Raw genomic sequence first — 111,912 nt, 5'->3', positions numbered from 1 at the left:
GGCAAACGGCCGGGCCGGGGCAGATCTATGACGCCAATCGCCCGATGCTTCTGGGGCTGGCTGCGCGCTGGGGATATCAGCCGGTGGATCTGGGGATTGCGCCGGATGACCGGGAGGCGCTTCGCGCGCGGTTGGATGCGTCGGCGGAACAGGCGGATGTGATCCTGACCTCGGGCGGGGCCTCGGCGGGCGATGAGGACCACATGTCGGCGCTGTTGCGCGAGGCGGGGGCGATGCAGATGTGGCGCATCGCGGTCAAGCCGGGGCGCCCGCTTGCGCTGGGCCTGTGGCGGGGCGTGCCGGTCTTTGGCCTGCCGGGCAACCCGGTTGCGGCGATGGTCTGTGCGCTGGTCTTTGCGCTGCCCGCGCTGGGCGTGCTGGCGGGCGAAGGGTGGCAGGAGCCGCAGGGTTTTGACCTGCCTGCCGCGTTCGAGAAGCGCAAGAAACCGGGGCGGCGGGAATATCTGCGCGCGCGGATGCGGGATGGACGCGCAGATGTGTTCAAATCCGAAGGCTCGGGACGGATCAGCGGGCTGAGCTGGGCCGAGGGGCTGGTGGAATTGGGCGACGGCGCGCGCCACATCAGGCCCGGCGATCCGGTGCGGTTCATTCCCTTTGGCAGTTTCAGGCTGTAAGACCCGATTTCTTCTAAAGAAATCGGACCGAAATCTTTTAAAGATTTCGTGCGCTTAGTCGAACGTGCCCGCCACGCGGCCCAGCAGCATGAAGGCCCGCGAGGTTCGGGTATTGCCGAAGGCCGCGATCTCGGCGTCGGTCGCGCGTTCGGCAAATTGCGCAAAAGTCTTGTCATAGACGCGCAGGAAATGATGCGCTGCATCGCGGAAAATCGTGTCCTGCTTCATCCGCCCGGCAGTCAGCGCCAGCGAGGACCGGTCGCGCACACCACCAAGACCGGCAATGGCGCGGCCCCGTGCACCTTCGGCAAAGCGGCGCCAGACATCGGGCTTGGCCATATCGGGGCGCAGGTCGTCCATGTAAATCCCGTCCTGGCTGAGCAGGGTCAGGACGTCCTGTGCGGCTTGCACGAGCTGTGACGTAGGGCGGTCCCGCAGCGCGCGCCGCAAGGCGGCAAAGCCGTCCTTGTCATCGGCGGTTTCGGGGAAGTTCAGCGCACGGATGAAATCCTCGGCGGCCAGCGGCGGGTTCAGTGCCTCGGCCGGGGTGCCAAGCGCCAGAGCGGGCTGATCGTCACCGGTGGCCGCCACCGGTTTTTCCACCGGGGCGGGGCGCGGTTTCGGCGCGTCGCGGGTCGAAGAGAACATGGCCATGGTCGCCTCGGCCTTGCGCTGGGCGGCGGCGATCTCGTCAAGTTTTCGGGTGATCGATGGCTCGGTCGCGCCGCCCTGGCTCTGGGCGACATAGGCATGGCGCAGCGCGTCGATGGCGGTTTGCAACCGCGTGCTTTCCTCGCGCATGACGCGGCTGGCACGTGCGGCGGTGGCAGCGACCCAGATCATCGCCACCGGCATGAAAATCGCCAGCATGGTCATCAGGAAGCGCAGCCCGTTATCCGGCCCGGTGCCCGTGGGCTCCAGCACCAGAAAGAAGATACCCGCCCCGGCCAGCCAGAGCAGCGACAGCGCGACGGCAATCACCTCGATGCCCGTGATCGCGGGTTTGCGGTCACGGTCATAGATCCCTAACGGCGTTGACCCCGAAGCCGCTACCTTGGCCGGTTTCTGGTTTGCCGCAGACTTGGAGGAGGCGGTTTGCATGACGCTGCTGTCCGGTCCCGTATCAGGAATAGCTGATCTTGAGGATTTCGTAGTCCTTGACCCCGCCGGGGGTGCGGACCTCGACACTGTCGCCCTCTTCCTTGCCGATAAGGGCGCGGGCGATGGGCGATTTGACGTTGAGCAGGCCCTTTTCGACATTGGCCTCATGCTCACCTACAATCTGCCAGGTCTTCTCTTCGTCGGTGTCCTCGTCCACCACGGTGACGGTGGCGCCGAACTTGATCGAACCGGAGAGTTTCGAGGGGTCAATGACCTCGGCCAGACCCAGCACGCCTTCAAGCTCCTTGATGCGGCCTTCGATAAAGCCCTGCTTTTCGCGCGCGGAATGGTATTCGGCGTTTTCCTTGAGATCGCCCAGTTCGCGCGCCTCGGCAATCGCCTGAATGATGGCGGGGCGCTCGACGGATTTGAGCTTTTTCAATTCGGTTTCGAGCGCGGTGAACCCGGCGCGCGTCATCGGTATTTTTTCCATATGCCTCACCAGAAAGCGCCGCCAACCCGTGCGGGCGGCGGCCTCATTGTCCTGAACGTTTGGTCGAGTTTGCCTTAGGGCTGCGGGCGGATGCAAGCGGGATTTGACGGTTTGGCGCTTGAGAGGCCGGAACATGCGCAATCGCAGGGCATTCCTTCTGCTTTGCAGCATTTCTGGGGGAAATGTCGTTTTTTGCGACTTTGTGACGCCGCGCCCGCGTTGACCATCCGACTATTTGCAGGCAGGAAGTTGCGCAACTTTGTTACGCAGCCGGTTGGGCCACGGGAAGGAAAGATCATGAGCGACGTCACGCGCGAGTCGATGGAATATGATGTGGTGATCGTTGGAGCGGGACCTGCGGGCCTGTCGGCCGCGATCCGCCTGAAACAGTTGGACGCCGATCTTAACGTTGTGGTGCTGGAAAAGGGCTCCGAGGTGGGGGCACATATCCTATCTGGCGCGGTGCTCGATCCTTGTGGTCTGGATGCGTTGATCCCCGACTGGAAGGAAAAGGGCGCACCGCTCAACGTGCCGGTCAAGGATGACAATTTCTACATGCTGGGCGAGGCAGGTGGCGTGCGCATCCCCAACTTCCCGATGCCGCCGCTGATGAACAACCACGGCAATTACATCGTCTCGATGGGCAATGTCTGCCGCTGGATGGCGGAGCAGGCCGAGGAACTGGGGGTCGAGATTTTCCCCGGCATGGCGTGTTCTGAACTGGTCTATGGCGAGAATGGCGAGGTCAAGGGCGTCGTGGCGGGTGTCTTTGGGCTGGAAGCGGACGGTTCCATCGGGCCGAACACCGAGCCGGGGATGGAGTTGCACGGCAAATATGTCTTCCTGTCCGAGGGCGTGCGCGGGTCGCTGGCGAAAGAGGTCATTGCGAAATATGACCTGTCCAAGGGCAAGGAGCCGCAGAAATTCGGGCTGGGCATGAAAGAGATCTGGGAGATCGACCCGGACAAGCACCGCGAAGGCAGCGTGACCCATACGATGGGCTGGCCGCTGGGCTCCAACGCAGGCGGCGGATCGTTCATCTACCACCTTGAGAACAATCAGGTTTATGTGGGCTTCGTGGTGCATCTGAACTACGAGAACCCGCATCTCTTCCCCTATATGGACTTCCAGCGCTTCAAGCATCACCCGATGGTGGCGGAGCTGCTCAAGGGCGGCAAGCGCGTGGCTTACGGCGCGCGGGCGATCTCCGAGGGTGGCTATCAATCCATGCCCAAGATGGTGGCGCCGGGTGTGGCGCTTTTGGGCTGCTCTGTCGGCATGGTCAACGTGCCGCGCATCAAGGGCAACCATAACGCGATGCTGTCCGGAAAGGCGGCTGCAGAGGCGGCGTTTGACGCGATCAAGGCCGACCGGTCGGGCGATGAGCTGACCGCCTACGAGACCGAGGTGCGCGAAGGAGCGATTGGCAAGGACCTGAAAAAGGTGCGCAATGTCAAACCGATGTGGTCCAAATGGGGCATGCTGCCCTCGCTGGCGCTGGGCGGGCTGGACATGTGGACCAATTCGCTGTTTGGCGTGTCGCTCTTTGGCACGATGGGCCATGGCAAAACCGATGCCGCCGCCACCGGCGAGGCGTCCAAGCACAAGCCGATCGATTATCCGAAACCCGATGGCAAACTGTCCTTTGACCGGCTGACCAATGTCAGCTTTTCCATGACCAATCACGAGGAAAGCCAGCCCTGCCACCTGCAACTCAAGGATCCGTCAGTGCCGATCTCGGTCAACCTGCCGAAATATGCCGAACCGGCGCAGCGCTATTGCCCCGCAGGGGTCTATGAGGTGGTGGAAAAGGACGGCCAGCAGGAGTTCGTGGTGAATTTCCAGAACTGCGTGCATTGCAAGACCTGTGACATCAAGGACCCCAGCCAGAACATCAATTGGGTCACGCCGCAGGGCGGGGACGGGCCGAACTATCCGAATATGTGATCTTGGAAAACGGGCCTGCGGGCCCGTTTTTCGTTTGGGGGCGTGCCCGGCTCTTTTCCGCCAAAAATCCTGTCATCGCATTGCTTCGCCCACGCCAAGGCACTACCTTTTCGGCGAGCAGAGTTGAAAGGATACGCGCGTGGCAGCTACGAGACTGGGACTGATCGCCTCCGTTTTTCTGGGATTGGGGGCGATGGTGCCCTTGCCCGCAGAGGCTTCGACCTTGGCCGGTGCGTATCTGGCGGCGCGGCAGGCGGGGTATCAGACGGATTTCAGCGCCGCGGCGGAGTATTACGATCGCGCGCTTTTTCATGACAAGACCAACCCCGGACTGCTTGAGGCCGTGACCGCGGCCCGCCTGTCATTGGGACAGATCGACGAGGCCCGCGGTCCTGCTGAAGAACTGGCGGCGCTTGGCCATCGGTCGCAATTGGCGCAGATGGCGCTGTTGGCGGGTCATGCCAGAGACGGCAATTACACCGATGTCATTTCTCTGGTCGATGAGGACAAGGGTGTCGGGCCGCTGGTGGATGGGCTTTTGAAGTCCTGGGCGCTGCTGGGCGAGGGCGATATGACCAGCGCGCTGGTCAGCTTTGACCAGGTGGCGGCGGAAAAGGGGCTGGCCGGGTTTGCCAATTACCACAAGGCGCTTGCGCTGGCCTCGGTTGGTGATTTCGAAGGGGCCGAGGCGCTGATGTCCGCGGATGGCGGCGGTGCCGCACTGATGACCCGGCGGGGCATCATGTCGCGTGTCGAGGTGCTGAGCCAGCTGGACCGCAACGACGAGGCGCTCAAGCTTCTGGATGACAGTTTCAACACGCGGCTCGATCCGGGGCTGTCGGTCATGCGCGCGGCGCTGGTGGCGGGGGAGCGGCTGCCGTTCACCTATGTGGATGCGCCGCTCGATGGTATGGCCGAGGTCTTCTACACCATCGCCGGTGCGCTGGAGGGCGAGGCGAATGCGGATTATACGCTGCTCTATTCCCGGATTGCCGATTACCTGAGCCCCGGCCATGTGGATGCGATCCTTTTGACGGCGCAATTGCTGGAAGATCTGGAACAATACGATCTGGCGCAGGAGGCCTATGAGGCGGTTCCAGAGGATCATCCCGCCTATCACGCGGCCATGCTGGGGCGGTCCGACGCGCTGCGTGCCAGCGGTGACGCGGATGGGGCGATTGCGGTCTTGCAGGATCTTGTGGACACACATGGCGAGTTGCCGATTGTGCATGTGTCGCTGGGCGATGCGCTGCGGGCCGAGCACCGGCATGAAGAGGCTGTGACGGCCTATGACACGGCGATTGAATTGTATGGTGAGCCGGGCGAGCGGCAATGGTTCGTGTTCTTCGCCCGTGGCATCGCCCATGAACGGATGGATCAATGGCCCCAGGCCGAGGCGGATTTCCGGCGCGCGCTGGAGCTGAGCCCGGATCAGCCGCAGGTGCTGAACTATCTTGGTTATTCGCTGGTCGAGAAACAGGTCAAGCTGGACGAGGCGCTGGATATGATCAAGCGCGCGGTCGATGCGCGGCCCAATTCCGGCTACATCGTCGACAGTCTGGGCTGGGTGCTCTACCGGCTGGGCCGTTATGAAGAAGCGGTCGAGCATATGGAACGCGCCGCCGAGCTGATGCCGGTGGACCCGGTGGTAAATGACCACCTGGGCGACGTGTATTGGGCGGTGGGCCGGGAACTGGAGGCGCAGTTCCAATGGCACCGGGCGCTGAGCTTTGTTGATCCCGATGACCCCGATGGCGAGGCCGATCCCGAGCGTATTCGCCGCAAGCTTGAGGTCGGGCTGGATCAGGTGCTGGAAGAAGAGGGCGCGCCGCCGCTCCGCGTGAGCGAGAATGGCGCCGACTGAGGCTTTTGCGCCCGCAAAGATCAACCTGACCCTGCATGTGACCGGACAGCGGGCCGATGGCTATCACCTGCTGGACAGTTACGTGGTGTTTGCCGATTTCGGTGATGTTGTGCGGGTGTCGCGGGCGGCGGAGATGTCTCTGCGCGTGACCGGACCGCGCGCCATGGGGGTGCCGGAAGATGCGCGCAACCTGTGCTGGCGCGCGGCGGAGGCGTTCGGGGAACCGGTAGCCATCACGTTGGAAAAACATCTGCCTGCGGCGGCGGGAATCGGCGGCGGATCATCGGATGCGGCGGCGGTTCTGCGCGCGATGGAGGCGCTGTTCGGGCGCACCTTTAGCGGGGACGCCTCGGCGCTGGGCGCGGATGTGCCGGTCTGCCTGTTGGGCCACGCGGCGCGGATGACTGGCATTGGCGAGACGCTTATGCCGCTTTCGCAGCCGCCCATGCCAGCGGTTCTGGTCAATCCGGGTGTCGAAGTCTCCACACCAGAGGTGTTCCGGGCATTGGAGCGCAAGGATAACCCGCCGATGGATGACTGGCCGCTGGATGGACAAAGGGACAGTATGCTGGGCTGGCTCAGGACACAGCGCAACGATTTACAGGCCCCGGCGCTGGCATTGCAGCCGGTGATCGGCGCGGTTCTGGCGGCGCTGGAGGAGACGGGCGCAGATATTGCCCGCATGTCGGGGTCCGGGGCGACGTGTTTCGGGCTGTTCGGGACACGGGAGATGGCACGGGCAGTGGCTGAACGCTTGGCAGAAGCGCATCCCGGATGGTGGATCAAAGACTGCGACCTGTCCTGATCGAGCGGGCGCTCGCACGTCCGACAAATATCACACCTGCCGGACGCGCCTTGGTCTCAAAGACCGTCAGGTCCGGTATACTGCGGGAACTCATCCGTCAGCTTGGCACCTTCGGCAGGCGGCACGCAAATCCCAAGCCCGACGCAAATCCAGCCGTCCCCGCATTCACTGTCGTCAACGCAGGTGCCCAATGGGCCGCTGCCATTGGTGAGCTGGCCGTATTTTTCGACCTGCCAGGTCCTGATCTGTTTGCGAAGATTGACGAGCTGTTTGCCCGTAATTTCCTTGTAGGTTTTGGTATCGTGTGCCTGTGCCATGGGTGCGGTCACCGCGATCGCAATCATGATTCCCAATATCGCAAAAATTCGTGTCATAATGCTTCCTTTCAAGTGTCAGACCGGCGGTAAAATCGAACCGCCTGAAAGGACGATGCATAATGCACGTGAATTTTTGGTGATCTTTGCGCCGAGCAGGTGAAAGCAGGGCAGGTCGCGCGGCCTAATTCACCCGCGCCACCACGTAATCGGCCAGATCATCCAGCATGTCGCGGATCGGATGGGCGGGTAGGCGGCTGAGCGCGGCGCGGGCCTTTTGAGCGTAGTCCAGCGCATCCCGGCGTGCTGCCTCAAGCGTGCCGTGCTTGTTCAGCAGTTCCAGCGCATGCTCCAGATCGCCGTCTTCCTGTTTGCCCTTTTCAATCGTGCGTTTCCAGAAGGCGCGCTCGGTCTCATCGGCCATGGCCACCGCCTTGATCACCGGCAGGGTCAGTTTGCGTTCACGGAAATCGTCGCCGATATTCTTGCCGGTGGCCTCGGAGCCCCAGTAATCCAGAAGGTCATCGACCATCTGGAAGGACACGCCAAGCGCATCGCCATAGTCGAACAGCGCCTTCACGTCTTCCTCGGGACGGCCAGCGATCACGCCGCCCACTTCGGTCGCGGCGGAAAACAGCGCGGCGGTCTTGCCGCGGATGACCTGCAGGTAGATGTCTTCGTCGGTTGCGAGGTTCTGTGCTGCGGAAAGCTGCAGCACCTCGCCTTCGGCGATGGTCGCGGCGGCGTTGGACAGGATGTCGAGCACCCGGAGCGAGCCGGTTTCGACCATCAACTGGAAGGACCGCGCAAACAGGTAATCGCCCACCAGCACGCTGGATTTGTTGTCCCACAGCAGGTTGGCGGTAGGCCGTCCGCGCCGTTGGGCGCTTTCATCGACCACATCGTCATGCAGGAGCGTTGCGGTGTGGATGAACTCCACCGTCGCGGCCAGCTTCACGTGGTCGTCGCCCGTGTAGCCGCACATGCGCGCAGAGGCCAAAGTCAGCATCGGGCGCAGGCGCTTGCCGCCGGCATCCACCAGATGCGCCGTGACCTCCGGGATTCGCGGGGCGTGTTTCGATGCCATGCGCGCCTTGATCAGCGTGCCAACAGCGGCCAGATCGTCCGACAGGTGCTCGGCCAGCCGTTCATGCGGTTTTCTGCTCGCAGTGTCCAAGCTCATCACTCCCCCGTCACGCTTTGGTCATTTGGCTCGACTTTGGCCAAGCCTTGCCCTTACATCCCCGTCATGGAACAGCTTCTGCGCACCAACGACATCACCGTCATCGCTTATGCCAAGGCCCTGTTGCAGGATGAGGGTATAGATTGCTTTGAATTGGACGTAAATATGAGCGTTCTCGAAGGTTCCATCGGCATTTTGCCGCGTCGGTTGATGGTGCCCACCTTCGAGATCGAGCGGGCGCGACAATTGATGCTGGACCATGACATCGAACTTGAAGACTGAGACCACGGACAACGCGTTTCTGGGAGGGCGATTGCAGATCCTGCAACCGGCACAGGGCTATCGCGCGGGCGTGGACCCGGTGTTTCTGGCGGCCAGTATTCCGGCGCGGCCCGGGCAAGAGGTTCTGGAACTGGGCTGTGGTGTCGGCACGGCGCTTTTCTGTCTGGGTGCGCGGGTGGCGGGGCTTGAGCTGCATGGGGTGGAATTGCAACCGGAATACGCCGCGCTCGCGCGTGAGAATGCCCGGCGCAACGGTATGGCCGCGGAGATCACCGATGCGGATATCAGCTGCCTGCCGCCTGCGCTGCGCGGGCGGAGTTTTGACCATGTGATCGCCAATCCCCCGTATTTCGACCGCGATACGGGCCATGCCAGCCCGGATGGCCCGCGTGAAACCGGGCGGGGCGAGGCACTGCCGCTTGGAGACTGGGTGCAGGTGGCGGCGAAACGGCTGCGCCCCGGCGGACATGCCAGTTTCATCCAGCGAATCGAGCGGTTGCCCGAACTGTTGCAGGGGATGTCAGCACATCTGGGGTCTGTCGAGGTCCTGCCGCTTGCCCCGCGCGTGGGGCGCGGGGCAAAACTGGTGCTGATCCGGGGGCGCAAGGGCGGAGGTGCGGCATTTCGTCTGCATGCGCCACTCATTCTGCATCGCGGCACCCGCCACGAGCGGGACGGGGACGATTACACGCCGTTGATCTCCAAGGTGCTGCGCAACGGGGCGGCTTTGCCCTTTGAGCAGGCACAGACAGAGGGTTAATGCCGATTATACCAATGAATGCGACTGCAGCGTGACACAGAGGCAAATCTGTGCTGCATTGAAAGGGCACATGAACCATAGGAGGACACTCATGAGCCTGAGTTCGCACTTGCAGGAACTGAAAAAGAAACACCAAGCATTGTCTGACCAAGTCGAAGAGGTGCAGCGCGCACCGGGCAGCGATGACCTGCACATCGCGGAACTCAAGAAACAGAAGCTGCGATTGAAGGAAGAGATCGAGAAGATCGAAACCGAAATGGCCTGAGGCCTGTTGCTAGGGATGCGGCGCGACAATGTCGTGCCGCGCCTTCAGGTCCTGAATGCCCAATGTTTCGGATTTGATCCAATCCAGAAAGGCAGCAAGCTGGGGGCGGTTTTCCGCCCCTTTTTGATGCACGATCCGGAACTGTGCGCCAGAAGTCTGCGCCAGCCGGAAGGGCGCTACAAGCAACCCGTCGCGCAAGGCCGCCGCGGCCAGCGTGGCGCGCCCCAACACGACGCCGCCCCCCGCGATGGCCGCGTCGAGGGCGTGATCGGCCTGTGAAAATCGGGGCCCATGGGTGGCGTCGCATTCTATGCCCGCCAGCCGCATCCAGCTTGGCCAATCGACGCGCGGGCGCAGAAAGGCGATCGAATCGTCATGCAAGAGCAGCGCGTTGCGTAAACCCTCAGGCGTTCCGTGCTTTTCCACCAGCGCGGGTGACATCATCGGCGTCACGAATTCGTCGCTCAACGGGTATGACACCAGACCGGCATCGGTGCCTTGGCCGAAGCGAATGGCAATGTCGATTTCATCGCGGTCAAAATCCATGATCCGCAGGCTGGCGACAAAGCGCAATTCGATCTCGGGATGCGCCTGGGCAAAGGTGAAGAGCCGCGGCGACAGCCATTTCGAGGTAAAGGCCGGTCCGGCGGTAATCGTCAGCACGCGGGTGTCCTGCAGGCGCCGGGTTGCGCGCCATGCGCTGCGGATCGCGTCAAACCCGTCGCTGAGGCCCGGCGCAAGGGCACGGCCCGCTTCGGTCAGGGCAACGGCGCGGTTGAGCCGGTGAAAGACCGGCGTGCCCAGATGCTCTTCGAGCGATTTGATCTGAAACGAGAGCGCGGCGGGGGTGACGTGCAATTCTTCTGCCGCTTGCGCGAAAGACAGATGCCGGGCAGCAGCCTCAAAGGCACGCAGCGCGGTAAGAGGGGGAAGGGCGTCGGGCATGGTCAGTTAAGTAAATCTTATCTGAAGTCCTGACAAGTCTCGTTTGTCGTACGTTCTGCAAGGGCGCATATTGGGATCAGTTGAGAATTACTGAGGTTAAGGAGGCCCGATATGTACCAGACTAGCACACAGATCCGCACCCGGGATGCCATTCGCGCCGCGCATAAGGAGCGTTCGCGCGTGTTTCACGAAGGGCTGGCCATGATCTTTGGCCGCCGCCATTCCAACAAACAGAGCTGAGATTTTCCGAGGGGCGCCCACGCGCGGGGCAACCTTGCGGAATCACGAAGGGCTGGCCCGGGTTGGGCCAGCCCTTTTTACGTGACACACCGGACGGCGTGCGTTCGGCGCTTAGCCGAAGAACTGTGCGCCGTTGGCCGAGATGGTCGAACCGTTGATGAAGCCCGCATCGTCGGAGGCCAGGAAGGCCACGCAGCGTGCGATTTCTTCGGGTTCGCCCAGACGACCGGCGGGGATGCCCGCGATGATCGATTCGCGGACTTTTTCCGGAACCGCCATCACCATTTCGGTGGCAATATAGCCAGGGCAGACGGCGTTGGCGGTGATGCCTGCGCGCGCGCCTTCCTGGGCCAGCGAACGGACGATGCCGATGTCACCGGCTTTGGTGGCGGCGTAGTTGACCTGGGCGAACTGGCCTTTCTGGCCGTTCACGGACGAGATCACGATCACGCGGCCGAACTTGCGCTCGCGCATGCCGGGCCAGATGGGGTGCACGGTGTTGAACACGCCGGTCAGGTTGGTGTCGATCACTTGCTGCCACTGTTCCGGGGTCATTTTGTGGAACGGCGCGTCGCGGGTGATGCCGGCGTTGGCGACCACGATGTCGATCGGGCCCACTTCGGCTTCGACTTTTTCGATGCCGGCTTTGGATTCGGCATAGTCGCCGACATTCCATTTGTAGGTCTTGATGCCGGTTTCCTCGGTGAACTTGGCAGCGGCTTCGTCATTGCCAGCGTAAGTGGCGACAACGGTGCAGCCTTGTTCCTGCAGGGCTTTGGAAATGGCGGCGCCGATGCCACGGCTACCACCGGTTACGAGTGCGATACGGGACATGTTTGTCTCCTTGTTTATGTCTGGTGAGGGGGAGCGGCAGGCCGGGGGTGGCCCGCCGCAAATCAGGATGGATCAGGGGCGTTCGACGCAGAGCGCAACACCCATGCCGCCGCCGATGCAGAGCGTGGCGAGGCCTTTTTTCGCGTCACGGCGCTGCATTTCGAACAGCAGCGTGTTGAGCACGCGGGCACCGGAGGCACCGATCGGGTGACCGATAGCGATGGCGCCGCCGTTCACGTTCACGATGGCCGGATCCCAGCCCATGTCCTTGTTCACGGCACAGGCCTGAGCGGCGAAGGCTTCGTTGGCCTCGACCAGGTCCAGGTCTTCGGCTTTCCAGCCTGCCTTTTCCAGCGCCTTGCGCGAGGCATAGATCGGGCCGACGCCCATCACCTTGGGGTCAAGACCGGCAGTGGCGTAGGACGCGATGCGGGCCAGCGGGGTGATGCCGCGCTTTTCAGCGTTCTCGGCGCTCATCAGCAGGGCACCGGCAGCACCGTCATTCAGGCCAGAGGCGTTGGCCGCAGTGACCGAGCCGTCCTTGGTGAAGGCGGGGCGCAGTTTCTGCATGGCTTCGATGGTCGCACCGTGACGGATATATTCGTCCTGATCCACCACGATGTCGCCCTTGCGGGTCTTGACGGTGAAGGAGACGATCTCGTCTGCGAACTTACCAGCCTTCTGGGCGGCTTCGGCCTTGTTCTGCGAGGCCACGGCAAATTCGTCCTGCATTTCGCGGCTGATCTGCCATTGCTCGGCGACGTTTTCAGCGGTCTGACCCATGTGGTAGCCGTTGAACGCGTCCCAGAGGCCGTCCTTGATCATCGAGTCGATGTAGTTCATATCGCCCATTTTCTGACCGGCGCGCAGATGCGCGACATGGGGCGACAGCGACATGCTTTCCTGACCACCGGCGCAGACGATGTCGGCATCGCCAAGCTGGATGTGCTGGGCGGCCAGTGCCACGGCGCGCAGGCCGGAGCCACAGACCTGGTTCAGACCCCAGGCCGAGGATTCCTGCGGCAGACCGGCATTGATATGGGCCTGACGGGCCGGGTTTTGGCCCTGGCCGGCAGTCAGAACCTGGCCGAGGATGGTCTCAGACACTTCCGATTTGTCTACGCCCGCACGTTCCACGAGCGCTTCGAGAACGGTGGCGCCCAGATCGTGGGCAGGCGTGTTGGCAAACGAGCCGAGGAACGACCCGACAGGGGTCCGCGCGGCCGAGGCGATTACGACATTGGTCATGGTATTTCCCTTCACCAGTTAAGGCGCGGGAATCATCTTCGATTACGGATCGCTCCGGTCGCGATATCCCCCCGCCGCTGGGGCCTGACATAACGTAACTTCGCAACTGCAGCAACGGACAGGGTGTCTCACGCAAAAACTCGCAACCCCACGCTGATCGGGGTCGGTTGACCGGGCGCGTGTTCCGGGTCAGGCGGTTCTGCGCGCATCCTCTTCGATCCAGGGCGGCGACACGGTGGGTGCGCCAAAGAAATAACCCTGCAAGCAGTCCACCCCGGCGGCGGTGAGCCATTGCGCATCCTCGGCGTTTTCGACGAATTCGGCGACGGTGAACATGTCGAATTGCTGGGCGATGGCCAGCATCGCCTGGGTCAGAACCTGATTGTCCGGGTCGGCGTGGATCTTGTGAATGAACTGACCGTCGATCTTGAGAATGTCGAACTGAAAGCTCTTGAAATAGCGCAGGGCGGTTTGCCCGGCCCCGAAATCATCCAGTGCAAAGGATATGCCGCGTTGCTGCAGGTCGGACATGAAGTCGACCACGATCTCGGGCATCATCATGGCCGAGCTCTCGGTCACCTCCAGAATCAGGCGTTCGGCCACCGTGGCGTCGCGTTTCAGCCCGTGTTCCAGCACCCGCATCCATTTGCGATAGCCGATAGAGCGCGCCGACATGTTGATCGACAGTCGCAGCGTCGGCACCTCGGCCAGGGTGCGCAGCCCCTTTTCCAGCGCGAGGCAGTCGATCAGGCGGCCGGTTTCGGTATCTTCGATGACATTGATGAAATCGCGCGCAGGAATGATCCGGCCGGTTTCGTCCAGCACGCGGATCAGCCCCTCGTAAAACGCCATGCGGTCGGGGCGGCGGGACTGCACCACGGGTTGAAAGGCCAGCATCACCTGTTTGTGCCGGACCGCGGCATTGACCATGTCCAGAGTGGATTGGTCGCGCAGCATCAGCGCCTGCGCCAATGCGTTTTTTTGCCCCCTTTCGCGCCCCTTGTTGCCTTTTGACACCTGGCCCTCCATTACCGAACCTGCCCAAGATCGGACACAAGGTTTAAGGTGCGTTTAACGCCCGGACGGTGAGCGCCGGTATAAATGTCAAATTGATCAGACATGGTGAGGGCGGGGGGCGTTCGCGAATATCGCAGAGGGTTGTTGACTCTGGGCCGGGCTGGTGTATACGCGCGGCTTCATTGGTGTTGGTGGCCCCCGCAAGGAGATGCCTGTCGAAGCCCCGGCTTAGAGGACAACGCCCTTTACCAACGGCACGAGGTTGACCGCCTGACTGCCCCGCGGATTGAGCTGAGACGCGATTTCAGCCCGAAGAGTGGGAACCGGTTTTCGGATCAAGCTGAAATGCCACTATAAAGGAGATCAGCCGTGACCAAACGCACGTCTGCCAAGTACAAAATCGACCGCCGCATGGGCGAAAACATCTGGGGCCGTCCGAAATCCCCGGTCAACCGTCGTGAATACGGCCCCGGCCAGCATGGCCAGCGCCGCAAGGGCAAGCTGTCTGACTTTGGTCTGCAGCTGCGCGCCAAGCAGAAGCTCAAGGGCTACTACGGCGACCTGACCGAAAAGCAATTCCGCCGCATCTATAAAGAAGCTGAACGTGTCAAAGGCGACACCGGTGAAAACCTCATCGGTCTGCTGGAGCGCCGTCTGGACGCGGTTGTGTACCGCGCGAAATTCGTGGCGACCATGTTTGCCGCACGTCAGTTCGTGAACCACGGCCACGTCACCGTGAACGGCCAAAAGGTCAACATCCCTTCCTACCGCGTGAAAGAGGGTGACGTGATCGAAGTGCGTGACCGTTCCAAGCAGATCGCTGTGCTGCTCGAGGCCACCCAGCTGGCCGAGCGTGATGTGCCTGATTACATCGATGCCGATCACTCCAAGATGACCGCGACCTTCGTGCGCACCCCGGGCCTGAGCGATGTGCCCTACCCGGTGATCATGGAACCGAACCTCGTCATCGAATATTACGCACAGAACTAAGCGTTCCAGCGTCGCAGAATTGGACCCGGTCGCCGCATCCTGCGGTGGCCGGGTTTTCTTTTGTCGCAGGCGCAACGTTGCCCGTTGACGGGGCGCGCATCAGGCGGCAAGAGCAGCGCCATGTCACAGGATAATTCGCTCCAGACCCGTTTTGAGAAGACCCTGTTTGCATCGCGCTGGATGATGGCGCCGATGTATCTGGGCCTGTCGCTGTCACTGGCCATGCTGGTTGTCGTTTTTGTGCGTGAGCTGTTCTATTACCTGCCGCAGGTGCTGGTGATGAGCGCGGACAAGTCGATCCTGGCGGTGCTGACGCTGATCGACCTGACGCTGGCGGCGAACCTTTTGGTGATCGTGCTGTTTTCGGGTTACGAGAATTTCGTCTCCAAGCTGAATATCGGCGAGACCGAGGATCGCGCGGCCTGGATGGGCACGGTGGATTTCGGCGGGCTCAAGATGAAGCTGATCGCGTCGATCATCGCCATTTCCGGTATCCATCTGCTCAAACGCTTCATGGAGATCGGGCAGGCCAATGCCGACAAGGTGTTTGGCGATCGCGAGTTGATGTGGTTGGTTGTGATCCATATGGTTTTTGTCTTGTCCGGTGTCTTCATGGCGCTTATGGACTGGCTTTCGGCAAAGGCGCGGAAGGCGAAGTGACACCGCCTCCGCAAAGGAGGTTTGACGCATGACTGCACCGGTATATGGCCGTATCGACGGCCCCATCGTGATGATCGGCTTTGGCTCGATCGGCAAAGGCACATGGCCGCTGATCGAACGGCATTTCGAATATGACGCGGATCAGTTTCTGGTGATCGAGCCGGATGCGGGCCATCATAATTTCCTGCGCCAGCACAAGCTGAACTTCATCGACACCGCGTTGACGCCTGAGAATTATCGCGAGGTGCTGGGCGGGCTGTTCCCCGACGGCAAGGGGTTCTGCGTGAACCTGAGCGTCGATACCTCGTCGCTGGACATCATGAAGCTCTGCCGCGAACTGGGCGTTTTGTATATCGACACGGTGGTCGAGCCCTGGGCCGGGTATTATTTCGGCACCGAAGACAACGCCGCGCGCACCAATTATGCGCTGCGGCAGGCTGTGCGCGACGAGAAAGCCGCCAATCCCGGCGGCACCACGGCGGTGAGCTGCTGCGGCGCCAATCCCGGTATGGTGAGCTGGTTCGTCAAGGAGGCGCTGCTGACATTGGCCAGGGATACCGATCGCGATGCGACGCCGCCGACGGACCGGCTGGGCTGGGCGAAACTGATGCAGTCGCTGGGCGTGAAAGGCGTGCATATCGCCGAGCGTGACACGCAGGCGCGGCGCACCCCCCGCCCGCGTGGTGTGTTCGTGAATACATGGTCGGTCGAGGGGTTCATTTCCGAGGGGTTCCAACCCGCCGAACTGGGCTGGGGCACCCATGAGACATGGTTTCCCGAAAACGGTCACCGGCAGGAGACCGGCTGCAAGGCGGCGATCTGGCTGGAGCGGCCCGGTGCGATCACCCGGGTGCATACATGGTGCCCGACGCCCGGCCCGCAATTCGGGTTCCTTGTGACCCATAACGAGGCGGTATCGATCAGCGATTACTACACCGTGGGCGAGGGGCATGACCCGGAATATCGTCCGACCTGTCATTATGCCTATCACCCCAGCGATGATGCGGTGCTGTCACTGCACGAGATGTTCGGCTCGGGCAAGCAACAACAGAAACACCATATCCTGACCGAGGACGAGATCGTCGAAGGGATCGACGAACTGGGTGTCTTGCTTTTTGGGCATGAGAAAAACGCGCTGTGGTTCGGCTCGCGCCTGTCGAACGAAGAAACCCGCGATCTCGCGCCCTATCAGAACGCCACGGGACTTCAGGTGACAAGCGCCGTGCTGGCGGGCATGGTCTGGGCCTTGGAAAACCCAGAGGCCGGGATCGTCGAGACCGACGAAATGGATCACGCGCGGTGCCTTGAGGTGCAGCGGCCCTATCTGGGGCCGGTCGAGGCGCATTACACCGACTGGACCCCGCTGCAGGACCGGTGGGAGCATTTCCCCGAGGATATTGACGAGAGCGACCCCTGGTTGTTCCGCAACGTACTGGCCACGTAAAGGCCATGTGACGAACGGTGCGCATGAATACGCACCCTACCGGTCTGCGTAGGGTGTGCGTTCATCGCGCACCTTTCCTTGCTCCGCTCTCCGCACTAAGACACTCCTTCAAAGGAGCCCGATATGACGCTTTTCACCCCGCAGCCCGGGATCATGGAGATTGCCCTCTACGAGGGTGGCAAATCAAAGATCGCGGGCCGTGACGACGTGCTCAAACTGTCGTCCAATGAAAACCCTCTGGGGGTCCCCCCCTCGGCGCAGGAAGCGATGGTTGCGGCGGTGGGCCGGGTGCATCTCTATCCCAATACCGATCACGCCCCCCTGCGCGCGGCGATTGGCGAGGTGCACGGGCTGGACCCGGAGCGGATCATCTGTGGGGTTGGCTCGGACGAGGTGCTGCAATTCGTGACGCAGGCTTTTTCTGGTCCGGGGGACGAGATCATCCACACCGAACACGGGTTTTCCATGTACCCGGTGCTGACCCATATGGCCGGGGCGACGCCGGTGCGCGTGCCCGAGGCCGAGCGGGTGGTGGATGTGGATGCCATCCTGAACGCTGTCACGGAGCGCACACGGATTGTGCTTTTGACCAATCCGGGCAATCCCACCGGCACGATGCTGTCGGATGCCCAGCTTGTGCGGCTGGCCGATGGGCTGCCCGAACGGGTGATCCTGGTGATCGACGCGGCCTATGCGGAATATGCCGCAGGCTATGATGGCGGCGCGGAGCTGGCCACGGAACGACCCAACGTGCTGATGACGCGGACCTTTTCCAAGATCTACGGGCTGGGCGGGCTGCGCGTGGGCTGGGGCTATGGGCCGAAAGAGATGATCGAGGTGATGACCCGCATTCGTCAGCCCTTCAACCTGTCAGACCTGCAAATGCAGGCGGCGGAAGCGGCGGTGCGTGACCCCGACTGGGCACGCGACTGCGCGGCTCTGAACGCCGATCAGCGTGCGCGGCTGACAGGGGCCTTGCGGCAGCTGGGGCTGGCCTGTGATGACAGCCAGACCAATTTCGTTCTGGCGCGCTTTGCCGATGGGGGTGAGGCGGCAGCGGCGGATACTGCGCTGCAGGGTGATGGCATCATCGTGCGTCGCGTGGGCGGCTATGGCTTTCCCGAAGGGCTACGCATCACCGTCGGCGACGAGGATCAGACGGGCCGGGTGATTGACGCGCTGACCCGCTGGCGGGAGGCGGGTGCATGAGCAAAATGTATGACAAGGTTGCGCTGATCGGGCTGGGGCTGATCGCTTCGTCGATGTTCTGGGCGATGAAGCGTGGCGGGCTGGCCGGTGAAGTCACGGGTTATGCCCGGTCCGAGAATACGCGGGACATCGCGCGCCGTATCGGTCTGTGCGACACGGTCTGCGATAGTGCGGAGGAGGCGGTTCGGGACGCGGACCTGATCGTGCTGGCGGTGCCGGTGGGGGCGATGGGCGCGGTGTCCGAGGCCATTGCACCGTACCTGAAACCCGGGGCCACGGTGATTGATGTGGGGTCCGTGAAGGCGGCTGTGCTGGACAGTGTCGGGCCGTATATCCCGGAAGGCGTGCATTTCGTGCCCTGTCACCCGATGGCCGGGACAGAGCATTCCGGACCGGATTCGGGCTTTGCCTCGCTTTTCGACAATCGCTGGTGCCTGATCGTGCCGCCGGAGGGAGCGGATGAGACCGCCGTTGAACGGGTCGAGGCCTATTGGCGGGCGCTTGGCAGCAATACCGAACGGATGGATGTGGAGCATCATGACCTTGTCTGCGCCGTGGTCAGCCATATCCCGCACCTGATTGCCTATACGATGGTGGGGGTCGCCGATGATCTGCGCCGCGTCTCGGATCAGGAGGTGATCAAGTTTTCCGCTGCCGGATTCCGGGATTTCACCCGCATCGCGGCGTCAGACCCGACCATGTGGCGCGATGTGTTCCTGTCGAACAAGGATGCGACGCTGGAGATGCTGGGACGGTTCACGGAGGAGTTGTTCGCCCTGCAACGTGCCATCCGGACGGGTGACGGGGATGAGCTTTTTGATTATTTTACCCGGACACGGGCAATCCGCCGGAGCATCATCGAGGCCGGTCAGGATACCGACGCGCCGGATTTCGGCCGCGTGGCGGGCAAGGGAGAGGCAAAGTAATGCGTTTGGTGAGTGCGATTTTGATGAGTGTTCTGGCCTTGCCGGCCCTGGCAGACGCACAGGAAAGCTCACTGCGGCCGGTTGCGCGGGGCGGGGTCTCAGAGGTCGCGGCAGAGCCCTTGCGCCCCCGCGCTCGGCCTGCGGCATTCGTTCCGGACGCGGTGACCGACCCAGCGCCGATGGACTATTCTGAACTGACGTCGGATGATCTTGCCGCCAATACGTCAGGCGTCGTGCTGGCGGTGTCGACCATGGGCAAGACCCGCTCGCCGCGCCCGTTCCTGCGGCCCGATCACATTGTAAAGAAAGCCATGGCCCGGCAGCGCGAACGGGAACGCGGGGCCATCTGCGGTAACAGCGATATTCAGGGCGAGCGCGTCGGCGATGTGCCCGGGCGCATTCCTGGCTGCGGCGCACCCAACGCGGTCAAGGTGCGTGCGGTGTCCGGCGTGACCCTGTCGCAGCAGGCGATCATGACCTGTGATACCGCCAAGGCGTTGAACCGCTGGGTGGATCGGGATTTGAAACGCGCGGTCGGTCGGATGGGCGGCGGCGTCTCCAGCCTCAAGGTGGCGGCGCATTACGTGTGCCGGACCCGCAATCACCGGGCGGGGGCGAAGATTTCCGAGCATGGCAAGGGCAAGGCCATCGATATCTCGGAAATCCGGTTGCAGAACGGTGACACGCTGAACGTGCTGCGCGACTGGGGCCGGGGCAAGAAGGGCCGGGTGCTGCGCAAGGCTCATAAGGCAGCCTGCGGAACATTCGGCACCACGCTGGGGCCGGGATCAGACGGGTATCACGAAGATCACTTCCATTACGACACGGCGCGCCATCGCGGCGGTCCATACTGCCGGTAGGTCCGGGCGGGCAAAAGTTTTCGAAAACTTTTGCAAATCTTTTGGTAAAGATTTGAGCGCAAGATGGCAGGCGGGGAAATGCCCGCCATCCCGTGGATCAGCTTGAGACCTGTTCGCGCAGGATTGACGCGGTGAGCGAAATCAGCAGGTAAATCCCACCAAAGATCAGGAAAGCGAGGATCGTGTTCTCGAACTTGCGCGGGTAGCTGGGGTCCTGTGACGGCACCGGCTCCACGGCGGTTTGCAGATAGCGCACCTGGCTGTTGGCTTCGCGGCGGGTCTGGCTGAGCGAGGCTAGTGCCTCCTGCAGCATCAGGTCGCGGGTGGCCAGATCGGCCTGGGCCATCTGGATTTCGGCCGCCAGCTGCGCGAGCGAATTCTCGCCCTCGGTTGCCTGCGTCATGCGGGCCTCGAGATCGGACCGCGCCGCGTTCAGCCGACGGATGTCCGCCTGCGCCCCCTCGACCTTGGCCCGGTTGGGGCGGGAATTGTCGAGCAGGGCCTGCAACTGCAATTCCCGTTCCTGCAACTGCACTTCCAGATTGCTGACCTGCTGCCGGAGCGAGGCGATCCGACCCTCGGGGTCCAGAACATTGCTGGTCTGTTGCAGGTTGACCAGCACGCGCTGCGCCTCGCGGCGGCCGTTTTCGGCCTCTTCCAGCGCCTCCTTGGCCCCTTTGAGTTGGTCTTCGCGTTTGCGTTGCGACAGGCTGTCGACCCGTTCTTCGGCATAGGTCAGCAGGGCCTTGGAATACTCGGCGCTGACCTGGGGATCGGCGGCGACGATCTCCATGCGGATCACGCCTTCGGTCGGATCATAGCCGATCTCGATGTTCTTCTTGAAGAGTTTGTAGGACTCTTCATTTGAAGCCTCGCCGCTTAGCCGCTGGATCGGGTCGATCCAGTCCTGCGAGAAATGGCTGCGGAACCCCACATCCTGGTCGAGGCGCAGCATGGCGTCCTTGGATTGGAGATAGGATTGCACCGCAATCGCATCCTGGTTCGTGGCGAATTGCGTGCCCGACAGAAGCCCGCCCATGCCGCCCGACCCGGCGCCGTCATTGGCGAGGATCAGGAACTCGGATTTCGTGGCATACATGGGCGTGGCCACAGCGTAGAAATAGGACCCCGCGATCAGCGTGGGCAGGCCCACAAAGAACGCCAGCCGCGTGAGCAAGAGCAGAGATTTACGGCGGCGGCGTTTGCTGATGTCCTTCTGGATATCGCCGATTTCGCGCATCCGGCGTTCCATCGGGCTCATCTGTTCGGTGGAGGGCAGGTTCTTGTCGCCTGCGGGCATGGTCTGGGGCAACTGGACCTTCTGTTCCTTTGCGCCCTCATCCTTGCCGCGGTCCGGCACAACCAGTTCGAGCATGTTGGAGCGCTGGAACGGGTCGATCCCCTTGGCGCGCAGCTGGCGCACGGCGTCGAAATCGCTGGTGACGGCCAGACCGTGTTTCTGGGCCATGCGGCGCGCCATGCGCAATTGCCTCCCGGTCAGCCCCTCCTTGCGGATCGCGTCCATGTCGGTCTCGCCCGCGACCTGGGCAGCGGAAGACACCTCGCCTTCGCGGGCGGGCTGGGCGGTCTCTGGCGCGGTGGGTTCGGGTGCTGGTTCAGGTGCCGGTTCGGACGTGGCGTCGGGGGCTTGCTTGGCCTTTCGCGCCACGGCGAGCCTGGCAATGGGTGAGCCCGCGCCAAAGTCACGCGCGGTTTTGGCGACGGTTTCCCGGATGCTTTCGGATTTTGATTTTTCGGGGGCGGCGTCTGCACGAACCTCAGTGATCTGCTGGCGCAGGGTCGCGGCGTCAGGGGTTTGCGCCTGCTCCGGTGCGCGCTCAGCCTCACTGCCCGTAGGTTTGACCACGGGCGATGCGGCCGCTTCCGGCCCGGCGCCACCTGTGAAGGGGGCGGGCCGGTCGCGGCGGATCCTAAATTTCCGCGCCTTGGGTTTGGTAGTCATAGAGCTGTTTCGCTTCTTCCAAGGTTTCAAACATATGCAACTGGCCATTCAGCAGGACACCGGCCTTGCGGGCGAATTTTTCCAGCACCTCCGCCTGGTGCGAGACGATGACAATGGTCGTGGTTCTGAGACGCTCGGCAAGGATGGCGGCGGCTTTCTTGTTGAACTCCACATCTGTGGAATTGGGCATGCCTTCGTCGATCAGGTACATATCGAAATCCAGCGCCAGCATCAGCGAGAATGTGAACCGCGCCCGCATGCCGGACGAATAGGTGCCCAGCGGCTGGTCGAAATATTCCTCCAGCCCGCAGAGCCATCGACAGTAGGCTTCCACATAATCGGGGTCGAGACCATAGAGCCGCGCGATGTAACGGGAGTTTTCATGCGCCGAATGTTTAGACACCACCCCGCCCATGAAGCCCAGCGGGAAAGAGATACGGCAGCCGCGCCGGATTTCGCCCTCATCGGGTTTTTCCAGCCCGGCCATCATCTTGATCAGCGTGGTCTTGCCCGTGCCGTTGGGGGCCAGAATGCCCAGCGACTCCCCCAGGTTCACGCGAAAGGACGCGCGATCAAGGATCACCTTACGCTGCGTGCCAGTCCAGAAGGACTTGCTGACATTCTCGAATTCCAACATTGCCTTGCCTCGGGGGCTGCTCTCCTCTCTTTAGCGGAGGATCGTTAATGTGGTCTTAGACACCAATTCTGGTGACATTATGACCCCATTGCACGGGGAAATTCAACGCAACATGCGCTTTGACGCAGTGGGGGCACAACTTCGGGTGCCTCACGCCGGATAATCCGTTAATCTGGTTGGCATGGATCAGGTCACTGCAAACGCCTCATTGTCGCTGACCTTGCGAGGCCCCTTTGCCGCGCGGGTGGACGGGCGCGCTCTGGAGCATTTGTCGCGGCGGGCACAAGCCATGCTTGCCTACCTGTCGCAACAGCCCGATATGCGGGCCGAGCGTGGTCTGCTGGCCGATCTCTTGTGGTCCGACCGGTCCGAGGATCAGGCCCGCGCCTCGCTGAGGCAGGAATTGTCGGTACTTCGCCGGGCCTTGCCGGCGGATCTCTTGCAGGCCAATCGTCAGCATGTCTGGCTGGATGGGACCCGGGTTCATGTAGGCGATGCGGGCGGTGAGGGTTTTCTGCAGGGGTTCGATCTGCCTTCTGAGGGGTTCGAGGACTGGCTGCGCGCGCGCCGTGCCGAAGATACGGGGCGTGGTTCCGAAAAAGACACGCAAATCATGGCGCGTCCCGCGGTGCTGCTCTTTGCGTTTGAAGCGCTGTCGAACGGTGAGAATGATGCGATGATCGCGCTGGGGCTGGCTGATGACCTGCGCACAACGCTGTCCTATTGGCGCTGGTTCCCGGTGATTGGCCCCGAGGCGATTGGCTGGAAAACTCCGCGTGAGATCGGGTTGCGCGATGCCGCCGCCGAGGTGGGTGCAGCCTATGCCGTGACCGGTACGCTGCGCTGTCTGGGCAACCGGGTGAAAATTTCCGTTGCGCTGACCGAGGCCGAGACCGGGCGGTCGCGCTGGTCCGAGACCTTCGAGGGGCAGCTGGACGATATCTTTGCCTTTCAGGAAGAGGTCAGTCGCGCCATCGTGGCCCAGCTTGAGCCCCAGATCGCCCGCGCCGAGGCGCAGCGGGTGGCCCGCGCGCGTCCGGCCACGATTGGTCCCTGGCAGCTTCTGGCCCAGGCCGACGAGATCGAGCGCACCGGCGGGGAGGGGTATGGCACACCGGAAAACAACGATGCGCAGGAGCGGCTCATGCAGGGGGCGATCCGGCAGGCCCCGGATTTCGGCCCGGCGCTGGCGCGTCTGGCGCGGATCTGGTTCCGCCGTGGCTTGCTGAGCTGGGTCGAGGATACGGCGGCGGCCTTTACCGCGTCGCTGGACTATTCGGACCGGGCGCTCAAAGCCGATCCAACGCTGTGGGAGGCGCATGCTTTCTCAGGTCTGGCGCTGATCTTCGGGCGGCATGATTACCCTGCGGGCGAATTTCACAGCGCCGAGGCGGTGCGGTTGAACCCGTCTGCGGCCTTGGCGCGGCACGGGCTGGCCTGTGCGCTGGAATGGCTGGGCCGCCCCGAAGATGCGCCCGAGCATCTGCGCATGATCTTCCGGCTCTACCCGCAATACCCGGGCCGCGCCCCTGTTCTGGGTCAGCTTGCCAGTTGCGAGATGTTTCTGGGCAATGCCGGTGCGGCGCAGGACGCGGCGCGACAATTGCTTGCGATTGCACCGGATTACGCGCGCGGGCTGCAGCGCTGCGTGGCGACATTCGGGTATTTCGGGGATGAGACGCTGGCGTCCAAAGCCCTGACGCGACTGATGGAGATCCAACCGGATTTCGACGAGACCTATGTGCGCGAAACCTATCCCTATGAGCGGGCCGAGCATCTGGAGATGCTGCTGGATGGCTTCCGCAGGGCCGGGGCGTTTGACTGATCCTGCTATCTGACAAGTGCAGTGGCATCGAGCGGCAGACCAATTGGATTTTCTGAAACTTCTGAGGCTTACCAACCCGCGCGGGATCAAGGCCGAAGGCCGCCGCGCGATCGCCACACCGCCCGCACGGGCTGGCGATTTGGCGATGGCAGCGCGACCTTGAGGTCTTGTTCGGATTTGGCAAAGATAAAGTGACCCGAACTGATGTTGGATCGCCATCCCGCGGTCTGGCGATCACACGGCTTATGTTGCGCCGCTAAAGGTTTTGTTTTTCCACCCGGAACAGCTTGCCCGCGAGGATCGATACGATGGCCGCACCGAAGGAGAACAGCGCCCCCATCTTGGCCGCATCCTGAACAGGACCCGCATCAAAGGCGACAGTGGCCACAAAGAGCGACACGGTAAAGCCGATGGCCGCGACAAAGCCGATCACAACAAGGTCGATGATGCGCATGCCTTGCGGAATGCCCAGCCTGAGCGGCACGGCAGCAACCCAGCCAAACAGCAGGATGCCAATCGGCTTGCCGATCAACAGCCCCGCCAGCACCAGCCATGTGGCCGTCCCCATGGAGGAGAATTCGACCCCCGCATTGCACAGGCCAAAGAAGAACAGGATGATCTCGACCGGGTGTTTGAGCGCATGTTCGATCATGTTCAAAAGATCGGTCAGGTACTGCTCGGCCTCGGAGAAAATGCCAAATGCACGGTCCGCATGCGGGATTGTCGGCACGATGGGCAGAAGCCCCAGCGCCGGGTGCAGCCCGCTCATCATGAAGCCGTACCAGCTTGCACAGGCGGCCAGAAGATAGGGCCAGAAGGACAGCGTCTTGCGCACCCAGGTCGAGGTGGGGCGATCCTGATTGCCCCGATCCAGCTTGCGCGGAAGCCAGTTGGCCAGCACAAACACGCCGACCGCGGCCCCCAGCGACAGAAGCAGCCAGATCGGCGCAAGCTCGCCCGAGGGGTAGAACACCGCCAGAATGATCAGCCCGGCCGCGTCATCCGCGATGGCCAGAAGCAACAGGAAGCGCACCGCCGGGTGGCCCGCACCAAAGACCAGACGGCCCACCAGATAGCTGAAGGCGATGTCGGTCGCGGTGGGGATAGCCCAGCCATTGGCCACGGCGTTATAGGTTTCCGATCCCATCACCGCTGCCAGACCCAGATAGACCGCGATGGGTCCGAACATGCCGCCCGCCGTGGCAAAAAGCGGCGTGGCCGCGCGTTTGCCCCTGAGCGAGCCGTTCTTGAGGATCACGGCCTCCCAGACCTCTTTCGCGGCGATGGCAAAGAAGAAGGCCATGAGCACGTCATTGACCAGATAATGCAGCGTCAGCGTGCGATGCCCGTCATGCAGATGGCCGATGGGGGCGTGGTCCCAGATCTTGAATTCGACAAAATGGTGATAGCTGTCGGCCCAGTAATGCGGGTTCCCCGCCACCGGCGCGATCACATCCAGATTGGCCCAGACCAGCGCAATGAGCGCGCCGAATATCAGAAGCAGCGAATAGTTGGTCAGGAAATTCCAGACGCGATACATATGTCCCCCCTCAGGGCATCACGGCCCTTTTGTTGCCCCATGCGTAGCAAACGCTTTGCGCACCGGCAACGGCGGGAAATTGGGTAGGTGCGTCAGAGCGGGATCTTGCAGGGTGTGTCCGACGCGCGTGTTGGCCCCGTCCATCGGGCCCGCCTGACCTCATGCGGCCGGCTTTGGGTGCCCCGCGCGCCGTTATTGCGTCACCGCTCGCGGGGTGCTTGCGATTGTTATGCGTCCCGGGTCATCATCGTGAAGATGGAGGCACTTCTTTCAGACATATCAAACTGTTCGCTTTGTTCCGAGCGGTTTTCGAACACGGCGACGTCCCATGCGCCACGCCCGGTTTTCCAATACGCGGCGGGTGCGCGCATCCTGATTGCCGGGCAGGCGCCGGGCGCGCGGGTGCATGAAAGCGGGCGGCCCTTTACCGATCCATCCGGCGACAGATTGCGCGATTGGATGGGTGTCGGGCAAAGCACCTTCTACGATGCCGGTAAAATCGCCATCTTTCCCATGGCGTTTTGTTTTCCCGGTTACAATGCCAAGGGCGCGGACCTGCCTCCGCCGCCGATCTGCGCGCGGACATGGCGGGCGCGGGTGATGGAGGCGCTGGGCGATGTGCCGTTGACCCTGTTGGTGGGGGGCTATGCGCAGAAATGGCATCTGAAGACCCGGGCCTCGGTGACGGACACCGTGGCGGGCTGGCGCGACACTGCCCCGCAGGTCTTTCCCTTGCCTCATCCGTCCTGGCGCAATACCGCGTGGTTGAAGAAAAATCCGTGGTTCGAGGCCGAGCTTTTGCCGGTCCTGCGCGCCCGGGTGCAGGAGGTGCTGAAATGACCGAAATGACCCCGCTGGATCGTGCCCATGAAGCGATGGAGGCCGCGCCCGCCGATGACGCGGCGCGGCTGCGCTTTTATGAACGGCTGGCCGATAGCGAGATGTTCCTGCTGCTCACCGGCGACCCCGAGGGCGATCAGATCGAGCCGGAGCTGTTCGACGTGGCCGATGCGCGTTTTGTGCTGCTCTTTGACCGCGAAGAGCGGTTGGCGCAGTTCACCGGGCGCATTTCGCCTTATGCGGCGCTGTCCGGGCGCGCCATTGCGGGGATGTTGGCGGGGCAGGGGATCGGGCTGGCGGTGAACCCCGAGGTCGCCCCGTCCTCAATCCTGATCCCTCCGCAAGCGGTGGATTGGCTGGCCGCGACGCTGTCGCAAGGCCCGGCCGAGGCCGAGGCGCGGCCTTCTGAATTGCACCCTCCCGCGGGCCTGCCCGAGAAGCTGCTGACCGCTTTGGACACCAAGCTGGCCACGGCCACTGGGCTGGCGCGGATGGCATGGCTGGCGGGCGTCACCTATGACGATGGCTCGCGCGGGCATCTGTTGGGTTTTGTCGATGTCCTGCCCGGGGCGGAACCGGCACTGGCAGGCGCGGTGAACGAGGCGCTGACATTCTCGGGCATCGAGGCTGGTGCGCTGGATGTGGCGTTCTTCAAGCCCAGCGATCCGCTGGCGGCCGCATTGGCGCGGCACGGGCTGCGGTTCGATCTGCCTGACCCGGTGCAGCCACAGGAGGTGCGCCCGGCACCGGGCAGCGATCCGGACAAACCGCCGAAGCTGCGTTAGGGGATCAGGCGGCGTCGTCCGAGGCGTTGGTTGCGCGGCGTGACGACACGCGCCCATTGTCGAGATCCATATCGGGCAGGCCCTCGCGCGACAACAGAACCGCCACCGGGCGCAGGCCGGGGATATGCGAGCACACGATCATCACCGACACCATGATCGGCACCGCAAGGAACATGCCGATGATGCCCCAGACCGCCGCCCAGAAGGCCAGCGAGGCGATGATCCCGAAGGATGAAAGACGCAGCGTCTTGCCCAGCAGGAGCGGGTCCAGCACCTGTCCGATGACAAACTGACAGAGCCCGACAAACCCAAGCACGCCGACCCCGGTCACGGTGTCCCCGGTCTGCACATAGGCCACCAGCGCCACAACGAATGTGGCGACGATGGAGCCGATATTGGGGATGAAGTTCAGAACAAAGGTCAGCACACCCAATGCAAAGGCCAGATCGAGGCCGAGAAATTCGATGATGAAATAGACCAGCCCGCCTGTCACGAAACTGATCACGGCCTTGACCACGAGGTAGCGGTTCACCCGGTGGATGATGGAGGAGATGATCAGCTCGACCCGGCTGGCGCTTTCCTCGTCGCCCATGAGCGAGGTGAGCTTGGTCGTGAACCAGAGCCGTTCAAGGAACATAAAGCCTACGAAGAGCGTCACCAGTACCGCGCCCGAGGCCACATTGCCCGCTTGCCCGGCAAGCGTGGTCAGGTAGGGGCCAACCTCGACCCCCTGCAGCCAGTTGAGCACGGCACGTTCCACATCCTCGCCCATCCAGCCGACAAGTTCGGCCACGGCGATCTGGGCGGCCTCGGTGTATTGCAGCACGGTCACCACGACGGTGTTGGCCTGTGACAGGATGATCAGCGAGATCGAAATCAGCACCGCCGCGATCAGCATCACCGCCAGAAAAGACGCCACACCCACGGTCAGTTTGGCATTGCCGATGCGCAGCCGCTGGAAATAGCTGATGGCATCCGAGGTCAGCGAAAACAGCATGATCGCGATGGCCAGCGAGATCAGCAGAAACTTGGCCTGTACCAACAGGAACAGGATCACGGCAAAGGCGATGATGCCAAGGAACCAGACCTGAAGCCTGCGCGGATCGGCGGCGGGCGGAGGGGAGACTGGCATGGGCGAGGGCTTGTCTGGCATGAATATCCGCTTTGGAAACAGAGTGGGGCGATTTTGTGGGCTTTCCCAGTAACCTAAGACGCCGGGTCCGGATCGGCAAGCGCCCGGGCGTCGCAGTTGCACGGGCATGGAACCGAAATCTTCAAAAGATTTCGGTCCGATTTCTTTCGAAGAAATCGCTGCCTCAATATCCGGCGTTGCGATCCACCACATGCTGGAACGGCTCTCCCGCCTCGCCACGGCGGATATTCCCGGCGATTACCTCTGCCGCCATGACGGCGCGCGTCTCGGAGGCCACATGCGGCGTCACGGTCACTTTGGGATGGGACCAGTAGGGGTGATCCTGTGGCAGCGGTTCGGTTCGGAATACGTCCAGCGTGGCATGGGCCACCTGTCCGCTGTCCAGCGCGGCCAGCAGCGCGTCATCGTCGATTAGCGGTCCGCGACCCGGATTGATCACAAAAGCACCAGGTGCCATGAGCGCCAGCGTCCCGGCATTCAACACGTTTTCCGTGTCCGGCGTATCGGGCAGCAGCAGCACCACGATCTGCGCCCCGGTCAGCGCCTCGCTCAGCCCCTCGGGTCCAGACAGGCAGCGGATGCCGGGCAGATCCTTGGGGGTGCGGCTCCATCCCGTGACAGGGAAGCCCAGCGCAACAAGTGCCTTGCCCACCGCCGCGCCCAGTGCCCCCATCCCCAGAATGGTCACCGGGCGCTCCATGGCCAGCGGCGGCGCAACCGGTTCCCATGTGTGATCCGGGTTCACGATATGGGCATCCATCCCAAGGTGGTGGCGCAGCACATGGCCCGTCACCCATTCCACCATGCCCTCGGTCAGCCCGCCGCCCACCATGCGCGCCAGCGGTTGGGTCAGGGTACTGTTGCCCACGATCGCCTCGACCCCGGCCCAGATATTCAGCACCGCCTTGCAACGGGTGTAGGGGGTGAAGTCCTGAAGTTCGGAGTTTGGGGCATAGACGATGTAATCCACGTCTTCTGGCGCAATATCCTGTGCCAGATGATAGGGCAGGCCAAGCGCATCCAGCGCATCGCGTAGCGGCTGTTCGTATTCCGCCCAGCGTTCGGAGCGCGCGGCAAACAGGATATTGATCATGCGGCTCCCCTTGGCCTGTGCACATGGGCCGATTGCACCAGCCCGAAGCCCAGCATCAGGATCAGCATCGCCGAGCCGCCATAGCTCACCAGCGGCAGCGGCACGCCCACCACGGGGGCCAGCCCCATCACCATGGACATGTTGACGGCAAAGAACAGGAAGAAGGTCGTCGCGATGCCCAGCGTCATGAGCGAGGCAAAGCGATCCCTGTTCTGCAGCGCCGACGAGATGCAGAAGAAGATGATCAGCGCGTAGAGCCCAAGGAGTGAGAAGGCCCCGACAAAGCCGAATTCCTCGGCCAGCGTGGTGAAGATGAAATCGGTATGTTTCTCGGGCAGGAAGTTGAGCCGCGATTGCGTGCCCTGCATGAAACCGCGTCCGGTCCAGCCACCAGACCCCAGCGCGATCTTGGACTGGGTGATGTGATAGCCCGCGCCCAAGGGGTCGCTCGATGGATCAAGGAAGGTGTCGATGCGCCGGAACTGGTAATCCTTGAGCAATTGCCAGTCGGTGCCGCGGCTCTGGAATACCGCCGTGATCAGCGCGCCAAGCGCCGCCAGTACCACGGCGAAATAGCCCCAATGCACCCCGGCCATGAACATCAGCAATCCCCCCGCCGTGAGCAGCAGGATCGCGGTGCCAAGGTCCGGCTGGTTCAGCACCAATGCGGTGGGAAAGAGGATGATCAGCACCGGGATCACCACCCAGAGCGGGCGCGAGGTTTTCTTGACCGGAAGCCAGTCGTAATAGGCCGCGAGGATCATCACGAGGCCGATTTTCATCAGCTCCGAGGGCTGCAGCCTGAGTGGCCCCAGTTCGATCCAGCGTTGAGCGCCCATGCCGACCGCGCCAAAGAATTCCACAGCGATCAGAAGCGCGATGGACACCGCATAGGCCACAACCGCAAGGTTTCGCCAGAACCAGATCGGCACCATGGCGACAAACAGCATGATGACGAAACCGGCGGCAAAGCGTTTCATCTGGGGTTCTGCCCAGGGTGAGAAAGATCCGCCCGCGACAGAGTAGAGCATCAGGAACCCGACGCTCGCCACGGCGCCCAGCAGCAGCGCCAGCGGCCAGTTGAGAAACAGGATCTTGCGCGGCCCCGAGGGCACATGTTTGACGTTATACTCAAGATAGGACATCGCGCACCCCTCAGGCCTGATCGCTGCTGGGTGCGCCGCGCAGGGGGCGTTCGCGGGCCAGCCGTTCCTGCTGCGCCTTGATGCGCGAGCGGTCCTTGCTAGGATAGGCGTCGAGCGGAGGGTCTTCTCCGTAAAGCGCCTGCAGCGTGACGTCCCGGCCAATCGGGGCCGCCGCGGTTGAGCCGCCGCCGCCATGTTCCACCACTGTGGCCACCGCGATGCGCGGGTTGTCATAGGGCGCGAAGTTGACAAACAGCGCGTGGTCGCGCCGTTCCCAGGGCAGGTCCTGGTTGCGGGTCACGCCGCGCGCGCGTTCGGCAGCGGTGATGTTGCGCACCTGTGACGTGCCGGTTTTGCCCGCGAGCCGCATCTCGTCAGCGATGATCCGGCTGCCATAGGCCGTGCCACGGCGGTTGTTGCTGACCGCGTACATGGCGCGGCGCACCTGGCGCAGGTGGTTTTCATTCAGCCCGAGGCTCTCGCCGGGCGTGCCCGGCTGTTCGATGCCGTCGATGGTCTTGATCAGGCGCGGGGCGATGGAGCGGCCCGTCGCGATGCGTGCGGTCATCACCGCCAGTTGCAGTGGCGAGGTGAGCACAAAACCCTGCCCGATCGAGGCGTTCACGCTGTCGCCGATCACCCAATCCGCGCCCCGGTTCACCTGTTTCCACTGTTTGTCCGGGACCAGCCCGCTGGTCACGGCGGACATCGGCACGTCATGGGCCTGCCCCAGACCCAGTCGCCGGGCCATTTCGGCGATGCGTTCGATGCCCACCTTGAGCGCGAGGTCGTAGTAATAGACATCGCAGCTTTCGCGCAGGGATTGTTCAAGGTTCATATGGCCGTGGCCCGCGCGTTTCCAGCAGTGGAACTTGCGCCCTGACACTTCCAGATGGCCGGGGCACCAGACGGTTTCATCGGGTGCGACCAGCCCCGCATCCATCGCGGCCAGAACGGTGACCATCTTGAAGGTGGAGCCGGGGGGATAGGCGTCCTGCACCGTCTTGGAGGCCAGCGGACGATGATCATTGTCGCGCAACAGGCCATAGTCGGCCACCGAGATGCCGCGCACGAATTTGTTCGGGTCATAGGAGGGCGAGGAGGCCGCGGTCAGCAGATCGCCGCTTTGAAGGTCCATCACCACGACGCTGGCGCTTTCCTCGCCCAGTCGCGCCTGCACATAGTTCTGCAGGTCGCTGTCGATGGTGAGCTGTACCGTGGCACCGCCGGTGCCTTCGCGACGGCTCAGTTCCCGCATGACGCGCCCCACGGCGTTGACCTCGACCCGCTTGGCCCCGGCAGAGCCGCGCAATTGTTCCTCAAGCCGCGATTCAACGCCGACCTTGCCGATCTGGAACCGCGGGATGCGCAACAGCGGCGGCGGGTCTTCATAGCGGCTCAGGTCGCGGTCCGAGACGGGACCGACATAGCCCACCACATGGGCGAAATCGCGGCCCATCGGATAGTGGCGCGACAGCCCGACCTCGGGCGTGACACCGGGCAGGGCAGGGCCGTTGACGGCAACGCGGGAAATATCCTCCCACGTGACGCGGTCGGCCACGGTGATGGGCAGGAACGGGGCCGAGCGTTTCATCTCGGTCATCGCGCGTTCGAGTTCCTCGGGGTCCAACTCGACCAATTTCCCCAGCCGCGCGACCACCGCCTCCACATCGCCCGCATCCTCGCGCACGATGGTGATGCGATAGGCCGGTTCGTTTTCGGCAATGGCCACACCGTTGCGGTCAAAGATTTCGCCGCGCGCGGGCGGGATCAGGCGAATGTTGACCCGGTTCTCTTCGGCGAGAAAGCGGAACTCGTCGGCCTGATCGACCTGTAGCTGGCGCATGCGGAACCCCAGCAGCCCGACAAACCCGGCCTGCAACCCGCCCACGATCAGACCGCGGCGCGAAATCTTGCGGTGCGAGGCCGCGGTATCCTTGGCCGGGCGTCTCATGCGCGCCCCCGTCCCGAGGCCAGTTCGGCCTGGGTCTGTGTGCGCACACCAAAGACCAGTTGCGACACGGCAACTACCACCGGGTAGGCTGTGATGGTCAGCATGGCCTGCACCAAAGACAATCCCAGCGACGGGCGCGGCAGCACCAGGAGCGTCAGCGCCACGCGATAGGCTATGGTGATCACCGCGATGCTCAACGCAACGGTCAGAAGCTCTGTTACAAATCCGGCATCGCGCAGGCCGGGGCCGCGTCGGCGCATCGCCTCAGAGGCGATGACGGCCATGGCCGCAAACAATCCCGGCGGACGCTGGAACATCAGGTCGGCCAGCAGCATCAGCAGCCCGATGCTGATGACCGGGGCAAAGTCCGGCCGACGCAGCGACCACGCGAGACAGAGCGCCAGGAGGATGTCAGGCGTGGGCCAGCGGCCCGGACCGGTCTGGAGCGGCAGCAGGTAGACGAAGATGGTCGCGAGGCCCAACATCAGGAAGGTCGCGCGCATGGTCCAAAGACGGAATGTATTGCGTTCAACCATCCGCCTGTTCCCCGGCTGTAGTCTCTTCTTCGGGTGTTTCTGCGGCGTTCGGGCCAACGACTTCGCCGGCGCCGGTCACCGCGGGCGTGCCATGGGCGCGCAGCACACGCAGGAATTCCAGCCGCTCGATATCCGCCGACAAGCGCACGCGCAGCCGGCCTCCGGGGTCCTTGGCCACCTGACCGATCACAAGGCCCGGCGGCAGCACACCGCCATCGCCCGAGGTCACGACCCGGTCGCCGGGGCGGATGAGATCGGGGTTTTCCAGAAAATCAATCGGCGGGACCATGGAATTGTCCCCCACCACCAGCGCGCGCTGCCCCGAGGGCTGGATCAGGGCGGGCACGCGGCTTGAGGTGTCCGTGACCATCACGACACGCGCCGTCCGCTGGCCCACGCCCGAGATGCGCCCGACAAAGCCCAGCCCGTCCATCGCGGCCCAGCCATCCTGAATCCCGTCCCGCGCGCCAACATTGAGCAGCAGCGACTGGCGGAAGGGTGAGCCACTATCGGCCAGGACCACACCGGTCACATAGGTCAGTTCCGGGTCCAGCCGCACATTGTTCAAATCCAGCAGTCGGGCATTTTCCTGTTCCAGCTGCAGCGCGGCCTCTTTCCAGCTTTTCATCTGCTGCAATTCGCGGCGCAATTCCTGGTTCTGTTCGTAGAGCGACTGATAGGACTGGAAGTCCCGGATCAGGTTCACGGTGGCCGTCACCGGGGCCATGGCCCAGGAAAAGCTTGGCATGACCCGGTCGACCACCTGCACCCGGAACCGTTCGACCCGGGGGCTGTCGATCCGCCACAAGAGGAACAGACCGATCAGCACCAGCACCACCACCGCCGTCAGAAGGCGGCGCAGCGGTGTTGCGTATTCGTCCTGTTGTGTGCGGTCTCTGGCCATTTATGCTCCAAACCCGGTGCATCGCGTATATCACGCGCATCAATGGTCAATCCAGCGCCGGGGCAATCACATCTTTGCTTGGGCCGGGCGTAGGGTGGGCAATTTGCCCACCGCATGTCTCAACTGTCGTAATCAATCGCGTGGCGCAGCTGTTTTTCGTATTCCAGCGCCTTGCCGGTACCGAGCGCCACGCAGTTCAGCGACTCGTCTGCAATCGACACGGCGAGCCCGGTCTGTTCGCGCAGCGCGAGGTCCAGATCACCCAGGAGCGCACCGCCACCGGTGAGCATGACGCCCCGGTCGACGATGTCGGCGGCCAGATCCGGTGGGGTGGTTTCCAGAGCGGTCATCACCGCTTCGCAGATCGCCTGTACCGGTTCGGCAAGCGCTTCGGCCACCTGGGCCTGGGAAATCTCGGTTTCCTTGGGTACGCCATTGAGCAGGTCGCGACCGCGGATTTGCATCGAGGCGCCGCGCCCGTCATCGGGCATGCGCGCGGTGCCGATGGAGGTCTTGATGCGTTCGGCGGTGCTTTCACCCACGAGCAGGTTCTGCTGCCGGCGCAGGTAGTTCACGATGGCCTCGTCCATCCGGTCGCCACCGACGCGGACCGAGCGCGCATAGACAATGTCACCCAGCGACAGGACCGCCACTTCGGTGGTGCCGCCGCCGATATCCACGACCATGTTGCCGGTGGGATCGGTGATCGGCATACCCGCACCGATGGCGGCGGCAATAGGTTCGGCGATCAGCCCGGCCTTGCGCGCACCGGCAGACAGCACCGATTGGCGAATGGCGCGTTTTTCCACCGGGGTTGCGCCATGGGGGACGCAGACGATGATCTTGGGTTTGGAGAATGTGGACCGTTTATGCACCTTGCGGATGAAGTGCTTGATCATCTCCTCGGCGGTGTCGAAATCGGCAATCACGCCTTCTCGCATCGGGCGGATCGCCTCGATGCTGCCCGGGGTCCGGCCCAGCATCAGCTTTGCGTCCTCGCCCACGGCGAGCACCTTTTTGACGCCGTCCTTGACGTGATAGGCGACAACGGACGGCTCGGCCAGAACCACGCCCTTGCCCTTCACATAGACCAGCGTGTTCGCGGTGCCGAGGTCGATGGCCATATCGGCCGAAAACATGCCTGTCAGGTCTGACAATCCGAACATATCGGGGGTATCCTTGCCGTCTGGTGCATCACATCCATGGGGGCCGCGACTCTGCACCTGAGGCGGCCAAGCCTTCTTATACGGATGCGCAAAGATATGTGAAAGGGGCACCGAAAGAGAAATCAGCACCTTTTCGCCAATGGTACATTTTTGGGCATTTTGGCGAGGTGTGCATCGCCCATAGTTTCACATATCGAACAATTTGTGGATATCGGCGGCTCCAAGGCCCGGTCGGGCATTCATGGCCGTTCAATCGGACGCCCGGTCTTGTGGTCCTGATATCGGCAAAATCTCAGTTTGGGGCGGCGGACTATTTCGGGTCTGTCGAGGACCGCGATTACAATTCGATCGAGATGCAGCGTCTTGAGGCGAAGCGCGCGGCAGAGGCTGAAAGCGCTTGGGGCCGTTTCCTGGCGTTTTTGGGCTTTGATGCGCCAGAGGAAGAGCCTTCACGCGGCGTGGTCGTCAACCGTGGCAACGCGACCCGCTCATGTTCGGGTCTGGCGCGTGAGTGTCGTTGACGGATGGCACCGACATTCTGAGGCCAGGCAGCGCAGTCGATTTGCCAGCGGTCGGGCCCCCGTCCATGCACATGCACCGGGCGGGGATTTGTGTCTGTGTACGCGGGGTACGGTTGACGCTATCCTGCGTCGGGATGTTTCCCCGCAACCACCCGATTTCGGCCCTGATTTCAGGACATGACTACCGGCAAGATTGTACGGGAGTCGGGCATGTTCATCTTGAGGTTCATTTTTGGAAAAATCGCTTTTCTCTTCCTTCTGGCGGGCTTGGCTCTGACCGGCTTTGCTGTGGATTACACGCTGCAGATGATGGCATCGGGGAAAAAGGACTTTGGCACCGCGCATTATGTGCGCAGCTTGCAGGACCGGTTGCAGGACAAGGGCGGGTGGCTGTCCATCGCGTTCCGGAAATCGAGCCGGATCGCGGGGCTCATGCCTGCCGCGCCGGACGGGTGGCAGGGCGAGCTGGGCAATGACGGCGCGGATTGGTTCCTCTACAGCGATGCGCAAAATGCCGTACTCGACCGCATCTTCTATCAAATCGTTGATACAGACCTGCTGGAGACCCTGTCCAATGCCGAAATCGTGCTGATGGAGGGCTACATCGCAGACACCACCGCAACCTATATGATGGGCGAAAACATGGTGGTTCTGACGGTGTATGAACCGACGAAACCCGTGAACAACCCCACACTGCGGGGGATGTTCGATGATTGGGAGCGTGCCTGGGACGATCTGGACACAGAGCACCCGTTCGCGCAGTTCCAGGACATTGCATGGCAAGAGGTCAAAGGCCCGGTCGATGCGGCGGATAACGGGGCGCGGCCGCACAAGCTTCGGTTCTTCGAGGCCAGGATTGACCATGTGGAGCTTGAACTGAGCACGCGCGCATCGCCGGAGGCACTGACACAGTTCCTGGCCGAGATTGATTGGAGAGGTTTGCGCCATCTTGCCGCCGACGGCGCAAGCGAGTTGCAAGAGCAGGTGGCCGGTTCCGTGGTGACTCAGTAGCGCTGGGGTCAGCGTGGCCAGCTTTGCGGCACCCGGTCCTTGATCCGTTTGAGTTTGAGAAGCTCGCGGTAATTGGTGATCCGGTGGTCTTCATCCCCGTCCAGTTCATCGGGCTGCATCCAATAGCGGCTGCCCACGGTGCGGAACCCGAGAAACTTGGGCGGCACGTGGCAGACCGTGTCATCGACGCGGCAGATATTGACCACCCAGCCCTCGCCATGCAGGCGGGCACTGCTGCGGCAGGTCTGCGGCGAGGCAAAGGCGATGGTGGGCACCTTGAGCGAGGTGCCGACGATCTGGGCCGAGGCCGCGCCAAGGCTGTGACCCACGATGAATTTCGGGCGCAGCCCCTTGGCAAAGGTATAGACGATCTGGGCGTGTTCCAGAAAACCGGCATGCCAGAGCGCGCCGCTGTCGCCCGGAACCACTTCGAAACCATGGCTTTCGGGGGCGTTGGCGTTGTTGACGTTGAGATTGAAATCAAACCAGTCCGAGAACTCGTTTGTGCCGGGAATAACCAGAATACCGGAGTTGAGGAACTGCGCCTGCACGCCCTGAATGTCGATCTCGGTATGGATATCCGCCTTGTTGGTCCCGGCATAGGAGGCTTCGATCAGGTCGGTCGCGTCCAGCAAGCTGAGTTTGGTCATCACGGGGGTCCTTTCAAATCGGTTGGCTCATAAAGGTCTGAAAGCATGTGCGGAGTGGGTCGCCAAAACGTCGGCAGCAGGAGAAAATGCGTCCTGCCTTGCCCTGTGCCGGGCCTGCCTGTGGTTGAGTAAACCATGCCAAATCCCGCCTGTCGAGCAGAGCGATGTACCGGGCAGATCGGCCATTTGCCCCGGAATACATGCCGGACACCAAGAATTTCTGCACAGTTTCATTGACTTGGCCCGTGAACCGCGTAGCGTTGGCCTATCAGTATTGACGAGTCACAATTCGAAACCACGGGGGATAGAATGGGTATCAAGGCGGTAACACTGGCGGCGGGCATGCTGGCCGCAAGCGCGACGGCCGCTCTGGCCTGGGGTGAAATGTATATGGGTGACGGGACCAATGATCCCAATTCGGGTCAGATGTTCCCCTATCAGGCCAGCGCGAATTATTGCCCCTCGGGGCTTCAGCCCATCGTGATGAATGGCGTGATCTGCTGCGGAACACCGACCACGACCGAGCATTATTACAACGCGCCGGTGCGCACGAAAAAGCGTAGCCATCACCGCACCCGTGCCTATGCGCCCGCCGGTGTGAAAGGCGTCGTTTACAAGTAGCACGCCGCACGGCCCTCGGGGTCGGCATTCAGTCCAAGCCAGGACGGGCCTTGGCAAGTCTGATCAGGCGGCGTATACGCGCGGCCTGATTACCCATATCCCGCACGATGCCGGGACCACGATCCACGGAGCCGGACATGCAGGGCAGCGCAAATCTCAACATCATGTTCAAGGCGGCGCGCAAGGCGGGCCGCTCGCTGGTCAAGGATTTCGGCGAGGTCGAGAACCTACAGGTGTCCTCCAAGGGCGCGTCGGATTTCGTCACCCGCGCGGATATTGCCGCCGAACAGATCATTCGCGAGATGCTGATGGAAGCGCGCCCGACCTATGGCTGGCTGGGCGAGGAAAGCGGCGAAGAGCCGGGGGCGGACCCAACCCGCCGCTGGATCGTCGATCCGCTGGACGGCACGACGAATTTCCTGCACGGGTTGCCGCATTGGGCGGTGTCCATCGCGCTTGAGCACAAGGGCAAGATCGTGTCCGCCGTGATCTATGATCCAGCCAAGGACGAGATGTTTTTCTCGGAGAAGGGCAGCGGTGCCTGGATGAATGACCGCCGTATCCGCGTGTCGGATCGTCGCCGCATGTCCGAGGCGGTGTTTGCCACGGGCATACCTTTTGCCGGGAAGGGCGATCTGCCCGCGACCATCCATGATTTGAGCCGTCTGATGCCCGCTGTTGCCGGCGTTCGGCACTGGGGCGGTGCGTCGCTCAACCTTGCTTACGTGGCGGCGGGCCGCTTTGACGGGTTCTGGGAACGCGGGCTGGACATCTGGGACACCGCCGCCGGGTCTCTCATCGCGCGCGAGGCGGGGGCTTTTCTCGAAGGCATCGACCCCGAGGCGGACCCGCTGGAGTCCGGCAGCCTGATTTGCGGTAACGAAGGGCTGTTCGACGCCTTTGCCAAGGTGATCCGCGGCTGAGCCTGTGAGGGGCGGGACAGGCCCGCCCGCTGCTATCAGCTGTTCAGGCACTCCGCCATGGATGCGCCGAGCTGCCGGATCAGAGCCGGGTAAAAGCCCGGACCTGTCTCGATGCTCCGGCCGATCGGGTCGAGCACGCCGGGCTTGGCCTTCGTGCCTTCCAGCACGGTGTCGAGACGGCGCGTGTCGAATTGCGGTTCGGTAAAGGCGCAGCCCACATTTTCCGTTTCGATCAGATCCTGCACGGCACGGATATGGGCCGGACCGGGATCAGCGGCGTCAGACCCGGATAGCGCGGCCACGGCGCGCAGCCCGACACCCTCTTCGAAATATTGGTAGGCGTCGTGGAAAACGATGAAGCCGGGCGCGTTCTGGATCGTCAGAACGGATTTCATCTCGGCCTCCAGCGCCTCCAGTTCGGCAATCGCGGCGTCGGCGTTGCTGGCATATGTCGCAGCATTGTCCGGATCGGCCTTGGTCAGTGCAACGGCGATGTGGCGGGTCCAGGCGCGGGCGTTTTCGACCAGAAGCCAAGCGTGCGGATCGGTGCCCTCGTGCGAATGGCCGTGATCATCATGCGCGTCTGCGTGATCGTCTTCATGGCTGTGGTCGTCGGAATGCGCCTTGTCCTCGTCGTAGCCATGATCATGCTCGTCATGCTCGTCATGCTCGTCATGCTCGTCATGGTCGTCCGCCGCAGCAAAGATCATCGCCTTTCGCACATCCAGCAGCACCGTACCCGGTGCATGAATCAGGTCCAGTGACAGCGCCTCGGGGGCCAGCGTGGCAATCCGGTCCCCGAACCACGGGGTCAGTTCCTCACCCACCCAAATCACCATATCGGCCTCTTGCAGCGCGCGGGCCTCGGACGGGCGCATGGCGTAGTGATGCGGTGACGCGGACGGACCAATAATGAGCGTCGGGCTGCCCACCCCGTCCATCACCCGCGAAACAAGCCCGTGAACCGGGGCGATGTCGGTGGCAACCTTGGGCACATCAGCCAGAAGCGGGGTGGCGGTGCTGAGCAGCAGGGCGGAAAGAAGCGGGCGGATCATCATGTGCGACCTGTTATCTTATTACATTCGACGCGCCTTGCTACATGTCATAGTATAACGTATCAACCCCAAATCTTGACGGACGGGCCAGAATGCAGACCATCGGATTTGCCAAACATGATCATTCCCATTGCCGCAGCGAAGGCATCGCGGCCGCAGACGCCTATTGCGCAGCGCATGGGTTGCAATTCACGCCGGTGCGTCGCCGCGTGCTGGAAATCCTGTTGACCGAACATCGCGCCATGGGGGCGTATGACCTGCTTGAAACCCTGGGCGAGGAAGGGTTTGGGTCGCAGCCGCCGGTCGCTTACAGGGCCTTGGAATTCCTCGTGAAACACGGGTTTGCGCACAAGATCGAGCGGCTCAATGCTTTTGTTGGCTGTGCGCATCCGGGCGCCGATCATTCGCCAGTCTTCCTGATCTGCCGGGGGTGCAAGGCCGTGGCCGAAGTGCAGGCGCGCCCGGGTGAGATTGTGCTGAACGATCTGGCCAGCGCGGCGGGGTTTCGCGTGGAGCGCGCGGTTGTCGAAGCCGAGGGGCTATGCCCGAAATGTCAGGCCGGAGCAGAGGAATGAGCCTTGTATCCATGGCCGATTTGAGCGTGGCGCAGGGCGGGCGCACCGTTTTGCAGCATGTGAATTTCGCCATCGAACCGGGCGAGATCGTCACGATTGTCGGGCCCAACGGGTCGGGCAAATCCACGCTTCTCAAGGCGTTGGTCGGGGCGCTTACCCCGGTGCAGGGGCGGGTGACGCGCCAGTCCGGGTTGCGCATGGGATATGTGCCGCAGCGTCTGCATATTGATCCAACCCTGCCGATGACGGTGGCGCGATTCCTGTCGTTGCCCCGGCATGCGACCCGGGCGCGCCGCGATGCCGCGCTGGAGCGCGCAGGTGTGCCGGAACTGGCAGATCGCCAGATGTCGGGGCTGTCGGGCGGACAGTTTCAGCGTGTTCTGCTGGCGCGCGCGATCCTTGATGATCCGCAGCTTTTGCTTCTGGACGAGGCAACGCAAGGCCTCGATCAACCGGGCTCTGCCGCCTTTTACCGGCGCATTGAAGAAGTGCGGGGGGAGCTGGGCTGTGCCGTGCTGATGGTCAGCCATGAATTGCACGTGGTGATGAGCGCGTCAGACCGGGTTATTTGCCTCAATGGGCATATCTGTTGCGAAGGCCAGCCCGAAGCGGTGGCCAGCGCGCCGGAATACCGCGCCCTGTTCGGAACGGGGACGGGCGGGGCACTGGCGCTTTACCGGCATGAGCACGATCACCAGCATGATGAACATTGCGACCACGATCACAGCCACGAGGCGGCGGAATGATGGCGTTTCTTGACGATTTCATGCTGCGCGCGACGCTGGCGGGTCTGGGGGTTGTCTTTGCTGCTGCGCCGTTGGGCTGTTTCGTGGTCTGGCGGCGCATGGCCTATTTCGGCGATGCCACGGCGCATGCCGCCATTCTGGGCGTGGCGATGGCCCTTGCGCTGTCCATTTCGGTGCTGGCGGGGGCTCTGGCCATGGCGTTGATCATGGCGCTGGCCGTGAGCGGGCTGAGCGGGCGGGGCTATGCCATGGACACGATGCTGGGCGTGATGGCGCATTCGGCGCTGGCCTTTGGTTTGGTCGCGGTGTCCTTCCTGTCGGATGTGCGGCTGGACCTGATGTCCTATCTCTTTGGCGATGTTCTGGCCGTGGGCAAGGGGGATCTTGCGATCATCTGGGCCGGTGCGGCGCTGGTGGTCGGTCTGATCCTGTGGCGCTGGCAGGCGCTCTTGACCGCGACGCTGAGCGACGAGCTTGCCTGGGCCGCCGGGGTCAATCCGCGCCGCGAGCAAATGGTGCTGACATTGGCGCTGGCGCTGGTGGTGGCCGTCGCGATCAAGGTGGTTGGCGTCTTGCTGATCGCCGCGATGTTGATCATTCCGCCGGCGGCAGCACGACCGTTTGCCCGGACGCCGGAACAGATGGCGATATTGGCCGCCATGATCGGCGCTCTGGCGGTTGTTGCGGGGCTGCAGGGAGCCTTGCTGCTTGATTCCCCGGCGGGTCCGTCCATCGTCTGCGCGGCGGCCCTGTTTTTTGTCCTGAGCAATCTTGGCGCGCTCGTCAAAGCCGTGAAACCCTGAAAATCCGGTCCCGACCCTGCCTTGGAAGGTATGGTTTTCCTGACAAAGCCCGTCAAAGGCGTTGACTTTGGGTCAGGGGTTTCGTGTCTTTTGAATACGTTAACATTTTCAAGACTGCCGGACCCTTTGCATCATGATCTCATTTCTCGTCTTTCTGGCCGGTATCGCTGTTCCTTCGGCGCTTGTGGCGCTCTTTGCGGGCAATGCCAGCCTGCAGAGCGTGGCGGCGCTTTGTGCCGGGGCGAGCGCGTTCAGCCTGATGGCGATCAACATCTTCCTGTCGGCCCGTCCGCGTGTGATCGAGGCCTGGGTAGGAGGGCTCGACCGGCTGTACCAGGTGCATAAATGGACCGGCGTGACGGTGGTGGCGCTGGTGCTGTTCCACGAAGGCGTGGGCATGGACCTTGAGGGGCAGATCATTGCCACCGGGCTGGCCAAGACGTCCGTGGATGTGGCCGAGATCGCCTTTCCGGTGCTGCTGGGCCTGATTGCCGTCAGCTTTTTCAAGAAACTGCCGGTGATCAAGATGCAGCGCGACCTGCTGCCCTATGGGCTGTGGCGCTGGACGCATCGGGTGCTGGGGGTGGTGTTCATTGCCATTGCGTTTCACCAGTTCTTTGTGAAAGTGCCGTTTTCGATGAATGCCGTTGCCGCGCAATACCTGAATTTCATGGCGGCGCTGGGCATTCTGAGCTTTCTCTACACCCAGTTTCTCGCCCCGTTCCGCCCGCGCGGATACGAGATTACGGGCGTTGTAAAACACCCGGCTGCCACCATCGTGGATGCCAGACCCAAGGGCCGGGGCATCCGCCCGAAACCCGGGGCCTTTGCGGTGATTTCGATCAAACGCAACGGGCTGCGCGAGCCGCATCCCTTTACCGTGTCGAAGATCGGTGAGAATGGCGAGGTGCAGTTCTCGATCCGCGGTCTGGGTGACTACACCCGTCGGCTGCGTGACGCGGTCAAGCTTGGCGACAAGATGACGGTCGAGGGCGGCTATGGCCGGTTCGATTATCGCAAGGGGCCCAAGGAACAGCTTTGGGTTGCGGGCGGGATCGGGATCACGCCGTTTCTGGCTTTTGCCGACAGCCTTACTGAGGCCGAGACTCGGACCATCCGTCTGGTCTATTGTGTGAACAAGGCCGAAGAGGCCGTGGGGCTTGACCGGCTGCGGGCGGCTGAGCAACGATGTAAGGGATTTGAGCTTGATCTGCATGTCAGCCAAACCGACGGACGCCTGACCGCCGAGGTGCTGGCCGGGAAAGTCCCGTTCGATCTGACAAGCGCCGGGATGTGGTTCTGTGGCCCGGCTCCCATGCGGGTGGCCCTGATATCCGGATTGAAAGCGGCGGGAAAATCGCCTGCTTCGGTCCATTTTGAAGAATTCGAATTCCGCTGAAAGGAACAGATGATGAAACCGATTGCCATACTCAGCATTGCGGCGGCGCTTTGCGGCACCATGGCTTTGGCCAATACGCCGGAACTGTTCTCGGGCGGCGATTACGCAGATTATCAGGCCGATATGGCCAATGGCGAAGTGATCTTCAACGCCTCGGGCTGTGCCACCTGTCACGCGGTTGACGGCGATGACACGATCCTCGCGGGGGGGCAGGAAATCTCGACCAAGTTTGGCGAGCTCTATGCGCCCAACATCACCCATCACAAGGCGGCGGGCATTGGCGACTGGTCAAATGCGGATTTCCTCAATGCGCTGCTGCGCGGCGTGTCTCCGTCGGGCGAGACATATTTCGGCGCGGTTTTTCCGTACCCGTCCTATTCGCGGATGACCCCCGAGGATGCGCTGGACCTGAAGGCCTATATGGCGTCGCTGCCGGTGTCGGATGCGGAAAGCCGCGAACACGATCTGAGCTATATGAGCCAGACCATTCTGGACCTGTGGTCGTCCAAGCGCGATCCGTTGACCCCGCCTGCCGATGAGCAGATGGCGCGCGGACAGTATCTGGTCGAGGCGGTGGGCCATTGCGCCGAATGTCACACGCCGCGCGATACCGGCTATGGGTTCAAATACGAGCTGGACAAGACCCGCGCCTATGAGGGGGAATTTGGCATTCTGGGGGAATATGCTCCCGACATTACCGGCACGCGGCTGGCCAATTACGGGGCGGACGCTTTTGTCATCGGGGCAATGGCACAGGCCAAGAAGCTCAATGGCAACCCCATGGTGTCGACTTCGATGCGGCGCATTGCGCGGCTGACCTCGAAACTGTCGCTGCACGACCGGGCGGCGATGTATGCCTATCTGACGGGCAAGCCGTTCGATGTGGCCTCGCTCACCGAACAGGATACCGGCGGCAGTGGTGGTGCGGTGCCTGATCCCGAGCCGATTGTTGTGGTGAATAACGAGACCGGCGACGACAGCGGCACCCGCAGCGATGCCACGCCTGCAGGTCCGATGATCCCGGATTACACCGGCGCGAAAAAGCTGATGCAGCGGGTTGAGGCCTATTGCAAGGCGCAGGAACCGGTCGAGCCGGTCACCCCGCCGCCGTCGAACGCAAGCGCGCCCGCGCCCAAACCGGCGGGTCCCGATCCGCAGCTGGTCGCCAAGGCAGACCAGATCATCGAAGATTACTGCCGCTCCTGCCACGCGCCCGGCAAGACCTGGAACGGGGTGTTCCCGACGGGCGACATTGCGGACATGAAGTTCGACAAGCGCGTGCTGACGCCGGGCGATCCCAACGCCTCGCCGCTATATGAATCGGTCGCGGCGGGCCGGATGCCCACGGGCCAGAAAATGAGCGCGGAAGAGCTGAACGTGCTGCGCGACTGGATCATCGCCCTGGGCGACACCGGCACGCCCGTGGCCTCGACCCCGGCGCAGCCCGAGGCCCCGGCAGCAGTGGCCCAAACCCCGGCCGAGGATGTGCCCGCGCCGCTCTTTGCCGGGTTCTCCCGCAATGAACGCATGCTGGCCGTGGCCGCCGACATCAACGCGATTGATGAGCGTGACCGCCAGTATATCCGCTATTTCTCATTCGCAGAGATGCCCCTGGCCGAGATCGACTGTGATGACGCGGGCGCGTTGAAGAACCCGATGCATTACATGCATGCCGGTTTCAACAAGTTCATCAACTCGGTCTCGAACGGGCCGCGCGTGGCCGCTGTTGTCCCGGTGGAAAATACCGAGGGCGCGGTGGTGCGCATTGACCTGCGCGATTATGACTGGGATTTCGACGATTGGCTGGCGCTGTCCACCGGTGTCTTTACCCAAGGCGCGCTGGATGCGGATTTCGACGAAGAGGTCTGGGAAGAGCTGGCGCAGGTCTACCCCTATGCGGTGGACCCGAATTCCGATCCGCTTCTGAAGATTCTGTCGGACGCGACCGGGGCCTATGTGCCGATCATGCGCGCCGATTGGGTGGCGCGCTTTGCGTCCGAGGCGCCCTATTACGACATGCTGCTGGACCTGACCGGCCATATCCGGGATCTGGAGCGCCGCATCGGCGTGGACGTGGACCGCGAGATCCAGGAAGCCAATGTGATCCGCGCAGCGATGCTGCCGGGCTCGTCCGGCGTGTCCGATCACAACCGGATGCTGGAACGTTTCGACCTGCCCCGGAACGGCTATTACTGGAAGTCCTATGACTTTGCGGGCGATGATGGTCAGCAATCGCTGGCGCTCTTCCCCGATGGCCCGCCGGATCTGCCCTATACGCCGTCTGGCACCGAACCGTTCGAACATGATGGCGGCGAGATGATCTTCAGCCTGGAGAACGGCTTGCAGGGCTATTACCTGTCCGATGCGCGCGGCGCGCGGCTGCTGGTCGGCCCGGCTTCGATCGTGTCCTTCCGGACCAAGCCGATTGGCAAAGGCGTGGAGATCGTGAATGCGCGCTCCTGCTTCGACTGCCATGACAACGGTATGATCGCCAAGAAGGACGAGCTGCGCGATGTGCTTCTGGCTTCGCGCCGGTTCTCGCGCGATGAGCTGGAAATCCTGCTGGAGATGTATGTCGAGAACGATGTTCTGGACGAATACTATCAGAAGGACCGCGACACGTTCCTGTCGTCGCTGGAAGAGCTGAATGCCACCTCGGTGACGGCGGGGGGGCAATTGGCCAGCCTGCGTGCGCCGTCTTCAGTGGGCGGGGGCGAGATTGTCACCTATCTCGCGGACATGCATTTCCACTCGCTCGATTTCGAGCAACTGGCGCGGGACTTCTACATGGATGTGGACACCTTCCGCACCCGTGCGGGCCGGATGGGCGATCCAACCCTGACGGTGATCGTCAGCGACTGGATTTCGCGTCTTGATGCGGGCGGCAAGATCCAGCGGTCGGAGATCGAGAAATACTATGGTGATATTCTCGAACGCATCTCGGACCTGCGGCCCTTCCGCTATGACGGGGGCTATGAGGCGGTGAAACATGAAGCGGCCGATTATGATCAAGGTGCCTATGAGGAAGAGGTCGAAAAGGCCGTCAAGGAAGTGGTGAAGAAGGAGGAAGAGCCTTATGAGCCTGCCGTCAAGGAGCCGGTGGATTACGAGCCTCCCAGCTACGAGCCCAAGGCCGACCGTCTGACGCTGGCGCTGCATGTGCCCAAGACGGAAGTCTATGTGAACGATCTTCTGGAGTTCACGGTCAAGGCCAACAAGAAGTGCGAATTGCAGATCTTTTACGTGGAAGAGAGCAAGAATATCGAGGAACTGCCCAGCCAAATCCTGGGGCCGCGCTTCCTTGAGGCCGGTGAGACCCGTCGCATCCCCTATGAGGGATCGGGCCTGCAGATCCGCTTTGACGAGCCGGGCAGCGGCGAGACCATGCTGGCCTTCTGCCGCGAGGGTGGTCTGGGCGACTACGGCATGACCGCTGAGGGCGCGCTGGATTACGCGAAAAAGCATTTCCAACCGCTGACCCGGGGCATTGCGATCGAAGCCGCGACCAAGGTGGCCGAGGATGATGGTCAAAGCGCCACCAACCACGTCACCTTTAGCGTGCTGAAGTAAGGAGGCCATCATGTTGCGTTCCACACTTTCCGCTTTTGCCATCACACTCGCCCTTGCGGGGGCGGCCCATGCCAACAGCTGCAGCGACGCGATCAAGGCGCTGCAGGCCACCTATGCGGCGGGCAGCACCGATGAGATCATGTCGGCGCTGGCCGCCGTGCGGCAGGGCGGGCTTTGCACCGAATCCGCCGAGGTGCAGGCGATGCGCCAGGTCTCGGGCGTGCTGGCCGCGCGGGCGGGTCGCTTCATGGCGCAGGACAAGCTGGCCGAGGCCGAGGCACTGCTGGAACTGGCTCCGGCGCTGCATTGGGCGGTGCAGGCGGTGCGCGCCGACATTGCCGCCAAGCGCGGCAATCGCGAAGAGGCGGCGGCGCTCTACAATGCCGCGCTGGATACGATCACCGACCCGGCGCTGACTCCGCCCAACCCGGCGCTGATCCCCCATGCCGAGCGGCTGGCGCAACTGGCACAGGAAAACATGATGCTGGCGGGCACGCTGGACAGCACGATCACCCGGGGCGGCGATCCGTCCGGCGTGCTGAAATCGGCGGTGCGCGGCATCGCGATTGAAAGCGTGGGCGAAGACTATGCCGATGGCGGCGACGTCTATGAGGATGACAAGAAGGAGGTCTATGACGAGGTCAAGAAGGACGACTATGACGGCGGCGGTTATGCCGAAGCGCCCAAGGACGGCTACGCCGATGCTCCGAAAGATGACTACAAGGAAGAGAAAAAAGACGACTATGCCGGTGGCAACGATTATGTCGAGCCGCCGAAAAAGGCAAAAGACCCTTATGCCGGTGGCAAGAAAGACGATTACGCCGTCGCCGATGAGGTCGCCAAGAAAACCAAGACCGTTTTCCTGCCCATCCGTTTCGCCTTTGATAGTGACAAGCTTGATCCCAAGGGCGTTTACGAGGCCCAGTCGGTGGGGGCGTTCCTGATTGCCAATGGCATCAAGCACATCACGCTTGTCGGTCACACCGATGAAAAGGGCGCGGCGGAGTATAATCTTGACCTGTCCTTCCGGCGCGCGGCCGCGGTGCGTGACTACCTGATCCAGTACGGGGTCAAGACCTATATCCAGATTGATGGAAAGGGCGAGTACCAGCCGCCCAAACTGGTCGATCCCTATATCTATTCAAACGAGGAGCGTCGCGCGATTGCCCGGCGGGTAGAACTTGTTCTGCAGGGTTAAATCGGCACTTGCCGCCGGGGTCTGCGCGCTGACGCTGGCCCCGGTCGCGCAGGCCGCGCAATATGCCATGGTGGTGGGCGTGGATGATTACCGCGCTTTCCAGAAACACCCCGCCCCGCCCGGCGAATTGTCCGATCTCGAAGGGGCGGTGAATGACGCGCTGCGCATTGCCGGATCCATGCGCAGCGTCGGCATCGATCTGCCTGATGAACGGTTGCTTCTGGATGGGCGCGCTACGCTGGACGGGTTCCTGAGCGGCTGGCGGTCCATGCTGGCCAAGGCGTCGCCCGGGGATACGATCATCGTGACCTTTTCGGGCCATGGCGGGCAGGAGATCGAGGTCGGCGAACCCTTCGACGAGGTGACGGACAAAAAAGATGAAACGATCATGTTTCACGACTTTGATCCCAAGAACCCGCGCAAGGGTCGGCTGTCCGACGATCAGCTGCGCGAGCTTCTGTCTGATGCCTCGGCCTATAACGTCATCTGGGTGATGGATAGCTGCCATTCTGCGGGCCTCACGCGCAAGGTGGACCCGTTCACCATGGGCCTGACCCGCAATGGCGGGGTTTATGATATCCCCATCGCCCCCATCGAAGGCGAGATCGAGGCCAGTGAAGGCGACACGGGCAAGGATACGCTGCCCCATGTGACCCAGATCCTTGCCACGGCCAGCGAAGACCGTCTGGTCACCGAGACCCGGTTCGACGGCAAATCGCATGGTGCGCTGTCGTGGTTCTTTGCCGAGGCGATCACCGGGGCAGGGGACGTGAATGGCGACGGCACCATGACCCGGGCCGAATTGGCCGAGTTTCTGGAAGACCGGGTCTTTGCCCATATGAAGCAGAACCAGCAGCCCCGTATCCTGCCGCGCGGGGACAATCGCCCGGTATTTGCCGTGGCACCGCCGCCGAAAAAGAAAGATGCTCCTCCGCCCAAGGGGGCCGTGGCGGTCAAGTTCGAGGGGCCAAAACCTCCCGGATTGAAGGACGGCACGTGGGTCGAGGTCACGGCCTCGCCGCAGCTTGGGTTCAAGGCGCGTTCGGGCGGGCGTTGGGATGTGTTCAACCACACCGGCGACCGGATCACCACGATCACAGGCGATGCGCACCGGCTGGTCGCGCGGACCAAGGCGCTGGACTACATTCTGGGTTCCAAGAAACCCGACCGTGCTGCGATCAGGATGCAGGCCGGGCAGGACCACACGCTGAACCCGGTGGGCAGCATCGTGAGCTACCGATTCACGCCGCCAAGTCCCGATCTGGGGTATCTGACGCTGTTCAACGTGGCCAGTGATGGGACGTTGCAATATCTGCACCCGCTCTCTGCCTCGGGCGATAAACCGGTTGGCCCGGAGGGATTTCCGGTGCGGTTTCGGGTGACGCCGCCCACCGGCGCGGATCAGCTTGTCGCGATATTCTGTTCCCGTCCGCCGCTGGATCTGCGCCGCGAACTGGCGCGCTACAACGGGCTACTGGTGCCCGATGATGAGACGCTGCCCACGGTGCTGGGGCGGGGGACATGTCAGACGGGCATTATCGGGCTGTATACGGAGGATGGTTAGGCGATGATCTGGCGCGCGCTTCTTGTCTTGGTGATCGGGTTTTTGCCCAGGCTGGGCTGGGCGCAGGACAAAGTGGCGCTCATCATCGGCAACTCGGACTATGCGCATGCGACGGCACTGACCAATCCGCGCAATGACTCGCAGGCCATGGCGGACAAGCTTGAAGGGCTGGGCTTCAAGGTGTTCCTGCATCAGGACGCGGGCGGCCAACAAATGCGCATCGCGCTGGGCCAGTTTACCGAGGCCGCGCTGGGCGCGGAAATTGCGCTGGTCTTCTATGCCGGGCACGGGATCGAAATGAGCGGGCGCAATTACCTGATCCCGGTGGATGCCGAGATGCGCTCCGAGGCGACCGCGCAGTTCGAGGCGCTGTCGCTGGACACGCTGATCACCTCGGTCACGCAGGCGTCCAAGCTGGGCATGGTGCTTCTGGATGCCTGCCGGGACAATCCTTTCGCGGCCGCCATGCAGCGCAACAACGGCACGCGGTCGCTGCGCCGCGGGCTGGCACCGGTCTCGATCGAAGGGCAGCAGGGCTTGTTGGTCAGTTTCGCGGCGGAGGAGGGGAGCACCGCCGATGACGGCACCGGCATGCACAGCCCCTATACCGATGCGCTTCTGGATGTGATCGACGAGCCGGGGCTGGAGGTCGGGCGCATGTTCCGCAAGGTGCGTGCCCGCGTGCGTGAGGCTACGGATGGGCGTCAGGTGCCAATAGAACGCATGCAATTGCCTGATGAGGCGATCTATTTTGTGCCGGCCGTTGCGGTTGAGCCGGGGGGCGAAGACGAGAGAGAGACCACGCCGCCCGTGATACCGCAGGTCGAGGAAGACCCCACAGTGGCCTTTTATGATGCGGTTTCCAGCGGCGAGATCGAACCGCTCAACGAATTCATCAACCGCTATCCCGATCATCCTCTGGCCGAGGACGCGCGGAAGCTGGTGCATTCGCTTCAGGATGACAAGTTCTGGAAGAAGACGGTCGAGGCGGACACGGTACAGGCCTATCGCCGCTATCTGATCGCCTTTCGCGACGGGCAATATGTGGACAAGGCCAAGGAACGGATCGCCGAGTTGACCGCGCCGGAGGAGCCCGTGGTCGAAGCACCGCCCAGCACTCAGCCCCCCGTGACCCAACCGCCTGTGACGCAACCGCCAGTCACACAGCCGCCCGTGACACAGCCTCCGGTCAACACGGTGCAACCCAGTTTCGATTGTGCGAGGGCCGCGACCAATATCGAACATGCGATCTGCGGGGATCAGGGACTTGCGCAACAGGATAACCTGTTGGCCCGTGCCTATGCCCGGGCGCGCGACAGGAACATAGTGACGGCTGCGGACCAGCGGCAATGGATCAAGGAACGCGGGGCAATCTGTGAATTTACCGGGCACCGGATCGCCGCATGTGTCCGGCAGATCAATGGTGACCGTATCAACGCGCTGAATTTTGGGCGGCCCACAGGCAATATCGCCCCCAGTTTCAGTTGTGCCAAAGCCAGCACGCCGGTGGAGCGTGCCTTGTGCTCCAGCGATGCGCTGGCCCGGCAGGATCAACACCTGTTGCAGGCCTATCAGAATGCCCGTGCGCGGGGCGCCACCACCGCCACAGCACAACGCGAGTGGATTCGGCAGCGCGAAACAACTTGTGCCGGACGAGGCAGCGGTGTGGCGGTCTGCGTTGCGGAAATGTCGGCAGAGCGCATTCGCAAGCTCGGCGGGTAAGGGGGACCACTTATGCGAGTCTTGAAATATCTTTTGGTGCTACTGGTCTTCGCAGCAGGCGCGGCGCAGGCGGAAAAGCGCGTGGCCCTCGTCATTGGCAACAGCACATATGAAAACGCCAGCGTCCTGGCCAATCCGACCAATGATGCGCGGGCGATGGCGGACAAGCTTGGGCGCATCGGCTTTGATGTCATGCTGCGCGAGGACCTGAGCGGGCAGGATTTCCGCATCGCGCTGGGCGAGTTCACGGAAAAGGCGCTGAGTTCGGATATTGCACTGGTGTTTTACGCGGGCCACGGGATCGAGATGGGCGGGCGCAATTACCTGATCCCTGTGGATGCGCGCATGCGCTCCGAGGCGACGGCGACATTCGAGACTGTGGCGCTCGATTCCATGCTGACCACGGTGAAACAGGCGGGCAAGCTGGGGCTGATCATGCTGGATGCCTGTCGCGACAATCCTTTTGCCGCCGCCATGCAACGCACCGATGGCACGCGGTCGCTGCGCCGCGGGCTGGCGCCCGTGTCGATCGAGGGGCAATCCGGACTGCTGGTCAGCTTCGCGGCTCAGGCGGGCAGCACGGCGGCGGATGGCGACACGATGCATTCGCCTTATACCGCCGCCCTGTTGCAGGTGCTGGACGAGCCGGGACTGGAAGTGGGACGCATGTTCCGCAAGGTGCGCAAACTGGTGCGCGAGGCAACGGACGGCCAGCAGGTGCCGATCGAGCGGATGCAATTGCCGGATGAGGCGATTTACCTTGTGGCTGCGCCGCCAACGGGTGGGGAATCTCCGCAACTGCCTGAGAAAGATGAAGACGAAGCTCCCAAGCAGCCGCCGATGCAGGAAGACCCGCTGCTGGTTTTCCTTGATGCGGTCCAGAGCGGCAGCAAGGAAAAGCTGGAAGAGTTCGTGCGCCGCTACCCCGATCATCCCAAGGCGGCGGATGCGCGCAAGCTTCTGCTGGACATGGCCGATACGGAATTCTGGCAATACACCGTATCGCAGGACACCGAAGACGCCTATCGCACCTATCTGATCGCCTTTCCCGAAGGCCGCTATGCGGATGAGGCCAAGGACAAGCTGGCTGCCTATAACCAGCCCGATCCGACACCGGTCAACCCCGCGCCCCCGACGCCGTCACAGCCGGTGCCGGTTGGGCAATGTGCGCCGCTGAACGGGGATTGGGCGGTAACGGGTGTGCCGTCGGACGACACGCTGTTCGTGCGCTCCGGGCCCGATGGCGACGCGCGTGCGGTGGGCGAATTGCCCTATAACGCGGTGGGCATCTCGAATGTGAGTTGCCGCTCCAGTGGCTGGTGCAGCCTGACCTATGGTTGCATCAAGGGGTGGGCCTATGGCGGCAAATATATGGGCCGTGGCGGAACGGCAGGAACGTCGGCGTTTCAGGGGTATTATTCGGTTGTCGATGTGGCGTCCAATGACACGCTGAACCTGCGCACCGGGCCGGGGAAATCGAAATATGGTTATGATTACGATGTGGTCGCCGAATTGCCTTACAACGCCACCGGGGTCTATGTCACCGATTGCCAGGCGCATCTCAATTACCGCTACCGCTGGTGCGCGGTGAGCTATCAGGGGGTGAGCGGATGGGCCTATGGCCGTTTCCTGCAAAGCCCGTCTGGCCAGCGCCCGTCACGCACCACGCGGGCGATCAGCGCGGGCGCGTCCTGCACTGACCTGTGGTATGAGCGCAATTCGATCTTTGATCGCAACGGCTATTGCTTCAAGACAGACCGGGGCAAGACCGCGTTCGACAATTCCGATTGTTTCACCTCGAACCCAAGCCTGACCAATGCCGAACGCAACCGCGTGAACGAGATCAAGCGGCTGGAAAGCCAGATGGGATGCTGACACGGCTGAAGCAGGGGCTTCTGGTTCTGAGCTTCCTGGCCCAACCCGCGCTGGGTGCTGACTGTGGCGCGCGGGATTTTCTGGCCATGGACCTGCCGGACGGCGACCGCCTGCCCATAGAGATTGCGCTTGAGATCGCCTATCCGGGGGTGCGCGTGGACATCGCTGCCGGGCAGGTCATCGTGCCGGGCGGGGCGGTTCTGCCGTTGGGGCGGGACGAGGGGCGCGCGCCCAAGACGCTTTTGACCGACGCTCGGATCGCCGAGCAATTCCGCTACCCCTATCCTCTGGCGTACACATTGGAGCCGCGCAAGAGCGCCTGGCATGATCCGGGACGTGTGCGCGATGACGCGTTTTTCCGCGCGCTTTGGTTTGGCCGCGAGGCTGACGCCCGGGCGTCGCTGCAAAAGGTGCAGTTCCGGGGCAAAGGCCGCGTCAATTACTACGTGACCGGCAAATTCGGCGTGGCCTGCCAACTGGCCAAGGCGATGGCGGAGATCGGCGATGGGCCTGACGCCTCTCATCCCAGCCTGCGCAATGTGGGCGGCAGCTTCAACTGGCGCAAGATTTCGGGGACAAACCGGCTGAGCGCGCATTCCTTTGGCATCGCGATTGACCTGAACACCAAATACGGCGGCTACTGGCGCTGGGGCGGTGAACCGGAAGGGCAGGTGGGCGACTATCGCAATGGCATTCCCGAAGGCGTGGTGCGCGTGATGGAACGCTACGGTTTCATCTGGGGTGGCAAGTGGCATCACTATGACGGGATGCATTTCGAATACCGGCCCGAGCTGATCCTCTATGCGCGGTTGACCGGCGGGTAGCGGGACAGGTCAGGCCAGCGCCTTTTTCACGGCCGCGTTGACCATATCCGGATGGGACAGAGGGGCCATGTGGCCGCCGGTTTCAAAGGTTTCAAACCTCCACCCCGGATGACCGGATGCGAGCAGTTCGACAATCTCCCTAATGGAGCGGACGGTATCCGCCGCGTGCATCACCGTAGTGTCGCGCGGCAAGCGCGCATGCCAGTCCGACAGAGGCAGATCGGGCGTCATGACGGCGTCCCATTCGTGGAAATTCGGCTTAAGAGCTTGCGCGAATTTCTGTCTTCGATCCTCAGGCATCCGGTCCCAACTTCCCGCGCCGGTCCAGTAATCGGCGAATTCCGCAGCCGCCCGTGGCCAATCCCCCGTTGCACCCGTCGTCTTGATACACCCACGGAGCGCTTCGGCCTCCGCATAGGCGTCGCTGCGACCCGCCTGTGCCAAAAGGTAAAACGGGTTCGGCTCGATCAGAACCAGCTTGTCGATCCTTTCAGGAAACAGCGTTGCGGCTTTCATGGCGACGCTGCCTCCGAAGGAATGCCCGACCAGGCGGGCCCTGCTCCGGTCTCCCTGGAGCAGGGATTCGATCAGCCGGGCCTGATCCTCAAGGCTTTGAGGGCGGCGCAGATCCCATGGCGGCGTTGTGCCATAGCCGAACAGGTTGACCGCAATCAGACGATATGTGCCTGCAAGCCGGTCCATCAGACCCCGCCATTGCCGCGCGCCTGCCACGCTGGAATGCAATAGGATGACGGTGGGGCCATTGCCCTGTTCCACGAAATCAGCCTCGAAGGGTGTCATGTCATACTCCCGGGTCACGCGGCGAGAAACCGTCAGTCATTTGGAGTGTAGCGGACAGCGCGGTTTTGCAGAAGGTGGACTGCGCAGCCCTGTCGTGACTCCGGTTTGTTCAATAGCGCGAAGCGAAAATTTTTCTGCATGTCGGCTGTTGACTCGAAAAATCGGACTCCCTAACTATGCGCCGTTAGCACTCGAACAGGGTGAGTGCTAATACCCTCCAGGGAGCGAGGGGACCTGAAATTTAACTTTGAGCCAAGGAGCTGCAAAGATGGCATTTACTCCGCTTCATGACCGCGTGCTGGTTCGCCGTGTAGAGAGCGACGAAAAAACTGCAGGCGGGTTGATCATTCCTGACAGTGCAAAAGAAAAGCCGCAGGAAGGTGAAGTTGTTGCAGTGGGCGCAGGCGCGCGTGACGACGACGGTGATCGCATCGCAATGGACGTCAAGGCTGGCGACAAGATCCTGTTCGGCAAATGGTCCGGCACCGAAATCACCCTCGACGGTGAAGAGCTGCTGATCATGAAAGAATCCGACATCATGGGTGTGATGGCCTGATCCAAGGCCCCCGGCGCCTGAGCGCCGAACCCCCATTCAATTCTCAAGTTAGGAGCAAGCAACATGGCTGCTAAGGACGTCAAATTCGATACCGAAGCCCGCAACAAGATGCTCAAGGGCGTCAACATCCTTGCCGATGCGGTCAAGGTGACCCTCGGCCCCAAAGGCCGTAACGTGGTTCTGGACAAATCCTTTGGTGCACCGCGCATCACCAAGGACGGTGTGTCGGTCGCCAAGGAAATCGAACTGGAAGACAAGTTCGAGAACATGGGCGCGCAAATGGTGAAAGAAGTCGCCTCGCGCACCAATGACGAGGCCGGCGACGGCACCACCACCGCGACCGTGCTGGCGCAAGCCATCGTCAAAGAAGGCATGAAAGCCGTGGCCGCGGGCATGAACCCGATGGACCTCAAGCGCGGCATCGACCTGGCCACTGCCAAGGTTGTCGAAGCCATCAAAAACGCCGCACGCCCGGTCAGCGACAGCGCTGAAGTCGCGCAGGTCGGCACCATCTCTGCCAACGGCGAAGCCGAGATCGGCCAGCAGATCGCAGACGCGATGCAGAAGGTCGGCAATGACGGCGTGATCACCGTTGAAGAGAACAAAGGCCTCGTGACCGAGACCGACGTTGTCGAGGGCATGCAGTTCGACCGCGGCTACCTGTCGCCCTACTTCGTGACCAACTCCGACAAGATGGTTGCAGAGCTGGAAGACTGCCTGATCCTGCTGCACGAAAAGAAACTCTCTTCGCTGCAGCCAATGGTTCCGCTGCTCGAGCAGGTGATCCAGTCGCAAAAACCGCTGCTGATCATTGCCGAAGACGTGGAAGGCGAAGCGCTGGCGACCCTCGTGGTCAACAAGCTGCGCGGCGGCCTGAAAATCGCAGCTGTCAAGGCACCGGGCTTCGGCGATCGCCGTAAAGCCATGCTGCAGGACATCGCGATCCTGACCGGCGGTCAGGTGATCTCGGAAGACCTCGGCATGAAGCTCGAATCCGTGACCATGGACATGCTGGGCACCGCCAAGAAAGTGTCGATCTCCAAGGACGAAACCACCATCGTCGACGGTGCTGGCGAGAAGGCCGAGATCGAAGCGCGCGTTACCCAGATCCGTTCCCAGATCGAAGAGACCTCTTCGGATTACGACCGTGAGAAGCTGCAGGAACGCGTTGCCAAACTGGCAGGCGGTGTTGCCGTGATCCGCGTCGGCGGCATGACCGAAGTGGAAGTGAAAGAGCGCAAGGACCGTGTGGACGACGCGTTGAACGCCACCCGCGCAGCCGTGCAGGAAGGCATCGTTGTCGGCGGCGGCGTTGCTCTGGTTCAGGGCGCGAAAGTGCTTGCCGATCTGGAAGGCGCCAACTCCGACCAGAACCGCGGTATCGCCATCGTGCGCACCGCGCTGGAAGCACCGCTGCGTCAGATCGCAACCAATGCTGGCGTTGACGGCTCGGTCGTGGCTGGCAAGGTCCGCGAAAGCGACGACGTCAAGTTTGGCTACAACGCCCAGACCGAAGAATATGGCGACATGTTCAAGTTCGGCGTGATCGACCCCGCCAAGGTTGTCCGCACCGCTCTGGAAGACGCGGCATCGGTGGCTGGCCTCTTGATCACCACCGAAGCAATGGTGGCCGACAAGCCCGAGCCCGCAGGCGCAGGTGCCGGTGGCGGCATGCCCGACATGGGCGGCATGGGCGGCATGATGTAAACCACGCCTGTCCTACGGGAAGAATTGGGGTCGCCTTCGGGCGGCCCCTTTTTTGTTGGAGGGAACGGTGTGAACAAAATATGGTTCTTTAGGAATACGCAAATCGCAGAAAGACCCTATAGTGATAAGAGAACGAATACTCGAAGGGGCGGTCAAATCACGTTGCAATCGGAACTCCAAACTTTTCTTGCCTTTATCGCGCTTCAAAAGGCCCAAGCGCTTTCATGGCTCTTGCCCCGGCACACATGAAATTTCCGCATTCGACGCATTCGATAACGTCTCTATTCCGGAAGAATTGCGAATATTATGATCAATCTTCAATGGAATGTCAGTTCCAGCAGGAACGCTGCTGCAATACACTTGGCTGGATGGCACGTTTTGCTATTTGGGCGTTGAAGAAGCCTCACTTGATTATGAGATGTCGAGCCGTACTCGGGAGCAAGATCATTCCTTCGAAAACTATTGGCCCAGCGCATTTATTCCAATTGGTACGCCCGGCGAAGGATCTCGTTTGCTGGTGAACAGCTTGGAAGGTTCCGCGACCTATGGCTCAGTCTACGAACTCACTTACGTAGAAGGCGTGTCGCGAATATCGGCTTCGTTGTCACAATATTTCGAAACGTTGAATGCCTGCATTGCGAATGGCGCACTCACAGTCACGGAAGACGGCGAGGTGTGTATCGAATTCGACGGGTTTCGGAGCATTGGACGCCGAATGAACCCGGGGTGTGACTATTTCGACTAATGTGGCAAAACGGGATGTCTCACTTGCATGCGGTCAAGTGGCACCAAATCGAGACTCTAGGCCCCTTGGCCTTTCATAAACCCGTACCCACCCCTGTGCATAACCCTTGTGCCAACACGTGTTTCATCCACAACTTAATGTGTGAGTCACAAAAATATCGCTTTACATGAGCTTCCCGACCCCTCACCATATCAGGTAGGGGCCGGGATTACCGCCCACAGCCCCTAGAGCAGGCACCTAGCGCTTGGGGCGCTGCCACCCCCTTGTGCTACAAACAAAAGAGGTGGCGCAATGGCATTGTCCGAGCAGTTTCTGGAAGACGATATTCACCCTATAGATATCGTTGAACATATCGCAGAACACCATGATTGGGATTTCGACCGCATCCATGACGACCAGATCGCCATGGCGGTTGAAGGCCAGTGGCGCACCTATTCCATCACGCTGGCCTGGTCGGCCTATGACGAGACGCTCCGGCTCATCTGCACCTTTGAAATGGAACCGCCGGAAGAGAAATACCCCGAGCTGCACGAGACGCTGAACGTCATCAATGATCAGTGCTGGGCCGGGGCCTTTACCTGGTGGGCCAGCCATCAGTTGATGGTTTATCGCTACGGGCTCGTTCTGGCTGGTGGACAGGTGGCCAGCCCCGAACAGATCGACACCATGATCAACGCCGCCGTGTTGAGCGCCGAACGCTATTACCCGGCGCTGCAATTGGTCATTTATGGCAACCGCACGCCGCAGGACGCAATGCAGGTCGCCATTGCAGAGGCCTACGGCCGCGCGTAACACTTCGCCCCGAACGCGATGAACGGGAGGGGCGAATGAGCATGACAGATGTGGCCGAGCGGGGCCTTGTGTTGCTGGGCTGTGGCAAGATGGGGTCCGCCATGCTGCAGGGCTGGCTGGCGGATGGATTGCCGCAGACCTCGGTGCATGTGATCGACCCCAATCCCTCGGACTGGCTGCAGGCGCAGGGTGTGCATATCAATGCCGACCTGCCTGCCAACCCCGCAATCGTACTGATCGCCGTCAAACCCCAGATGATGGGCAAAGCGCTTCCCGCGATTCAGGCGATGGCCACCGGCGACACGCTCTTTGTTTCGGTCGCCGCCGGGGTGACACTGGCCAGCTACGAGGCTGCCTTGGGTGCAGACAGCCCGATCATCCGCGCTATGCCCAACACACCCGCTGCCGTGGGGCGGGGGATCACCGCGATCGTCGGCAATGCCCGGACGACCGAGGCGCATCTGAGCCTTGCCGAAACGCTCCTGCAGGCCGTGGGCCAGACCGTGCGCCTGGACGACGAATCCCAGATGGATGCGGTCACCGGCGTTTCCGGCTCCGGCCCGGCCTATGTGTTCCACCTGATTGAAACGCTGGCTGCCGCGGGCGTGGCGCAGGGGTTGCCCGAGGATCTGGCGATGAAGCTGGCAAAGGCCACCGTGGGGGGGGCAGGTGTGCTGGCCGAAGAGGCCAACGAGAGCCCCGGCCAGTTGCGGATCAACGTGACCTCGCCGAACGGAACGACTCAAGCCGCGTTGGAGGTGCTGATGGATGAGGAAAGCGGCTTTCCGGCGCTGCTGAACCGCGCGGTCAAGGCCGCGACGGACCGCTCAAAGGAGCTGTCCAATGGCTGAGATCAGTTTCGACGATTTTCTCAAGGTCGATATCCGCGCGGGCACCGTGACCCGCGCCGAACCCTTCCCCGAGGCGCGCAAACCGGCGATCAAGCTGTGGATCGATTTTGGCCCGGAGATCGGCGAAAAGAAAACCTCGGCCCAGATCACCGACCACTACACGCCCGGGACCCTCGTCGGCAGGCAGGTCATGGCGGTGGTGAATTTCCCGCCGCGCCAGATCGGGCCGTTCATGTCCGAGGTTCTGACGCTGGGGGTATCAGACGCAGAGGGCGGCATTGTCCTGCTCGCCCCCGATCAGACCGTCGCAAACGGGGAGCGCATGCATTGACCGAGATCCTGATCACCCGCCCCTTGCCAGAGGCTGTGCTCGAAGAGGCGCACAAGCTGGGCCATGTCACGCTGCGGCCCGCCACCACACCGCTCTCGGATGCGGAACTGCGCGGCGCGCTGGAAGATTACGATGCCGTCCTGCCAACCTTGGGCGATATGTTCTCGGCCTATGTCTTTACCGATGTGCCCAAGCCCCGCGCGCGTATCCTCGCCAATTTCGGGGTAGGCTATAACCATATCGATGTGGCGGCAGCGCAAGCTGCCGGGCTCACCGTGACCAACACCCCCGGCGCGGTGACCGACGCGACCTCGGACATCGCCCTGACGCTGATGCTCATGTCCGCGCGGCGCGCGGGAGAGGGCGAGCGGCTGGTGCGATCCGGCAACTGGGCGGGTTGGCACCCGACCCAGATGCTGGGCCTGCACATGTCCGGCAAACATGTGGGCATCATTGGTATGGGCCGGATTGGCCAGGCGATTGCCGCCCGCTGCCACCACGGGTTTGGCATGCAGGTCTCTTTCTACAACCGCTCGCCGAAACAGGTGGGGTTGCCCGCCACACAGGTCGAAAGCCTGACCGAGCTTGCGGCGCGCGTCGATTTTCTTGTCGTCGCGGTGCCGGGGGGCGCGGACACGCAACACTTGATCGGGGCCGAGGTCTTTGCCGCCATGCAACCCCATGCGCGCTTCATCAATATCGCCCGTGGTGAGGTGGTGGACGAGGCCGCGCTCATCACCGCGCTGCAAACCGGCCAGATCGGCGCGGCGGGGCTGGATGTGTATGAACACGAACCGGACGTGCCCGAGGCGCTGAAAACCTGCGAAAACGCCGTGCTTCTGCCGCATCTGGGCACCGCGACGGAAGAGGTGCGCACCGATATGGGGCTGATGGCGGTCGACAACCTGCGCGCGTTCCTTGCAGGCGAAACACCTCCAAATCTGGTGTGACCCGTATCTTCTTCTGTTTCAAAATACCTCGGGGGCAGAGGCACGCCTGTAGATTGATCCGGGGGATCAATCTCAGTGCCGAAGAGTCGGAGACCACCCGGGCAGCGCCCCCTTCCTCCTGCGTCACCCTTGACCCCTCACATGCTTTGAGGTCCAGTGGATCAAGCGCATTTGAGGCCTGTCATGCATATCCCCGCCATCACCGGAACCGGGGTCTTTACCCCGGAAGAGATCATCACCAATGACGAATTGGTGGCGGCGTTCAATTCTTATGTGGACCGCTTCAATGCCCGCTACGCAGACGCCATCGAGGCCGGTCAGGTCGCGGCCAAGGCGCATTCCTCGTCTGACTTCGTCGTCTCGGCATCAGGCATCGAACAACGCTACGTGATGGACAAGGCCGGTGTGCTGGACCCCGACCGTATGTTCCCGAACCTGCCCCCGCGCTCCGATGATGCCCCCGGTATCATGGCAGAGATGGCGCTGGACGCCTGTGCCAAGGCGCTGGCACAGGCTGGGCGGAACGCGTCGGAGGTGGACCTGATCATCTGCGCGGCCTCTAACCATGAGCGCGCCTATCCGGCGATTGCCATTGAAATTCAAAATCTTCTGGGGGCAGGGGGCTTTGCCTTTGACATGAACGTCGCCTGTTCCTCGGCCACGTTCGGCATTCAGGCCGCCGCCGACATGGTGCGGTCAGGTTCCGTGCGCTGCGCGCTGGTGGTCAATCCCGAGATCTGTTCCGGCCACCTGGAATGGCGCGACCGGGATTGTCATTTCATCTTTGGCGATGTCTGCACGGCCACTGTGATCGAACGCGCCGAGGAGGCAAATGGCGCGCATTTCGTGATCCGCTCGACCCGCTGCGCGACGCAGTTCTCCAACAATATCCGCAACAACAATGGCTTCCTGCGCCGCACCCGCGACCAGATGGAGGATCGCCGGGACATGCAGTTCATGCAGGAAGGGCGCAAGGTCTTCAAGGAGGTGCTGCCGCTGGTCTCACGCCATACTGCCGATCACATGGCGGACGAAGGTGTGTCGCAGGACGATTTGAAACGTCTCTGGCTGCATCAGGCGAACAAGGCGATGAATGACTTCATCGGGCGCAAGGTTCTGGGCCGTGTGCCGGAGGACGGGGAACAGCCCAATATCCTGCAGGATTACGCCAATACCTCGTCCGCGGGCTCGATCATCGCGTTTGCGAAATATTCCGATGATCTGCAACCCGGGGATACCGGGCTGATCTGTTCCTTTGGGGCGGGATATTCGGTGGGCTCGGTGCTGGTCGAACGCGCCTAGAGTTCGCATGTCCGGGGCGCGCAAGACCGGTTCCCACTTTTGCGCGACATGCTCTAGGGGTGGTCGCCTGTCGCCTCGCGCCAGTGACGTCGGCAGAGGCTGACATAGGTCTCGTTGCCGCCGATCTGCACCTGATCGCCTTCGGTCAGCACCCGGCCTTCGCCGTCCTGCCGCACCACCATGGTGGCCTTTTTCCCGCAATGGCAGATGGTGCGCACCTCGCGCATCTCGTCGGCCAGCGCCAGAAGCGTGGCCGAGCCGGGGAAAAGCTGGCCTTGAAAATCCACCCGCAGCCCGTAGCACATCACCGGCACGCCAAGGTCATCGACCGCGCGCGCCAGTTGCCACACCTGTTCAGGTTCGAGAAACTGGGATTCGTCGATAAAGACACAGGCAACGCGCCCTTGTTCGAGCCGCGTTGCGATCTTGGCAAACATATCCTCGTCGGGCGCATAGGTGTCCGCCGCGCTGCCAATGCCGATGCGCGACCCGATGCGTCCTTCACCCGCGCGTGTGTCCAGTTGAGCGGTCAGCAGGTAACACTCCATCCCGCGTTCGCGGTAGTTATGCGCGGCCTGCAGCAGCAGCGTCGATTTGCCGGCATTCATGGTGGAATAGTGAAAATAGAGCTTGGCCATGGCGTTCCTATGCCGTGGCAAATCCGCCAGAGCAACCCAACAATGACCGGATCAGACATGTCTGGCCCAGCAAGGCCAGGGACTGTCAGGGTGGGGACGGTGTGAGTGGCAACTTCCGGGAAACGCCAAAACAGCATTGGTCTTTGACCAACGCGGATTGCGCGAATGAAAGGGGTGCAGCGTGGCTGCCGGACCTCCGGCTCCGCCTCCCACAGACGGACACGCTACAAACCCCACCCTGACACCGGCCTGGGAAACCGGTTACTCGTTACGCCCCCTGAGCCAGGGGGTGTTTCAAAGATGACAAAAGCTGTTAAAGCTATTAATGGGAAAAAGGTTTTGGGTTTCCCCTCATTGCGAGGGATGTAAAGCAGGAGCAGCGATGGCGGGCGTTGGCAGTTATCTCAAGAAGCACACGGAAGCATTGGTCAAGGATGTAGGGATCGAACCCGCATGCGAACTGACCGGAAAGTCCAAGGCCACGCTGGGCCGGTACTATTCCGACAACGAAGAACACGCCGACCGCTTCATGCCCATCGACGCGGTGGCGGCGTTAGAGGCCGCGTCCTCTTATCCGCATGTCACGGCGGCGCTCAGCGAATTGCGCGGGATCACGCTGTCCTTTGAATCGCGCCGGTCCAATTCGGAAAGCTCTGGCTGCGTGAACGCCGATGTTGTGGCGTTGAGCCAGCGTTTTGCCATGCTGATGAGCGAGTATTCCCAATCCATCGAGGACGGGATCATCACCGTGAACGAGGCAAAGCGCATGCTCAAGGAGACGCTGGCACTGCAGCAGGTGCTCATTGACATGAAGCTGCATCTCGAACACGAGACGGTCTGACAAAGCGCTCCGTTGCAACCTCGCTATGATTGTGGGCCGTGCTCCAGAAAACTCTTTTTTGCCTTCAAGGGTGGCAGATCAATAATCTCGGCGTGTTCTTGTGCAAGGAAATTGAACGAAAGTTGGCAGAGGACACCGCACTCCATGATATCGTCATACCATTTCCGGGAAAGGCTGTCGTGCAAGGGGTGTTCAGTATCTCGGAGAATATACCCAGTTGCAAAGCACCGCGCATGATCAAGCTGCGCACCTTTGGCCAGCTTTTGCATCGTGTATCTGGCCATGTGGTGAGATTGCAGGCGGTAGCGTTCGTTCAGCATACCGGTTGTATATTCCAACAGGATGTTGCCGGAGATATGACTCCACAAGGCCGCAGCCATTGGTGACCGCTCTGACTTCAATCGGGCAAGGTCGGTTTCGATCCTGTCCGGTTTCACGCCTTGCTTGTCATCCACATAGATCAGATAGCGATGTTGGCGCAGGTCCGGGAAGAGATGCGGAACCGCTTTGGCGATTTTTGCCTGATGCGCGGATTCTATGGGATTGGATGAGATTGGCAGATCAAGAAAGATCGGTCGCCACCCATAGGCATTGACGATTTGCAGAACCTTGGGGTTGTTTGACACGAAGTATTTGGGATACGCGCCCATTTGTTTCTGAGGGCGGAATGTAAGCCGTGATGTCGGACCGCAGAAAGTCGAATAGTAAGCCGGGACGTTCTTGTCCTGATGATCATGGATGCCCTGACCAATCGCCGATTTGGCTACGCTGTCCAGAGACAAAGGCGCGCGAGAATAATCATCCGAAATCGGAGATGCCATATGCGCCAAAGCCCTGTTCCAGGAGCGGATGTTCCGCCGGAATTTATGATATTCCCGAATGGCCTTCAAAAGCAGTTTTTCGTTCATGGCAGTCGGCCTTTGTGATGGAAACAAGGCATCTTGTGACCTTTTGGGCGGGGTTGTGTGCTATATGCCTCATGGACGTTGGCTAGGCTACATGGGAGCGGGTTTCGAGCCGTTTGCAGCGAGACGGTCAGGGCGCGTCTGAAAGCTGACCCCAGAGGTCGTATTCGCCCGCCTCGTCCACTTCCACCGTCACGATCTGACCGGGTTTCAGCGCGTCTGCGCCCTCGTCGATAAACAGGTTGCCGTCGATTTCGGGGGCGTCGGCCATGGTGCGGCAGGTGGCGATGCCGTCCTCGTCCACATCGTCCACGATCACCTCGATCACACGTCCGACCTTGGCCTCCAGCCTGGCCTCGGAAATCGCCTGCGCCTTTTGCATGAAGCGGTCCCAGCGGTCCTGTTTGACCTCTTCGGCCACATGGTCGGGGAGGTCATTGGAGCGCGCGCCGTCCACATTTTCATATTTGAAACAGCCGACCCGGTCCAATTGCGCCTCGTCCAACCAGTCGAGCAGGTATTGGAACTCCGCCTCCGTCTCGCCGGGATAGCCCACGATGAAGGTCGAGCGCAGGGTGATGTCAGGGCATTCGGCGCGCCATGCGGCGATCTCGTCCAGCGTCCGGGCCGAGGCGGCGGGGCGCGCCATGCGTTTGAGAACCTCGGGGTGGCCGTGCTGGAACGGGATATCGAGATAGGGCAGCACGCCATTGGCCGGGTCCGCCATCAGCGGGATCAACTCGCGCACATGGGGGTAGGGGTAGACATAGTGCAACCGCACCCATGCCCCGAGTGACCCCAGATCACGCGCCAGCGACAGGATCGGCGCTTTGACCTCGCGATCCTTCCAGTCGGTGCCATAGGCCGAGGTGTCCTGTGAGATCACCAGCAGTTCCTGAACACCGGCTTCGACCAGCTTTTCCGCCTCGCGCAGCACTGCCTTGGCCGGGCGGGACTGCAAGCGCCCGCGCATATCGGGGATGATGCAGAACTTGCACTTGTGATTGCAGCCCTCAGAAATCTTGAGATAGCTGTAATGCCGCGGGGTCAGGCTCACGCCGCTGGCGGGCAAGAGATCGACAAAGGGATCGGGCGCGGGCGGCACCGCGCCATGCACGGCATCCAGAACCTGTTCATATTGATGCGGGCCGGTGACGGCCAGAACGCGCGGATGCACGCCGGTGATGTACTCGGGCTCTGCCCCCAGGCATCCCGTCACGATCACCTTGCCATTTTCCGTCAGCGCCTCGCCAATCGCCTCAAGGCTTTCGGCCTTGGCGCTGTCGAGAAAGCCGCAGGTATTCACGATCACCGCATCGGCCCCGGAGTAATCCGGCGAGATGCCGTAGCCCTCGGCGCGCAGCCGGGTCAGGATGCGTTCGCTGTCCACCAGCGCCTTGGGGCAGCCAAGCGAGACCATGCCAATGGTCGGCTGGCCGTCACGCGGTGTTTCGGTCACGCGTGCGCGTGCGAGATCGGGGCGAAGATCGGGCGGGTTCTGAGTCATGCCGCCCCTATAGACGAGCAGCGCAGCGCCGGGAAGGGTTCAGCTGTCTTTCCACAGATTCTCCAATGCCTCGACATATTGCCGGTCATGGGTCCATTTCGGCATCATGTCGCGCGCCATCTCAAAGGTGATCTCCGGATGCGCCTCGCGCCATTTGCGCGCCGCTTCCATGGCCTTTTCCTTTTCCCCGGCCAGCCAAAGCGACCCGAACAGCATTCGGTAGGCCCAGGTCACACCGGTGCCTTCGCGCATCCCCTGCTCGCAGAGTTCGGTTGACTCGGCGTATCGCCCCATGGCGCGCAGCCCGGCGGCACGTCCGAAAAGCGCGTTGAAATGGAACGGATCCAGCGGGCTGAGTTGCTCATACCGATCAAGGGCATCGAATCCGGTTTCCATGTCACCAAGATAGATGCAGGTCCAGCCCATCCGCAGCCAGGCCCAGGCATGGTTGGGGTCAATGGTCAGCGCGCGTTCGGCCAGCAGCTTGGCCTGCGTGAAATCATTGAGCGCAAGGCTGGAGGCTGCTGAGAGTGCGGTCAGGGTCGAAGGATCGTTTTGCGCCATGGGCAGTGCGCGGGCGACGAGGCGTTTGGCCTCCTCCCGGTCGGCGGTGCCGTCGGTGACCCAGAGGTAGCAGCAATTATGTGCATGGCACCATGCCTTGAACGCCATGGCCGGGGCGTAATCCGGGTCATGCGCCAGCGCCTGCGCCAGAAGCCCGATCGCACGGGCGTTTTCTTCGGGCCGGTGCGCCCAGAAATGCGGCAGCGCACTGAGGGTCAGCTCATAGGCGGTGCGGTCGGCGGGGGACCGTTTGCGGGCGCGTGCAATCTCGGCGGCGCGCAGGTTGGGCGATATCTGCCCGGCTACCTGGGCGGCGATGCGGTCCTGCAGATCGAACAGGTCATCAAGCCGGTCGTCGAACCGTTCCGACCAGAGTGCGCGCCCATCTGTCCCGATCAGTTGCACCGAAATACGCACCCGCTCGCCGGAGCGACGCACCGAGCCTTCGACGATGTAATCCGCCCCCAGCTTCTCGGCCGCTTGCGGAACAGAGAGCCCCGCGCCACGCAGGGCAAAAGCGGATTGCCGGGCGATGACCTGGAAATCATGTGCGCGGCTCAGTGCGCCGGTGATTTCCTCGACCACGCCATCGGCGAACATGTCGCCTGCATCGGCGCCAAATTCCTCGAACGGCAGGACTGCCAGTGTCGGTGGACGGTCCTGGCCTTTTGGCGGCACGGGCGCAGCCGCCGGGGCGGGGGAGGTGCTGCGCTCGGACCGGAGCCAGTCTTCGAACCCCTCAGAGGCGAGATCGAAGCCCTGCATGAATTCGCCTTCGCCGGTGGCGGTTATTTTTAGTTGGGACTCATCAAGCCAGACGGCCTGACGATCCGCGTCCAGTACGCCTTGGGGCAGCTGTTTGCGCAGCACGGACAGTTCCTGGCGCAGTGAGGCGCGGGCCTGATCCTCGGAGCGGTCGGACCACAGCAGATCGGCCAGAAGCCCGCGTTCCGCGCGCATGCCGGACTGGCGCGCCAGATAGGCCAGCAAGGCCTGACCGCGCCGGGACAGACCGGTCAGCGGCGCGCCGTCCGGACCGGTGATCCGCAGGGGGCCATAAAGGTGCAGTGTCAGGTCGGGCATGGGGAGGTGATCGTATTATCCAACGGTTTTTGCGTCGTTTTACGCAGAATTTACGGAACTATTGCACGCCAGCGCCGCCATTGCAGCCCGCTTTTTGCGGATCGATTGCGGGCATGGGGCAATCTGGGCTCATCAAGTCGAACACCAACCCCATCAGGAGCCCATCATGCAAACCCGTCTCACCACCACCGCCCGCCCGATCACCACCACCCGCCGCTGGAGCCTTGGCCACATCCTGAAAACCGCGCTCGACAAACTGGTCGCCGTCGACGCCGCCTATCGCGAGCGCCAGAAGATGCGCCGCCTGACGGATGAGATGCTTTCTGACATGGGTATCACACGGGACGAGGCCGAACGCGACGCGCGGTGGAATGCGCCCGCGCATTGGCACCGCTGAAACTCTTCCGGTCCGGCCCGGGGTGCAGATCCCTGACCCCAAGGCCCGTGACCCACTGGCCCGGAGCTGTCCAGCTTCGGGCCGTTTTTTGCGCCGAAAGGGGAAATGCCAGGCGATGTCCCCTCTCGCAATTCCCGCCAGAAGGGTTACATTTCCACCCAAGAACAAGAACAGAGCGCCGCGGGGTCAACCGGGCGCCTCGGCGTATTGAGTAGAGAGGATGTCGCCATGAAATGGCTGTTTCGCCTGATCGGAATTGTTGTCGTGCTGGCCCTTGTGGCCGTGGGATCGTTGTTGCTTTTGCCCGGAGAAAGGCTGGCGCGGATCGCGTCGGACCAGTTGTCGGCGCAACTGGGCCGCAAGGTCGAGATCACCGGGGATGTTTCGTTCAGCTTTTATCCCGTCCTCGGGGTCAGCACGGGCCCGGTGACGGTGGCCAATGCCGATTGGGCGGGTGAGACACCGATGCTGCGCGCGGCCTCGGCCCATATCGGGCTGGAGGCACTGCCGCTGCTGCGGCGCGAGGTGCGGGTCAAGGCGCTCTATGCCGATGCGCCCGACGTGCTGCTGCAGCGGGACGCGCAGGGGCGTGTCAACTGGGACTTCTCTGATGGCAATGAGCCCGCGCCGCAATCCGGTTCCGCCGGGCTGCCGCCGGTTTCCATCGAGGATCTCAGGATCACCAATGGCGCAATCACATACGCCGATGCCGGAAGCGCACCCGTGGCTTATCGTAATGTCGATCTGTCGCTGGCATGGCCGGATCAGGCGGGGCCTGCGGATGTGGCACTGACCCTGCGCCCGGCGGGAGAGGATGTTTCTGTGACGGCGCGGCTGCCGCGGCCCATGGACCTGCTGGCGGGCAATGGTGCGCAGCCGGTCACAGCCGAGATCAGCACCGATGGTGGCACGGCGAGCTTTGTTGGCAATGTCAGTCTGGTGCCGGAGGCGCAAGGCAAGCTGACGGCAGAGCTGGGGTCAACGGCGCGCGTTCTGGCGGCGCTGGGCATGGGCGGGGCTGAAATCCCGCAAGGGCTTGGCCAGAGCATCACGCTTGACACCAGCCTGACCTTTGATGCGGCCCGAAAAGCCACTTTCGATGGCATGTCTCTGGCGCTGGATCAGAACCGCCTGACCGGCAGCGCATCGGTCGATCTGGGCGGTGACAAGCCGCGTATCGGTGCGCGGCTTGAGGCCGGGGCGCTGGACCTTTCGGCGCTGATGGCAGAGGACGGGGAAAGCAGCGGGGGCGCGACGGAATGGTCGACGGACCCGATTGATGCGTCGGCGCTGGGTGTGGCGGATGGCGAGATCGTCCTGAACGCCGACTCCGTCGATCTGGGCGATCTGCAATTTGCCAAAACGCGGGTGGTGGTGACCATCGACCGGTCGCGCGCCGTGATCACGATCCGCGAATTGACCGGCTATCAGGGTGGGTTCGACGGAGAGTTCGTGATGAACAACCGCAACGGGCTGTCCGTGGGCGGCAAGATGCGCGGTCTCAAGGTCGAGGCGCAGGAGCTGCTGGCAGACCTGATGGGGCTTGAGCGCCTGTCGGGCAAGGCCGATAGTGAGATTCAGTTCCTTGGCGTTGGGCAATCGGTGGCCCAGATTGTCGACTCGCTGGAAGGCACCGGGAACTTCACTTTTGGCCGTGGGGTGATTTCGGGGATCGACCTGGACAAGCTGATGCGTAGCGGTGACGGCTCGGGTGGAACAACGATTTTTGATAGCCTGACCGCGACCTACACGATGAAGAACGGTGTGCTGCGCAACGAGGACCTGCGGCTTGAGCTGCCGCTGATCAAGGCGGTGGGCGAGGGCAAGGTCGACCTCGGCAAGCGGACCATCGACTATACCTTTACCCCGCGCGTTCTGGAGAATGAAAACCGCAAGGGATATGCCATTCCGGTCCGGATTCAGGGGGCGTGGTCCAACCCGCGTATCACGGCAGACCTTGAAAAGGCCATTGAACTCAACCTTGCCGACGAGAAAAAGGCCGTCGAGGAGGAGGTGCGCAAACGGGTTGGCGACGAGCTTGGCGTTGAAGTGGACGAGGATGACAGCGTCGAGGACGTGATCAAGAAGAAAGTCGAGGATGAGATCCTCAAGGGGATCGGCGACCTGCTGGGCGGCAATTGACCGCGCGGCTCCCGGAACCAGCATTCTGGCATAAAAAAGGTGGGCAAAACTGCCCACCCTACGCGCCCGTTACGGGACGGGTACTTACCGGCGGCGATCGCGGCGCGACGACATCGGCTGGAACGCCACGCCCACATGCGCCTCGCAATAGGGTTTGCCTTGTTGCACGGGCAGGCCGCAGAACCAGAAATCCTCGGTCGCGGGGTCGCCCACGGGCCATTTGCAGGTCCGCTCGGTCAACTCCATCAGGCTCAGCTTCTTGGCCTTTTTCTCCACCTCGTTCACCTTGGCCAGCGCTTCGGGGCTGATCTCATTGGCCGAGGGCTGCGGCGGCAGGGGTTGCCCGGCGGGAATGATCTGGCGGCGCGCCGGGGTGGCGGATTTGGTCTCCATCACCACCTCTTCCTTGGGCTCGGGCGCCGGTTTCGGCTTGGCCTCTGCCTTGGGCGCGGCTTTGGGCTTTGGCTCCGCTTTGGGGGCTTTGGCCGCGGCAGGCTCGGGTTTGGCCGCGCCGCTGCCCGCCCGGTTCGACAGCCCGAGGCGGTGCACCTTGCCAATGACGGCGTTGCGGGTCACGCCGCCCAGCTCCTTGGCAATCTGCGAGGCGGATTGCCCCTCGCCCCACATCTTCTTGAGCAGTTCGACGCGTTCATCGGTCCAGGCCATCGGATATCCTTACGAGAAAAAGCGGCCTCAATTGAGGGCCGCCCTGACATTTTCGAGTTGCCCCCTATTCTAATCACTCGGGGGCGAGTTACAAGGCCGCGAATCTGTCACGGAGGCCGCGATGCGGGACATGTCGACCCATACCAGCCCAGTTGCCATGGGCACCCGCCGCTTTGGGGCGGTGAACTGGCTGGGGCTCTACACGCTGTGCGCGCGCGAGGTGATGCGCTTTCTTGTCGTGTGGACCCAGACGTTGCTGGCCCCATTGGTCACGGCGGCGCTGTTTTTGATGATCTTTACCATCGCAATCGGTCCGCAACGGGGCGATGTGATGGGGGTGCCGTTCACCCATTTCATAGCGCCCGGTATCCTGATGATGACGGTGATCCAGAACGCCTTTGCCAATACCTCGTCGTCCATCGTGATTTCCAAGGTGCAGGGCAATATCGTTGATACGCTGATGCCGCCCTTATCGCCGATCGAGCTGGTGCTGGGCTATCTTGCGGGCGGGATCGGGCGCGGTGTGTTCGTGGCCTTGGGGGTCGCTTTGGGCATGCTGGTCTTTCTGGGAATCGGGATTGCCCATCCGCTCTGGGCGCTTGTTTTCGTGGTTCTCGGCGCGGCCTTCCTGTCGGCTTTGGGCATGCTGGCGGGCATCGTCGCGAACAAGTTCGATCAGATGGCGGCGATCACCAATTTCATTATCACGCCGCTCGCTTTCCTGTCGGGCACGTTCTACTCGGTGCAGGCGCTGCCACCGGTGCTCAACACGATCACCCATTTCAATCCGGTCTTTTACCTGATCGACGGGGTGCGGTTTGGCGTGCTGGGCGTGTCGGACAGCTCACCCTGGCTGGGGCTTTTGGTGGCCGGTGGGGCAACCATTGCGGCCTGTGTCGCAGCTTGGAATATGTTCCGGCGCGGGGCGCGGCTCAAGTCCTGAACGCTACTCTGTATTGGGCTGCGGGGCCGAGGCGTGGCCTTTGACGCGGCCCTCGCGCCAGGCCAGCAGCGCGCCGCCCGCGATGATGATCGCCGCGCCTATGGCGGATGTTGCCACCGGGATCACGCCAAACACAGCAAAGTCGATCACCGCCGCCGAAATCAGCGTGGCATAGCTGAATGGCACGATAAAGCTTGCCTCCGCGCGGGCCACGGCGTTGAGAAAACATGTCTGCGCCATGGCCATGGACAGGCCCACCCCCGCCATGGCCGCCCATTGTGCCGCCGTTGGCCATTGAAAAACCGGGATCACGGCCAGACCGGCAATGCAGACACCAATCAGATTGTTGACCAACAGGATCTGCATCGCGCCCTCGCGTTCTGACAGACGCTTGATAAAGATGATCTCCAGTCCGAGGATCAGCGCCGCCCCAAGTGCCAGAAGCGCGGCGGGTTGAAACGCGCCTGTTCCCGGGCGCAACAGGATAAGCGCCCCCAGTAGCGCCAGCGCGGCGGCCCCCCACCGGACTGGGCCGACCCGCTCGCCCAGAAGCGGGATGGCCAGCATCATCGCAAAGACCGGGTTGAGAAAGGAAATCGCCGTTGCATCGGCCAGCGGGATAAAGGCTACGGCGGCAAACATCAGCGTCACCCCGCCCCAGCCACAGGCGGTGCGGCGGATATGCAGCCCCCAATGGATCGTCGTGAATTGCGGACGGATGATGGCCGCGGCCGCGCTCAGCGCCAGACCGGCAAAAAGAAACCGGCCGAAGCTCACCTGTAGGGGGTGCATCTGGGTCCCAAGCCCACCGGCCCCCAGTAGCTTGGCAAAGGCCGTGGAAGACGCGATGAACAGCGTCGCACTGAGCATCAATGCAATGGCAAGCGGCGGATTTTGGGCTTTGGCCTGAAACATGCGGGCAGTTGCGCGGAAACCCTTGGGCTTGGCAAGGGGACTCAGCGTTGGAACGCGCTGGGATAGATCAGCTCTGCTTCCGGTGCATCCGCGCCCGGCGCCAAAAGCATCGTGTGGCTGAGCGGAAAGGGAGAGGTCAGCCGCGCCGCCCGCGCCCGCGAAAATCCGGCGCGTTCGTAGAGGTCCGGCTCGCCCAGCACCACGATGGTCTGGCCGCTGGCCATGGCCCACCCGGCCAGCATGCCCGTCATGCGTTTGCCATGCCCCATACCCTGCCAATCGGGATGAACTGCCACCGGGGCGAGACAGAGCCAGCCCTTGGGTTTCACAAACCGGCTGAGTGCGAAATAGCCCACGGGTCCGTCCGGGCCTGGCAAAACGCTTTCGCCTGCCATGGCCCCGGACTTGCGCAGTTTTTCGACGATGCGGACCTCTTCCTCGCCGCCAAAGGCGGCCCGGAGCAACGCATCGACGCCGCGTTCTTCGCCGCGTTTGAGGTCCCTGAGGAAACCGGTGGTCTTGTGCATCTTTGATCCTCGCAGGAACGGGCTGATTTTGATCGGGTGGACAGGCTTGGTGCCTTGCTTGCTATTGTTCTCACCCTCGCTAGGCTGGGTACAGCGGATTTTCAGAGCCCTTGCCGGAAACGGGCCGGGCCCAGCCATGACGGCGATTGATCACTTTTCATTAAGGAAGGTTCGAGCAGATGGAAAAGACTCCCGGCGTTTACGTGGTGGAACAGCCAGCCTTTCCAAATTCGATTGTATGGTCCGAGACGGCCTTGCCAGCCTTCATCGGCTATACGGCCAAGGCCAGAGATGGCCAGCGCTCCCTTGTTCAAGTGCCCACGCGGATTGAGACGCTGAGTGAGTTTCAGGAGTATTTCGGGGGCGCGCCGGAGCCTGTCTTTGCGATTGAAACCTCCACGGCCAGCGAAGGGGTCGTGCCCCTGACCAAAGGCGGCGCGGCGCTGCCGCAGCGGGTGTTTAAGGTGTCGGGCGAGAGCGGCGACAGAACCTATCAACTCACTCTGACCGGGGTCGATTACGCGCTGTATGGTGCGATCCGGATGTTTTTCCTCAATGGCGGCGGGACCTGCTACATCACGTCGATCGGGTCATATGAGGATCCGATTGAAGCGGCACAGATGATGGCCGCGCTGGATGGGTTGAAATCCGAACGCGCGCCTGCGCTTGTTGTGATCCCCGAGGCCACGCGACTGCCGCATGCCGAGGCTATGAAGGTGCAAAACCACATGCTGACGCATTGCGGGGAAGAGGTGAGGAACCGCTTTGCCATCCTCGATGTGCCGGGCGGTTTCCTGCCTCTGGACGGGCCGGGCGGTAAGTCGGTCGAGCGGTTTCGCGCGGGGTTGACCCCCAAGGCCCGTAGCTATGGGGCAGACTATTACCCGTGGCTGAATGCAACGGTGTTTACCGCGTCGGATTTCAGCTTTTGCAACCTGGATATGGAAGGGCGGAAGACACTGAAAGCCATGCTCGAAGAGAGCGTGGAGGATGTCCCCGACGCGTTGCAGGCGCATGTCGACACGCTTGCCGAACAGCCCTTGCCTGAAGCGAAGGAGGCCACGGCGCTGGACCAAACCTTGCGGGCGGCCTTTCCGCTCTATGGTACGGTCATGCATGCCATCGCAGACGCGCGCAAGGCCCTGCCGCCATCCGGCGCAATGGCAGGCGTCTATTGCATGGTGGACAACATGCAAGGTGTTTGGAAAGCACCGGCCAATGTGAGCTTAGGGGCTGTCCGGTCGCCCACTGTGGACGTGAGCAACCGCGATCAAGAGGACCTCAACGCGCCATTGGACGGGATGTCGATCTGCGCGATCCGGTCTTTCGTGGGCAGGGGCACGATGGTCTGGGGCGCGCGCACGCTGGATGGTAATTCTAAGGAATGGCGATACGTGCCCGTGCGCCGATTGGCCAACATGATCGAAGAGTCGGTTAAGCGAGCGCTTGAGGCCTTTGTTTTTGAACCCAATGACACGGCGACATGGGCCAGCATCCGCGGGATGATTGAAGAGTTCCTGACAAATGTCTGGAAACAGGGCGGATTGTCGGGCACGACCAATGGCGAAGCGTTTCAAGTTTCCATTGGGCTGGGCGAGAGCATGACAGCCGAGGATATTCGAAACGGCGACCTGAAAGCGATTGTCGGGTTTGCCCCTGTGCGTCCGGGCGAATTCGTCATCCTATCAATTCAGCAGAAAATGCAGACAAACTGAACCGGCGCATGTGAGCCTCGCGACAGCAGGCTTCGCCTGCCTTTGGATACGCTCGCTAATTGTACGAAAAAGAAAAGTCTGCAGAGGTGCGCTGTGCATAAGTTCGCATCAGGGTCACAATTGCATAAAGCTGTCGTGATCCAATGCGGGCCACGCGCCGCGGCACTCTGCCTGCGAAAAAGGCCCCTGCGCTCAAAAGACTCTGGCAGTTCAGCCGCTTTTGGCTTCCAGCGCCTCGATCCGGGCTTTGAGCGCTTCGTTTTCCTCGCGCGCTTTCATGGCCATGGCGCGCACGGCGTCGAATTCTTCGCGCGTGACAAGGTCGCGATCGGCCAGCCAGCGGTCCATCATGGATTTCATGGCTGTTTCCGCCTCTTCGCGCGCTCCTTGCGCCACGCCCATGGCGTTTGTCATCAGCTGTGAAATGTCGTCGAAAACCTTGTTTCGGCTTTGCATGGGATGTCTCCGCGTTACCTTTGCCCCTATATGGCGGTCATGAGGCGGGCTCACAAGGTTGACCTTCCATAAAGCCAGAGGCACAGAGACGCATATGCAGGCCATGATCCCCTTTCCCCCGCTGTCGCCCGAGCTGTTTTCCATATCGCTCTTTGGCATGACATTCGCGCTGCGCTGGTATGCGCTGGCCTATATCGCCGGTATTCTGATCGGATGGTGGATCGCCGTGCGCGCCCTGAAGCGGCCCGCGTTATGGCAGGGTAACAGCCCGCCGATGAAGCCGGGGCAGGTCGAGGACCTGATGACCTGGGTGATCCTTGGGGTCATTCTGGGTGGGCGGTTGGGTTACGTGCTGTTTTACCAGCCGGGATATTACCTGACCGCGCCGCTGGAGATCCTTGCCATATGGCAGGGCGGCATGGCGTTTCATGGCGGTCTTCTGGGGGTGATCGTCGCGGCGTGGATCTGGAGCGCGCGCAATGGCGTGGAGCGCCTGCCGCTTGCGGATCTTATGGCGCTTGCGACGCCGCCGGGGCTGCTTTTGGGGCGGATTGCGAATTTCATCAATGCCGAGCTTTGGGGACGCCAGACCGACATGGCTTGGGGCGTGGCCTTTCCCGGCGAGCTTGCGCAGCTTTGCGGCCAGCCCTTGGGAGAGCTTTGCGCCCGTCACCCCAGCCAGCTCTATGAAGCGGGGCTCGAAGGGCTGCTTCTGGGGGCGGCTCTTTTGTGGCTTGGCTTTGCGCGGGGCTGGTTGAAAACACCGGGGCGCATCGCTGCCCTGTTCTTTGCGGGCTACGGCGCGGCGCGGTTTATTGTGGAATTCTTCCGCCAGCCCGACGCTCAGTTCGTCACCGATGACAATCCGCTGGGGCTGGCCTTTCACGTCGGCGGCTGGGGGGTGACGATGGGGCAGGCGCTGTCGCTGCCCATGATCCTCATCGGGTTGTGGATCGTCATGCGGAAGCGGGCATGAGCGACCTGACTTCACTGCTTCTGGAGCGGATTGCGTCGGACGGTCCCATGTCATTGGCCGACTACATGGCGCTGTGTCTCATGCATCCGGAGTATGGCTATTATACCTCGCGGGATCCGTTGGGCGGGCAGGGGGATTTCACCACCGCCCCGGAAGTCAGCCAGATGTTTGGCGAGTTGATCGGGCTTTCGCTGGCGCAGAACTGGCTGGATCAGGGCGCGCCGTCCCGCTTCACGCTGGCCGAGCTGGGGCCGGGGCGAGGCACGCTCATGGCGGATGTTTTGCGCGTCGGGCGTCAGGTTCCCGGCTTTGTCGAGGCGGCCGATGTCCTGCTGGTCGAGATGTCGCCGGTGCTGCGCTCGCGGCAGAAAGAGGTGCTGGCCGGGCATGATCCGCGCTGGGTGGATCAGGTCAGCGATTTGCCGGATGGACCGCTGTGGTGCGTGGCCAACGAGTTCTTCGATGCGCTCCCCATTCGCCAGTTTCAGCGCGCCGGGCGCGGTTGGTGCGAACGGCGCGTGGGTGCGCGCGACGGGGCATTGACGCTGGGACTGGCGGGCGAGACCCCGCAGGAGGCGTTGGCCCATCGGCTGGAGGACACAAGCGAGGGCGATATCGTCGAGCTTTGCCCGTCCTTGCCCGGCATTGTGGCCGAGTTGGGCGGGCGAATCGCGCGCCATGGCGGCGCGGCGCTGATCGTGGATTATGGCGATTGGGGGTCGTTGGGCGACACGTTTCAGGCCCTGTCCGGGCACAGCCCCGTCGATCCGTTTGCCACACCGGGGCAGGCGGACCTGACCGCGCATGTGGATTTCGAGGCGATTGCCCGCGCCGCGCCTTGTGCGCATAGCCGTTTGAGTACGCAGGGCGCGTTCCTGGAACGGCTGGGCATCACGCAGCGCGCGCAGGCACTGGCCAACGTCATGAGCGACGCGCAGCTTGAGCAACATATCGCTGCACATCGACGGTTGACGCACCCCGATGAAATGGGGACGCTCTTCAAGGTGCTGGGGCTGATGCCCCGGGGCGGAATTGTCTGGCCGGGATTGGCGCAATGACTTTGGAAATTCTTACCTCGGACACATTGGGACCGCTGCGGCACGGGTTCTTTACCCGCCGGGGCGGGGCGTCATCGGGTGTGTTCAACGGTCTGAATTGCGGGTTCGGATCGTCTGACCAGTCCGAGATCGTAAGGATCAACCGCGCACGGGTGGCCGAGAGCTTGGGTGTGGCGCCGGAGGCCCTGATCACGGTGCATCAGACCCATTCCGCGGATGTCGTGACGGTCACCAGCCACGATCAGGCGTTTCCAGAAGCCGACGGGCTTGTCACCAATCAACCGGGGCTCGTCCTCGGGGTGCTGACGGCGGATTGCCAGCCGGTGCTGTTTTCAGACCCCGAAGCCGGGGTGATCGGCGCGGCCCATGCCGGATGGCGCGGTGCGCTGGACGGCGTGCTGGATGCGACGGTCGACGCGATGGTGGCGCTGGGCGCGACACGCGGCGCAATACGCGCAGTTATCGGCCCGTCGATCTCGCAACGCGCTTATGAGGTGGGGCCGGAATTTCTGGAAACCTTCGTGGCGGAGGATCCCGACAACACCCGCTTTTTCGCCAATGGCGAGGGGGACCGCTATCAATTTGATCTGCCCTCCTACGGGCTGCACCGGTTGCGAGCGGCGGGCGTCGGCGAGGCCGAGTGGATCCGGCACTGTACCTATTCGGATGCGGCGCGGTTCTATTCCTACCGACGGTCCGTACATGCGGGCGAGGCCGATTACGGGCGTCTGATTTCGGCGATCCGGCTCTGATTTGGGCCAAACCGGGGCGGTTGGGTGCCCCAAACCTGCCCCAATCTCGGCGTTGATTAGCTGCTGTTCCGCGAAAATGAGTTCTAAGTGTCTGTTTTTGAATTGCTTTCCGATTTGGGCAAAGCTGCCGGAGTTTGGCGGACAGGCTTGCTAAAAACTGGTTAAAAATTTCTGAATCGCCCCAAGCCTGCCCGAAACCGGGACAATACTCATCTCAACGCCAAACACGTTCCTGCCCTGCGGGCCATGAAGGAGAACAGAGATGAAAACCCGGTTCCTCAAATCCGTTGCAAAAACCGCAAAGACTGCGGATGTGGAAATGCCCTGGACCCGTGGCACACGGCGCGCGGCGATGATTGCCAAGCGCAAGGAAGAACCCGTGCTGCGCCGCTCCGCCTGAGTTCGGCCAAAATATTCCGGGCCATGCGCCCGATGCTTCCAAGCCCCGCGCCCGAACACGGCGCGGGGCTTGTTGATTCGCGGGGGGCATCGCGTGGAGCGAGGGAAATGTGGCGCTATTTTCCAGAAGGCTGGAACAGTGTTTTCGGGTAAGCCGGGATTACCCACTGTGTGTTGAACAATCCCCCGTCAATTTTGACTAATGCGGTTGAAACCTGTCCAATTGGCAACGCTGTAGCGAATGACACTGTCCGTTTGACGTTGTCGGTGGGGGCCGACGCGGATGTGACCAAGAAATTGGACACGAGACCATGAACCGCCCCTCGATCCGCAACGCATTTGCGGCTGACACTTTGCCTCCTGCTGGAATTTCGCAGGACCGATTTGCACCACGCCCTGACGGGCGGCCTCAGCGCGACCCTCTCATGCGCAGGATCGAGGCCGCCTCTCTGCTTCCCGATCTCAGCATCCACTATTCCAACCACGCGGTGCCCTGCACGGATCTGTTCGACAGGATCACCGGTGGCTTTGCGCGTGGCACGTTGCTGGACACCCGTGACGGGCCGATGGCGATCGAAGACCTGATGCCGGGGGATTTCGTGGAAAGCAGCGAGGGCGCGCAGCCGATCCTGTGGATCGGGTCGACCATGATTGCCCCGGGCGGGTTCCCTGACATGCCCGCTGCCTCCGGGCTGATCCGCGTGATGCCGCAAAGCTTTGGCGTCGCCCGGCCGACCAATGACGTGCTTCTGGGGCCATGGGCGGGGCTGTTGCACAATCCACCCCAGCTACGGCAGGCCAATGGCAAGGGGCATGTTCTGACGCCCTTGAAGGATTTCATTGATGGCGACACGGTGGTGCGCGTCACCCCGCCCAGTGCCGTGCGCGTGTATCACATCGTGTTGCGCCGACATGCGGCGGTGCGGGTCAGTGGGCTTGAGGTCGAGACCTATCATCCGGGACCGGGAGTGATCGACAAGTTGGGTCAGAACGGATTGCAACTGTTCCTGTCGCTCTTCCCCCATGTCAAAGACGCCAAGGGGTTTGGTCCGCTGGGCTTTCCGCGGGTGGACAAGGATTTACTGGACGGGTTGTCGGCGGCCTGAGATCGGTCAGGCGCTGGCGCGCAGCGGCTGACGGCGCGCGGCCCAGCTGCGCACCGCGTCGCCAAAGGCCGAAAACAGCGGCCGCGACACGGGGTCATTCGCCGCATCCCATTCCGGATGCCACTGCACCGAGAGTGTAAAGCCGGGCGCATCGGCGATAAAGGCCGCTTCGGGCGTGCCATCGGGGGCCCATCCATCAATGACAAAGCGTTTGCCCGCTTGCATGACACCCTGCCCATGCAGCGTGTTGGTCATGACCTCGCGCGCACCCATCAGCTTGTGAAACACGCCGCCGTCAGAAAACGTCACCGTGTGGCGCAGCGCGAATTTTTCCTCCAGCGTGCCATCAGGCGGCATCCGGTGGTTCATCCGCCCCTCCAGGTCGCGGATCTCGGGATGCAGGGTCGAGCCCATGGCGACCGCCACCTCCTGATAGCCACGGCAGATGCCAAGGAAGGGCTGGCCGCTTTCGACACAGGCCCGCACCAGCGGCAGGGTGATCGCATCGCGCGCCCGGTCAAAGGCGCCATGCGCCTCGGTCGCGTCATGGCCGTATTCCTCGGGATGCACATTGGGGCGTCCGCCGGTCAGCACAAAGCCGTCACAGACATCCATCAATTCGCGCACCGAGACAAAGCGCGGATCGGCCGGGATCAGCAGCGGCATGCAGCCCGACACCTCGGCCACCGCTTCGGAATTCATCGTACCGCCCGCATGTGCTGGATATTGGTCGTTGATCAGGTACTGGTTGCCGATGATGCCGACGATAGGGCGGGCCATGGATGTCCTCTTGCACAATCTCGGCTGAATATAGGATGCGTGATGCGGCAATGACAACGGCGGTATCGGTTCGCACGCGCGCAGGCCCCTGTGCGGGGCCTGCGCCTGCCTAACCGGTAGGCAGATCAGCCGACCCCGGCAACGGCCTTGAGGTGTGGATCATCGACGCTGATATGCGTGGTGACCTGCGGGCAGCGCAGACAGGCCTCGACCCCTTCCTGCGCGTGCCAGCGGCAGGTCTTGCGCAGTTTGCAGGGCGGGGCATGGGACACGTCAATTCCCAGCCCCGCCACCACCCGCGCCGCAAGCTGGCACTTGGAACCGTCGAAATGCTGGCATTTGCTTTCGACGCAGGGCGCGGAAAAGCGCAGAACCTCGGTGGGAGGAACCGGTCCAGTCTTTTCCAGCAATTCCGGCGTGACCGGCACGGGCGCGGTAACATAGGACAGGCGTAGTTTCCCATCCTCGCTCCGTTCCATGACGCCAAGCACATCGGCGCCTGCCATGTCGGGCTGCGCGCTGGGGCAGGCAAGCGGAGTCTGCGCAGCCCCTTTGCTGCTCAAAAGCCCCCCTTGCGCAGTACGATCTCGTCGATGCGGGGGAAATAGCCCATGGTGGTTCCGTGCCGACCGACCAGAACGACCGGTTCAATATCGGTGCGGGCCAGCTCGCCCACGCCGCTGGCGATCTTGGCTGAGGTTTCGATGAGCGGTTCGATCGGGAACCGGTTAAAGTCGAGGTCGTCCCAGATCAGACCGAAAATCCCGATATCGGGGAAAAAGCCGATATCGCCGGGGCGTCCGCCGATCTCCTTGATGCGCGCCGAAACGACGTCTTTTGCGACCTCATAGGTCTTTTCCGCGAGAGCGTCTGCGGAAATGGATTTTGCGCGATGTGCCATGCTGTTAGGTCCTTTGTTCAAAATGACTTGGTCCACGGCCTGATGCCGCCGGCCGTGGCGCGAAAATATGCGCCACCACCTATGAGAGTATCACATGCGGTGATTCGTTTTTAGGTTTAGGTTGTGCAAACCGGTCAGGCGCGGGATTTCGCCCAGTTCAATGCGTCTTCCAGCCGGTCATCGCCCCAGAACAATTCCTCTCCGACAAGGAAGCTGGGGGCGCCAAAGATGCCGCGTTCCATGGCCTCTTCGGTGGCGGCGGACAGCGCGTCATGGGTTGCCGCGCTGTCCGCGAGGCTCAACACGCGGGCCGGGTCCTGTCCAATCTCGGCAAGGCTGTCAGAGAGGTTAGGGTCTTCGCCTGCGGGCTGCCCGGCTTCGAACCAGCGGCGATAGGTGGCGCGCGTGTAGTCATTAACCCATCCTTCGCGCGCACCGAGGCGCGCCACCCGGTTGGCGCGAGGCAGGTCGGCGATCGGGTAGGGCGCGGGCAGGCGCGGCGACAGACCGTATTTCATCGCCTGTCGTTCAATGTCGCGCCACATGTAGGCGGATTTCTCCGGCTTGTCCTTGAAGGGGATGTTGTTCTGGACCGTCATGACATGGCGCACGTTATAGGGGCACCATTTGACTGAAACGCCCGCGCGTTCGGCGGCGGAGTCGATTCGCATCACACTCAGGTACGTGTAAGTGCTGCCAATGGAATACCAGAAATCCAGCTGTGCCATATCCGCCCGCCTTTCTGATGAAAGGGTAAACGCGTCAGGCACTTTCTGTCGAGCCCGGGATCAGGCGCTCTTGCTCAGCCGTTCTTCGAGCACCTCAAAGGGCACGCCGGGTTCGTCCTTGGCACCGCGGATCACAAGCGAGGTTTTGACCGAGGCCACATTGGGCGTCGTCAGCAATTCGCCGGTGAGAAAGCTTTGAAAGCTGGACAGGTCCGGTGCTACGCATTTCAGGATGAAATCCACCTCGCCATTCAGCATGTGGCATTCGCGGACCAATGGCCAGGAGCGGCAGCGTTCCTCAAAGGCCGACAGGTCGCTTTCGGCCTGGCTTTGCAGGCCGACCATGGCAAAAACCTGCACCTCGAAGCCCAGTTCGCGGCTGTCGATCTCGGCATGGTAGCCGCGGATGAAACCCTGTTCCTCAAGCGTGCGCACCCGGCGCAGGCAGGGGGGGGCGGAAATGCCGACGCGTTTGGCCAGTTCCACATTGGTCATCCGGCCGTCGGCTTGCAGCTCGGCCAATATCTTGCGATCTATCGGGTCTAGACGTGTTCCCGGCATGTTACCCCTCCGCCGAATTGCGATTGTTATAGCACCTTAGTAGGTGCGCGCAATAATATTTCGCCTGTGGGTAAGATTCTTTTTCGATGACGGTTTGCCATGCGTCAGGCGCAACGCCGGCTTCCGGTGGCTTTTCGTTTGGCGCGGGGGGCGTTATATGCGGTGTCCGACCCAATCCATTTCGCAAAGGCGCCCCCATGTCCGAGACACGTCACACCAAGGTTCTGATCATTGGCTCCGGCCCGGCGGGCTATACCGCGGGCGTCTATGCCAGCCGCGCCATGCTCGAACCCATTCTCGTGCAGGGGATCGAACCGGGCGGGCAATTGACCACCACCACCGAGGTCGAGAACTGGCCCGGCGACACCGAGGTGCAGGGCCCCGACCTGATGGTGCGGATGGAGGCCCATGCCAAGGCGATGGGATGCGAGATCATCGGCGACATCATCGCCGATCTGGATATCTCCAAGCGTCCCTTCACCGCCAAGGGCGACAGCGGCACGACCTATACCGCCGATGCGGTGATCCTGGCCACCGGCGCGCGCGCCAAATGGCTGGGCCTGCCGTCGGAAGAGGCGTTCAAAGGCTTTGGCGTGTCGGCCTGCGCCACCTGTGACGGGTTTTTCTATCGCGGGCAGGAGATCGTGGTGATCGGCGGCGGCAACACCGCTGTGGAAGAGGCGTTGTTCCTGACCAACTTTGCCTCCAAGGTCACGCTGATCCACCGCCGCGACGAGTTGCGTGCCGAAAAGATCCTGCAGGACCGGTTGCTGAAAAACCCAAAGATCGAACCGCTCTGGTTCCACACTCTGGAAGAAGTGGTCGGAACCGACATGCCCAAAGGCGTCGAGGCGGTGCGCGTGAAACATGTGGACACCGGCGAGATCACCGAAATCCCCTGCAAGGGCGTGTTTGTGGCCATCGGTCATGCGCCAGCCAATGAGTTGGTCAAGGACACGCTGGAGCTGCACAATGGCGGCTACGTCAAAGTCGAGGCTGGCAGCACGCGGACCTCGGTTCCGGGCGTCTTTGCAGCGGGTGACCTGACCGATCATGTCTATCGTCAGGCGGTGACCAGCGCGGGCATGGGCTGCATGGCGGCGCTGGATGCGGAGAAGTTCATTGCCGAGCAGGAAGGCGAAACCGTGACCGAAGCGGGACCCTACGCGGCGCCCGTCGCGTAAGAGATCGCATGGCCGCCGGGAGCATGGCGGCCATGCGGAGCCCTGCGCTTAATCCGGGTGGATGTCGCGCGGGGTGCACCCGGCCTCAAGCATCACCGCGATCCAGTTGACGTCCGGTTCCAACCCCATTTCGTTGAGCCAGGCCTGCTGAATGCGATAGGCGGGCAATTCCTGCGCGCCGGGGCAGTACCAGTGCCCGCTGGCAGCTTGACGATGGTGGATCAGCTCGTGGAGAAGCGTGCTCGCGTCAAATGGATTGCGCGCGTCCCACGGACGGACCAGCCAGATGGCTTCGGCCTCCGGATCATAGAGGCCGCGTAGCGTGTCCTGACCGGCCCAGAGTTTGCCGGGCGCAAGGCTTGCGGCCCGGGCGGTTGTGATCATGCGAATCTCTGGCGGCGAGTCGCGGCGGGGCAGGTCGGTATTCCGGTCCAGCCAGGTTTCGAGATGTGCAACAAGCTCTCCCATGTTGCGGGCGTCACGCCAGGCGAGAAGGTCGGCCGAGGCGTGGGCCGGCACCAGCAGGATGAAAAGACACAGAAATCTTGTGCGTGCCAGCCACAGGCTGGCCCGGATCAGGATACGCATGGCGTCCTCCGTCGGAATTTTGATTTGAACTGATTTGATGTTAGGCTGAGGCCGCGCGACGGCGCAAAAGACCATTTTTCACCTGCGGATGAAGGAAATTCACCTGCTATGGGCCGACAGCTTCCCCCCTTCGCGGCGGTCAAGGCATTCGAGGCCGCGGCGCGACACAAAAGCTTCAAGAAAGCGGCGGATGAGCTGTGCTTGTCGCCCTCGGCGATCAGCCATCAGGTACGTGCGCTGGAGGCGTATCTCGACACCGCTTTGTTTGAGCGAGACGGCAACAGCTTGGACCTGACGCTGACCGGGCGGGGCTATGCGGGCAAGCTGACGGGGTTGCTTGATCTTCTGGACACATCCACCCGTTCAGTTCAGCAGGCCGGGCACAAGCCGTTTCGCGTGCTTTGCACGCCGGGCTTTGCCGCGCGCTGGCTGGTACCGCGATTGGGGCGGCTGAGCTTTGGCGACCGGGTGCGGTTGCAGGTGTCGTCGGGCGCGCCCTCAACGGACTTTGCCAGCAATGACAGCGATGTGGTGATCCAATGGGCGACCAGCCAGACCCCGGGCGTCATTACCGAGCCTCTGATGCAGTCGAGCCGGTACCCTGTGATCAGCCCGCAATTGCGCGAACGCGAGAATATCCGCGCACCCGAAGACCTGTTGCGGCTGCAACTGATGTATGACGAAACCGACGATGCCTGGACCGAATGGTTCGAGGCGGCAGGAATTTCGCCGTCCAAGATGCCCTCAGGACCAGTCTTCCCCAATTGCGAACTGGCCACGACCGCGGTGGAGCAGGGGCATGGCGTGTCACTGGCGTATGACGCAATGGTCCGCAGCACGGTGGAGGCGGGGCGCGTCGAACGGCTTTTTGACACCGTTACGATCCCCTTTGTCATTTACTCGGTGGCCTACCAGCACGACCGCGCCGGGGATCCGATGATCCGCGCCTTCCGTGACTGGATATTCGACGAGGTCATACGCGAAAAGACCGGTGTTTCGCAGGTGGCTGCAGCCGAATAGACCGCGTGTCGCAAGCTCCCGTGATTGGCGGAGGTTTGTTCCGCCCGGTCGCTAGTCTCCGGTTTTCTGTCCCGCTTTGTTTATCGTGAGCGCTGTGGTTTTCCCGCAACTTTCCGCCGATCACCCTGAAATCAATGAATTCCCGCTTTGCTGCGAGTGCAAAATATGTGATGCGTTCACTCGTGAACACACTTTGAGTCGCAGGTCATGGCATTGCCCCAGGCAAAATCAACTCCGGAGGACGAGGATCTTCTCTTTCGTCTTCTGCGCCAGCTGGATCTGGCCCCGGACGCGTCGCAGCGGGCCACCGCGGGCGCGCTGGGCATCTCGCTGGGGCGTCTCAACGCATTGCTGCGCTCTGCGGCTGAGGCGGGTCTGATCAAGATCAGTGAACGTTCCGGGCCGGATCGGCGTCAACGTTTCGCCTATGCGCTGACCGCGCGCGGCGCAGCTGCGAAAATCCGCCTTACCGACCAGTTCCTTGCCCGCAAATTTGCCGAATATGACGCGCTTCACGCCGAATTAACCGGTGCCACGAGCGGTCTCGCTCCCTTTAAGTACAGGACCAAACTCATGCAAAACAACCTTGCCCCCATCCCCGAGCTTTACGTGTCTTATGACAGCGCGCAGAAGCTCAAGGTCGACGCCGCCGACCTTGTTAGCTGGGACCTGACGCCGCGCCAGATCTGTGACCTGGAACTGCTGATGAATGGCGGGTTCAACCCGCTCAAGGGCTTCCTGACCGAGGCCGATTACGACGGCGTGGTTGAAAACATGCGTCTGGCCGACGGCGCGCTGTGGCCGATGCCGATCAACCTTGATGTGTCGGATGAGTTTGCGGAAAAGCTGGAGATCGGTCAGGACATCGCGCTGCGCGACCAGGAGGGCGTGATCCTTGCCACCATGACCGTGACCGACCGCTGGGTGCCGAACAAGGCGCGCGAGGCGGAAAAGGTGTTCGGAGCCAATGACGACGCGCACCCCGCCGTGAACTACCTGCACAACCATGCGGGCAATGTGTATCTGGGCGGCCCGGTAACCGGCATCCAGCAGCCCGTGCATTACGATTTCCGCGCCCGTCGCGACACGCCGAACGAGCTGCGCGCCTATTTCCGCAAGCTGGGGTGGCGTCGTGTGGTGGCCTTCCAGACCCGCAACCCGCTGCACCGCGCGCACCAGGAACTGACCTTCCGCGCCGCGAAAGAGGCACAGGCCAACCTGCTGATCCACCCGGTTGTCGGCATGACCAAGCCGGGCGATGTGGACCACTTCACCCGCGTGCGCTGCTACGAGGCGGTGCTGGACAAATACCCGTCGTCCACCACCACGATGAGCCTTCTGAACCTTGCCATGCGCATGGCAGGCCCGCGCGAGGCGGTCTGGCACGGGCTGATCCGGAAGAACCACGGCTGCACCCATTTCATCGTTGGCCGCGACCATGCTGGCCCCGGCAAGAACAGCCAGGGCGAGGATTTCTATGGCCCCTACGACGCACAGGACCTCTTCCGCGAGCACGCAGAGGAAATGGGCATCGAAATGGTCGATTTCAAACACATGGTCTGGGTGCAGGAACGCGCGCAATACGAGCCGATGGACGAGATCGAGGACAAGGACAACGTCACCATCCTCAACATCTCGGGTACCGAGCTGCGCCGCCGTCTGGCCGAAGGTCTGGAGATCCCGGAATGGTTCTCCTTCCCCGAGGTGGTCAAGGAGCTGCGCCGCACCAAACCGCCGCGCTCCAAGCAGGGCTTTACCGTGTTCTTCACCGGCTTCTCCGGCTCCGGCAAATCGACCATCGCCAACGCGCTTATGGTCAAGCTGATGGAGATGGGCGGCCGTCCCGTGACGCTTCTGGATGGTGACATCGTTCGGAAAAACCTCAGCTCGGAACTGGGCTTCTCGAAAGAGCACCGTGACCTCAACATCCGCCGCATCGGTTACGTGGCCTCGGAAATCACCAAGAACGGTGGCATCGCCATCTGCGCGCCCATCGCGCCCTATGCCACGACCCGCCGCGCGGTGCGTGAGGATATCGAGCAGTTCGGTGCCTTTATCGAGGTGCATGTTGCGACCTCGATCGAGGAATGCGAGCGCCGCGACCGCAAAGGCCTGTACAAGCTGGCACGCGAAGGCAAGATCAAGGAATTCACCGGTATTTCCGACCCCTATGACGTGCCGCAGAACCCGGAACTGAGCGTCGAGACCGAGAATGTGGATGTGGACAACTGCGCCCATCAGGTTCTGCTCAAGCTGGAAAGCATGGGGCTGATCGCAGCCGAATAAGCCCGGTCAACCGAGACAGAAAGAGCCGTCCCGCTTGGGGCGGCTCTTTTGCGTTCAGGTCTCTGGCGTGCCGCCCGCCAAAAGGGTGGCAAACCATCCCATGTCGATATTGCCGCCCGACAGGATCAGCCCGACCTTGGCGCCGCGGTTCTGCGTCTTTTCGCGCAGGGCCACGGCCAGCGCCGCCGCGCCCGCGCCCTCAGTGATGTTATGCGTCGCGGTGTAGTAGAGCCGGATCGCATTTGCGATCTCGGCCTCGGAAACGGTTTCGATCCGCTCTGCGCCCGCGCTGTAGATGTCAAAGGCCGCCTGTACCGGGCCGCGCACCGCCATGCCGTCGGCAAAGGTTTGGGCGGAAATCGTCTCGACCAGGTGCCCTGCCTCAACGGAGAGTTTCGCGCCCGCCGCTTGGGTAGAGACCACGCCGATGATCCGCGTCTTCAGCCCCAGCACATCACGCGCGGCAATCGTGCCGCAGATGCCCGAGCCGCATCCGATGGGCACATAGACCACGTCCAGATCGAGATGCGCAGTGAACAGCTCCAGCCCATAGGTGGCCACGCCGCGCACCAGTTCGCGGTGAAACGGTGGTACGGGGACATAAGCGCCGGTTTCTGCAATCCGCATCGCCTCGATCCGCGCCTCGTCGAAATCCTCGCCATGTTCGATCACCTCGCCGCCATAGGCGCGCATGGCGGTGTTCTTTTCGGTGGAATTGCCACGCGGAACGTAGATTTTCGCTTTCAGCCCCACCGCGGTGGCGGCACGGGCCTGCGACTGGCCGTGGTTGCCGCGTGTGGCGGTGACGATGCCCTCCGCGTCAGGGTAGGTGCGGCGCACCCAATCGAGAAAGGTGATCCCGCCGCGCACTTTGAAGGCCCCCGTGGGCGCGTGGTTTTCATGTTTGACGATGACCTGCGTTCCCAGCGCCTCGGCCAGCAAGGGCCAGTTATGCGCCGGGGTAGGAGGCATATGGGCATGGACCATGCGGGCGGCGTCTTGCAATTCGGAACTCGTGAACATGGCCGCGTCTCCTTTGACGCAAGCCTGCTGTGGTGCCGTGCGGCTGTAAAGGGGGTGTTTACCGGGGTGGGGATTGCGGGCAGGTAGAGGCATGCTGGTGATTTCTCTGACCTCTATCCAGCCGCGCTTTGCCGATCTGGGGCCGACGCTGGAGCGCCTTTTGGTGCAGGGGGCGGATGCGGTCTGGCTGTGCCTGCCACGCAAGTCCCGAAGATTTGAGGCATGCGATGTGCCACCTGTGCCAGACCGCGTGCGGATCATATGGTCTGACGTGGATTATGGCCCGGCGACCAAGCTGATCCCGGCGGCGCGGGCGCTCCGTGGTCAGGGTGCGCGGCTGATCTATTGCGATGACGACTGTATCTACCCGACCGGCTGGGCCAAGGCGTTGAGCGCGGTTGATGCGCCTGTCGTGGCGGTGTCCGGGTTTGACGTGGCGCGTATGAAACGCCAACCAGAGGCTCTGCGCGGCGATGTGGACATCGCGCAGGGTTTCGGCGGCGTGGCGCTCTGGCCGGATGATCTTGATGATCTGGCGCTCACGGTGCCGGATGAGGCGTTTGCGGTGGATGATATCTGGCTGTCGGGACAGTTTGCGCGCTTTGGATTGCCGATCGCGCTGTGTTCTGCGGCGCGTGACCTTTGCGTGCCGCGCGCGTTGGCGGACGGGTTGCAGGATGCCGAACTGTTCGGGCGGGACCGGGCTGCGGCTAACCGGGTTTGCGTGGAGGCATTGACCGCGCGCTTTGGGATCTGGCCGTGCGCGAAGGAATGAGCCCCTGTTCAGCTAAAGGTACAGCGACCCGCTCATCAGCACATGCGCCTGACCGGACACTTTCACCCCGGTGATGACCTCGCGCGGTCCCAGCACTTCGACCCGCGCCTGACCGGGACGCCCCATGCCATGGCCTTGCTCGGCCACGTATCGGGGGCTGTCGATCAAACTGTGATGCCAGAGATAAGCTGCCGCGGCTCCGGTGGCGGAGCCGGTAAACGGATCTTCCGGCGGGCTGGGTGGGGCCAGCATCAACCGGGCAAAGGTATCTCCGCCGTCGGTCCAGCCCTCGCGGGTGATGAGATAAGGCTCCAGCATATCCGGCCCGCGTGCGCCGGTGACCCGTGCCATTTCGTCGAGCGCATCCAGATCAAGCCGCGCCCGCACCAGCGTCTCAAGATCCTTGACCAGCGCGATCACGAAGGGCAGGCCGGTCGAGGTGATTTGTGGCTCGGAAATGAGGTCATCCGGGGCAAGCCCCACCACATGCGCCACGAATTCATGCAGCACCGTATCGCCGAAGCTGGGCGCAACTTGGGTCATGGTGATCCAGGGCGCGTCGCCTGTGCCGATCTCGACCGGGACAATACCGGCCCCGGTTTCAAGCGTCAGACTGTCGCCCGGCGCAAACCCGCGATGGCGCAGTGCGGCAACGCTGGCCACGGTTGGATGCCCGGCAAATGGGATCTCGCCAGAGGCGAGGAAATAGCGCACCCGCACTTCCGCCACGTCGGACGGCCCGAGAAAGGTACATTCGACAAGTGAGGTCTCGCGCACGAAGCGCATGCAGGTTTCATCATCCAGATGCGCTGCGTCCTGCACCACGGCGCAGCCATTGCCGCCGAAGGGTTGATCGGTAAAGGCGTCAACCCAATCGACGGCAAACTCGGTCATCAATGCACGGCCACGGGGGACATGTCATGCTGACGCGCCAGCACATAGGCCAGCCGCCGGTCGGCGACGAGCGCTATCTGTTCGCCATCCTCGCGGTGCACGGCATAGAGAGTCTGTGCGCCCGCCGCCTGATTCTGCACTTCGATTGGCAGATCGGCCACCGCCACAGATTTGACGTAGACGATGTTCTGCGGAGTGGCCCGTTCCAGATCAGGGCCGAAATCATACTTGGTGTTCATTGGACTACCCTTTCCTGATATTGATGGTCTGCACCACGGTTTCGGGGCGCTGCATGGTGAGATCCACGTGCAGAAGACCGTTTTCCATCACCGCTTCGCCCACCTCGACGCCATCGGCCAGCACAAAGCTGCGCTGGAACTGGCGTGCGGCGATGCCGCGATGCAGGAAGACGCGCTCATGCCCGTCATCCCTTTGCCGTCCGCGAATGACAAGCTGGCGGTCTTCGACCGTGATCGACAGATCCTCTTCGCCAAATCCGGCCACGGCCAGCGTGATACGGTAGGAATGATCAGAGGTCTGCTCGATATTGAAAGGCGGGTAGCCTTCGTTTCCGGATTTTGCCGTGCGTTCCAGCAGGCGCTCCAGCTGCTCGAACCCCAGCATATGGGGGTATGAGCCCAGGGTCAGTTTTGTCATGACACGTCCTTAGCGGTTAAGCGACAGTCTCGCCCGGTCCCGTGAGGCAACCGGTTGCCATAAATATGGGGTGCGCGCGGGGACTGCGCAAGACCTTTGCCAAACGTCATGCGAATCAGTATCTTGAAACTCCTGCCGCCTGATCGGAGACTCCTGATATGAACATGCAAAGTGATCTGTCGATGAAGACCGATGATGTTTTGCGTGTGGAACTGGAAGTTTTCCGGCGTGAGCATCGTGATCTAGACGAGGCGATCACAGCCCTTCAGGCCGAGGGGCGCGCCGACGCGCTGACCATTCAGCGGCTCAAGAAGAAAAAGCTGATGCTCAAGGACAAGATTGCGCTGATCGAGGACCGGTTGCTGCCGGACATTATCGCCTGATTTTCCCGAAATTCCCCTGCTTGGCCGAGGGCAATTGTCCTTTGCGCCGGTTTGGCTATAGTGCGCGCTCCTGAGATCGGGGGACATTATGGCAGAGCCACGCATTGGCATCATCATGGGCAGTCAATCGGACTGGCCCACCATGAAGGAAGCAGCCGAAGTGCTGGACGAACTGGGCGTCGCATACGAGGCGCGCATCGTCTCGGCCCACCGGACCCCCGACCGGCTGTGGGACTATGGCAAGACCGCGGTGAGCCGTGGCTTGCAGGTGATCATCGCAGGTGCTGGTGGCGCGGCGCATCTGCCGGGCATGATGGCGTCCAAGACCCGCGTTCCCGTGATCGGCGTGCCGGTGCAAACCAAGGCGCTGTCTGGCGTCGACAGCCTCTATTCCATCTTGCAAATGCCGCGTGGCTATCCGGTGGCCACCATGGCGATCGGCGCGGCGGGGGCCAAGAATGCCGGGCTGATGGCAGCGGGCATTCTGGCGCTGCAGGACGAGGGGCTGGCCAAGAGGCTGGACGCGTGGCGCGCGGCGCTGTCGGCCTCGATCCCAGAGGTGCCCGAGGGATGAGCCGTATCGGCTTTATCGGAACTGGCCATATTGCGGCCCCGATGGTGCGGCATCTGGCGGCGCAAGGGCACGAGATCATCGTGACACGCCGCAATGAGACTGTGTCCGCCGTGCTGGCGCGTGATGTGGGCGTCGCCGTGGCAGAGCCGCAAGCGGTCGTGGATGCATGTGACATTGTTTTCCTCTGCCTGCGCCCGCATATCGCCGAAGACGTATTGTCGGGCCTGAGCTTCCGCGCGGAACAACAGATCGTTTCGGTCATGGCGGCAGTGCCGCGTGACCGGCTGGCTGCGTTCTGCGCCCCGGCAGCGGATTATGTGCAAACCATCCCGCTGGGCTTTCTCGAACAGGGCGGCTGCCCGCTGGCGGCCTATGGCAATGACCGCCTGTTGAGCGATCTCTTCGCGCCGGAAAACCCGGTTGTGCCCGTGGCGAGCGAAGAGGCGCTGAACGCGCATTTCGCGATCTGCGCCATGGTGCCGGGGGTTCTGGACCTGATGAACAGCGGCGCGGACTGGCTGGGCGCGCAAACCGGCGACCGTCAGGCGGCGGAGTTTTTTACCACCCAGCTTTTAGCTGGGTTCCTGAATTCCATGAAGGGCAGCTTGGCCGAGGAACGCGATGCGCTGGCCACAGACGGCACGCTGAGCCTGCAGATGACGGACGGGCTGCGCACGGGCGGGGCGCATGAGGCATTGACGACGACATTGGCCGCGATTGGCGCGCGGTTGGAGGCAAAATGAGCGAGACACTTTCTACCGGGGCGGTGATCGGTATTCTGGGCGGCGGGCAACTGGGGCGCATGTTGTCGGTGGCGGCCAGCCGTCTGGGCTTTCGCACGCATATTTTTGAGCCCGGCGCCAACCCGCCCGCCGGTCATGTAGCCGATCAGGTGACCACGGCGGGGTATGACGACGTGGCGGCGCTCAAGGCATTTGCCGAGACCGTCGATGTGATCACCTATGAGTTCGAAAATATCCCGACCGAGGCGCTGGATGTGCTTGAGTCACTGCGCCCCATCCGCCCGGGCCGCGAGGCGCTGCGGGTGTCTCAGGATCGGCTGGTGGAAAAGGAGTTCCTGCAGGGGCTTGGCCTGACCACCGCGCCCTTTGCCGATGTGAGCGACATGGCCTCATTGCAGGCGGCGATTGCCGAGATCGGCACGCCCGCTATCCTCAAAACCCGGCGTTTTGGCTATGACGGCAAGGGGCAGGCCCGGATCATGGAGCCCGGAGACGCAGAGCAGGCGCTGGCGGATATGGCCGGTGCGCCGGCGATTCTGGAAGGTTTTGTCGATTTCGGATTCGAGATCTCTGTCATCGCCGCACGCGGCGTGACCGGCGAGGTGGCCTGTTTCGATCCCGGCGAGAACGTGCATGAGGGCGGCATTTTGCGCACCACCACGGTGCCCGCGAAGCTGCGCCCGATGATGCAGGCAGACGCGGTTCTCATGGCGGGCAAGATCCTGAACGCGCTGGATTATGTGGGCGTGATGGGGGTGGAGCTTTTCGTCACGCCGAAAGGCCTCGTGGTGAACGAAATTGCCCCGCGCGTGCATAATTCCGGCCACTGGACGCAGCAGGGATGCACCGTCGATCAGTTTGAACAACATATCCGCGCAGTTGTAGGTTGGCCGTTGGGCGACGGCGCGCGCTATGCAGACGTGGTGATGGAAAACCTGATCGGCGATGACATGGACCGGGTGGATGCGATCGCGAAAGAGCCGGGCGCGAGCCTGCACCTCTATGGCAAGGCGGATGTAAAGCCCGGCCGCAAGATGGGGCATGTGAACCGCATCGTAGCGCGGGACTGACCTGATCCAATTGTGCGCTTCCGCGCACTTTTATTCTGATTGGGGCGAGGTGACGCCTTGCTTCTGATGTTTGGTGTTTGGCCAGCATGGCTGTTGCTTCAGAACTCACCAAAGCAAAGCCTCAGACCCGTCCCACGCATGATCCGTGCGTGACATCGTGCTCCCGTGCCGCAAGCAAAATAGCCGTATCCCCGCAAGCGGGGCCCCTCGGCGATTTGCCTTGCGTCCCGCTCCGCGCGTTGTCGCTTTCGGCTCACGCGAGGGACGGCTCCGAAGCAAAGCTGATCAGGCGCGCGGCGGTATCGCCGGTGAGACAGGTGATCCGACCGCCGGACAGCGTGGCCTCGATGCGGCGGGTGGCGGCGTCGAGGATGATCAGGTCGGCGCGGTGACCGGGGGCAAGGCTGCCGCGGTCCGACAGGCCTATCATTCGGGCCGGGTTCGCGGATACCAGCGCCCAGGCCTCGTGCAGGGGCAGGGTGCCCGCGTCCACAAGTTTCCACACCGCCCCGCGCAGGGACGGGTAGTGGTAATCCGAGGCCAAGGCCGTGGCCAGCCCCCGTTTCACCATCTCAAAGGCCGAGGCATTGCCCTTGTGGCTTGCGCCGCGCACCAGATTGGGCGCGCCAAGTATGGTCGGTGCTCCGGCGTCGCGGGCCGCCTCTGCCGCCTCGAAACTTTCGGGGAACTCACTGATGCTCACGCCGCGCGCCGCCCATGTGGCGCGGTCCCCGGCGCTGGCGTCATCATGGCTGGCCATGTGGACACCGCGCGCGGTCAGGGTCTTGCAGAGCGCTTCCAGCGCAGCGGGCACCTCGTGCGAACGCGCGTGCAGCGCCTGCATCAGGGCGAGGTGTTTTTCCGGGCTGCGTCCGGATTTCAACGCAGTCCCGGTCAGGCGCGGAATACTGCGCCCGGTGGCGAGCCGCTCATGCGGCAGGTGATCGTTAAAGGCGACATAGCGGACGTCATAGCGGTCGAGCAGGTCGAGCACTTCGGGGAAATCATCCAGCATATGGGTTTCCAGGCGAAGCTGGACGCGCAGATCGGTGCCCACCAGCTTTTGTGCGGCCTCGGTCGCGGACAACATGCGTCTGGCCGCCTCGGGGCTGCGCATCCCACCTTCCCAGGAGTAGAACTGCGCCAGCACGGCGGTGGTGATGCCATTGGCGGCGAGGTCGGCCTCGGCTGCGAGAATGCCTGCGGTGGCATCGGTCATGGCGCCGCGGCGCGGGGCAATGTGATGTTCGAACGCGTCGCCATGCAGGTCCACGATGCCGGGCAGGATCAGCTTGCCCGACAGGTCCACCGCGCGCCCGGTGCCGCCGATATGTCCCCCGGAAATGCTCAGCGGCGTGTCATGCAGCCCGTCCGGTGCAAGCCAGTCCGCGCCGTGAAATGTCAGGTCAATCGTCGTCATCGGTGGGGCCAAACAGGGCCTCGGCCAGATCCATCTCGGGATCGAACCGGCCTTCACGCAGGTAAAGCAGGGTTTGCTGCATCACGAAGGGGTTGTTCATCATGAAGGTGTGCGTCACCGGCAAGGTAATGTGCCAATCCATGCCCTCAACCCGCGTTGACGCGACTGAGACCTTGCCATCATCGGGACCTTCGAGCAGTGATGAAAAATAGGGGTTGAGTGATCGGTTGCCCGCGATCACGCCGAGATCAGCGTCGACTGGCGGCAATTGCGGGGGCAGGCTTTCGGGATCGGTGCCAAGCTGGAGCCCGGCCGGGCCGTTGATCCAGCGGAACAGCTCCAGCCCGCCCAACTCGTCCACCAGTTCGCTGCCCTGGTTTGGCGGGGCAAGCATGACAACGCGGCCCATATTCGCGGGGGCACCATGATCGCGCAGCCAGACGCGCAGAAGAATGCCGCCCATCGAATGAGTGACGAAATGGATTTCGTCGCCGTCGCATTGCGCAATCGCGTCGGGCAACGTGTCCATCACGAGGCTTTGCACATTGGCAGAGGTGGAGGCGTAACTGGGCAGCACCGTGTCAAAGCCTTCGGCGGCCATGACCTGTTCCATCACCGCGAAACTGTATTCGCTGCGGGCAAGTCCGTGCAGGAAGACGATGCAATCGGCCCGGGCCAGGGTCGGCATCAGCAGGACACAGAGGGCAAGGACGAAGCGCATGTCTGTCACATATGGGAGCAGGCGCGGCTGTGGAAGAGGGATCAGCCGCGACGTAGCGACAAGGCCACCCCGCCAAGCACCAGCGCGGCGGCGAGAGCAAAGCGCAGGGTCAGCGGTTCGGACAGGAACACCATGCCGCCCGCCATGGCGATGATCGGCACGGTCAGTTGTACGACCGCGGCGATGGAAGAGGGGATCGCGGGCAAGACTCGATACCAGAGCGCGTAACCCAGCCCGGAGGTAACCGCGCCGGAGATCACGGCGAGGATCACGCCACGCAGGTCGGTTGTGTCCGGCCAGATCAGGAAGGCCAGCAGCCCCAGCGGCGTGGCCCAGAGGAAAGAGGCGCTCATGGTGGGTAGCGGCGCGCCCGCCTTGCGCCCGATCAGCGAAAAGAGGCCCCAGCCAAGCGCGGCGGCGCTCATCAGTGCAAAGCCCATAGGGTCGGGGCGCGCCGCCCCTGGTGCCATGAGCCACGCCAGCCCGGCAAAGGCGATGCCTGCGCCGAGAATACGCAGAGGCGGCAAAGGTTCTCGTGCAATGACGGCGCCGAGGAACATGGTGATCTGTACACCTCCAAACAGGATCAGCGCCCCTAGACCGGCGGGTAGCGTCTGATAGGCGAAGGAGAACCCGAGGATATAGAGGGTGAGCGTTAAAACACCGGGCAGATGTGCCGCGCGCGGTTTCAAGGTTCCGGCTTGCCCTTGCAACACGACCAAAAGCGCAAGCAGGGCCGCACCCGACGCCAGCCGGATCAGCGCGAAACTGGCGGGTCCTGTCGTGCCCGGTTCCAAGGCCAGACGGTTGAGAACGGAATTGGCGGCAAAGGCGGTCATGACCAGCGCGGTCAGCGCGACCAGCCGCATCATGCGCGGGCCGGGATGATCTGTTGCATGATGCCCACGAAGGTCAGGTAAAGCGAGGTGACCACAAGCCCCCAATGTGCCCAGCTTTCGGGGTGGAAATTGACCCAGGCCGCCCATCCGGCAAAGAAGGTCCATGCCAGCGCGATGGGCAGCGACAGCATGCGCCAGCGCTCGGTGCGCACCGGATGGATGAATTTCAGCGGCAGAAACATCGCTACGCAGAACGCCGCGACGATCCCGAGAATGACCCAGAAATTCGGTTCCACCGCGAAGAGCACGATCACCACCATATTCCAGCAGCCGGGGAAGCCCGCAAAGGAGTTATCCTTTGTTTTCATTCCGGTATCGGCGAAATAGAGCGCGCTGAAAAAAGTGATGAGGATGATGGCCACCCATCCGGTCCAGCCCGGCAAGAGGTCCGAGGCAAACAGCGCATAGGCCGGGATGAAAACATAGGTCAGGTAGTCGATGATCAGGTCCAGAAGCACCCCGTCAAAGCGCGGTGCATTGGTCTTGACGTCGTATTTGCGCGCCAGCGGTCCATCCACCCCATCCACGGCAAAGGCCACGACAAGCCAGACGAACATCATGGGCCAATCGCCCTGCACCGCCTCCAGCAAGGCAAGCATGGCGAAAACGGCCCCGGTAGCGGTGAGCCAATGGATGGAAAGCGCGCGAAGATCGGTCATTTGTTTGTCTAGTCGGAAAAGAGGCTCGGATTCAATGGCACGAAGGGGCAGAGTAGGGTCAGAAATGCGTGCAAATCCGTGAAACCGAAGCAAAGGACTGCGTAACGTGACTGATTTCCTGTTCCCGCCCGAGCCGCCCACGGGTCTTGTCGTCCAAGGAGAGGCGCAGCTTTATCCGGTGCGGCGCATCTTTTGCGTCGGTCGCAACTACGCGGCGCATGCCGCCGAAATGGGCAATACGGTGGATCGCGAAGCGCCGTTCTATTTCACCAAATCGCTGAGCGCTGTTGTGCCGTCCGGTGCCGAGTTGCCCTATCCGCCCGGGACGCAGGACCTGCATCATGAGGTGGAACTGGCCTTTGCGCTGGGCGCGCCTCTATTCCGGGCCAGTCGTGCGGAGGCGGCCGAAGCGGTCTATGCGTATGGGGTGGCGCTGGACATGACGCGGCGGGATCTGCAGGCGCAGGCCAAGGACAAGCGCAGGCCCTGGGACCTGTCCAAGGATTTCGAAGGCTCGGCGGTGTTTGCGCCGATGTTGCCAGCCGAAAACTTTGGAGAAGTCGGGCCGCAGAAAATCTGGCTGGACGTGAACGGCGTGCGCAGGCAGGAGGCCGCGCTGTCGGACATGATCCATGACGTTGCGGGCATCGCCGCGCATCTGTCCGGCTATTACCACCTTGGGCCGGGTGACGTGATCCTGACCGGAACGCCCGCTGGGGTGGGCGCAGTGGGGCAGGGGGACCGGCTTGAAGGCGGGATTGACGGGCTGGAGCCAGTGCGCTTGACGATCACCGCCCCGGAATAGACCCGCGCGCCAGATCGGGCGCGCGGATCGGTTTCGTAAGTGCCGGACCTACTCTGCCGCTTCGGCGTAGTCCTCCATCGGCGGGCAGGTACAGATCAGGTGCCGGTCGCCAAAGACATTGTCCACGCGGTTCACGGGTGGCCAGTATTTGTCGACCCGGAACGCGCCCGGCGGGAAACAGCCCTGTTCGCGGCTATAGGGCCGGTCCCAGTCGCGAACGAGGTCTTCCATCGTGTGCGGTGCGTTTTTCAGCGGGTTGTTGTCCTTGTCGATCTTGCCGTCTTCAATCTCCCGGATCTCCTCGCGGATCGCCAGCATTGCGTCGCAGAACCGGTCCAGCTCGGCCTTGGTCTCGCTCTCCGTGGGCTCGATCATGAGCGTGCCAGCCACCGGCCAGCTCATCGTCGGCGCGTGGAAACCGCAATCGGCCAGACGCTTGGCGATGTCATCCACCGTGACGCCCGCGCTGTCGGCAAAGGGTCGCGTGTCGATGATGCATTCATGCGCGACACGGCCCGTCTTGCCCTTGTAGAGAACGTCATAGGCACCCTCCAGACGCTTGGCGATATAGTTGGCGTTGAGGATCGCAACCCGCGTTGCCTGGGTCAGGCCCTCGCCGCCCATCATCAGGATATAGGCCCATGAGATCGGCAGCAGCGATGGAGAGCCAAAGGGCGCGGCCGAGACCGGCCCGTCGCCACCATTGGGATCACCCGGCAGGTGTTCCACCAGATGCTGTTTCACCCCGATGGGTCCCATGCCCGGACCGCCCCCGCCATGCGGGATGCAGAAGGTCTTGTGCAGGTTCAGGTGGCTCACATCCCCGCCCAGATCGCCGGGGCGCGACAGGCCGACCATGGCGTTGAGGTTGGCCCCGTCAATATAGACCTGACCGCCATGCTGATGCGTGATGGCGCAGACCTCGGTCACGGTTTCTTCGAACACGCCGTGGGTCGAGGGGTAGGTGATCATGCACCCGGCAAGGTTTTCCGAATGTTGCTCGGCCTTGGCGCGGAAATCGTCAAGGTCGATATCACCGTTCTCCGCCGATTTCACCACCACGACCTTCCAACCCACCATCTGCGCGCTGGCCGGGTTGGTGCCATGGGCGCTCATCGGGATGAGGCAGACGTTGCGATGCCCCTGGCCGTTTGCGCGATGGTAGCGCGCGATGGTCAATAGCCCGGCATATTCGCCCTGCGCGCCGGAATTGGGCTGCATGGAGAAGTCATCATAACCGGTGATCGCGCAGAGCTTGTCCGACAGGTCATCGATCAGCTCTTTGTAGCCAAGCGCCTGATTTTCCGGGACAAACGGGTGCAGAAGAGAGAACTCCCGCCAGCTCACCGGCATCATTTCCGCGGCCGAATTGAGCTTCATCGTACACGACCCCAGCGGGATCATCGCCCGGTCCAGCGCAAGGTCGCGATCCGCCAGTCTGCGCATATAGCGCATCATCTCGGTCTCGGCCCGGTTCATGTGGAAAATCGGGTGGGTCAGGTAATCGGATGTGCGCAGCATTTCTTCCGGAAAGCGGTAATCCGGCGCGAAATCCTTGTCCTGACGGGTGATGCCAAAGGCGCGCCAGACCGCCTCGATGGTCGAGGGGCGGGTTCGTTCGTCCAGCGTGATGCCGACGCGGGTCTCGCCCACACGGCGCAGGTTCACGCGCTCATCCACCGCCGATTTCAACACCGCCGATTGCAGCGGCCCCACATCCACGGTGATTGTGTCGAAACAGGCGCGGGGATCGACCTTGAACCCGTTATCTTCCAGCCCCTTGGCCAGCCGCACGGTCTTGCGATGAATGCGTTGGGCAATGGCCTTGAGCCCCTCTGGCCCGTGGAACACCGCGTACATGCCGGCCATCACGGCCAGGAGCGCCTGCGCGGTGCAGACATTCGACGTGGCCTTTTCGCGGCGGATATGCTGTTCGCGGGTTTGCAGCGACAGGCGATAGGCGCGGTTGCCATGGCTGTCCACCGACACGCCCACAATCCGCCCCGGCATGGCGCGTTTATACGCATCTTTGGTGGCCATATAGGCCGCGTGCGGGCCGCCATAACCCATGGGGATGCCAAATCGCTGTGTGGAGCCCACGGCAATATCGGCCCCCATCGCGCCGGGTTCCTTCAGAAGCGTCAGGGCCAGCGGATCGGCGGACACGATGCCAATAGCCTTGGCCGCATGCAGGGCCTCCATCTGGGGCGTGAAGTCGCGCACATGGCCATAGGTGCCGGGATACTGGAAGATCGCGCCAAACACCGCCTCGGGGTCGAGCTTTTCGGGCTTGTCCACAATCACCTCGATGCCCAGTGGCTCGGCGCGAGTTTTCATCACGGCGATGTTCTGCGGGTGGCAGTCGCGGTCGATGAAAAACCCCTTGGCCTTGGACTTAGCGACGCGCTGCGCCATGGTCATCGCCTCGGCACAGGCGGTCGCCTCGTCCAAGAGCGACGCATTGGCAATCTCCAGCCCGGTCAGGTCGCTAACCATGGTCTGGAAGTTCAGGAGCGCCTCAAGACGCCCCTGCGAAATCTCGGGCTGGTAGGGGGTATAGGCGGTGTACCAGGCCGGGTTTTCAAGGATATTGCGCTGGATCGCTGGGGGCGTGACAGTGCCGTGGTAACCTTGGCCAATCAGCGACACGAGTACCTTGTTCTTATCCGCTACCTTGCGCATGTGGTGCAAAAGCTCGCGCTCGGATTTTGGTTTGCCGAAATCGAGCGGCGCTTCCTGCCGGATGGCTTTGGGCACGGTCTGGTCGATCAGCGTGTCGAGATCGGCGACGCCCAGCACGTCGAACATCTCTGCCATTTCTGCGGGAGATGGCCCGATATGACGGCGGTTGGCGAAGTCATAGGGGAGGTAGTCGGTGGGGGTGAATGTCATGATGTATCCGCGCCTTGCATCCGGAGGGAAAGGGGGGGCGGTTTCCGTCGAAAAATCGCCCCGCGCCCGAAATCAGCCGATGAAGTCCTTGTAAGCCGCTTCATCCATAAGATCGTCCATCTGGGACGCATCCTCGGCCTTGATCTTGAAGAACCATGCCGCGCCCTGCGGATCGTCATTGACCTTGCCGGGGTCTTCCACGATGGCCTCGTTCACTTCGACGATCTCGCCGTCGATCGGCGCCAGGATATCGGAGGCCGCCTTGACGGATTCGATCACCACCACCTCGTCATCCTTGTTCACGGATGTGCCCACCTCGGGCAGTTCCACGAATACCACATCGCCCAATTGCTCGGCGGCGTGTTCTGTGATGCCCACGGTCACCACGTCGCCATCTGCGTCAAGCCATTCATGTTCTTCGGTAAATTTCATCTGGTACTCTCCATGTTATCTTTTGAAACCTTGCGGCACGAAGGGCAGTTTCGCCACCGTCACCAGCAGTCTCTTGCCGCGCACCTCACCGTATAGCTGCGTGCCCTCGGTGGCCAAGGCCGACGAGACATAGCCCATCGCCACCGGCCCGCCGACCGTGGGGCCGAACCCGCCCGAGGTGACGCGGCCCACCGCTTCGCCGCCTTCTTCGCTGGCGAAAATCTCCACCCCTTCGCGCATCGGCGCGCGCCCGTCGGGGCGCAGGCCGACGCGTTTTTGCGCGCAGCTCTCGGCCAGTTCGCTGAAGATTTCATCCGCACCGGGAAAGCCACCTGCGCGGTCGCCACCGGGGCGGCGGACCTTTTGCATCGCCCATGTCAATTGCGCCGAGACCGGCGTCGTGGAGCTGTCGATGTCATGGCCATAGAGGCAGAGCCCCGCCTCAAGACGCAGGCTGTCGCGTGCGCCAAGGCCGATGGGTTCCACATCCTCATGCGCCAGCAACGCCTTGGCCAGATCGACCGCCGCCGCCTCGGGCACCGAGATCTCAAACCCGTCCTCGCCAGTATAGCCCGAGCGCGAGACCCAACATTCGGCACCACCCAGGGGGAGCGTTTCCACATCCATGAATTTCATATTGGTAATGTTGGGGTAATGCTCGGCCAGCACCGCCTCCGCCGCCGGGCCTTGCAGGGCCAGCAATGCGCGGGTGGTGATTTCCTTGACCGTCACCTCTGGCTCAAGTGCGGCGCGCATCCGGGCGATATCGGCCGCCTTGCAGGCGGCGTTGACCACCACGAACAGGTGATCGCCGCGATTGGCGATCATCAGGTCATCCTCGATCCCACCATGGTCATTGGTGAAAAACGCGTAGCGCTGCCGCCCTTCGCCCAGACCCAGCACATCCACGGGCACCAGCGCCTCCAGCGCGCGTTTGGCCGCTTCCGGGTCCTTGGCGCGCAGCACCACCTGGCCCATATGGCTTACGTCGAACAGCCCGGCCTTGGCGCGGGTATGCTGGTGTTCCTTGAGCACGCCCAGCGGATATTGCACCGGCATGTCATAGCCCGCAAAGGGCACCATCTTGGCCCCAAGGCTTACATGCAGGTCATAAAGCGGCGTGTGTTTCAGCCCATCATCGTCTTCGGACACGTCCCAATTCTCCCTTTCGGGCCGGTGTGTCCGCATGATGGATCATCCCGGCATCTCCCTTTGCCGGCCCATGGGCCAGCTTGGTGATGCCCCCTCTGTCCTTCCGCCTGAGATCGTTATCCCTTCGGCGCCCCGGGCGATGCCGGGATCTCTCCAGAGTTGTCTGTGTCCCAGCGGTCCTGTGGCCTGAGAGTTTCCGGGGCGGTTGCTCCTTCGGCACCGGTTGGTCCGGTTCTCCCACTGAGTCGGGCAGACTGTATGCGATGGCGCACCGTGCTGGCAACTTGAATTTGCCTGCTCAGGCGCGGTTGCATTCCACCGGGGCAAGGATATCCATCAAGGCGTCATTGTCACAGACCAGCGCATCCAGCGTGACCTCGTCAAGATGGGCATAAAACACCTCGGCCGCGTCCGCCAGGGCAATGCGCAGCCGACAAGCATCGACCAACGGGCAGGTATTGTCCACATCCGCAAAACACTCGGCCAGCGGCACCGGCGCTTCCATCGCGCGGAACACTTCGCCAATGCGGATATTGGCCGCCGTGCGGCCCAGTTCCAGCCCGCCATTGCGGCCACGGTGGGTCTTGAGATAGCCAAGCTGGCCAAGCTGGTTCACCACCTGCGCCAGGTGGTTTTCGGACGCGTTGCAGCGCTGGGCAACTTCGGCTTTGGTCACCAGCCGGTCATTATTGGCGGCGCAATACATCAACACGCGAATGGCGATATTCGTTCTTTTGGTCACGCGCACGGGGCAACTCCTCCGATTGGCCGATGCAGTCTTATGCCAGAAAGCATCAAAGAGGGATTTGACATATATCAATAGCCAGTCAAATTGGGAGCATGAATGATCCGTTTTTCTTTGGCTATGGCTCGCTGGTGAACACCGCGACCCATGATTTCGAAAATACCCGCACGGCGAGCGCTCGCGGCTGGCGACGCGCGTGGCGGCATACATCGCTGCGCGAGGTGTCGTTCCTGACCGCCGTGCCCGACACGCTCAGCCGTATCGACGGGCTGATCGCGTCGGTGCCCGGATCGGACTGGGCGGCGCTGGATGCGCGCGAACATGCCTATGAGCGATTGAATGCCACGCATCAGGTCGAGCATGAGGTTCCGCATCCGCTGGATATTGCGATCTATGCCATCGCACCCGAACGCCACGGCCCGCCCTCTGACGATCATCCGATCCTCATGTCCTATCTGGAAACCGTGCTGCAGGGCTATCTGCATCAGTTCGGCCGTGACGGGGTCGTGGGCTTTATCGCCACGACCGACGGCTGGGATGCGCCGATCCGGGATGATCGCGCCGCGCCGGTCTATCCCCGCCACCAGCGTATCACCGCCGAGCAGAGCGAGATGTTTCGTGACTGTCTGACCGATATCGGGGCGCGCATCATGGTGCCAAGCGCATGATTTCGCGTTGGGTCGTCCTGCTGCGGCGCTGGTCGCGGATACTCTGGGTGCGCGTTGCGCTGATTTCGCTGGGCTCGCTTCTGGCGTTGGCAGTTGCACCGCTTTTGTCATTCATCGTGCCCGAAGAGATGCAGTATCGTTTCGGACGCGAGGCGATCCTGCCGGTGCTCACGATCCTTGCCTCGGGGATGCTGGCGGTCACCACGTTTTCGCTCAATGTCATGGTCAGCGCATATCGCACCGCATCTTCGACGGCCACGCCTCGGGTCTACCGGCTGTTGTTGGAGGACACGGTCACACAGAGCGTATTGGCGACATTTGTTGGCGGTTTCGTGTTTTCGCTGATCGCGGTTATCCTGTTTCATGCCGAGCTCTACACGCCCCAGGCGGCCGTTGCGGTCTTCGTGATCACGCTTGTTGTCGTGGCGCTGATCGTGATCGCCATCCTGCGCTGGATTGATCATCTGTCGTCGCTGGGCAGCATGGATCACACTTTGCGGCTGATCGAAGCGCGCACCCGCGCGGTGTTAAAGGAGCGTGCCTCCTTGCCCTGCCTTGGCGGCGGTTGTGTGAGTGACGACAGCGTCATGCCCGCCGATGTGGGAGAGGTGCTGGCCCGCAAGAGCGGGTTTATCCGGTTTATCGACATGGCGCGCCTGAATGAAAAAGCCGCGCGCGAAGAGGCGCTGGTCTATGTAACCCGCAGCCCCGGTGAGTATGTCCTGCGCGGTCAACCGCTGGCCCAAAGCACCAGTCGGGACGAGGAATTTTGTGCCAGTGCCGCCCGCTGTTTCGAGATCGGTGATGTGCGCAGTTTTGATCAGGATGCGAGTTTCGGGCTGACGTTGTTGGCGGAAACGGCGCAGCGCGCGCTGTCGCCCGGCGTGAACGATCCGGGCACCGCGATCGAGGTGATCGGTCGGCTGGAACGCCTGTTGTGGGAGGATGTGCCGGACGGCTTTGACCGGGTGGACGATGCCGATGCCCGCTTTACGCGGGTCTTTCTCGCGCCGGATACGGCGGGAACGCTACTGGAGCGGGCGCTTGTGCCCATTGCTCGGGACGGTGCGGACGACCCCGATGTGATGGGGCGGTTGAACGCGGCCTTGGGTAACCTGTGCGAGCACCCCTCCGACAGCATGTCGGACGCAGCCCGCAGGCAGATTGAGGCCTGCCAACCCAACGCGGGTTGAGCGCTACCTGCGGCCCAGGAACATGTCCAGCAGGCGACCGCGCCGGGTGAATATGGGCCGCTCCACCGCCAGCGGTGTATTGGACACGCGCCACGCCAGCCACAGCGACAAAAGGCCAAAAACCACGCCACCCACGGCCTGTCCGATCAACACCCCCTGCGCTCCAAGCAGCGTTGCCCCGACCATGACGAAGGGGATCGTGCCGAGCGTGTGCCGGCCCCAGTTGATCCAAGTGGAATAGAATGGACGGCCCAGATTGTTGAACGCCGCGTTGCCGACAAAGATCACCCCGTTAAAGAACCACAAAAGCGCCAGCGGACCGGCAAACAGGAACACCAGATCACGCGCCGCGCCCTCCAGTTGAAACAGCGCCTCCAGCGGGCCGCGCAGGGCAAAGAGCACCGCCGCAACAAGGACCGTCACCAAACCGGTAAAGATCAACGCCGCGCTGAGCGCGCCCTTGACCCGATCGCCCCGGCCTGCGCCTGCGTTCTGGCCAATAATCGGACCGACTGCGCCGGATAACGCGAAAAGCACGCCAAAGGCCACCGGGATCAGCCGTCCGACAATCGCCATGCCGGCCACGGCCTCTTCGCCGTATTCCGCCATGGCGCGGGTAACGTAGGCCTGCCCCACTGGCGTGGCCAGTTGCGTGAGAACCGCCGGGCCGGCAATGGTCATGACCGCGCCGAAATCGGCCCTGAGCGAAGCCAGTCGCGGGGTGTCAAAGCCGCCATGGTGGCGCGCAATGGCGCGCAGGGCCAGTACGGCAATCGTGATCCGTGCCGCGATCGAGGCCAGCGCCGCCCCGGTCAGATCCAACTCCAGCCCAAAGATCAGCACCGGGTCCAGCGCCGCATTGACCGCCCCGCCGATGATCATGACCATCATCGAGCGTCGCGCGTCGCCATGGGCGCGCAGGATCGCGCCGCCGACGATGCCGATCAGCAGGATGGGCAGGGAGGGCAGGATGATCTGCATGAAGCCCACTGCCAGGTCGCGTGTCTCACCGCTGGCGCCCAGGGCGCTGACAAGGGGGCTTATGTTTAGCCAGATCACAGCAGCAAAGACCACGCCCAGCCCAAAGCCGATGACCAGCGCGTTTGTGGCCCGGCGGCGGGCCAGATCACGGTCACCCTGTCCAAGCGCCCGTGCAACCAGCGCCCCGGTGGCAATCGCCACGCCAATGCCGAAGGAGCCGGTAAAAAACAGGATGGCCCCGGCATAGCCGATGGCCGCGGCCAGTTCTGCCTTGCCCAGCATGGAGATGAAGATCATGTCGATGAAATCGACCGCGAAGACCGCCATGAGCCCCAGGGACGCGGCAAGCGACATCCGGGCCACATGGGCAAAGAGCGATCCGCTCAGGAATTTGGCCTCGGTCCCGGACATGCACCGCTCCACTTTGTGAGGCGAGCAGCGAAGCATGGGCATATCAAAAGCTCAAGCGCGCAGTTCCCAGGGGCCGAATTTTCAACGAAAATTCGGCCTGCCGGTCCTTAGCCGCGTGCCTTGACCACCTGCAAAAGCGGCATGACATCGGACATGTCGGGCCCGCGTTCCATACCTGTCAGCGCCTTGCGCAGCGGCATGAAAAGCCCGCGTCCCTTGCGCCCGGTGGCCTGCTTGACCGCCCCTGTCCATGTCCCCCAGGTGTCGCCGTCAAACGGACCTTCGGGCAGGAGCGCCATGGCCTCGGCCACGAACTCCGCGTCTTCGGCGTCGATCACCGGCTCTGCGCCGTCGCGGAACATTTCCCACCAGCCCTTGAGGTCGGATTTTGTGGTGATGTTTTCGCGTGTCACGGTCCAGAACCGTTCGGCCAGCGCGTCTGGCACACCCAATGCGGCGATCTCGTCCTTGACGCTGGTGTAATCCAGCGTTTGCAGGTAACGCGCGGTCAGCGGGTAGAGATCTTCGGCATCGAACTTGGTGGGCGCAGAGCCAAAGCGGCTCAGGTCGAACCCGTCGATCAATTCCGCCATCTCGGTGCGCAATTCGACCGGATCGGACGACCCCAGCCGCGCCATCAGGCTCAGCACAGCCATCGGTTCCACCCCGCTCTCGCGCAGATCACGCAGCGCCAGCGTGCCCAGACGTTTGGACAGCGCCTCGCCCTGCGGGCCGGTCAGCAGCGAATGGTGCGCGAAGACGGGCGGCGTACCGCCCAGCGCCTTGATGATCTGGATCTGTGTCGCGGTGTTGGTGACGTGGTCCGAGCCACGCACCACATGGGTCACGCCCATTTCCGTGTCATCCACCACCGAGGCCAGCGTATAAAGCATCTGCCCGTCCTGCCGGATCAGCACCGGGTCCGAGACCGAGGCCGCATCAATCGAGATGTCGCCAAGGATGCCGTCGGTCCATTCGATGCGTTCGTGATCCAGCTTGAACCGCCAGACGCCCTGGCCGCGCTCGGACCGCAGCGCCGCTTTCTCGTCCTCTGACAGGTTCAGCGCGGCGCGGTCATAGACCGGCGGTTTGCCCATGTTCAGTTGCTTCTTGCGCTTGAGGTCCAGCTCGGTGGGTGTCTCGAACGCCTCGTAGAAGCGGCCCATCTCGCGCAGCTTCTCTGCCGCGGCCTCGTAGCGATCGAGCCGCTCGGACTGCCGCTCCACCCGGTCCCAGTGCAGGCCCAGCCAGTCCAGATCCTGTTTGATCGCGTCGACATATTCCTCTTTCGACCGCTCCGGGTCGGTGTCGTCGATGCGCAGGATGAACTGCCCCCCTGCCTTGCGCGCGATCAGGTAGTTGAAGAGCGCGGTACGCAGGTTGCCGATATGGATATAGCCGGTGGGCGAGGGGGCAAAACGGGTGGTGGTCATGGGGGTCTCCTGTTCGGATCGCCCTTTCCCACATGAGGGCGCGATTGTCTAGGTGGGCTGCACCGGCCAGCGCTTGGCCAGATCGTCGAGCCCGGCGCGGATCAGCTCCGCCAGAACATCCGTGTCCACATCCGCCATCTTGTTCACGTAGAGACAGGATTTTCCCAGCTTGTGCTTGCCCAGTCGGGACAGGATATCACTGAAATCCGCGTAACCGGGCATGATATAGATCGACAGGCCGGCTTTGCGCGGCGAAAATCCGGTGGCGAGGAAATCGCCCGTGCGCCTGCTGTCATAGCGGTAGTGGTACTGGCCATAGCCGATGATCGAAGGCCCCCATATGCGCGGCTGAAACCCGGTGACCTCGCGAAACAGCGCATCGAGCGTTTCGGCGTCAGCGCGGCGCACGGGATGCGCAACCGAGGCAATGAAATCCTCGGGGCGGGTTTGGGTCGGCTGGGTTTTATTGGTGGCCATACGCGCAGTTTAACGCCAGCCCCCGTAACGGACCAAGCCCGGATTGCAGATCAGCGAAAGGCCGGGCCATGCGCCCAGGTGGTCAGCGAATGACGTTCGCCGCGCGTGACCGGGGTGACGCGGTGCAGGATGAACCCAGGAAACAGCGTGGCCGAGCCGAGGGTGCGCGGGGCGCTGCGGATGGCAGCCGAGGGCATGAGTTCCAGCGTGCCGCCCTCATAGCTGTGTTCATCCGACAATTGCACAACCATGGTCAGTTTGCGCCGCTGCGCGACCGGGCCATCGCCGATATCGGCATGCCAGTCGAAATGCCCCTGCACCTCGGCCCCGTAGCGGGCGATCTGCGGGCTTTCGGCGAATTCGGTGAGGTCAAAGCCGAACGCACGGTTGGCCTCTCGCACCAGCGCGATGATCCGGTCCATGACCCAATCGTTTTCCGGCGTCTCGTCGAGCCAGACCAGATCAGCGCGCCGCAGGTTATGGTCGCGGCGCTGCCCGACCAGTCCCGCATCCGAGGCTTTGCTCTGACCGGCGATGGCAATAAGCCGCGCGCATTCATCCGGGCTGAACGCGTCAAGAAGGGTATGAGATGTCAGCACGGCAATGGCCCCAGGTGTTCCGAGAGGTGATCGGAGACCTGTCCCATGCCCGCGCTGGCCGCCGGGAGCTTGTTGAAATCCGACCCCGGGCGTCATTTGCGACAGAAAAAGCCCCTGTTCCCGGCGCCATATGTCCCCATATTCAGGGGATGGAAGATCAAGCCACGTTAACAGCCACATTCGACCGGCTGGCACATGACGCAATTGCAGCGCTACCGCCGCCTTATCGCGCGGCTGCGTCGCATGTGGCGCTGCGGATCGAAGACTGGCCGCCGCGCGATATGCTGCGGGCGATGGGAATTGACGACCCGCTGGACTTGACCGGGCTGTACGAGGGCATCCCGCTGATCGAAAAATCCGTGTTCGATCAGCCGTTGGGGCCGGACACGATCTGGCTGTTTCGCGAGCCGATCCTGGCGGAATGGCGCGACCGGGGGGATGTGGCGTTGGCCGATCTGGTCGCGCATGTCTATGTGCATGAGCTGGCGCATCACTTTGGTTGGTCCGACGAAGATATCGCCACCATCGACCAGTGGTGGATGTGACGGTCGCGGCAGACCGGGGCATGCCCGCACGAGTGGGGCTTATCAAGTCGGATCGCGCCAGCAGTTCACGATGGGATAGCGCCGGTCGAGCCAGAAGGCGCGTTTGGTCAGGCGCGTGCCCGGGGCGGACTGAAAGCGTTTGTATTCACTGATATAGAGCAGGTGCTCAACACGTTTTGCAGTCTCGCGGTCAAAGCCCGCCGCCACGCAATCGGCAATCGAACCGTCCTGATCGACGAGAATATCAAGGATCGCGTCCAGTTCCGGATAATCGGGCAGTGAATCGCTGTCTTTCTGATCCTCGCGCAGTTCGGCGCTGGGCGGCTTGTCGATGATTTCCACCGGGATCACCGCGCCGCCCGGCCCTTTCATCCAGTCGCGGTGATTGGCATTGCGCCAGCGGCATTGCTCAAACACGCGCGTCTTGTAGAGGTCCTTGATCGGGTTGTAGCCGCCCGCCATGTCGCCATAGATCGTGGCATAGCCCACGGCCACCTCGGATTTGTTGCCGGTGGTCAGCAGCATCTCGCCAAACTTGTTCGACAGCGCCATCAGCAAGAGCCCGCGCAGGCGTGACTGGATGTTTTCCTCGGTCAGGCCCGGTTCGGTCCCCTCAAAAAGCGGGGCCAGCGTGTTGGTGATCGCCGCGCGCCCCTCGGCGATGGGTGCGAAATCGTAGCGGCAACCAAGGTTCTTCGCCAAAGCCTCGGCATCGTCCAGGGACCCTTGCGAGGTGTATTCAGACGGTAGCATCACGCAGCGCACGTTCTCCGCGCCCAGCGCATCCACCGCGATGGTCGCCACAAGCGCGGAATCGATCCCGCCGGACAGGCCCAGCAGCACCTTCTTGAACCCGGTCTTGGCCATGTAGTCGCGCAATGACAGCACCATGCAATTGTAATCCTGCTCCCATTCATCCGGGTGATGGGCAATCTCACCGGGCTGGATGCCCCAGCCCGCGCCGTCATTTTCCAGCGTGATGTGGGCGATCTCTTCCTCGAAAACCGGCATCTGGAACGCCAGCTTGCCATGTTCGTTCAGGCCGAATGTGCCACCGTCAAAAACCTGATCATCCTGACCGCCCACGAGGTTCAGGTAAATCAGCGGCAGGCCCGTCTCGACCACCCGCGACACCATATGGGTCAGCCGCACATCGAACTTGCCCCGGTAATAGGGTGAACCATTGGGCACCAGCAGGAATTCCGCCCCGGTCTCGGCATGGGTCTCGGCCACGTCCTCGTACCAGGCATCTTCGCAGATCGGGCTGCCGACCCGGGTATTGCCCACCGAATAAGGTCCGCCCAGCGGTCCGGCATCAAAGATGCGCACTTCATCAAACACGGTTTCATTGGGCAGGTGATGCTTGATCTGAGTGGCCGAGATTTTGCCGCCCTTGAGGATCAGGTAGGCGTTGTAAAGCTCCGTCCCCTCGACCCAGGGGCTGCCGATGGCCAGCGCCGGGCCGTCC

Annotated in this window: 113 protein-coding genes and 1 riboswitch (2 of these 114 only partly in view); of the genes, 61 read left to right on the top strand and 52 right to left on the bottom strand. The window is 62.4% G+C overall.

Annotated elements, in window-relative coordinates; translation table 11 throughout:
• Positions 1-635: the 3' end of a molybdopterin-binding protein gene (locus tag PGB28_RS07270; protein ID WP_408636226.1), read on the top strand. It extends 1,459 nt beyond the left edge of the window; only the last 635 of its 2,094 coding nucleotides appear in the window; its start codon lies off the left edge, out of view; its stop codon occupies positions 633-635.
• A 54-nt stretch (positions 636-689) separates the two neighbouring features.
• On the opposite strand, the gene PGB28_RS07265 is transcribed toward PGB28_RS07270, so the two are convergent.
• Complete coding sequence (locus PGB28_RS07265) at positions 690-1,736, bottom strand: hypothetical protein (RefSeq protein WP_271420832.1); 1,047 nt, start codon at positions 1,734-1,736, stop codon at positions 690-692.
• 22 nt (positions 1,737-1,758) lie between these two features.
• Positions 1,759-2,229, bottom strand: a complete 471-nt coding sequence (greA, locus tag PGB28_RS07260; RefSeq protein ID WP_271420831.1) for a transcription elongation factor GreA — start codon at positions 2,227-2,229, stop codon at positions 1,759-1,761.
• 297 nt (positions 2,230-2,526) lie between these two features.
• On the opposite strand from greA, the gene PGB28_RS07255 reads away from it, so the two are divergent.
• From PGB28_RS07255 to PGB28_RS07245, 3 genes are all read left to right on the top strand, one after another.
• Positions 2,527-4,176, top strand: a complete 1,650-nt coding sequence (locus PGB28_RS07255) for an electron transfer flavoprotein-ubiquinone oxidoreductase (protein ID WP_271420830.1) — start codon at positions 2,527-2,529, stop codon at positions 4,174-4,176.
• Between the two features lie 139 nt (positions 4,177-4,315).
• A complete protein-coding gene (locus tag PGB28_RS07250) occupies positions 4,316-6,040 on the top strand; it encodes a tetratricopeptide repeat protein (RefSeq protein WP_271420829.1) in 1,725 nt (574 codons plus the stop codon).
• The gene (locus PGB28_RS07245) at positions 6,027-6,845 is read left to right on the top strand and encodes a 4-(cytidine 5'-diphospho)-2-C-methyl-D-erythritol kinase (protein WP_271420828.1); all 819 of its coding nucleotides are present in this window, start codon (positions 6,027-6,029) and stop codon (positions 6,843-6,845) included. The genes PGB28_RS07250 and PGB28_RS07245 overlap by 14 nt, the downstream gene beginning before the upstream one ends.
• A 56-nt stretch (positions 6,846-6,901) precedes the next feature.
• On the opposite strand, the gene PGB28_RS07240 is transcribed toward PGB28_RS07245, so the two are convergent.
• Together PGB28_RS07240 and PGB28_RS07235 are read right to left on the bottom strand one after the other, a co-directional pair.
• Positions 6,902-7,234 (bottom strand): hypothetical protein, encoded by a 333-nt coding sequence (locus PGB28_RS07240; protein WP_271420827.1) that lies wholly within the window; start codon positions 7,232-7,234, stop codon positions 6,902-6,904.
• A gap of 109 nt (positions 7,235-7,343) precedes the next feature.
• On the bottom strand, positions 7,344-8,342 hold the full coding sequence (locus PGB28_RS07235; protein ID WP_271420826.1) for a polyprenyl synthetase family protein: 999 nt from the start codon (positions 8,340-8,342) through the stop codon (positions 7,344-7,346).
• Positions 8,343-8,408: 66 nt separating this feature from the next.
• Here PGB28_RS07235 and PGB28_RS07230 point away from each other — a divergent pair, with 66 nt between their 5' ends.
• The 3 genes from PGB28_RS07230 to PGB28_RS07220 all read left to right on the top strand — a co-directional run bounded on the left by PGB28_RS07230 (position 8,409) and on the right by PGB28_RS07220 (position 9,649).
• Positions 8,409-8,624 carry a putative signal transducing protein gene (locus PGB28_RS07230; protein ID WP_271420825.1) on the top strand — a complete coding sequence of 72 codons (216 nt, stop codon included), beginning with the start codon at positions 8,409-8,411 and terminating at the stop codon, positions 8,622-8,624.
• Positions 8,602-9,384 carry a tRNA1(Val) (adenine(37)-N6)-methyltransferase gene (locus PGB28_RS07225; protein WP_271420824.1) on the top strand — a complete coding sequence of 261 codons (783 nt, stop codon included), beginning with the start codon at positions 8,602-8,604 and terminating at the stop codon, positions 9,382-9,384. Before PGB28_RS07230 ends, PGB28_RS07225 begins: the two co-directional genes overlap by 23 nt.
• A gap of 91 nt (positions 9,385-9,475) precedes the next feature.
• Positions 9,476-9,649 carry a YdcH family protein gene (locus PGB28_RS07220; RefSeq protein ID WP_271420823.1) on the top strand — a complete coding sequence of 58 codons (174 nt, stop codon included), beginning with the start codon at positions 9,476-9,478 and terminating at the stop codon, positions 9,647-9,649.
• 9 nt (positions 9,650-9,658) lie between these two features.
• On the opposite strand, the gene gcvA is transcribed toward PGB28_RS07220, so the two are convergent.
• Positions 9,659-10,594 (bottom strand): transcriptional regulator GcvA, encoded by a 936-nt coding sequence (gene gcvA, locus PGB28_RS07215; RefSeq protein ID WP_271420822.1) that lies wholly within the window; start codon positions 10,592-10,594, stop codon positions 9,659-9,661.
• 111 nt (positions 10,595-10,705) lie between these two features.
• On the opposite strand from gcvA, the gene PGB28_RS07210 reads away from it, so the two are divergent.
• Positions 10,706-10,834: a hypothetical protein gene (locus PGB28_RS07210; protein ID WP_271420821.1), complete on the top strand. Its 129-nt coding sequence runs from the start codon at positions 10,706-10,708 to the stop codon at positions 10,832-10,834.
• A gap of 111 nt (positions 10,835-10,945) precedes the next feature.
• On the opposite strand, the gene phbB is transcribed toward PGB28_RS07210, so the two are convergent.
• From phbB to PGB28_RS07195, 3 genes are all read right to left on the bottom strand, one after another.
• Positions 10,946-11,668 (bottom strand): acetoacetyl-CoA reductase, encoded by a 723-nt coding sequence (gene phbB / locus PGB28_RS07205; protein WP_271420820.1) that lies wholly within the window; start codon positions 11,666-11,668, stop codon positions 10,946-10,948.
• A gap of 72 nt (positions 11,669-11,740) precedes the next feature.
• Positions 11,741-12,916 carry an acetyl-CoA C-acetyltransferase gene (locus PGB28_RS07200; protein WP_271420819.1) on the bottom strand — a complete coding sequence of 392 codons (1,176 nt, stop codon included), beginning with the start codon at positions 12,914-12,916 and terminating at the stop codon, positions 11,741-11,743.
• A 189-nt stretch (positions 12,917-13,105) separates the two neighbouring features.
• Positions 13,106-13,873, bottom strand: coding sequence for an EAL domain-containing protein (locus PGB28_RS07195; protein WP_271420852.1), 768 nt, complete (start codon positions 13,871-13,873; stop codon positions 13,106-13,108).
• Positions 13,874-14,302: 429 nt separating this feature from the next.
• On the opposite strand from PGB28_RS07195, the gene rpsD reads away from it, so the two are divergent.
• From rpsD to PGB28_RS07165, 6 genes are all read left to right on the top strand, one after another.
• Positions 14,303-14,923, top strand: coding sequence for a 30S ribosomal protein S4 (gene rpsD / locus PGB28_RS07190; RefSeq protein WP_271420818.1), 621 nt, complete (start codon positions 14,303-14,305; stop codon positions 14,921-14,923).
• 120 nt (positions 14,924-15,043) lie between these two features.
• On the top strand, positions 15,044-15,583 hold the full coding sequence (locus PGB28_RS07185; RefSeq protein WP_271420817.1) for a TIGR00645 family protein: 540 nt from the start codon (positions 15,044-15,046) through the stop codon (positions 15,581-15,583).
• A 28-nt stretch (positions 15,584-15,611) separates the two neighbouring features.
• Positions 15,612-17,027 carry a homospermidine synthase gene (locus tag PGB28_RS07180; RefSeq protein WP_271420816.1) on the top strand — a complete coding sequence of 472 codons (1,416 nt, stop codon included), beginning with the start codon at positions 15,612-15,614 and terminating at the stop codon, positions 17,025-17,027.
• A gap of 123 nt (positions 17,028-17,150) precedes the next feature.
• The gene (hisC, locus tag PGB28_RS07175) at positions 17,151-18,236 is read left to right on the top strand and encodes a histidinol-phosphate transaminase (protein WP_271420815.1); all 1,086 of its coding nucleotides are present in this window, start codon (positions 17,151-17,153) and stop codon (positions 18,234-18,236) included.
• A complete protein-coding gene (locus PGB28_RS07170; RefSeq protein ID WP_271420814.1) occupies positions 18,233-19,162 on the top strand; it encodes a prephenate/arogenate dehydrogenase family protein in 930 nt (309 codons plus the stop codon). Before hisC ends, PGB28_RS07170 begins: the two co-directional genes overlap by 4 nt.
• The gene (locus PGB28_RS07165; protein WP_271420813.1) at positions 19,162-20,022 is read left to right on the top strand and encodes an extensin-like domain-containing protein; all 861 of its coding nucleotides are present in this window, start codon (positions 19,162-19,164) and stop codon (positions 20,020-20,022) included. The genes PGB28_RS07170 and PGB28_RS07165 overlap by 1 nt, the downstream gene beginning before the upstream one ends.
• A 97-nt stretch (positions 20,023-20,119) precedes the next feature.
• Here PGB28_RS07165 and PGB28_RS07160 read toward each other — a convergent pair whose 3' ends face one another.
• Both PGB28_RS07160 and PGB28_RS07155 read right to left on the bottom strand, forming a co-directional pair.
• Positions 20,120-21,985: a capsule biosynthesis protein gene (locus PGB28_RS07160; RefSeq protein WP_271420812.1), complete on the bottom strand. Its 1,866-nt coding sequence runs from the start codon at positions 21,983-21,985 to the stop codon at positions 20,120-20,122.
• Positions 21,954-22,622: an ABC transporter ATP-binding protein gene (locus PGB28_RS07155; RefSeq protein ID WP_271420811.1), complete on the bottom strand. Its 669-nt coding sequence runs from the start codon at positions 22,620-22,622 to the stop codon at positions 21,954-21,956. Before PGB28_RS07155 ends, PGB28_RS07160 begins: the two co-directional genes overlap by 32 nt.
• A gap of 181 nt (positions 22,623-22,803) precedes the next feature.
• Here PGB28_RS07155 and PGB28_RS07150 point away from each other — a divergent pair, with 181 nt between their 5' ends.
• Positions 22,804-24,447, top strand: coding sequence for a hypothetical protein (locus PGB28_RS07150; protein WP_271420810.1), 1,644 nt, complete (start codon positions 22,804-22,806; stop codon positions 24,445-24,447).
• A gap of 256 nt (positions 24,448-24,703) precedes the next feature.
• On the opposite strand, the gene PGB28_RS07145 is transcribed toward PGB28_RS07150, so the two are convergent.
• On the bottom strand, positions 24,704-25,987 hold the full coding sequence (locus tag PGB28_RS07145) for a Na+/H+ antiporter NhaA (RefSeq protein WP_271420809.1): 1,284 nt from the start codon (positions 25,985-25,987) through the stop codon (positions 24,704-24,706).
• A gap of 255 nt (positions 25,988-26,242) precedes the next feature.
• On the opposite strand from PGB28_RS07145, the gene PGB28_RS07140 reads away from it, so the two are divergent.
• Both PGB28_RS07140 and PGB28_RS07135 read left to right on the top strand, forming a co-directional pair.
• The gene (locus tag PGB28_RS07140) at positions 26,243-26,827 is read left to right on the top strand and encodes a uracil-DNA glycosylase family protein (protein WP_271420808.1); all 585 of its coding nucleotides are present in this window, start codon (positions 26,243-26,245) and stop codon (positions 26,825-26,827) included.
• Positions 26,824-27,612 (top strand): SseB family protein, encoded by a 789-nt coding sequence (locus PGB28_RS07135; RefSeq protein ID WP_271420807.1) that lies wholly within the window; start codon positions 26,824-26,826, stop codon positions 27,610-27,612. Before PGB28_RS07140 ends, PGB28_RS07135 begins: the two co-directional genes overlap by 4 nt.
• 4 nt (positions 27,613-27,616) lie before the next feature.
• Here the strand turns inward: PGB28_RS07135 and PGB28_RS07130 are convergent, their stop codons facing one another.
• From PGB28_RS07130 to PGB28_RS07100, 7 genes are all read right to left on the bottom strand, one after another.
• Positions 27,617-28,744, bottom strand: a complete 1,128-nt coding sequence (locus tag PGB28_RS07130) for an AI-2E family transporter (RefSeq protein ID WP_271420806.1) — start codon at positions 28,742-28,744, stop codon at positions 27,617-27,619.
• 184 nt (positions 28,745-28,928) lie between these two features.
• Positions 28,929-29,858 (bottom strand): 2-hydroxyacid dehydrogenase, encoded by a 930-nt coding sequence (locus PGB28_RS07125; protein ID WP_271420805.1) that lies wholly within the window; start codon positions 29,856-29,858, stop codon positions 28,929-28,931.
• Positions 29,855-31,003 (bottom strand): rod shape-determining protein RodA, encoded by a 1,149-nt coding sequence (rodA, locus tag PGB28_RS07120; RefSeq protein ID WP_271420804.1) that lies wholly within the window; start codon positions 31,001-31,003, stop codon positions 29,855-29,857. The genes PGB28_RS07125 and rodA overlap by 4 nt, the downstream gene beginning before the upstream one ends.
• A gap of 10 nt (positions 31,004-31,013) precedes the next feature.
• On the bottom strand, positions 31,014-32,957 hold the full coding sequence (gene mrdA, locus PGB28_RS07115; protein WP_271420803.1) for a penicillin-binding protein 2: 1,944 nt from the start codon (positions 32,955-32,957) through the stop codon (positions 31,014-31,016).
• Positions 32,954-33,493 (bottom strand): rod shape-determining protein MreD, encoded by a 540-nt coding sequence (locus PGB28_RS07110; RefSeq protein ID WP_271420802.1) that lies wholly within the window; start codon positions 33,491-33,493, stop codon positions 32,954-32,956. Before PGB28_RS07110 ends, mrdA begins: the two co-directional genes overlap by 4 nt.
• On the bottom strand, positions 33,486-34,397 hold the full coding sequence (gene mreC / locus PGB28_RS07105; protein WP_271420801.1) for a rod shape-determining protein MreC: 912 nt from the start codon (positions 34,395-34,397) through the stop codon (positions 33,486-33,488). Before mreC ends, PGB28_RS07110 begins: the two co-directional genes overlap by 8 nt.
• Before the next feature lie 119 nt (positions 34,398-34,516).
• A complete protein-coding gene (locus PGB28_RS07100) occupies positions 34,517-35,563 on the bottom strand; it encodes a rod shape-determining protein (RefSeq protein ID WP_271420800.1) in 1,047 nt (348 codons plus the stop codon).
• Positions 35,564-35,832: 269 nt separating this feature from the next.
• On the opposite strand from PGB28_RS07100, the gene PGB28_RS07095 reads away from it, so the two are divergent.
• Positions 35,833-36,084: a hypothetical protein gene (locus PGB28_RS07095; RefSeq protein WP_271420799.1), complete on the top strand. Its 252-nt coding sequence runs from the start codon at positions 35,833-35,835 to the stop codon at positions 36,082-36,084.
• A gap of 210 nt (positions 36,085-36,294) precedes the next feature.
• Positions 36,295-37,095, top strand: coding sequence for a hypothetical protein (locus tag PGB28_RS07090; protein ID WP_271420798.1), 801 nt, complete (start codon positions 36,295-36,297; stop codon positions 37,093-37,095).
• Between the two features lie 8 nt (positions 37,096-37,103).
• Here PGB28_RS07090 and PGB28_RS07085 read toward each other — a convergent pair whose 3' ends face one another.
• A complete protein-coding gene (locus PGB28_RS07085) occupies positions 37,104-37,745 on the bottom strand; it encodes an alpha/beta hydrolase family protein (protein ID WP_271420797.1) in 642 nt (213 codons plus the stop codon).
• Positions 37,746-38,054: 309 nt separating this feature from the next.
• Here PGB28_RS07085 and PGB28_RS07080 point away from each other — a divergent pair, with 309 nt between their 5' ends.
• Positions 38,055-38,366, top strand: coding sequence for a hypothetical protein (locus tag PGB28_RS07080; RefSeq protein WP_271420796.1), 312 nt, complete (start codon positions 38,055-38,057; stop codon positions 38,364-38,366).
• 137 nt (positions 38,367-38,503) lie between these two features.
• Entirely contained in the window at positions 38,504-39,289 is a 786-nt protein-coding gene (locus tag PGB28_RS07075) for an inositol monophosphatase family protein (RefSeq protein ID WP_271420795.1), read from the top strand.
• Positions 39,290-39,324: 35 nt separating this feature from the next.
• On the opposite strand, the gene PGB28_RS07070 is transcribed toward PGB28_RS07075, so the two are convergent.
• Complete coding sequence (locus PGB28_RS07070) at positions 39,325-40,344, bottom strand: zinc ABC transporter substrate-binding protein (RefSeq protein WP_271420794.1); 1,020 nt, start codon at positions 40,342-40,344, stop codon at positions 39,325-39,327.
• Positions 40,345-40,436: 92 nt separating this feature from the next.
• Between PGB28_RS07070 and PGB28_RS07065 the strand changes: the two genes are divergently transcribed.
• The 10 genes from PGB28_RS07065 to PGB28_RS07020 all read left to right on the top strand — a co-directional run bounded on the left by PGB28_RS07065 (position 40,437) and on the right by PGB28_RS07020 (position 54,620).
• Positions 40,437-40,919 (top strand): Fur family transcriptional regulator, encoded by a 483-nt coding sequence (locus tag PGB28_RS07065; protein WP_271420793.1) that lies wholly within the window; start codon positions 40,437-40,439, stop codon positions 40,917-40,919.
• On the top strand, positions 40,916-41,665 hold the full coding sequence (locus PGB28_RS07060) for an ATP-binding cassette domain-containing protein (protein WP_271420792.1): 750 nt from the start codon (positions 40,916-40,918) through the stop codon (positions 41,663-41,665). Before PGB28_RS07065 ends, PGB28_RS07060 begins: the two co-directional genes overlap by 4 nt.
• A complete protein-coding gene (locus PGB28_RS07055) occupies positions 41,665-42,468 on the top strand; it encodes an iron chelate uptake ABC transporter family permease subunit (RefSeq protein WP_271420851.1) in 804 nt (267 codons plus the stop codon). The genes PGB28_RS07060 and PGB28_RS07055 overlap by 1 nt, the downstream gene beginning before the upstream one ends.
• 133 nt (positions 42,469-42,601) lie before the next feature.
• Complete coding sequence (locus PGB28_RS07050) at positions 42,602-43,867, top strand: ferredoxin reductase family protein (RefSeq protein ID WP_271420791.1); 1,266 nt, start codon at positions 42,602-42,604, stop codon at positions 43,865-43,867.
• A gap of 12 nt (positions 43,868-43,879) precedes the next feature.
• Positions 43,880-47,437 carry a c-type cytochrome gene (locus PGB28_RS07045; RefSeq protein ID WP_271420790.1) on the top strand — a complete coding sequence of 1,186 codons (3,558 nt, stop codon included), beginning with the start codon at positions 43,880-43,882 and terminating at the stop codon, positions 47,435-47,437.
• 10 nt (positions 47,438-47,447) lie between these two features.
• The gene (locus tag PGB28_RS07040; protein ID WP_271420789.1) at positions 47,448-48,635 is read left to right on the top strand and encodes an OmpA family protein; all 1,188 of its coding nucleotides are present in this window, start codon (positions 47,448-47,450) and stop codon (positions 48,633-48,635) included.
• On the top strand, positions 48,619-50,199 hold the full coding sequence (locus PGB28_RS07035) for a caspase family protein (protein ID WP_271420788.1): 1,581 nt from the start codon (positions 48,619-48,621) through the stop codon (positions 50,197-50,199). The genes PGB28_RS07040 and PGB28_RS07035 overlap by 17 nt, the downstream gene beginning before the upstream one ends.
• A 3-nt stretch (positions 50,200-50,202) precedes the next feature.
• Positions 50,203-51,921: a caspase family protein gene (locus PGB28_RS07030; RefSeq protein WP_271420787.1), complete on the top strand. Its 1,719-nt coding sequence runs from the start codon at positions 50,203-50,205 to the stop codon at positions 51,919-51,921.
• A 12-nt stretch (positions 51,922-51,933) separates the two neighbouring features.
• Positions 51,934-53,796, top strand: a complete 1,863-nt coding sequence (locus PGB28_RS07025) for a caspase family protein (protein WP_271420786.1) — start codon at positions 51,934-51,936, stop codon at positions 53,794-53,796.
• Positions 53,790-54,620: a M15 family metallopeptidase gene (locus PGB28_RS07020; RefSeq protein ID WP_271420785.1), complete on the top strand. Its 831-nt coding sequence runs from the start codon at positions 53,790-53,792 to the stop codon at positions 54,618-54,620. The genes PGB28_RS07025 and PGB28_RS07020 overlap by 7 nt, the downstream gene beginning before the upstream one ends.
• Before the next feature lie 9 nt (positions 54,621-54,629).
• Here the strand turns inward: PGB28_RS07020 and PGB28_RS07015 are convergent, their stop codons facing one another.
• The gene (locus PGB28_RS07015; RefSeq protein WP_271420784.1) at positions 54,630-55,421 is read right to left on the bottom strand and encodes an alpha/beta fold hydrolase; all 792 of its coding nucleotides are present in this window, start codon (positions 55,419-55,421) and stop codon (positions 54,630-54,632) included.
• 268 nt (positions 55,422-55,689) lie between these two features.
• On the opposite strand from PGB28_RS07015, the gene groES reads away from it, so the two are divergent.
• The 8 genes from groES (at position 55,690) to PGB28_RS06975 (ending at position 62,655) form a co-directional block, all read left to right on the top strand.
• Positions 55,690-55,977, top strand: a complete 288-nt coding sequence (gene groES / locus PGB28_RS07010; RefSeq protein WP_271420783.1) for a co-chaperone GroES — start codon at positions 55,690-55,692, stop codon at positions 55,975-55,977.
• 63 nt (positions 55,978-56,040) lie between these two features.
• Entirely contained in the window at positions 56,041-57,684 is a 1,644-nt protein-coding gene (groL, locus tag PGB28_RS07005; protein ID WP_271420782.1) for a chaperonin GroEL, read from the top strand.
• Between the two features lie 325 nt (positions 57,685-58,009).
• Positions 58,010-58,429, top strand: coding sequence for an SMI1/KNR4 family protein (locus tag PGB28_RS07000; RefSeq protein ID WP_271420781.1), 420 nt, complete (start codon positions 58,010-58,012; stop codon positions 58,427-58,429).
• A 291-nt stretch (positions 58,430-58,720) separates the two neighbouring features.
• Positions 58,721-59,221 carry a type III secretion system chaperone family protein gene (locus PGB28_RS06995; protein ID WP_271420780.1) on the top strand — a complete coding sequence of 167 codons (501 nt, stop codon included), beginning with the start codon at positions 58,721-58,723 and terminating at the stop codon, positions 59,219-59,221.
• A 35-nt stretch (positions 59,222-59,256) separates the two neighbouring features.
• Positions 59,257-60,072, top strand: coding sequence for a pyrroline-5-carboxylate reductase (gene proC, locus PGB28_RS06990; protein WP_271420779.1), 816 nt, complete (start codon positions 59,257-59,259; stop codon positions 60,070-60,072).
• Complete coding sequence (locus tag PGB28_RS06985; protein ID WP_271420778.1) at positions 60,065-60,403, top strand: tRNA-binding protein; 339 nt, start codon at positions 60,065-60,067, stop codon at positions 60,401-60,403. The genes proC and PGB28_RS06985 overlap by 8 nt, the downstream gene beginning before the upstream one ends.
• On the top strand, positions 60,400-61,353 hold the full coding sequence (locus tag PGB28_RS06980; RefSeq protein ID WP_271420777.1) for a 2-hydroxyacid dehydrogenase: 954 nt from the start codon (positions 60,400-60,402) through the stop codon (positions 61,351-61,353). Before PGB28_RS06985 ends, PGB28_RS06980 begins: the two co-directional genes overlap by 4 nt.
• Positions 61,354-61,536: 183 nt before the next feature.
• Positions 61,537-62,655: a beta-ketoacyl-ACP synthase III gene (locus tag PGB28_RS06975; RefSeq protein WP_271420776.1), complete on the top strand. Its 1,119-nt coding sequence runs from the start codon at positions 61,537-61,539 to the stop codon at positions 62,653-62,655.
• A gap of 53 nt (positions 62,656-62,708) precedes the next feature.
• Here the strand turns inward: PGB28_RS06975 and PGB28_RS06970 are convergent, their stop codons facing one another.
• Positions 62,709-63,293 carry a thymidine kinase gene (locus PGB28_RS06970; protein WP_271420775.1) on the bottom strand — a complete coding sequence of 195 codons (585 nt, stop codon included), beginning with the start codon at positions 63,291-63,293 and terminating at the stop codon, positions 62,709-62,711.
• A gap of 382 nt (positions 63,294-63,675) precedes the next feature.
• Here PGB28_RS06970 and PGB28_RS06965 point away from each other — a divergent pair, with 382 nt between their 5' ends.
• On the top strand, positions 63,676-64,134 hold the full coding sequence (locus tag PGB28_RS06965) for a hypothetical protein (RefSeq protein ID WP_271420774.1): 459 nt from the start codon (positions 63,676-63,678) through the stop codon (positions 64,132-64,134).
• A gap of 23 nt (positions 64,135-64,157) precedes the next feature.
• Here PGB28_RS06965 and PGB28_RS06960 read toward each other — a convergent pair whose 3' ends face one another.
• The 3 genes from PGB28_RS06960 to PGB28_RS06950 all read right to left on the bottom strand — a co-directional run bounded on the left by PGB28_RS06960 (position 64,158) and on the right by PGB28_RS06950 (position 68,193).
• Positions 64,158-65,042: a hypothetical protein gene (locus tag PGB28_RS06960; RefSeq protein ID WP_271420773.1), complete on the bottom strand. Its 885-nt coding sequence runs from the start codon at positions 65,040-65,042 to the stop codon at positions 64,158-64,160.
• 127 nt (positions 65,043-65,169) lie between these two features.
• On the bottom strand, positions 65,170-66,546 hold the full coding sequence (gene rimO / locus PGB28_RS06955; RefSeq protein ID WP_271420772.1) for a 30S ribosomal protein S12 methylthiotransferase RimO: 1,377 nt from the start codon (positions 66,544-66,546) through the stop codon (positions 65,170-65,172).
• A gap of 39 nt (positions 66,547-66,585) precedes the next feature.
• Positions 66,586-68,193 (bottom strand): hypothetical protein, encoded by a 1,608-nt coding sequence (locus PGB28_RS06950; RefSeq protein WP_271420771.1) that lies wholly within the window; start codon positions 68,191-68,193, stop codon positions 66,586-66,588.
• Between the two features lie 166 nt (positions 68,194-68,359).
• Here PGB28_RS06950 and PGB28_RS06945 point away from each other — a divergent pair, with 166 nt between their 5' ends.
• On the top strand, positions 68,360-68,590 hold the full coding sequence (locus PGB28_RS06945) for a DUF1127 domain-containing protein (protein WP_271420770.1): 231 nt from the start codon (positions 68,360-68,362) through the stop codon (positions 68,588-68,590).
• Positions 68,591-68,818: 228 nt separating this feature from the next.
• Positions 68,819-70,732, top strand: a complete 1,914-nt coding sequence (locus PGB28_RS06940) for an AsmA family protein (protein ID WP_271420769.1) — start codon at positions 68,819-68,821, stop codon at positions 70,730-70,732.
• A gap of 84 nt (positions 70,733-70,816) precedes the next feature.
• On the opposite strand, the gene PGB28_RS06935 is transcribed toward PGB28_RS06940, so the two are convergent.
• On the bottom strand, positions 70,817-71,398 hold the full coding sequence (locus PGB28_RS06935) for a GcrA family cell cycle regulator (protein WP_271420768.1): 582 nt from the start codon (positions 71,396-71,398) through the stop codon (positions 70,817-70,819).
• Positions 71,399-71,519: 121 nt separating this feature from the next.
• On the opposite strand from PGB28_RS06935, the gene PGB28_RS06930 reads away from it, so the two are divergent.
• Entirely contained in the window at positions 71,520-72,341 is an 822-nt protein-coding gene (locus tag PGB28_RS06930; RefSeq protein WP_271420767.1) for an ABC transporter permease, read from the top strand.
• A gap of 3 nt (positions 72,342-72,344) precedes the next feature.
• On the opposite strand, the gene PGB28_RS06925 is transcribed toward PGB28_RS06930, so the two are convergent.
• On the bottom strand, positions 72,345-73,256 hold the full coding sequence (locus PGB28_RS06925; RefSeq protein WP_271420766.1) for a DMT family transporter: 912 nt from the start codon (positions 73,254-73,256) through the stop codon (positions 72,345-72,347).
• A 41-nt stretch (positions 73,257-73,297) separates the two neighbouring features.
• The gene (locus PGB28_RS06920) at positions 73,298-73,783 is read right to left on the bottom strand and encodes a GNAT family N-acetyltransferase (protein WP_271420765.1); all 486 of its coding nucleotides are present in this window, start codon (positions 73,781-73,783) and stop codon (positions 73,298-73,300) included.
• A 179-nt stretch (positions 73,784-73,962) separates the two neighbouring features.
• Here PGB28_RS06920 and PGB28_RS06915 point away from each other — a divergent pair, with 179 nt between their 5' ends.
• Entirely contained in the window at positions 73,963-75,498 is a 1,536-nt protein-coding gene (locus PGB28_RS06915) for a phage tail sheath family protein (RefSeq protein ID WP_271420764.1), read from the top strand.
• A 210-nt stretch (positions 75,499-75,708) separates the two neighbouring features.
• Here PGB28_RS06915 and PGB28_RS06910 read toward each other — a convergent pair whose 3' ends face one another.
• Positions 75,709-75,954, bottom strand: a complete 246-nt coding sequence (locus tag PGB28_RS06910) for an accessory factor UbiK family protein (RefSeq protein ID WP_271420763.1) — start codon at positions 75,952-75,954, stop codon at positions 75,709-75,711.
• Between the two features lie 94 nt (positions 75,955-76,048).
• Here PGB28_RS06910 and lgt point away from each other — a divergent pair, with 94 nt between their 5' ends.
• From lgt to PGB28_RS06885, 5 genes are all read left to right on the top strand, one after another.
• Positions 76,049-76,930 carry a prolipoprotein diacylglyceryl transferase gene (gene lgt / locus PGB28_RS06905; protein ID WP_271420762.1) on the top strand — a complete coding sequence of 294 codons (882 nt, stop codon included), beginning with the start codon at positions 76,049-76,051 and terminating at the stop codon, positions 76,928-76,930.
• Entirely contained in the window at positions 76,927-77,988 is a 1,062-nt protein-coding gene (locus tag PGB28_RS06900) for a class I SAM-dependent methyltransferase (RefSeq protein WP_271420761.1), read from the top strand. Before lgt ends, PGB28_RS06900 begins: the two co-directional genes overlap by 4 nt.
• Complete coding sequence (pgeF, locus tag PGB28_RS06895) at positions 77,985-78,740, top strand: peptidoglycan editing factor PgeF (protein ID WP_271420760.1); 756 nt, start codon at positions 77,985-77,987, stop codon at positions 78,738-78,740. The genes PGB28_RS06900 and pgeF overlap by 4 nt, the downstream gene beginning before the upstream one ends.
• A gap of 262 nt (positions 78,741-79,002) precedes the next feature.
• Positions 79,003-79,140 carry a hypothetical protein gene (locus tag PGB28_RS06890; protein WP_271420759.1) on the top strand — a complete coding sequence of 46 codons (138 nt, stop codon included), beginning with the start codon at positions 79,003-79,005 and terminating at the stop codon, positions 79,138-79,140.
• Between the two features lie 424 nt (positions 79,141-79,564).
• Entirely contained in the window at positions 79,565-80,245 is a 681-nt protein-coding gene (locus PGB28_RS06885) for a Hint domain-containing protein (protein WP_271420758.1), read from the top strand.
• A 6-nt stretch (positions 80,246-80,251) separates the two neighbouring features.
• Here the strand turns inward: PGB28_RS06885 and PGB28_RS06880 are convergent, their stop codons facing one another.
• The 5 genes from PGB28_RS06880 to PGB28_RS06860 all read right to left on the bottom strand — a co-directional run bounded on the left by PGB28_RS06880 (position 80,252) and on the right by PGB28_RS06860 (position 83,215).
• Complete coding sequence (locus PGB28_RS06880; RefSeq protein ID WP_271420757.1) at positions 80,252-81,025, bottom strand: gamma-glutamyl-gamma-aminobutyrate hydrolase family protein; 774 nt, start codon at positions 81,023-81,025, stop codon at positions 80,252-80,254.
• A 125-nt stretch (positions 81,026-81,150) separates the two neighbouring features.
• Positions 81,151-81,531, bottom strand: a complete 381-nt coding sequence (locus tag PGB28_RS06875; RefSeq protein WP_271420756.1) for a hypothetical protein — start codon at positions 81,529-81,531, stop codon at positions 81,151-81,153.
• Between the two features lie 53 nt (positions 81,532-81,584).
• Complete coding sequence (locus PGB28_RS06870; RefSeq protein ID WP_271420755.1) at positions 81,585-81,926, bottom strand: hypothetical protein; 342 nt, start codon at positions 81,924-81,926, stop codon at positions 81,585-81,587.
• Positions 81,927-82,060: 134 nt separating this feature from the next.
• Positions 82,061-82,654 (bottom strand): 2-hydroxychromene-2-carboxylate isomerase, encoded by a 594-nt coding sequence (locus PGB28_RS06865; protein ID WP_271420754.1) that lies wholly within the window; start codon positions 82,652-82,654, stop codon positions 82,061-82,063.
• Positions 82,655-82,714: 60 nt separating this feature from the next.
• Positions 82,715-83,215, bottom strand: coding sequence for an Lrp/AsnC family transcriptional regulator (locus PGB28_RS06860; protein ID WP_271420753.1), 501 nt, complete (start codon positions 83,213-83,215; stop codon positions 82,715-82,717).
• 197 nt (positions 83,216-83,412) lie between these two features.
• Between PGB28_RS06860 and trxB the strand changes: the two genes are divergently transcribed.
• On the top strand, positions 83,413-84,399 hold the full coding sequence (trxB, locus tag PGB28_RS06855; protein ID WP_271420752.1) for a thioredoxin-disulfide reductase: 987 nt from the start codon (positions 83,413-83,415) through the stop codon (positions 84,397-84,399).
• A 48-nt stretch (positions 84,400-84,447) separates the two neighbouring features.
• Here the strand turns inward: trxB and PGB28_RS06850 are convergent, their stop codons facing one another.
• Positions 84,448-84,987 carry a DUF6647 family protein gene (locus tag PGB28_RS06850; RefSeq protein ID WP_271420751.1) on the bottom strand — a complete coding sequence of 180 codons (540 nt, stop codon included), beginning with the start codon at positions 84,985-84,987 and terminating at the stop codon, positions 84,448-84,450.
• Positions 84,988-85,095: 108 nt separating this feature from the next.
• On the opposite strand from PGB28_RS06850, the gene PGB28_RS06845 reads away from it, so the two are divergent.
• Positions 85,096-86,007, top strand: coding sequence for a LysR substrate-binding domain-containing protein (locus PGB28_RS06845; RefSeq protein ID WP_271420750.1), 912 nt, complete (start codon positions 85,096-85,098; stop codon positions 86,005-86,007).
• A 207-nt stretch (positions 86,008-86,214) separates the two neighbouring features.
• Entirely contained in the window at positions 86,215-88,293 is a 2,079-nt protein-coding gene (locus PGB28_RS06840) for a bifunctional sulfate adenylyltransferase/adenylylsulfate kinase (RefSeq protein ID WP_271420749.1), read from the top strand.
• Between the two features lie 54 nt (positions 88,294-88,347).
• Here the strand turns inward: PGB28_RS06840 and PGB28_RS06835 are convergent, their stop codons facing one another.
• Positions 88,348-89,316: a threonine dehydratase gene (locus tag PGB28_RS06835; protein ID WP_271420748.1), complete on the bottom strand. Its 969-nt coding sequence runs from the start codon at positions 89,314-89,316 to the stop codon at positions 88,348-88,350.
• 91 nt (positions 89,317-89,407) lie between these two features.
• Here PGB28_RS06835 and PGB28_RS06830 point away from each other — a divergent pair, with 91 nt between their 5' ends.
• Positions 89,408-90,091, top strand: a complete 684-nt coding sequence (locus tag PGB28_RS06830) for a hypothetical protein (protein WP_271420747.1) — start codon at positions 89,408-89,410, stop codon at positions 90,089-90,091.
• Between the two features lie 12 nt (positions 90,092-90,103).
• On the opposite strand, the gene PGB28_RS06825 is transcribed toward PGB28_RS06830, so the two are convergent.
• Genes PGB28_RS06825 through PGB28_RS06815 form a run of 3 tightly spaced genes read right to left on the bottom strand, consistent with a single transcriptional unit; the run spans position 90,104 to position 91,642 of the window.
• Entirely contained in the window at positions 90,104-90,985 is an 882-nt protein-coding gene (locus PGB28_RS06825; RefSeq protein WP_271420746.1) for a PhzF family phenazine biosynthesis protein, read from the bottom strand.
• Positions 90,985-91,224, bottom strand: coding sequence for a DUF1150 family protein (locus PGB28_RS06820; RefSeq protein ID WP_271420745.1), 240 nt, complete (start codon positions 91,222-91,224; stop codon positions 90,985-90,987). The genes PGB28_RS06825 and PGB28_RS06820 overlap by 1 nt, the downstream gene beginning before the upstream one ends.
• Positions 91,225-91,228: 4 nt before the next feature.
• Positions 91,229-91,642 carry an Hsp20 family protein gene (locus PGB28_RS06815; protein WP_271420744.1) on the bottom strand — a complete coding sequence of 138 codons (414 nt, stop codon included), beginning with the start codon at positions 91,640-91,642 and terminating at the stop codon, positions 91,229-91,231.
• Positions 91,643-91,800: 158 nt separating this feature from the next.
• Here PGB28_RS06815 and PGB28_RS06810 point away from each other — a divergent pair, with 158 nt between their 5' ends.
• The 4 genes from PGB28_RS06810 to PGB28_RS06795 all read left to right on the top strand — a co-directional run bounded on the left by PGB28_RS06810 (position 91,801) and on the right by PGB28_RS06795 (position 94,412).
• Positions 91,801-92,025 (top strand): YdcH family protein, encoded by a 225-nt coding sequence (locus PGB28_RS06810; RefSeq protein ID WP_271420743.1) that lies wholly within the window; start codon positions 91,801-91,803, stop codon positions 92,023-92,025.
• Positions 92,026-92,113: 88 nt separating this feature from the next.
• The gene (gene purE, locus PGB28_RS06805) at positions 92,114-92,599 is read left to right on the top strand and encodes a 5-(carboxyamino)imidazole ribonucleotide mutase (RefSeq protein WP_271420742.1); all 486 of its coding nucleotides are present in this window, start codon (positions 92,114-92,116) and stop codon (positions 92,597-92,599) included.
• A complete protein-coding gene (locus PGB28_RS06800) occupies positions 92,596-93,342 on the top strand; it encodes an NAD(P)-binding domain-containing protein (RefSeq protein WP_271420741.1) in 747 nt (248 codons plus the stop codon). Before purE ends, PGB28_RS06800 begins: the two co-directional genes overlap by 4 nt.
• Complete coding sequence (locus PGB28_RS06795) at positions 93,339-94,412, top strand: 5-(carboxyamino)imidazole ribonucleotide synthase (protein ID WP_271420740.1); 1,074 nt, start codon at positions 93,339-93,341, stop codon at positions 94,410-94,412. Before PGB28_RS06800 ends, PGB28_RS06795 begins: the two co-directional genes overlap by 4 nt.
• A 253-nt stretch (positions 94,413-94,665) precedes the next feature.
• Here PGB28_RS06795 and PGB28_RS06790 read toward each other — a convergent pair whose 3' ends face one another.
• Genes PGB28_RS06790 through PGB28_RS06775 form a run of 4 tightly spaced genes read right to left on the bottom strand, consistent with a single transcriptional unit; the run spans position 94,666 to position 98,111 of the window.
• Complete coding sequence (locus tag PGB28_RS06790) at positions 94,666-95,832, bottom strand: alpha-D-ribose 1-methylphosphonate 5-triphosphate diphosphatase (RefSeq protein WP_271420739.1); 1,167 nt, start codon at positions 95,830-95,832, stop codon at positions 94,666-94,668.
• Positions 95,819-96,553, bottom strand: coding sequence for an esterase/lipase family protein (locus tag PGB28_RS06785; protein ID WP_271420738.1), 735 nt, complete (start codon positions 96,551-96,553; stop codon positions 95,819-95,821). Before PGB28_RS06785 ends, PGB28_RS06790 begins: the two co-directional genes overlap by 14 nt.
• Positions 96,554-96,594: 41 nt before the next feature.
• Entirely contained in the window at positions 96,595-97,425 is an 831-nt protein-coding gene (locus PGB28_RS06780) for a DMT family transporter (protein ID WP_333908226.1), read from the bottom strand.
• Positions 97,422-98,111 carry a CDP-alcohol phosphatidyltransferase family protein gene (locus tag PGB28_RS06775; protein ID WP_271420737.1) on the bottom strand — a complete coding sequence of 230 codons (690 nt, stop codon included), beginning with the start codon at positions 98,109-98,111 and terminating at the stop codon, positions 97,422-97,424. Before PGB28_RS06775 ends, PGB28_RS06780 begins: the two co-directional genes overlap by 4 nt.
• Before the next feature lie 106 nt (positions 98,112-98,217).
• Between PGB28_RS06775 and PGB28_RS06770 the strand changes: the two genes are divergently transcribed.
• Entirely contained in the window at positions 98,218-98,916 is a 699-nt protein-coding gene (locus tag PGB28_RS06770; RefSeq protein WP_271420736.1) for a fumarylacetoacetate hydrolase family protein, read from the top strand.
• Between the two features lie 48 nt (positions 98,917-98,964).
• Here PGB28_RS06770 and gcvP read toward each other — a convergent pair whose 3' ends face one another.
• The 4 genes from gcvP to PGB28_RS06750 form a co-directional block, all read right to left on the bottom strand.
• The gene (gene gcvP / locus PGB28_RS06765) at positions 98,965-101,808 is read right to left on the bottom strand and encodes an aminomethyl-transferring glycine dehydrogenase (RefSeq protein ID WP_271420735.1); all 2,844 of its coding nucleotides are present in this window, start codon (positions 101,806-101,808) and stop codon (positions 98,965-98,967) included.
• Positions 101,809-101,880: 72 nt separating this feature from the next.
• Positions 101,881-102,240, bottom strand: coding sequence for a glycine cleavage system protein GcvH (gene gcvH, locus PGB28_RS06760; protein WP_271420734.1), 360 nt, complete (start codon positions 102,238-102,240; stop codon positions 101,881-101,883).
• Positions 102,241-102,255: 15 nt separating this feature from the next.
• The gene (gene gcvT, locus PGB28_RS06755; protein WP_271420733.1) at positions 102,256-103,392 is read right to left on the bottom strand and encodes a glycine cleavage system aminomethyltransferase GcvT; all 1,137 of its coding nucleotides are present in this window, start codon (positions 103,390-103,392) and stop codon (positions 102,256-102,258) included.
• A gap of 164 nt (positions 103,393-103,556) precedes the next feature.
• Positions 103,557-103,642, bottom strand: a riboswitch (glycine riboswitch).
• Between the two features lie 48 nt (positions 103,643-103,690).
• On the bottom strand, positions 103,691-104,140 hold the full coding sequence (locus PGB28_RS06750) for an RrF2 family transcriptional regulator (protein WP_271420732.1): 450 nt from the start codon (positions 104,138-104,140) through the stop codon (positions 103,691-103,693).
• Between the two features lie 92 nt (positions 104,141-104,232).
• On the opposite strand from PGB28_RS06750, the gene PGB28_RS06745 reads away from it, so the two are divergent.
• A complete protein-coding gene (locus PGB28_RS06745; RefSeq protein WP_271420731.1) occupies positions 104,233-104,805 on the top strand; it encodes a gamma-glutamylcyclotransferase family protein in 573 nt (190 codons plus the stop codon).
• Positions 104,802-105,998, top strand: a complete 1,197-nt coding sequence (locus PGB28_RS06740; RefSeq protein ID WP_271420730.1) for a DUF2254 domain-containing protein — start codon at positions 104,802-104,804, stop codon at positions 105,996-105,998. Before PGB28_RS06745 ends, PGB28_RS06740 begins: the two co-directional genes overlap by 4 nt.
• Before the next feature lie 3 nt (positions 105,999-106,001).
• On the opposite strand, the gene PGB28_RS06735 is transcribed toward PGB28_RS06740, so the two are convergent.
• From PGB28_RS06735 to PGB28_RS06720, 4 genes are all read right to left on the bottom strand, one after another.
• Positions 106,002-107,390: an MATE family efflux transporter gene (locus PGB28_RS06735; protein WP_271420729.1), complete on the bottom strand. Its 1,389-nt coding sequence runs from the start codon at positions 107,388-107,390 to the stop codon at positions 106,002-106,004.
• A 107-nt stretch (positions 107,391-107,497) separates the two neighbouring features.
• Positions 107,498-108,823, bottom strand: a complete 1,326-nt coding sequence (gltX, locus tag PGB28_RS06730) for a glutamate--tRNA ligase (protein ID WP_271420728.1) — start codon at positions 108,821-108,823, stop codon at positions 107,498-107,500.
• Positions 108,824-108,871: 48 nt separating this feature from the next.
• Positions 108,872-109,300: a DUF1801 domain-containing protein gene (locus tag PGB28_RS06725; RefSeq protein ID WP_271420727.1), complete on the bottom strand. Its 429-nt coding sequence runs from the start codon at positions 109,298-109,300 to the stop codon at positions 108,872-108,874.
• Positions 109,301-109,350: 50 nt separating this feature from the next.
• Positions 109,351-109,899: a 2OG-Fe(II) oxygenase gene (locus PGB28_RS06720; RefSeq protein WP_271420726.1), complete on the bottom strand. Its 549-nt coding sequence runs from the start codon at positions 109,897-109,899 to the stop codon at positions 109,351-109,353.
• Positions 109,900-110,048: 149 nt separating this feature from the next.
• Between PGB28_RS06720 and PGB28_RS06715 the strand changes: the two genes are divergently transcribed.
• Positions 110,049-110,444, top strand: coding sequence for a metallopeptidase family protein (locus tag PGB28_RS06715; protein ID WP_271420725.1), 396 nt, complete (start codon positions 110,049-110,051; stop codon positions 110,442-110,444).
• Between the two features lie 42 nt (positions 110,445-110,486).
• Here the strand turns inward: PGB28_RS06715 and PGB28_RS06710 are convergent, their stop codons facing one another.
• A protein-coding gene (locus PGB28_RS06710; protein WP_271420724.1) for an NAD+ synthase crosses the window boundary here: on the bottom strand, positions 110,487-111,912 show its 3' portion. It continues 233 nt past the right edge of the window; the window shows 1,426 of its 1,659 coding nt (coding positions 234-1,659); its start codon lies beyond the right edge, outside the window; it ends in the stop codon at positions 110,487-110,489.

Origin of the sequence: Primorskyibacter aestuariivivens, from assembly GCF_028023675.1 — a bacterium.
Taxonomy (GTDB): Bacteria; Pseudomonadota; Alphaproteobacteria; order Rhodobacterales; family Rhodobacteraceae; genus Marinovum; species Marinovum aestuariivivens.
This window is presented reverse-complemented; position numbering and strand designations above follow the sequence as displayed.

Bases quoted from the DNA above. Each gene is read 5' to 3' on its own strand.
- phbB (WP_271420820.1), bottom strand. From the start codon at position 11,668: ATGTCCCGTATCGCACTCGTAACCGGTGGTAGCCGTGGCATCGGCGCC.
- PGB28_RS06740 (WP_271420730.1), top strand. From the start codon at position 104,802: ATGATTTCGCGTTGGGTCGTCCTGCTGCGGCGCTGGTCGCGGATACTC.
- hisC (WP_271420815.1), top strand. From the start codon at position 17,151: ATGACGCTTTTCACCCCGCAGCCCGGGATCATGGAGATTGCCCTCTAC.
- PGB28_RS07185 (WP_271420817.1), top strand. From the start codon at position 15,044: ATGTCACAGGATAATTCGCTCCAGACCCGTTTTGAGAAGACCCTGTTT.
- PGB28_RS06800 (WP_271420741.1), top strand. From the start codon at position 92,596: ATGAGCCGTATCGGCTTTATCGGAACTGGCCATATTGCGGCCCCGATG.
- PGB28_RS07065 (WP_271420793.1), top strand. From the start codon at position 40,437: ATGCAGACCATCGGATTTGCCAAACATGATCATTCCCATTGCCGCAGC.
- PGB28_RS06970 (WP_271420775.1), bottom strand. From the start codon at position 63,293: ATGGCCAAGCTCTATTTTCACTATTCCACCATGAATGCCGGCAAATCG.
- PGB28_RS06715 (WP_271420725.1), top strand. From the start codon at position 110,049: ATGGAAGATCAAGCCACGTTAACAGCCACATTCGACCGGCTGGCACAT.
- PGB28_RS06830 (WP_271420747.1), top strand. From the start codon at position 89,408: ATGCTGGTGATTTCTCTGACCTCTATCCAGCCGCGCTTTGCCGATCTG.
- PGB28_RS06910 (WP_271420763.1), bottom strand. From the start codon at position 75,954: ATGCAAAGCCGAAACAAGGTTTTCGACGACATTTCACAGCTGATGACA.
- PGB28_RS07225 (WP_271420824.1), top strand. From the start codon at position 8,602: ATGACATCGAACTTGAAGACTGAGACCACGGACAACGCGTTTCTGGGA.
- PGB28_RS06960 (WP_271420773.1), bottom strand. From the start codon at position 65,042: ATGAACGAAAAACTGCTTTTGAAGGCCATTCGGGAATATCATAAATTC.
- PGB28_RS06890 (WP_271420759.1), top strand. From the start codon at position 79,003: ATGAAAACCCGGTTCCTCAAATCCGTTGCAAAAACCGCAAAGACTGCG.
- PGB28_RS06850 (WP_271420751.1), bottom strand. From the start codon at position 84,987: ATGCGTATCCTGATCCGGGCCAGCCTGTGGCTGGCACGCACAAGATTT.
- pgeF (WP_271420760.1), top strand. From the start codon at position 77,985: ATGACTTTGGAAATTCTTACCTCGGACACATTGGGACCGCTGCGGCAC.
- PGB28_RS06775 (WP_271420737.1), bottom strand. From the start codon at position 98,111: ATGACCGATCTTCGCGCGCTTTCCATCCATTGGCTCACCGCTACCGGG.
- PGB28_RS06820 (WP_271420745.1), bottom strand. From the start codon at position 91,224: ATGAACACCAAGTATGATTTCGGCCCTGATCTGGAACGGGCCACTCCG.
- PGB28_RS07110 (WP_271420802.1), bottom strand. From the start codon at position 33,493: ATGGTTGAACGCAATACATTCCGTCTTTGGACCATGCGCGCGACCTTC.
- PGB28_RS06785 (WP_271420738.1), bottom strand. From the start codon at position 96,553: ATGCGCTTCGTCCTTGCCCTCTGTGTCCTGCTGATGCCGACCCTGGCC.
- PGB28_RS06945 (WP_271420770.1), top strand. From the start codon at position 68,360: ATGCAAACCCGTCTCACCACCACCGCCCGCCCGATCACCACCACCCGC.
- rimO (WP_271420772.1), bottom strand. From the start codon at position 66,546: ATGACTCAGAACCCGCCCGATCTTCGCCCCGATCTCGCACGCGCACGC.
- proC (WP_271420779.1), top strand. From the start codon at position 59,257: ATGAGCATGACAGATGTGGCCGAGCGGGGCCTTGTGTTGCTGGGCTGT.
- PGB28_RS06985 (WP_271420778.1), top strand. From the start codon at position 60,065: ATGGCTGAGATCAGTTTCGACGATTTTCTCAAGGTCGATATCCGCGCG.
- PGB28_RS07165 (WP_271420813.1), top strand. From the start codon at position 19,162: ATGCGTTTGGTGAGTGCGATTTTGATGAGTGTTCTGGCCTTGCCGGCC.
- PGB28_RS07150 (WP_271420810.1), top strand. From the start codon at position 22,804: ATGGATCAGGTCACTGCAAACGCCTCATTGTCGCTGACCTTGCGAGGC.
- PGB28_RS07000 (WP_271420781.1), top strand. From the start codon at position 58,010: ATGTCAGTTCCAGCAGGAACGCTGCTGCAATACACTTGGCTGGATGGC.
- PGB28_RS06815 (WP_271420744.1), bottom strand. From the start codon at position 91,642: ATGACAAAACTGACCCTGGGCTCATACCCCCATATGCTGGGGTTCGAG.
- PGB28_RS07235 (WP_271420826.1), bottom strand. From the start codon at position 8,342: ATGAGCTTGGACACTGCGAGCAGAAAACCGCATGAACGGCTGGCCGAG.
- PGB28_RS07170 (WP_271420814.1), top strand. From the start codon at position 18,233: ATGAGCAAAATGTATGACAAGGTTGCGCTGATCGGGCTGGGGCTGATC.
- PGB28_RS07080 (WP_271420796.1), top strand. From the start codon at position 38,055: ATGGGTATCAAGGCGGTAACACTGGCGGCGGGCATGCTGGCCGCAAGC.
- PGB28_RS06925 (WP_271420766.1), bottom strand. From the start codon at position 73,256: ATGTTTCAGGCCAAAGCCCAAAATCCGCCGCTTGCCATTGCATTGATG.
- PGB28_RS07200 (WP_271420819.1), bottom strand. From the start codon at position 12,916: ATGACCAATGTCGTAATCGCCTCGGCCGCGCGGACCCCTGTCGGGTCG.
- PGB28_RS07145 (WP_271420809.1), bottom strand. From the start codon at position 25,987: ATGTATCGCGTCTGGAATTTCCTGACCAACTATTCGCTGCTTCTGATA.
- PGB28_RS07125 (WP_271420805.1), bottom strand. From the start codon at position 29,858: ATGATCAATATCCTGTTTGCCGCGCGCTCCGAACGCTGGGCGGAATAC.
- PGB28_RS07220 (WP_271420823.1), top strand. From the start codon at position 9,476: ATGAGCCTGAGTTCGCACTTGCAGGAACTGAAAAAGAAACACCAAGCA.
- greA (WP_271420831.1), bottom strand. From the start codon at position 2,229: ATGGAAAAAATACCGATGACGCGCGCCGGGTTCACCGCGCTCGAAACC.
- gcvH (WP_271420734.1), bottom strand. From the start codon at position 102,240: ATGAAATTTACCGAAGAACATGAATGGCTTGACGCAGATGGCGACGTG.
- PGB28_RS06810 (WP_271420743.1), top strand. From the start codon at position 91,801: ATGAACATGCAAAGTGATCTGTCGATGAAGACCGATGATGTTTTGCGT.
- gltX (WP_271420728.1), bottom strand. From the start codon at position 108,823: ATGACCACCACCCGTTTTGCCCCCTCGCCCACCGGCTATATCCATATC.
- PGB28_RS07265 (WP_271420832.1), bottom strand. From the start codon at position 1,736: ATGCAAACCGCCTCCTCCAAGTCTGCGGCAAACCAGAAACCGGCCAAG.
- PGB28_RS07155 (WP_271420811.1), bottom strand. From the start codon at position 22,622: ATGTTGGAATTCGAGAATGTCAGCAAGTCCTTCTGGACTGGCACGCAG.
- PGB28_RS07255 (WP_271420830.1), top strand. From the start codon at position 2,527: ATGAGCGACGTCACGCGCGAGTCGATGGAATATGATGTGGTGATCGTT.
- PGB28_RS07045 (WP_271420790.1), top strand. From the start codon at position 43,880: ATGAAACCGATTGCCATACTCAGCATTGCGGCGGCGCTTTGCGGCACC.
- PGB28_RS06950 (WP_271420771.1), bottom strand. From the start codon at position 68,193: ATGCCCGACCTGACACTGCACCTTTATGGCCCCCTGCGGATCACCGGT.
- PGB28_RS06875 (WP_271420756.1), bottom strand. From the start codon at position 81,531: ATGGCAGGCGCCGATGTGCTTGGCGTCATGGAACGGAGCGAGGATGGG.
- PGB28_RS06745 (WP_271420731.1), top strand. From the start codon at position 104,233: ATGAATGATCCGTTTTTCTTTGGCTATGGCTCGCTGGTGAACACCGCG.
- PGB28_RS07075 (WP_271420795.1), top strand. From the start codon at position 38,504: ATGCAGGGCAGCGCAAATCTCAACATCATGTTCAAGGCGGCGCGCAAG.
- PGB28_RS06790 (WP_271420739.1), bottom strand. From the start codon at position 95,832: ATGACGACGATTGACCTGACATTTCACGGCGCGGACTGGCTTGCACCG.
- PGB28_RS06835 (WP_271420748.1), bottom strand. From the start codon at position 89,316: ATGTTCACGAGTTCCGAATTGCAAGACGCCGCCCGCATGGTCCATGCC.
- gcvP (WP_271420735.1), bottom strand. From the start codon at position 101,808: ATGACATTCACCCCCACCGACTACCTCCCCTATGACTTCGCCAACCGC.
- PGB28_RS06725 (WP_271420727.1), bottom strand. From the start codon at position 109,300: ATGGCCACCAATAAAACCCAGCCGACCCAAACCCGCCCCGAGGATTTC.
- PGB28_RS07050 (WP_271420791.1), top strand. From the start codon at position 42,602: ATGATCTCATTTCTCGTCTTTCTGGCCGGTATCGCTGTTCCTTCGGCG.
- mreC (WP_271420801.1), bottom strand. From the start codon at position 34,397: ATGGCCAGAGACCGCACACAACAGGACGAATACGCAACACCGCTGCGC.
- PGB28_RS07100 (WP_271420800.1), bottom strand. From the start codon at position 35,563: ATGTTCGGATTGTCAGACCTGACAGGCATGTTTTCGGCCGATATGGCC.
- PGB28_RS06860 (WP_271420753.1), bottom strand. From the start codon at position 83,215: ATGCCGGGAACACGTCTAGACCCGATAGATCGCAAGATATTGGCCGAG.
- PGB28_RS07060 (WP_271420792.1), top strand. From the start codon at position 40,916: ATGAGCCTTGTATCCATGGCCGATTTGAGCGTGGCGCAGGGCGGGCGC.
- PGB28_RS06935 (WP_271420768.1), bottom strand. From the start codon at position 71,398: ATGGCCTGGACCGATGAACGCGTCGAACTGCTCAAGAAGATGTGGGGC.
- PGB28_RS06845 (WP_271420750.1), top strand. From the start codon at position 85,096: ATGGGCCGACAGCTTCCCCCCTTCGCGGCGGTCAAGGCATTCGAGGCC.
- PGB28_RS07015 (WP_271420784.1), bottom strand. From the start codon at position 55,421: ATGACACCCTTCGAGGCTGATTTCGTGGAACAGGGCAATGGCCCCACC.
- PGB28_RS07180 (WP_271420816.1), top strand. From the start codon at position 15,612: ATGACTGCACCGGTATATGGCCGTATCGACGGCCCCATCGTGATGATC.
- PGB28_RS07210 (WP_271420821.1), top strand. From the start codon at position 10,706: ATGTACCAGACTAGCACACAGATCCGCACCCGGGATGCCATTCGCGCC.
- PGB28_RS06975 (WP_271420776.1), top strand. From the start codon at position 61,537: ATGCATATCCCCGCCATCACCGGAACCGGGGTCTTTACCCCGGAAGAG.
- PGB28_RS07020 (WP_271420785.1), top strand. From the start codon at position 53,790: ATGCTGACACGGCTGAAGCAGGGGCTTCTGGTTCTGAGCTTCCTGGCC.
- PGB28_RS06965 (WP_271420774.1), top strand. From the start codon at position 63,676: ATGGCGGGCGTTGGCAGTTATCTCAAGAAGCACACGGAAGCATTGGTC.
- PGB28_RS07140 (WP_271420808.1), top strand. From the start codon at position 26,243: ATGGAGGCACTTCTTTCAGACATATCAAACTGTTCGCTTTGTTCCGAG.
- PGB28_RS06930 (WP_271420767.1), top strand. From the start codon at position 71,520: ATGCGGGACATGTCGACCCATACCAGCCCAGTTGCCATGGGCACCCGC.
- PGB28_RS06870 (WP_271420755.1), bottom strand. From the start codon at position 81,926: ATGGCACATCGCGCAAAATCCATTTCCGCAGACGCTCTCGCGGAAAAG.
- PGB28_RS07135 (WP_271420807.1), top strand. From the start codon at position 26,824: ATGACCGAAATGACCCCGCTGGATCGTGCCCATGAAGCGATGGAGGCC.
- lgt (WP_271420762.1), top strand. From the start codon at position 76,049: ATGCAGGCCATGATCCCCTTTCCCCCGCTGTCGCCCGAGCTGTTTTCC.
- PGB28_RS06735 (WP_271420729.1), bottom strand. From the start codon at position 107,390: ATGTCCGGGACCGAGGCCAAATTCCTGAGCGGATCGCTCTTTGCCCAT.
- PGB28_RS06915 (WP_271420764.1), top strand. From the start codon at position 73,963: ATGGAAAAGACTCCCGGCGTTTACGTGGTGGAACAGCCAGCCTTTCCA.
- mrdA (WP_271420803.1), bottom strand. From the start codon at position 32,957: ATGAGACGCCCGGCCAAGGATACCGCGGCCTCGCACCGCAAGATTTCG.
- gcvA (WP_271420822.1), bottom strand. From the start codon at position 10,594: ATGCCCGACGCCCTTCCCCCTCTTACCGCGCTGCGTGCCTTTGAGGCT.
- rodA (WP_271420804.1), bottom strand. From the start codon at position 31,003: ATGTCCTATCTTGAGTATAACGTCAAACATGTGCCCTCGGGGCCGCGC.
- trxB (WP_271420752.1), top strand. From the start codon at position 83,413: ATGTCCGAGACACGTCACACCAAGGTTCTGATCATTGGCTCCGGCCCG.
- PGB28_RS07090 (WP_271420798.1), top strand. From the start codon at position 36,295: ATGTTCATCTTGAGGTTCATTTTTGGAAAAATCGCTTTTCTCTTCCTT.
- groL (WP_271420782.1), top strand. From the start codon at position 56,041: ATGGCTGCTAAGGACGTCAAATTCGATACCGAAGCCCGCAACAAGATG.
- PGB28_RS06780 (WP_333908226.1), bottom strand. From the start codon at position 97,425: ATGATGCGGCTGGTCGCGCTGACCGCGCTGGTCATGACCGCCTTTGCC.
- PGB28_RS06795 (WP_271420740.1), top strand. From the start codon at position 93,339: ATGAGCGAGACACTTTCTACCGGGGCGGTGATCGGTATTCTGGGCGGC.
- PGB28_RS07055 (WP_271420851.1), top strand. From the start codon at position 41,665: ATGGCGTTTCTTGACGATTTCATGCTGCGCGCGACGCTGGCGGGTCTG.
- PGB28_RS07040 (WP_271420789.1), top strand. From the start codon at position 47,448: ATGTTGCGTTCCACACTTTCCGCTTTTGCCATCACACTCGCCCTTGCG.
- groES (WP_271420783.1), top strand. From the start codon at position 55,690: ATGGCATTTACTCCGCTTCATGACCGCGTGCTGGTTCGCCGTGTAGAG.
- PGB28_RS07030 (WP_271420787.1), top strand. From the start codon at position 50,203: ATGATCTGGCGCGCGCTTCTTGTCTTGGTGATCGGGTTTTTGCCCAGG.
- PGB28_RS06920 (WP_271420765.1), bottom strand. From the start codon at position 73,783: ATGCACAAGACCACCGGTTTCCTCAGGGACCTCAAACGCGGCGAAGAA.
- PGB28_RS06995 (WP_271420780.1), top strand. From the start codon at position 58,721: ATGGCATTGTCCGAGCAGTTTCTGGAAGACGATATTCACCCTATAGAT.
- PGB28_RS06865 (WP_271420754.1), bottom strand. From the start codon at position 82,654: ATGGCACAGCTGGATTTCTGGTATTCCATTGGCAGCACTTACACGTAC.
- PGB28_RS07245 (WP_271420828.1), top strand. From the start codon at position 6,027: ATGGCGCCGACTGAGGCTTTTGCGCCCGCAAAGATCAACCTGACCCTG.
- PGB28_RS06840 (WP_271420749.1), top strand. From the start codon at position 86,215: ATGGCATTGCCCCAGGCAAAATCAACTCCGGAGGACGAGGATCTTCTC.
- PGB28_RS06900 (WP_271420761.1), top strand. From the start codon at position 76,927: ATGAGCGACCTGACTTCACTGCTTCTGGAGCGGATTGCGTCGGACGGT.
- PGB28_RS06940 (WP_271420769.1), top strand. From the start codon at position 68,819: ATGAAATGGCTGTTTCGCCTGATCGGAATTGTTGTCGTGCTGGCCCTT.
- PGB28_RS06885 (WP_271420758.1), top strand. From the start codon at position 79,565: ATGCGCAGGATCGAGGCCGCCTCTCTGCTTCCCGATCTCAGCATCCAC.
- PGB28_RS07085 (WP_271420797.1), bottom strand. From the start codon at position 37,745: ATGACCAAACTCAGCTTGCTGGACGCGACCGACCTGATCGAAGCCTCC.
- PGB28_RS07195 (WP_271420852.1), bottom strand. From the start codon at position 13,873: ATGCTGCGCGACCAATCCACTCTGGACATGGTCAATGCCGCGGTCCGG.
- PGB28_RS07070 (WP_271420794.1), bottom strand. From the start codon at position 40,344: ATGATCCGCCCGCTTCTTTCCGCCCTGCTGCTCAGCACCGCCACCCCG.
- purE (WP_271420742.1), top strand. From the start codon at position 92,114: ATGGCAGAGCCACGCATTGGCATCATCATGGGCAGTCAATCGGACTGG.
- PGB28_RS07230 (WP_271420825.1), top strand. From the start codon at position 8,409: ATGGAACAGCTTCTGCGCACCAACGACATCACCGTCATCGCTTATGCC.
- PGB28_RS06825 (WP_271420746.1), bottom strand. From the start codon at position 90,985: ATGACCGAGTTTGCCGTCGATTGGGTTGACGCCTTTACCGATCAACCC.
- PGB28_RS06880 (WP_271420757.1), bottom strand. From the start codon at position 81,025: ATGGCCCGCCCTATCGTCGGCATCATCGGCAACCAGTACCTGATCAAC.
- PGB28_RS07130 (WP_271420806.1), bottom strand. From the start codon at position 28,744: ATGCCAGTCTCCCCTCCGCCCGCCGCCGATCCGCGCAGGCTTCAGGTC.
- PGB28_RS07025 (WP_271420786.1), top strand. From the start codon at position 51,934: ATGCGAGTCTTGAAATATCTTTTGGTGCTACTGGTCTTCGCAGCAGGC.
- PGB28_RS07160 (WP_271420812.1), bottom strand. From the start codon at position 21,985: ATGACTACCAAACCCAAGGCGCGGAAATTTAGGATCCGCCGCGACCGG.